Source organism: Enterococcus malodoratus (assembly GCF_027659535.1).
Classification (GTDB): Bacteria; Bacillota; Bacilli; order Lactobacillales; family Enterococcaceae; genus Enterococcus_A; species Enterococcus_A malodoratus.
Window position 1 is genome coordinate 381,420 of the sequence record NZ_JAQDPG010000002.1, and the last position, 115,343, is coordinate 496,762.

Annotated in this window: 97 protein-coding genes, 1 pseudogene and 2 riboswitches (1 of these 100 only partly in view); of the genes and pseudogenes, 12 read left to right on the top strand and 86 right to left on the bottom strand. The window is 39.5% G+C overall.

Going from position 1 to position 115,343, the window contains the following annotated elements:
* Positions 1-321: 321 nt before the first annotated feature.
* The 5 genes from typA to PGP85_RS05230 all read right to left on the bottom strand — a co-directional run bounded on the left by typA (position 322) and on the right by PGP85_RS05230 (position 4,942).
* Positions 322-2,163 carry a translational GTPase TypA gene (gene typA / locus PGP85_RS05210; protein ID WP_010739094.1) on the bottom strand — a complete coding sequence of 614 codons (1,842 nt, stop codon included), beginning with the start codon at positions 2,161-2,163 and terminating at the stop codon, positions 322-324.
* 112 nt (positions 2,164-2,275) lie between these two features.
* On the bottom strand, positions 2,276-3,040 hold the full coding sequence (locus PGP85_RS05215) for an inositol monophosphatase family protein (RefSeq protein WP_010739093.1): 765 nt from the start codon (positions 3,038-3,040) through the stop codon (positions 2,276-2,278).
* An 82-nt stretch (positions 3,041-3,122) separates the two neighbouring features.
* Positions 3,123-3,392, bottom strand: coding sequence for a UPF0223 family protein (locus PGP85_RS05220; RefSeq protein ID WP_010739092.1), 270 nt, complete (start codon positions 3,390-3,392; stop codon positions 3,123-3,125).
* Between the two features lie 64 nt (positions 3,393-3,456).
* Positions 3,457-4,062 (bottom strand): sugar O-acetyltransferase, encoded by a 606-nt coding sequence (locus PGP85_RS05225; protein ID WP_270326418.1) that lies wholly within the window; start codon positions 4,060-4,062, stop codon positions 3,457-3,459.
* 16 nt (positions 4,063-4,078) lie between these two features.
* Complete coding sequence (locus PGP85_RS05230; protein ID WP_010739090.1) at positions 4,079-4,942, bottom strand: helix-turn-helix domain-containing protein; 864 nt, start codon at positions 4,940-4,942, stop codon at positions 4,079-4,081.
* A gap of 155 nt (positions 4,943-5,097) precedes the next feature.
* Here PGP85_RS05230 and PGP85_RS05235 point away from each other — a divergent pair, with 155 nt between their 5' ends.
* A complete protein-coding gene (locus PGP85_RS05235; protein ID WP_010739089.1) occupies positions 5,098-5,721 on the top strand; it encodes a GPP34 family phosphoprotein in 624 nt (207 codons plus the stop codon).
* A gap of 60 nt (positions 5,722-5,781) precedes the next feature.
* On the opposite strand, the gene ebgA is transcribed toward PGP85_RS05235, so the two are convergent.
* Both ebgA and PGP85_RS05245 read right to left on the bottom strand, forming a co-directional pair.
* A complete protein-coding gene (gene ebgA / locus PGP85_RS05240) occupies positions 5,782-8,847 on the bottom strand; it encodes a beta-galactosidase subunit alpha (RefSeq protein ID WP_270326419.1) in 3,066 nt (1,021 codons plus the stop codon).
* Positions 8,844-10,334 (bottom strand): amino acid permease, encoded by a 1,491-nt coding sequence (locus tag PGP85_RS05245; protein WP_010739087.1) that lies wholly within the window; start codon positions 10,332-10,334, stop codon positions 8,844-8,846. The genes ebgA and PGP85_RS05245 overlap by 4 nt, the downstream gene beginning before the upstream one ends.
* 130 nt (positions 10,335-10,464) lie before the next feature.
* On the opposite strand from PGP85_RS05245, the gene PGP85_RS05250 reads away from it, so the two are divergent.
* The gene (locus tag PGP85_RS05250) at positions 10,465-11,301 is read left to right on the top strand and encodes an AraC family transcriptional regulator (RefSeq protein WP_010739086.1); all 837 of its coding nucleotides are present in this window, start codon (positions 10,465-10,467) and stop codon (positions 11,299-11,301) included.
* Positions 11,302-11,366: 65 nt separating this feature from the next.
* Here the strand turns inward: PGP85_RS05250 and lpdA are convergent, their stop codons facing one another.
* From lpdA to purC, 18 genes are all read right to left on the bottom strand, one after another.
* Positions 11,367-12,773 (bottom strand): dihydrolipoyl dehydrogenase, encoded by a 1,407-nt coding sequence (gene lpdA, locus PGP85_RS05255; RefSeq protein ID WP_090403397.1) that lies wholly within the window; start codon positions 12,771-12,773, stop codon positions 11,367-11,369.
* Between the two features lie 7 nt (positions 12,774-12,780).
* Positions 12,781-14,424: a dihydrolipoyllysine-residue acetyltransferase gene (locus PGP85_RS05260; protein ID WP_010739084.1), complete on the bottom strand. Its 1,644-nt coding sequence runs from the start codon at positions 14,422-14,424 to the stop codon at positions 12,781-12,783.
* Between the two features lie 140 nt (positions 14,425-14,564).
* Complete coding sequence (locus tag PGP85_RS05265) at positions 14,565-15,542, bottom strand: alpha-ketoacid dehydrogenase subunit beta (RefSeq protein ID WP_090403400.1); 978 nt, start codon at positions 15,540-15,542, stop codon at positions 14,565-14,567.
* Between the two features lie 2 nt (positions 15,543-15,544).
* Complete coding sequence (pdhA, locus tag PGP85_RS05270; protein ID WP_010739082.1) at positions 15,545-16,654, bottom strand: pyruvate dehydrogenase (acetyl-transferring) E1 component subunit alpha; 1,110 nt, start codon at positions 16,652-16,654, stop codon at positions 15,545-15,547.
* A gap of 391 nt (positions 16,655-17,045) precedes the next feature.
* Positions 17,046-19,652, bottom strand: a complete 2,607-nt coding sequence (gene mgtA / locus PGP85_RS05275; protein WP_010739081.1) for a magnesium-translocating P-type ATPase — start codon at positions 19,650-19,652, stop codon at positions 17,046-17,048.
* A gap of 298 nt (positions 19,653-19,950) precedes the next feature.
* Positions 19,951-20,114, bottom strand: a riboswitch (M-box (ykoK) riboswitch).
* Between the two features lie 43 nt (positions 20,115-20,157).
* Entirely contained in the window at positions 20,158-20,883 is a 726-nt protein-coding gene (locus tag PGP85_RS05280) for a nitroreductase family protein (protein WP_010739080.1), read from the bottom strand.
* Positions 20,884-22,305 (bottom strand): aminotransferase-like domain-containing protein, encoded by a 1,422-nt coding sequence (locus PGP85_RS05285; RefSeq protein WP_010739079.1) that lies wholly within the window; start codon positions 22,303-22,305, stop codon positions 20,884-20,886.
* Positions 22,306-22,432: 127 nt separating this feature from the next.
* Positions 22,433-23,410 carry a GMP reductase gene (guaC, locus tag PGP85_RS05290; RefSeq protein WP_010739078.1) on the bottom strand — a complete coding sequence of 326 codons (978 nt, stop codon included), beginning with the start codon at positions 23,408-23,410 and terminating at the stop codon, positions 22,433-22,435.
* Positions 23,411-23,639: 229 nt separating this feature from the next.
* Positions 23,640-24,068 (bottom strand): DUF3788 family protein, encoded by a 429-nt coding sequence (locus PGP85_RS05295; protein ID WP_010739077.1) that lies wholly within the window; start codon positions 24,066-24,068, stop codon positions 23,640-23,642.
* Positions 24,069-24,282: 214 nt separating this feature from the next.
* Positions 24,283-25,533, bottom strand: a complete 1,251-nt coding sequence (purD, locus tag PGP85_RS05300; protein ID WP_270326423.1) for a phosphoribosylamine--glycine ligase — start codon at positions 25,531-25,533, stop codon at positions 24,283-24,285.
* Positions 25,534-25,548: 15 nt separating this feature from the next.
* Positions 25,549-27,081: a bifunctional phosphoribosylaminoimidazolecarboxamide formyltransferase/IMP cyclohydrolase gene (gene purH / locus PGP85_RS05305; protein ID WP_010739074.1), complete on the bottom strand. Its 1,533-nt coding sequence runs from the start codon at positions 27,079-27,081 to the stop codon at positions 25,549-25,551.
* An 88-nt stretch (positions 27,082-27,169) separates the two neighbouring features.
* Positions 27,170-27,742, bottom strand: coding sequence for a phosphoribosylglycinamide formyltransferase (purN, locus tag PGP85_RS05310; RefSeq protein ID WP_270326426.1), 573 nt, complete (start codon positions 27,740-27,742; stop codon positions 27,170-27,172).
* Positions 27,739-28,782 carry a phosphoribosylformylglycinamidine cyclo-ligase gene (gene purM / locus PGP85_RS05315; RefSeq protein ID WP_270326427.1) on the bottom strand — a complete coding sequence of 348 codons (1,044 nt, stop codon included), beginning with the start codon at positions 28,780-28,782 and terminating at the stop codon, positions 27,739-27,741. Before purM ends, purN begins: the two co-directional genes overlap by 4 nt.
* 152 nt (positions 28,783-28,934) lie before the next feature.
* On the bottom strand, positions 28,935-30,374 hold the full coding sequence (gene purF / locus PGP85_RS05320; protein WP_010739071.1) for an amidophosphoribosyltransferase: 1,440 nt from the start codon (positions 30,372-30,374) through the stop codon (positions 28,935-28,937).
* On the bottom strand, positions 30,359-32,578 hold the full coding sequence (gene purL / locus PGP85_RS05325; protein WP_270326428.1) for a phosphoribosylformylglycinamidine synthase subunit PurL: 2,220 nt from the start codon (positions 32,576-32,578) through the stop codon (positions 30,359-30,361). Before purL ends, purF begins: the two co-directional genes overlap by 16 nt.
* Entirely contained in the window at positions 32,578-33,258 is a 681-nt protein-coding gene (gene purQ, locus PGP85_RS05330; RefSeq protein WP_010739069.1) for a phosphoribosylformylglycinamidine synthase subunit PurQ, read from the bottom strand. The genes purL and purQ overlap by 1 nt, the downstream gene beginning before the upstream one ends.
* 1 nt (position 33,259) lies before the next feature.
* Complete coding sequence (gene purS / locus PGP85_RS05335; protein WP_010739068.1) at positions 33,260-33,514, bottom strand: phosphoribosylformylglycinamidine synthase subunit PurS; 255 nt, start codon at positions 33,512-33,514, stop codon at positions 33,260-33,262.
* A 2-nt stretch (positions 33,515-33,516) separates the two neighbouring features.
* Positions 33,517-34,233, bottom strand: a complete 717-nt coding sequence (gene purC, locus PGP85_RS05340) for a phosphoribosylaminoimidazolesuccinocarboxamide synthase (RefSeq protein ID WP_270326430.1) — start codon at positions 34,231-34,233, stop codon at positions 33,517-33,519.
* 256 nt (positions 34,234-34,489) lie between these two features.
* Between purC and PGP85_RS05345 the strand changes: the two genes are divergently transcribed.
* Complete coding sequence (locus tag PGP85_RS05345) at positions 34,490-34,861, top strand: hypothetical protein (protein WP_010739066.1); 372 nt, start codon at positions 34,490-34,492, stop codon at positions 34,859-34,861.
* A gap of 37 nt (positions 34,862-34,898) precedes the next feature.
* Here the strand turns inward: PGP85_RS05345 and purB are convergent, their stop codons facing one another.
* The 5 genes from purB to PGP85_RS05370 all read right to left on the bottom strand — a co-directional run bounded on the left by purB (position 34,899) and on the right by PGP85_RS05370 (position 39,874).
* Complete coding sequence (gene purB / locus PGP85_RS05350; RefSeq protein WP_270326432.1) at positions 34,899-36,194, bottom strand: adenylosuccinate lyase; 1,296 nt, start codon at positions 36,192-36,194, stop codon at positions 34,899-34,901.
* A 64-nt stretch (positions 36,195-36,258) separates the two neighbouring features.
* Positions 36,259-37,380, bottom strand: coding sequence for a 5-(carboxyamino)imidazole ribonucleotide synthase (gene purK / locus PGP85_RS05355; RefSeq protein ID WP_172463173.1), 1,122 nt, complete (start codon positions 37,378-37,380; stop codon positions 36,259-36,261).
* Positions 37,373-37,861 carry a 5-(carboxyamino)imidazole ribonucleotide mutase gene (purE, locus tag PGP85_RS05360; protein WP_010739063.1) on the bottom strand — a complete coding sequence of 163 codons (489 nt, stop codon included), beginning with the start codon at positions 37,859-37,861 and terminating at the stop codon, positions 37,373-37,375. Before purE ends, purK begins: the two co-directional genes overlap by 8 nt.
* Positions 37,862-37,989: 128 nt before the next feature.
* A complete protein-coding gene (locus PGP85_RS05365; protein WP_010739062.1) occupies positions 37,990-39,291 on the bottom strand; it encodes a nucleobase:cation symporter-2 family protein in 1,302 nt (433 codons plus the stop codon).
* Position 39,292: 1 nt separating this feature from the next.
* The gene (locus PGP85_RS05370) at positions 39,293-39,874 is read right to left on the bottom strand and encodes a xanthine phosphoribosyltransferase (RefSeq protein WP_010739061.1); all 582 of its coding nucleotides are present in this window, start codon (positions 39,872-39,874) and stop codon (positions 39,293-39,295) included.
* A gap of 83 nt (positions 39,875-39,957) precedes the next feature.
* Positions 39,958-40,055: riboswitch (purine riboswitch) on the bottom strand.
* A gap of 248 nt (positions 40,056-40,303) precedes the next feature.
* Between PGP85_RS05370 and PGP85_RS05375 the strand changes: the two genes are divergently transcribed.
* A complete protein-coding gene (locus PGP85_RS05375; RefSeq protein ID WP_010739060.1) occupies positions 40,304-41,221 on the top strand; it encodes a magnesium transporter CorA family protein in 918 nt (305 codons plus the stop codon).
* Between the two features lie 46 nt (positions 41,222-41,267).
* Here PGP85_RS05375 and tdcB read toward each other — a convergent pair whose 3' ends face one another.
* From tdcB to clpB, 6 genes are all read right to left on the bottom strand, one after another.
* Entirely contained in the window at positions 41,268-42,275 is a 1,008-nt protein-coding gene (gene tdcB, locus PGP85_RS05380) for a bifunctional threonine ammonia-lyase/L-serine ammonia-lyase TdcB (protein WP_010739059.1), read from the bottom strand.
* Positions 42,275-43,384, bottom strand: a complete 1,110-nt coding sequence (gene ald, locus PGP85_RS05385; protein WP_010739058.1) for an alanine dehydrogenase — start codon at positions 43,382-43,384, stop codon at positions 42,275-42,277. Before ald ends, tdcB begins: the two co-directional genes overlap by 1 nt.
* Positions 43,385-43,720: 336 nt before the next feature.
* Positions 43,721-44,158, bottom strand: coding sequence for a Fur family transcriptional regulator (locus tag PGP85_RS05390; RefSeq protein ID WP_010739057.1), 438 nt, complete (start codon positions 44,156-44,158; stop codon positions 43,721-43,723).
* Positions 44,159-44,251: 93 nt separating this feature from the next.
* Positions 44,252-45,181 carry a cysteine synthase A gene (gene cysK / locus PGP85_RS05395; RefSeq protein ID WP_010739056.1) on the bottom strand — a complete coding sequence of 310 codons (930 nt, stop codon included), beginning with the start codon at positions 45,179-45,181 and terminating at the stop codon, positions 44,252-44,254.
* 237 nt (positions 45,182-45,418) lie between these two features.
* Complete coding sequence (locus PGP85_RS05400; RefSeq protein WP_270326435.1) at positions 45,419-46,291, bottom strand: glucosaminidase domain-containing protein; 873 nt, start codon at positions 46,289-46,291, stop codon at positions 45,419-45,421.
* A gap of 283 nt (positions 46,292-46,574) precedes the next feature.
* Positions 46,575-49,178, bottom strand: coding sequence for an ATP-dependent chaperone ClpB (gene clpB / locus PGP85_RS05405; protein WP_010739054.1), 2,604 nt, complete (start codon positions 49,176-49,178; stop codon positions 46,575-46,577).
* 157 nt (positions 49,179-49,335) lie between these two features.
* Here clpB and PGP85_RS05410 point away from each other — a divergent pair, with 157 nt between their 5' ends.
* Positions 49,336-50,346, top strand: coding sequence for a zinc-binding alcohol dehydrogenase family protein (locus PGP85_RS05410; protein WP_270326436.1), 1,011 nt, complete (start codon positions 49,336-49,338; stop codon positions 50,344-50,346).
* 22 nt (positions 50,347-50,368) lie between these two features.
* Here the strand turns inward: PGP85_RS05410 and PGP85_RS05415 are convergent, their stop codons facing one another.
* The 31 genes from PGP85_RS05415 to pcrA form a co-directional block, all read right to left on the bottom strand.
* Entirely contained in the window at positions 50,369-51,403 is a 1,035-nt protein-coding gene (locus PGP85_RS05415) for a lysylphosphatidylglycerol synthase transmembrane domain-containing protein (protein WP_010739052.1), read from the bottom strand.
* A gap of 100 nt (positions 51,404-51,503) precedes the next feature.
* Complete coding sequence (gene pepT, locus PGP85_RS05420) at positions 51,504-52,733, bottom strand: peptidase T (RefSeq protein ID WP_270326437.1); 1,230 nt, start codon at positions 52,731-52,733, stop codon at positions 51,504-51,506.
* Positions 52,734-52,756: 23 nt separating this feature from the next.
* A complete protein-coding gene (locus PGP85_RS05425; RefSeq protein ID WP_408639888.1) occupies positions 52,757-53,878 on the bottom strand; it encodes a Nif3-like dinuclear metal center hexameric protein in 1,122 nt (373 codons plus the stop codon).
* The gene (locus PGP85_RS05430; RefSeq protein WP_270326440.1) at positions 53,859-54,572 is read right to left on the bottom strand and encodes a tRNA (adenine(22)-N(1))-methyltransferase; all 714 of its coding nucleotides are present in this window, start codon (positions 54,570-54,572) and stop codon (positions 53,859-53,861) included. The genes PGP85_RS05425 and PGP85_RS05430 overlap by 20 nt, the downstream gene beginning before the upstream one ends.
* A gap of 117 nt (positions 54,573-54,689) precedes the next feature.
* On the bottom strand, positions 54,690-55,616 hold the full coding sequence (gene dnaI / locus PGP85_RS05435; RefSeq protein WP_010739048.1) for a primosomal protein DnaI: 927 nt from the start codon (positions 55,614-55,616) through the stop codon (positions 54,690-54,692).
* Entirely contained in the window at positions 55,616-56,929 is a 1,314-nt protein-coding gene (locus PGP85_RS05440; protein ID WP_010739047.1) for a DnaD domain protein, read from the bottom strand. Before PGP85_RS05440 ends, dnaI begins: the two co-directional genes overlap by 1 nt.
* Before the next feature lie 11 nt (positions 56,930-56,940).
* Positions 56,941-57,414, bottom strand: a complete 474-nt coding sequence (nrdR, locus tag PGP85_RS05445; protein ID WP_034708240.1) for a transcriptional regulator NrdR — start codon at positions 57,412-57,414, stop codon at positions 56,941-56,943.
* A 193-nt stretch (positions 57,415-57,607) separates the two neighbouring features.
* Positions 57,608-58,207, bottom strand: coding sequence for a dephospho-CoA kinase (gene coaE, locus PGP85_RS05450; protein WP_010739045.1), 600 nt, complete (start codon positions 58,205-58,207; stop codon positions 57,608-57,610).
* A gap of 2 nt (positions 58,208-58,209) precedes the next feature.
* On the bottom strand, positions 58,210-59,043 hold the full coding sequence (mutM, locus tag PGP85_RS05455) for a DNA-formamidopyrimidine glycosylase (RefSeq protein ID WP_010739044.1): 834 nt from the start codon (positions 59,041-59,043) through the stop codon (positions 58,210-58,212).
* A gap of 207 nt (positions 59,044-59,250) precedes the next feature.
* Positions 59,251-61,890, bottom strand: coding sequence for a DNA polymerase I (gene polA, locus PGP85_RS05460; protein ID WP_010739043.1), 2,640 nt, complete (start codon positions 61,888-61,890; stop codon positions 59,251-59,253).
* A gap of 428 nt (positions 61,891-62,318) precedes the next feature.
* Positions 62,319-63,005, bottom strand: coding sequence for a Bax inhibitor-1/YccA family protein (locus PGP85_RS05465; RefSeq protein ID WP_010739042.1), 687 nt, complete (start codon positions 63,003-63,005; stop codon positions 62,319-62,321).
* The gene (locus tag PGP85_RS05470; RefSeq protein WP_270347747.1) at positions 62,998-63,477 is read right to left on the bottom strand and encodes a MaoC family dehydratase; all 480 of its coding nucleotides are present in this window, start codon (positions 63,475-63,477) and stop codon (positions 62,998-63,000) included. The genes PGP85_RS05465 and PGP85_RS05470 overlap by 8 nt, the downstream gene beginning before the upstream one ends.
* A gap of 161 nt (positions 63,478-63,638) precedes the next feature.
* Positions 63,639-64,973, bottom strand: coding sequence for a UDP-N-acetylmuramate--L-alanine ligase (murC, locus tag PGP85_RS05475; protein ID WP_010739040.1), 1,335 nt, complete (start codon positions 64,971-64,973; stop codon positions 63,639-63,641).
* A gap of 103 nt (positions 64,974-65,076) precedes the next feature.
* Positions 65,077-65,526, bottom strand: a complete 450-nt coding sequence (locus tag PGP85_RS05480; RefSeq protein ID WP_270326442.1) for a SprT family protein — start codon at positions 65,524-65,526, stop codon at positions 65,077-65,079.
* Complete coding sequence (locus PGP85_RS05485) at positions 65,519-67,699, bottom strand: Tex family protein (protein WP_010739038.1); 2,181 nt, start codon at positions 67,697-67,699, stop codon at positions 65,519-65,521. Before PGP85_RS05485 ends, PGP85_RS05480 begins: the two co-directional genes overlap by 8 nt.
* 110 nt (positions 67,700-67,809) lie before the next feature.
* Positions 67,810-68,709, bottom strand: a complete 900-nt coding sequence (locus tag PGP85_RS05490) for a DMT family transporter (RefSeq protein ID WP_010739037.1) — start codon at positions 68,707-68,709, stop codon at positions 67,810-67,812.
* Positions 68,710-68,832: 123 nt separating this feature from the next.
* Positions 68,833-69,561: a metallophosphoesterase family protein gene (locus tag PGP85_RS05495; RefSeq protein WP_034708238.1), complete on the bottom strand. Its 729-nt coding sequence runs from the start codon at positions 69,559-69,561 to the stop codon at positions 68,833-68,835.
* Positions 69,562-69,592: 31 nt separating this feature from the next.
* Positions 69,593-69,964, bottom strand: a complete 372-nt coding sequence (locus tag PGP85_RS05500) for a VOC family protein (protein WP_010739035.1) — start codon at positions 69,962-69,964, stop codon at positions 69,593-69,595.
* Positions 69,965-70,199: 235 nt separating this feature from the next.
* A complete protein-coding gene (locus tag PGP85_RS05505) occupies positions 70,200-71,591 on the bottom strand; it encodes an L-cystine transporter (protein WP_010739034.1) in 1,392 nt (463 codons plus the stop codon).
* 240 nt (positions 71,592-71,831) lie between these two features.
* Complete coding sequence (locus tag PGP85_RS05510) at positions 71,832-72,215, bottom strand: DUF1149 family protein (RefSeq protein WP_010739033.1); 384 nt, start codon at positions 72,213-72,215, stop codon at positions 71,832-71,834.
* 133 nt (positions 72,216-72,348) lie between these two features.
* Positions 72,349-72,954, bottom strand: a complete 606-nt coding sequence (locus tag PGP85_RS05515) for an HAD-IA family hydrolase (protein WP_010739032.1) — start codon at positions 72,952-72,954, stop codon at positions 72,349-72,351.
* A gap of 30 nt (positions 72,955-72,984) precedes the next feature.
* Positions 72,985-73,653, bottom strand: a complete 669-nt coding sequence (locus PGP85_RS05520) for a 2,3-bisphosphoglycerate-dependent phosphoglycerate mutase (RefSeq protein ID WP_010739031.1) — start codon at positions 73,651-73,653, stop codon at positions 72,985-72,987.
* Positions 73,654-73,703: 50 nt separating this feature from the next.
* A complete protein-coding gene (locus PGP85_RS05525) occupies positions 73,704-74,117 on the bottom strand; it encodes a hypothetical protein (protein ID WP_010739030.1) in 414 nt (137 codons plus the stop codon).
* 23 nt (positions 74,118-74,140) lie between these two features.
* Positions 74,141-74,269 (bottom strand): hypothetical protein, encoded by a 129-nt coding sequence (locus tag PGP85_RS05530; RefSeq protein WP_010739029.1) that lies wholly within the window; start codon positions 74,267-74,269, stop codon positions 74,141-74,143.
* 2 nt (positions 74,270-74,271) lie between these two features.
* Positions 74,272-75,636, bottom strand: coding sequence for a 23S rRNA (uracil(1939)-C(5))-methyltransferase RlmD (rlmD, locus tag PGP85_RS05535; RefSeq protein WP_270326444.1), 1,365 nt, complete (start codon positions 75,634-75,636; stop codon positions 74,272-74,274).
* A 190-nt stretch (positions 75,637-75,826) separates the two neighbouring features.
* A complete protein-coding gene (locus tag PGP85_RS05540; RefSeq protein WP_270326447.1) occupies positions 75,827-76,837 on the bottom strand; it encodes a diacylglycerol kinase in 1,011 nt (336 codons plus the stop codon).
* Positions 76,838-76,848: 11 nt separating this feature from the next.
* Positions 76,849-78,279, bottom strand: coding sequence for an Asp-tRNA(Asn)/Glu-tRNA(Gln) amidotransferase subunit GatB (gatB, locus tag PGP85_RS05545; protein ID WP_251867560.1), 1,431 nt, complete (start codon positions 78,277-78,279; stop codon positions 76,849-76,851).
* Positions 78,279-79,748 carry an Asp-tRNA(Asn)/Glu-tRNA(Gln) amidotransferase subunit GatA gene (gene gatA / locus PGP85_RS05550; RefSeq protein ID WP_010739025.1) on the bottom strand — a complete coding sequence of 490 codons (1,470 nt, stop codon included), beginning with the start codon at positions 79,746-79,748 and terminating at the stop codon, positions 78,279-78,281. The genes gatB and gatA overlap by 1 nt, the downstream gene beginning before the upstream one ends.
* Positions 79,748-80,053 carry an Asp-tRNA(Asn)/Glu-tRNA(Gln) amidotransferase subunit GatC gene (gene gatC, locus PGP85_RS05555; RefSeq protein WP_270326450.1) on the bottom strand — a complete coding sequence of 102 codons (306 nt, stop codon included), beginning with the start codon at positions 80,051-80,053 and terminating at the stop codon, positions 79,748-79,750. Before gatC ends, gatA begins: the two co-directional genes overlap by 1 nt.
* 194 nt (positions 80,054-80,247) lie before the next feature.
* Entirely contained in the window at positions 80,248-82,275 is a 2,028-nt protein-coding gene (gene ligA / locus PGP85_RS05560) for an NAD-dependent DNA ligase LigA (RefSeq protein ID WP_010739023.1), read from the bottom strand.
* A gap of 24 nt (positions 82,276-82,299) precedes the next feature.
* Entirely contained in the window at positions 82,300-84,549 is a 2,250-nt protein-coding gene (gene pcrA, locus PGP85_RS05565; RefSeq protein ID WP_270326452.1) for a DNA helicase PcrA, read from the bottom strand.
* 153 nt (positions 84,550-84,702) lie between these two features.
* Here pcrA and PGP85_RS05570 point away from each other — a divergent pair, with 153 nt between their 5' ends.
* Positions 84,703-86,277, top strand: coding sequence for a ClC family H(+)/Cl(-) exchange transporter (locus PGP85_RS05570; protein WP_270326454.1), 1,575 nt, complete (start codon positions 84,703-84,705; stop codon positions 86,275-86,277).
* A 7-nt stretch (positions 86,278-86,284) separates the two neighbouring features.
* Here the strand turns inward: PGP85_RS05570 and PGP85_RS05575 are convergent, their stop codons facing one another.
* Positions 86,285-87,745: an alpha-amylase gene (locus PGP85_RS05575; protein ID WP_270326455.1), complete on the bottom strand. Its 1,461-nt coding sequence runs from the start codon at positions 87,743-87,745 to the stop codon at positions 86,285-86,287.
* Between the two features lie 157 nt (positions 87,746-87,902).
* Here PGP85_RS05575 and PGP85_RS05580 point away from each other — a divergent pair, with 157 nt between their 5' ends.
* Genes PGP85_RS05580 through PGP85_RS05590 form a run of 3 tightly spaced genes read left to right on the top strand, consistent with a single transcriptional unit; the run spans position 87,903 to position 91,538 of the window.
* Positions 87,903-88,655, top strand: a complete 753-nt coding sequence (locus tag PGP85_RS05580; protein ID WP_270326456.1) for a DeoR/GlpR family DNA-binding transcription regulator — start codon at positions 87,903-87,905, stop codon at positions 88,653-88,655.
* Positions 88,652-89,566, top strand: a complete 915-nt coding sequence (gene pfkB, locus PGP85_RS05585; RefSeq protein ID WP_270326457.1) for a 1-phosphofructokinase — start codon at positions 88,652-88,654, stop codon at positions 89,564-89,566. The genes PGP85_RS05580 and pfkB overlap by 4 nt, the downstream gene beginning before the upstream one ends.
* A 58-nt stretch (positions 89,567-89,624) precedes the next feature.
* Entirely contained in the window at positions 89,625-91,538 is a 1,914-nt protein-coding gene (locus PGP85_RS05590; protein WP_270326459.1) for a PTS fructose transporter subunit IIABC, read from the top strand.
* Positions 91,539-91,578: 40 nt separating this feature from the next.
* Here the strand turns inward: PGP85_RS05590 and PGP85_RS05595 are convergent, their stop codons facing one another.
* Positions 91,579-91,764 carry a hypothetical protein gene (locus PGP85_RS05595; RefSeq protein ID WP_010739016.1) on the bottom strand — a complete coding sequence of 62 codons (186 nt, stop codon included), beginning with the start codon at positions 91,762-91,764 and terminating at the stop codon, positions 91,579-91,581.
* An 81-nt stretch (positions 91,765-91,845) separates the two neighbouring features.
* The gene (locus PGP85_RS05600) at positions 91,846-93,174 is read right to left on the bottom strand and encodes a hypothetical protein (RefSeq protein WP_270326461.1); all 1,329 of its coding nucleotides are present in this window, start codon (positions 93,172-93,174) and stop codon (positions 91,846-91,848) included.
* Positions 93,175-93,309: 135 nt separating this feature from the next.
* Between PGP85_RS05600 and PGP85_RS05605 the strand changes: the two genes are divergently transcribed.
* Positions 93,310-93,462 carry an SPJ_0845 family protein gene (locus tag PGP85_RS05605; protein WP_010739014.1) on the top strand — a complete coding sequence of 51 codons (153 nt, stop codon included), beginning with the start codon at positions 93,310-93,312 and terminating at the stop codon, positions 93,460-93,462.
* Here the strand turns inward: PGP85_RS05605 and yihA are convergent.
* From yihA to PGP85_RS05645, 8 genes and pseudogenes are all read right to left on the bottom strand, one after another.
* The gene (gene yihA, locus PGP85_RS05610; RefSeq protein ID WP_010739013.1) at positions 93,459-94,055 is read right to left on the bottom strand and encodes a ribosome biogenesis GTP-binding protein YihA/YsxC; all 597 of its coding nucleotides are present in this window, start codon (positions 94,053-94,055) and stop codon (positions 93,459-93,461) included. The two genes, PGP85_RS05605 and yihA, sit on opposite strands and share 4 nt — an antisense overlap.
* A 53-nt stretch (positions 94,056-94,108) precedes the next feature.
* Positions 94,109-95,356 carry an ATP-dependent Clp protease ATP-binding subunit ClpX gene (gene clpX / locus PGP85_RS05615; RefSeq protein WP_010739012.1) on the bottom strand — a complete coding sequence of 416 codons (1,248 nt, stop codon included), beginning with the start codon at positions 95,354-95,356 and terminating at the stop codon, positions 94,109-94,111.
* A gap of 153 nt (positions 95,357-95,509) precedes the next feature.
* Positions 95,510-96,862, bottom strand: a pseudogene (locus PGP85_RS05620) (GH25 family lysozyme).
* Positions 96,863-97,141: 279 nt separating this feature from the next.
* Positions 97,142-98,425, bottom strand: coding sequence for a trigger factor (tig, locus tag PGP85_RS05625; protein ID WP_090403476.1), 1,284 nt, complete (start codon positions 98,423-98,425; stop codon positions 97,142-97,144).
* A gap of 103 nt (positions 98,426-98,528) precedes the next feature.
* Positions 98,529-99,452, bottom strand: coding sequence for a tetratricopeptide repeat protein (locus PGP85_RS05630; RefSeq protein ID WP_010739009.1), 924 nt, complete (start codon positions 99,450-99,452; stop codon positions 98,529-98,531).
* Positions 99,427-99,996, bottom strand: a complete 570-nt coding sequence (locus tag PGP85_RS05635; RefSeq protein WP_010739008.1) for an RDD family protein — start codon at positions 99,994-99,996, stop codon at positions 99,427-99,429. Before PGP85_RS05635 ends, PGP85_RS05630 begins: the two co-directional genes overlap by 26 nt.
* Before the next feature lie 2 nt (positions 99,997-99,998).
* Positions 99,999-101,027, bottom strand: coding sequence for a signal peptide peptidase SppA (sppA, locus tag PGP85_RS05640; RefSeq protein ID WP_270326465.1), 1,029 nt, complete (start codon positions 101,025-101,027; stop codon positions 99,999-100,001).
* Positions 101,028-101,044: 17 nt separating this feature from the next.
* Positions 101,045-101,332, bottom strand: a complete 288-nt coding sequence (locus PGP85_RS05645; protein WP_010739006.1) for a hypothetical protein — start codon at positions 101,330-101,332, stop codon at positions 101,045-101,047.
* Between the two features lie 475 nt (positions 101,333-101,807).
* Here PGP85_RS05645 and glmS point away from each other — a divergent pair, with 475 nt between their 5' ends.
* Positions 101,808-103,616: a glutamine--fructose-6-phosphate transaminase (isomerizing) gene (gene glmS, locus PGP85_RS05650; RefSeq protein WP_270326467.1), complete on the top strand. Its 1,809-nt coding sequence runs from the start codon at positions 101,808-101,810 to the stop codon at positions 103,614-103,616.
* Between the two features lie 81 nt (positions 103,617-103,697).
* Here the strand turns inward: glmS and glmM are convergent, their stop codons facing one another.
* The 4 genes from glmM to nifJ form a co-directional block, all read right to left on the bottom strand.
* Positions 103,698-105,053, bottom strand: a complete 1,356-nt coding sequence (gene glmM, locus PGP85_RS05655) for a phosphoglucosamine mutase (protein WP_010739004.1) — start codon at positions 105,051-105,053, stop codon at positions 103,698-103,700.
* A 23-nt stretch (positions 105,054-105,076) separates the two neighbouring features.
* Positions 105,077-106,180, bottom strand: coding sequence for a CdaR family protein (locus tag PGP85_RS05660; protein ID WP_270326470.1), 1,104 nt, complete (start codon positions 106,178-106,180; stop codon positions 105,077-105,079).
* The gene (gene cdaA, locus PGP85_RS05665; protein WP_090403488.1) at positions 106,177-107,061 is read right to left on the bottom strand and encodes a diadenylate cyclase CdaA; all 885 of its coding nucleotides are present in this window, start codon (positions 107,059-107,061) and stop codon (positions 106,177-106,179) included. The genes PGP85_RS05660 and cdaA overlap by 4 nt, the downstream gene beginning before the upstream one ends.
* A gap of 111 nt (positions 107,062-107,172) precedes the next feature.
* Entirely contained in the window at positions 107,173-110,844 is a 3,672-nt protein-coding gene (nifJ, locus tag PGP85_RS05670) for a pyruvate:ferredoxin (flavodoxin) oxidoreductase (RefSeq protein ID WP_270326474.1), read from the bottom strand.
* A 315-nt stretch (positions 110,845-111,159) separates the two neighbouring features.
* Here nifJ and PGP85_RS05675 point away from each other — a divergent pair, with 315 nt between their 5' ends.
* Positions 111,160-111,675, top strand: coding sequence for a thioredoxin domain-containing protein (locus PGP85_RS05675; protein ID WP_270326477.1), 516 nt, complete (start codon positions 111,160-111,162; stop codon positions 111,673-111,675).
* A gap of 20 nt (positions 111,676-111,695) precedes the next feature.
* On the opposite strand, the gene whiA is transcribed toward PGP85_RS05675, so the two are convergent.
* The 4 genes from whiA to PGP85_RS05695 form a co-directional block, all read right to left on the bottom strand.
* Positions 111,696-112,631, bottom strand: a complete 936-nt coding sequence (gene whiA, locus PGP85_RS05680) for a DNA-binding protein WhiA (protein WP_010738999.1) — start codon at positions 112,629-112,631, stop codon at positions 111,696-111,698.
* 40 nt (positions 112,632-112,671) lie between these two features.
* Positions 112,672-113,670 (bottom strand): gluconeogenesis factor YvcK family protein, encoded by a 999-nt coding sequence (locus tag PGP85_RS05685; RefSeq protein ID WP_010738998.1) that lies wholly within the window; start codon positions 113,668-113,670, stop codon positions 112,672-112,674.
* Entirely contained in the window at positions 113,667-114,554 is an 888-nt protein-coding gene (rapZ, locus tag PGP85_RS05690) for an RNase adapter RapZ (RefSeq protein ID WP_010738997.1), read from the bottom strand. The genes PGP85_RS05685 and rapZ overlap by 4 nt, the downstream gene beginning before the upstream one ends.
* 379 nt (positions 114,555-114,933) lie before the next feature.
* Positions 114,934-115,343, bottom strand: partial view of an amino acid racemase gene (locus tag PGP85_RS05695; RefSeq protein ID WP_010738996.1) — the 3' portion only. It continues 304 nt past the right edge of the window; only the last 410 of its 714 coding nucleotides appear in the window; its start codon lies off the right edge, out of view; it ends in the stop codon at positions 114,934-114,936.

Consider the following 115,343-nt stretch of genomic DNA (forward strand, 5'->3'; position numbering starts at 1 on the left):
TTCTTCAAAAATAATTTATTGATTGCTGTGCTTCACTGGCCCTGTAAAACACAGATTCGTTTGTTTTCTCAATCCCCACAAAAACAACATAATTCATTTGGCAGAAAACTGCTACATCAATTTTTTTAAAATAATTAACAGATTAGAATAACTATTAATTAAGAAGATAAGATCAATAGGGTATCACGGATAAAATAATTTCATTTAACTTCAAAAATAAGTGAACATTTGCAGAAAAAATGCTCAAATCATTCGTCATATTTCACTACGGATGTACAAAAAAAGAACCACACGATAAGGTGTGGTTCTTGAAAAAACGAATTATTCAGCAGCAACTTTGCGTTTCTTCGCTGCTTTTTCACGTTCTGATTTGTTTAGAATTTGTTTACGTAGACGAATTGATTCTGGTGTAACTTCACAGAATTCATCGTCATTCAAGAATTCTAATGATTCTTCTAAGGTTAAGATACGAGGTTTCTTGATAACAGACGTTTGGTCTTTGTTTGCTGAACGAACGTTTGTCATTTGTTTAGCTTTAGTAATATTGACACCTAAGTCTTTATCACGGCTGTTTTCACCAACGATCATACCTTCATACACTTCTGTACCTGGTTCAACAAAGACTGTTCCGCGTTCTTCAACACTCATAATAGAGTACATTGTAGCTTTTCCGTTATCAACAGACACTAACGCGCCATTACGACGTCCGCCGATCACACCTTGGATCATTGGAAGATATTGATCAAACGTATGGTTCATGATCCCGTATCCGCGAGTCATTGATAGGAATTCAGTAGTGAAACCGATCAATCCACGAGCTGGAGCTAAGAAAACTAAACGGATTTGACCATTTCCAGAATGGATCATGTCTTGCATTTCTGCTTTACGTTGTCCTAAGGCTTCGATTACGCTGCCCATGTATTCTTCAGGTGTGTCGATTTGAACACGTTCAAACGGTTCGCATTTCACGCCATCAACGATTCTTTCGATAACTTCTGGACGAGAAACTTGTAATTCATAGCCTTCTCGACGCATGTTTTCAATCAAAATTGATAAATGCAATTCGCCACGGCCTGAAACAGTCCACGCATCAGGAGAATCTGTATTTTCAACACGAAGAGAAACGTCGGTGTGCAATTCTGACATCAAACGTTCTTCGATTTTACGTGATGTTACATATTTTCCTTCACGGCCAGCAAATGGTGAGTTATTAACTAGGAAAGTCATTTGTAACGTTGGTTCATCAATATGCAAGATTGGCAATGCTTCTTGATTATCAACTGGTGTTACTGTTTCACCAACGAAAATGTCTTCCATACCAGAAACGGCAATCAAATCGCCGGCTTTTGCTTCTTGAACTTCCAAACGTTGCAAGCCGAAGAAACCAAAGATTTTTGTTACACGGAAGTTTTTAATCGAACCATCAAGCTTCATAACCGAAACTTGGTCGCCGACTTTCATTTTTCCGCGGAAGATACGGCCGATACCGATACGACCAACATAATCATTATAATCTAATAACGATACTTGGAATTGTAGAGGCTCGTCGCTGTTATCAACTGGAGCTGGGATTTTTTCAATGATTGTATCGAAAACAGGAGCCATTGTTGCTTGTTGTTCCGCAGGATCGTCGGACAAGCTAGATGTTCCGTTGATTGCTGATGCATAAATAACTGGGAAATCCAATTGTTCATCATCCGCACCCAATTCGATGAATAATTCTAATACTTCATCAACAACTTCTTCTGGACGTGCAGAAGGCTTGTCAATTTTATTCACTACAACGATGGGTGTTAAATGTTGTTCTAATGCTTTTTTCAATACGAAACGTGTTTGCGGCATCGTTCCTTCGTAAGCATCTACGACTAACAATACACCATCAACCATTTTCATGATACGTTCCACTTCACCACCGAAATCGGCATGTCCTGGTGTGTCCATGATGTTGATTTTGTAGTCTTTATAGTTAACAGCGGTATTTTTCGCTAAGATCGTGATTCCACGTTCCTTTTCTAATGCATTCGAATCCATTGCCCGTTCTTGTAAATTAACGTGGCTATCAAGGGTATCAGATTGCTTAAGCATTTCATCTACTAATGTGGTTTTACCATGGTCGACGTGGGCAATGATTGCCACGTTGCGGATATCTTTTCTGTAATTCAATTTTAATTGCTCCTTTTCTTGTAACGCGAGACTCACTCGATTGACAATTATAACAGAAAATCAGTAAGAGTGTTAGTAAAACATTTTCATTCTTTCAGAAAAAGTATTTTTCTTAATGATTGGCTTTACTAATTGCTTGAATTTCCGCCATTGCAGCCTGGGTTGCCCCAATAAAAAATTCTCGACCTTTGAAGCTCAGAGGCTGCTGATTTTCTCCTATAACAGTCATTCCCAGCTGTTCCATCATGATCGTGCCGGCGGCGTAATCCCACGGACTCAACATGCTGACATAGCCAATCTGCGTCCCTTTAAGAATCGCCACGAAATCCAACCCCGCACAGCCTAACACACGGATGCCCATCGATGTTTGCCCGATTTCCTGCGCATGAAATAAATCCTTGCGATAAAGCGCGGCGTTCATACCAATCAAGCCCTCGCTTAACGACTTATTTTCTGGCGCTGAGAGCTCTTCCTTATTATTGTAAACTTTACCAACTTTCGGGCCGCCCCAGAGAAGTTCATCGCGCATAACATCATAGATGAAGCCTAATTGCCCGACGCCCTCTTCGTAAACTGCGATCATGATACAAAAATTCTCTTGCTGCATCACAAAGTTCAGTGTTCCGTCGATTGGATCGATGACAAAAACACGTCCCTTATCGATAGGCGTATCATCTTGTCCGTTCTCCTCACCTAAAATCAGCGCTTTTGGATCATAATCGTGTATTTTTTTGACGATAAAATCCTGTACTTCTTTATCAACATTTGTCACTAGGTCCGTCCGTCCATTTTTTTGATCAACTTTCAGCGCATCCCCTAGACCCGATTTGACTTTTTCCGCCGCTTCATAGATCCAACCAATAATTTCTTTTTCCATCCTGATCTCTCCCAACTCGTAGTATAGAATGTATCATTCTCATAAAGATATGTCCGCTCACCATGTATGTATCGCATTCTGCTTACATTTTAAAACGCTTTGATGTTGCTGCTTTCGCTTTTTGTAAGGTATGATAGATCGAATAACCGCTGACGTTCTGAAAATCACGTCCGATTCGTTTTTCCTCACCGATACTTTTCACGACGGTTTTAAATTTTTTATAGCCAGCCAAAAAAGCCTCTTTTTCGACCCCTGTCTCATTTGCTGCTTCGACTAAGTTAAAAAAATTAATGACTGTACCAATTTCCTCATGTGTCCAATCCTCATCAATTGGGTAACCATAGTTTGCCACTGTTCCACACTCCATTCGAAAATAGTTTACCATAGAATAGTACGGGCTTTAATTAAAGTCGCTTTTAGTTTGAATGACGATTTGATTGGTAACCCGTTTTGTCTTGTTCCGTAATTTTTCTCAATACTCGGCAAGGATTACCAACCGCGATCACATCGGCCGGAATGCTTTTAGTCAAAACGCTTCCTGAGCCGATAATCGTATTCTCTCCGATTGTCACACCTTGATTGATCGTAACATTAGCACCGACCCAGACATTATCCTTGATCACAACATTCTTAGAATAACAGCCGCCTGCTTTGCGCTCCGCAGAATACGTCGCATGATTGGTCGTAAAAATTCCTACTCGCGGACCGAATAGAACATCATTTCCTATAATGATCTCACCGCCATCTAATAAAATACAATCAAAGTTGGCGTAAAAACGATCGCCAAGGTGAATATTCTTTCCAAATTCACAACGAAAGTCTTGTTCGAAAAACGGATCTTCTCCAACCGAACCTAAAAGCTTTTGCAATATTTCCTTTCGCTTCTGTTCGTCTTTTCCATATAAGGCATTATATTCTGTTGTCGCATTCACTGCCTGCTTTCTAGTTTTCGTAAAAACTTCGGAAAGATCGTCGTACATTTTTCCAGATCTAGAAACGTCAAAACCTAATAACTCATTCATATTATATACTCCTCATTTATTGTGCTTGCTTAGCCTGTGCTAAGGTTGATTGATAAATAATATTTAGTCGGTTGCCATAATTCAAATACCCGCAGTCCTCGACAAATATCTCGATGATTCGCTCGCATTGCCGCTGGCCTTTTGGGTCGTGTTTTTTAATCAATAACAACCCATAGACAAATTTCGCGTATAGATCATGATGAAAATACTTCAAGTCACGATTCGGTGTCAAATTGTTCAGGTACTCCAACAAAATTTTTTCTCCAGAGGCCAATTTATTCTCCTCAATCAAATAGCGGGCTAAATGAAGCACGGCATCATAGCGCCACTTTCGCACTTCATAACTGCCGTGATGCTGCTTAACTAATTTTTGGGCGTAATAATACGCCTCCTCTGGTTTAAATAAGTCCCCATTATAAGTCAGCAAAAAGAATTCAAATCTTCCCCACGTTTCCGTTTCTCTTAAATAATCAGCCATTGGCGTTAAATCAACCGTGTAACTGGGCAGAAAAATATAATTATAGAATCGTTTGCCAATGAGCGCAGCAAATAAGAAACGTTTTTCATTCGTTTGTTGATACAACTGCTCTTGTTTTTCAACAAATTTTTTCAATGAGAAAGAATTGCCGGCATGATACGCTTGATCAATCTCTTCTTCAATTGCGTACAGCCAAACATCCAAGCTTTCATCAATTTCAAAAACAAATTCATCAATTGTGGTGTTCAATCGATTTAACAACTGAACCAAGTTTGAAAAACGGATATCGCCATTTTCACGTTCGTACTTACGTAAGAATTGCGGGGTCACAATTCCGTCAGATGTATTGGCAATTGTCTGATTCTTCTTTTCTCTGATTTCTTGAAAGTATTTTCCCGTCACTGTTTTCATCTCCTTTAACGAAACTTTTGTTTCTATTGCTTTAGAATACCATGAAAAAACAATGGGAAAATCAGAAAATTGAAAAGATTGTTTCGAAAAATCGAATTTCTCTCCTAGCAGACTATACTTTAGTTAAAAGTCAAAGGAGTAGGGAAATGAAAAATCTAAGTCTATCGCAGCAATATCTTTTGTTTACTATGAATCGCCAAGGAAAAATTTCTTCAGTCAATTATTATGTTGGGATGTGCCTAGTCATGGCGGGATTGCTTGATTTACAGGCAGCCGGTGTCATTGAGCTTGAGCAAAAAGAAATTATTGTTCTGACCGACGAACTTCCAGCAGAATTAGAGTATTTGGATTGTCTCCTAAACAAAATTATGCAGTTGAAGAAAAAAAGGATCGAAAAAATCGCCAATGCTTATGGAGCTACTTTCTTCGAAAAGGATTTAAAACAATTAGTTGCTCAGATTCGCGGCTCATTAATTCAACTCCGTGAAATCAGAGTTGAAGGCACGACAAGTTATTTGGCCAAAGAAAATACGATCGCTAAACTAGTCGCCCGTCTGGAAAACTTAAATGCACTCGACAACGATGGATTGACGTTAGCGATTTTGCTAAAAAAATCTTCCTATTTGAAAAAATATATTGATAAGGAAGACCGCAAAGAACTTGAAGCGAAAATCAAAGCAGCAAAGAATGATCCTGTTTCTAAGCAGACACAACTCATGATTTCCCAACTTGACTGGTTAGTTGGGGCTTTAGTAGTCGTGACGGCCTGATAGTCAATAGAAAATCCTCCTTCCTTTTTCGGGTGAAAATTGGAAGGAGGATTCTTTATGTCAATGTGGCAATTCTATTTTTTCATGGGACAGCGAAATTGCATTTGCCTCTTTCATATTAAATGCCGATAAACGGAAAGAAAGTTTAAATTCTTCAAAAGTCGTGCGATATTTTTCTAATTGCCATTGACCGCATGAATAGCTTCCTAAGGCATTTTGCTTATAGTCGATATTTACAACCACATAGGCCCGTTCAGTTAGGTCACAAGTATGTTTTGCAGCATCTAGATCACATTCCTCATAATAAGAAGTACTGAAGTTAAAACTGCCGGTCGTCGAAGCAAACAATCCTTGGCCGCGATCGTCCGTAAATGCCGCCCATCGAGTATCCATCCTATTCCCATTTGCTTGGGGAACAACATAGTTGGTAAACATATTCTCCACCGTTGAACTATAGACACCCAGATATCCAGCTTCTTTTGAATCAGCATAGTTTTCTCGCGGCCCGCGCCCTAGGTATTTCACTTGATCCAAGTCTTTATTTACATGCATAGATACACCTAAGCGCGGCAGCATGTTTGGTGCTGTATCGATTTTTCCGCTAGGGCTACCTTCTAAATTAAACAGGATATCTCCACTGCCGCAGATAGTATAGGTATAAGTACACTTATAGTGCCAAGCGCTATTTGTCGTAGAATTGATTGTTTTGACCACGATTTGAACCGATTGATCACGGTCTTTCCATTCGAAAGAATTCACGATTTCATGCTCCAAATGAAGGAAGTGCTCTTTCTTCATTTCATCAATGATTTCCATGTCATTGCTGATCGGCGCACGCCACATCGTAAATTTTGGACCTCTTTCAATAATTGTTTGACCATCACGAATTAACTGTTTAAGAGTTCCTCTGACCGTGTCAAAAGTCACAGAAAAGTTTGAACCTAAAATCGTTACATTGGTTTCAGATTCTTTGACTTGCAATTTCCCTCTAGGATCAACCTTGATTCCAGCCGTATTTAGCGGAAGTTCGTAATTTGCGGAGGCTAGTTCATATCCTTTTGGCGCACAAGAAGTGGTATTCCTCAATTGATAAGATAGATTTAAGAAGTAGCTCGCACCCGGTTTAGGAGCAAAATCCAAATGATAAGGAAGCTTCAGTTTTGCCGATTCACGAGCTGGAATTGACGGCAGCGGCAGCGTCCCATCCTCTATTATTGTTTCATCCTCGACAATCGAATAATACAAATCAAATATTTGCAGATTTTGGAAATCATAGCGGCTCAGCAACTTGATCTCACCTTTGTGTAGGTCGATAGCCGTCGTCAATATCGGTTCAATCACCTTTTTATACTCGTATAAACTTGGCGAAGGTGTCCGATCAGGCATCAACAGCCCGTCAATACAAAAATCTTTGTTGGAAGGGTCATCCCCAAAGTCGCCGCCATAGCGATAATACTTTTCACCTTCTTCGGTATACGATTCAATCCCATGGTCAAACCACTCCCAAATGAAGCCGCCTTGCAGCTTATCGTGGGCGTAAAAGAGGTCCTGATATTCTTTTAAGTTTCCTGGTCCATTTCCCATCGCGTGGCCATATTCGCATAAAATATGCGGTTTTTTCGACTCTACAATGACTGTTTCCATCAATGGCTTCTTCGTAGGATGCTCCAGCCAGGTATACATGGTCGAATACACATCCGCTGCTTCCACTTCAAAGTCGCCTTCATAGTGAACTAGGCGGGAAGCATCCATTTCTTTCGCGATCTCGGTCATTTTGACAAAGTTGCAGCCAAAGGCAGATTCATTTCCTAATGACCAAAATAGAATAGACGGATGATTTTTATCCCGTTCGATCATTCTGATCATTCGTGAAACATAGGCGGTTTCCCACTCTGGATCATTACTGATCCAATCATATTTGCCAGTTAGTTCGAAGCCGTGGCACTCCAAATCTGTTTCATCGATTACATACATCCCGTATTCGTCACATAAGTCATAAAGGTAATAAGAAGCCGGATAATGACTGGTTCGAACAGCATTGATGTTGAACTGTTTCATCAAGATAATATCTTTTTCAATTTCCGCTTTTGAAACAACTCGACCATTTCTAGGATTGTAATCATGGCGATTGACTCCTTTCAATTTGATCGCCACACCATTGACCAAGAAGACTTCACCAGCTAATCGAATATTTCTGAAACCGACTTTTTGAGGAATAACTTCTATCAGCTTTTCTGCTTCATAAACGGAGATCAACAGTTGATATAGCTTCGGCGTTTCTGCTGTCCAGCGGGCAACATCAGGGATTTCTAAATGTAGACTGTTCTGCCCGTTTGCTACATCTTGGCTTACCACCTGTTCACCAGACGGATCAGTCAGTTCCACCTTAACATATTTTCCCTTTGGTTCACGGAGCTTGAATGACAAATCAAGCAGACCATTTTTGTATTCGTCATCTAAATCAGCGACCACAGTAAAATCGTTGATTCCGGCATAAGGAACACCAAGTAATTCCACATCTCTAAAGATTCCGCTGAGCCACCACATATCTTGATCCTCTAAATACGTCCCATCAGACCACTGATAAACTCGCACCGTCAAATCATTTGCAGCGTCTTCCTGAACCAAATCGGTAATATCAAACTCCGCTTCATTTCTAGCGCCCTTACTATAGCCGACTTCTTGTCCATTCACCCAAACATGAAAGGCGGAATCCACACCGCAAAAACGTAAAATCACTTTCTTGTCTTTAAAGCTTTCATCGACGGTAAATTGCCGCTTATATATCCCGGTCGGATTTTCCGTTGGAACATACGGCGGATTAATCGGAAAGTTGTACCATAAATCAGAATAATGCATTTTGCCGTAACCTTGAACCTGCCAATTTCCAGGCACTTTAATATCAAACATCTCTTCCGTGTTAAAATCTGGTGCATAGAAGTTGCTGGGACTGTATTCAGGTGCGTCCAACAGTAAAAACTTCCAAATCCCGTTCAGATTTTTAAACGCATGTGTGTATTTATTTTCATTTAGCGCTGCTTTCTCTTTTGTAGGGAAAGTTAAAAAATGTGCTCGTGGTTCTAAGCGATTGATATGATCTAATTGATAGTTTTCCCAAATTTTCATTTACCCGTCACCTCTACATTTGTCTCTTTATCAAGAACAGATTTTCTTTCATAGCGATTCCAACAAATCCAAGCGAAGCCCATAAATACCACTAATCCAACAACGTTATATAAAAGCATTCCGATCGGACTTGCCTCACCAGCCGGCAGCGTTCCATTCATTTCAGCCATGATCAGCTGTGGATCCGGAACTGTAGACATAAAGAAAACGAAAATGAAAATCAGCAGTAAAACAATTCCTGCAAATATTCCAAACGACCGGCTGCCGAATCGGAAGCTGCGAGGCATGGAATCTTTTTTCAAACGCAAGCCGATGTACGCAACTAATAAAAACAATACTGGCAGCAAAGATGTAGACGCTGTCATGTTGATCAATGTTGAAAGAAAGCTGTCCATGTTGCCGATGCCTAATGCTGGAATGATCAGCAGCATCGTAACGATAACACCTTGTACGACTAAAGCATTTGTAGGATTTCCTTCTTCATTGGTTTTAACTAACCACTTTCCAAAGACACCTTCTGGAATTTCAGAGAAGAAGACCTTAACAGGTGCCGCAGTCCACAGAGCTAATGATCCTAAACTGCCGATAAATAAGATCAAGCCGACGAGTCGAACCATCACACCGCTCGGAATATTAAAATGCGAACCTAAGATTTTAAAAATATCAAAAATACCATTTGAAAAATTTCCCTTTAGAACTTCTGTCGGTACAACAAAACCAACCGCTACAGCACCTAATACATACATAATTCCAACGACAACAGTTGCGCCAATCATCGTACGGACAAATGTGCTGTTTCCACCCTTGACGTCCTTAATGTACACGCCAATACTCTCACCGCCGCCTACAGCCTGCAAAATCCAAGCCATCGTCATGAAAAAGGTCCAGTTGAAACTCGGTTTGATCGATTGCATTGTGAAATCCTGTGCCGGTTCTTTACCAAAGCCAAAAACAACGATAAAGGCTAATACAACAAAGGCCACTCCCATGAACAAACGAGCGCTCCCAGCAAAACTTGTAACCTTTGAAATCCAAGACACGCCTTTGATGCAGACCCAGGTCATTAGCCAAAATAGCAAAATTGAAATTCCGGCGATAATAATCGTGCTGTTTCCGCCTTGAAAAACATTGGTGCCGCCAAAAGCATAGGATCCGTAAATCAAAGTGTTCGGCAATAACGAACAAAAGAAAAATAGATTAACAAAGAAATAAGACCAAGCACCTAAGAAGGCCCATTTTTCACCCAGAACAGATTGCAGCCAACTATGAACTCCCGATTCCTTTCCTGAATTGGCAGAAGCAAATTCCGCGATCATCAAAATAAAAGGTAAAAAATAAAAGATAGTACCAAACAAATACCCGGGAATTGTTGCCAGCCCAATTTGGATACTATTGTTGACAATGCTGGGGAAAGCGAATACTGCCGAAAAAGTCATCAGCATTAAGGCAATCGATCCCAAACGCTGCCTCGAATTAGAATTTTCCATCTCAAACATCCTTTCAATATTTATTTACACTTTGATTTTATAGCGCTTTCATGGTATAAAAAATAAGAAATGTTTCCAAATACTTGTAAAGATGTTGCCTCTTAATAATTACTTGTCGAGGAGGAATTTGATGTACAGCTCATTAGCAAAAGAAATCAGTATCTTAACCAACAATGACAAATTAAGTTCAGAGTTCCATATTTGCGAAGTTGGTTATGAAAAATGTCGCTCAACCAAGCCTACGGAGTACGCTCCGATCAATTATTGGGTGCTTCATTATTGTGTCGCTGGGGAAGGTTTTTTCTCAACTCCCTTTTTTCCAGAGAGAAAAATTACTGCGGGAGATTTTTTTATTATTCCATCAAATTGTAAAAATGTTTATTATCCAAATCGTGACAATCCATGGCAGTACAGATGGGTTGGTTTTTCTGGTGATTTAGCCGCCGATTATTTTTCCAAATTGAAGTTGGATAAACATAATTGTGTTATCGGTAACGCCTTTGATCATAGAATAGACGTTCTTTTTCAAGATATCTATGACGAATTCAAAAGAGACAATCTTTTTCGTACAATCGCCTCCTCATTTAATCTGTTTGACACGATCGACCAGATCAATTTGAAGACAAATCATCTGTCACAGAGCGAAAATCTATTTAAAACCATTCTGAATTACATCGACGATAACATGTCTGAAAATCTCAGTGTCAATCAAATTTCAAAATTCAGCAACATTGATCGAACCTATCTTTATAAGCTATTTCAATCCTACAAAGGAATAGGACCTAGTGAATATATCCAAGAATTAAAGCTGCAAAAAGCTTGTTCTCTGTTGCGAAAAAGTTCATTGAGTATCACCGAAATAGCTTATGAAACCGGCTTTTCTTCTTCCTCTTATTTTTCAAAATTTTTTAATGCCAAGTTGGGTATCTCCCCTTCCAACTATCGCAAACAATTTATCATTAATTGATTCGTTTCATCCAGAAGACAAAAAAAGCACTAAGATCAACGTCGATCTTAGTGCTTTTGAGTTTATTAAATATGGATTGGCAAACCTAAAGCCAATTCAGAAGCGTCCATCACGATTTCACCTAAAGATGGATGCGGATGAATCGTTAAAGCAATATCCTCAGCATTCATTCCTGATTCAATCGCTAAAGCAAGTTCAGAAACCATATCACTTGCTCCTACACCAGCGATTTGTCCGCCGATGATCACGTTGTCTTCCACCGTTGTAACTAAACGGATGAAGCCTTCTGTCTTGCCTAATGATAACGCACGACCATTACCTGAGAATGGAAATTTGAAGGCTTTCGCTTCGATTCCTGCCTCTTTGGCTTCTTTGATTGTCATACCAACAGTCGCTAATTCTGGATCAGTAAAGGCAACTGCAGGCATCGCTTTGTAATCAACGGCAACCTTCTTACCAGAGATTGCTTCTGCAGCTATTTTTGCCTCATAGCTGGCTTTGTGAGCCAAAGCAGCGCCTGGAACGATATCGCCGATCGCGTAAATGCTTGGTACATTTGTACGTCCTTGTTTGTCGACTGAGATCAAACCGCGATCAGTCATTTCAACACCGGCTTGTTCCAAGCCCATGTCATTTGTGTTTGGACGACGACCAACCGTTACCATTACGTAATCAGCATCGATTGTTTCTTCTTTACCGTCAACTTCATAACGAACCGTTACGCTGTCGCCATTATCGACTGCTTCACGAGCCATCGCAGAAGTAACAACCTTGATGCCCTTTTGTTTGAAGTCTTTCTCAACAAGCTGCACCATATCTTTTTCGTAGGTTGGCAAGATTTGAGGCGTACCTTCAATAATCGTTACTTCAGCACCGAGGTTCGCATACGCGCTTCCTAGTTCGGCACCGATTACACCGCCGCCAATGATCACGAATTTTTCTGGTACTTCTTGTAATGCTAATCCGCCAGTCGAATCTAATACGCGTCCGCCAAATTTAAAGCCAGGAATCTCGATTGGGCGAGAACCTGTTGCGACGATCGCATTATTGAACGAGTAAGTTTGTGCTGAATCAGGGTGAATTACCCGTAAGTTTTTATCATCAACGAAGAAAGCTTCGCCTTCAATGATTTCTACTTTGTGTTTCTTCAGCAAGAATTTTACTCCTGAGGTTAATTTATTAACCACTTCGTTTTCTTTCCATTCTTGTGTTTTTGCAAAATCTAATTTTACATTTTCACTGGTAACACCAAACATAGTTGAGTCACGTGAATCATGCAAATGATGTCCAGCAGAAATCAACGCTTTTGACGGTACACAGCCGACGTTTAAACAAACGCCGCCAATGTATTCCCGTTCGATGATTGCCACTTTTTGTCCCATTTCAGCGGCGCGGATGGCGGCAACATAGCCGCCAGGTCCAGCACCGATTACAACTGTATCTAATTCAATGGCAAAATCTCCAACTACCATGATTTTATCATCCTTCCATTAATAATAATTCTGGATCAGCCAATAAACGTTTAATATTGTTCATGGCTTTTTGCGCTGTCGCGCCATCAACGATGCGATGGTCGAAGCTTAATGAAAGTTTCATTACACGGCCAACCGCTAATTCGCCTTCGTCGTTGACGATCGGTTGTTGCGCGATCGTTCCAACACCAAGGATTGCTACTTCAGGGTAGTTGATAACTGGTGTAAACCAGCCACCGCCTACAGAACCGATATTTGAAATCGTGATCGTACCATTACGCATATCGTCTCCTGATAATTTGCCATCATGTGCCAAGGCAGCTTTTTCGTTGATTTCATCAGCGATCTTGAACATACCTTTTGTATCCGCGTTTTTAACGTTTGGTACATACAAGCCATGGTCTGTATCTGTTGCGATACCGATGTTGTAGTAATTCTTATAAACGATTTCTTGAGCTGCGTCATCGATTGATGCGTTCAAGACTGGGTATTTCTTAACAGTAGCAGTTAAAGCCTTAACTACATATGGCAAGAATGTCAATTTCGTACCGTTATCCAAAGCAACTTGTTTGAATTTCTTACGGTGATCCCAAAGTTTAGAAACTTCTACTTCATCATGCAGCGTTACATGTGGTGCTGTATGTTTGCTGTTGACCATTGCTTTCGCGATGGCTTTACGTGTTGGCGTTAATTTCTCGCGTGTTTCCATTTCGCCCATGTTTGAGCTAAATGGTTGCGCTGGTTTTTCAGCCTTCGCTGGTGTGCTTGCTGCTGAAGCGGATGTTTCAGTTGATTTCTCTTCTGATTTCGCTGGTGCAGCTTGTCCGCCGCCAGAAACAAATGCGTCGATATCTTCTTTAACGATCCGTCCGCCTTTACCTGTGGCCGTCACTTGACTGATATCAACATCTTTTTCACGTGCATATTGACGTACAGATGGCATCGCTAGAACACGTTTATCTGGATTGCTTGATTCAACAACAGAAGAAGCGCCTTTTGCTTCAGCATTTGGTGCTTCCGCTGGAGCTGCTGATTCAGTTGAAGCTGCGCTAGAATCGTTATGTCCGGGTGCGTCGATTTCTACCAAAACATCACCGACATTGGCAACAGTGCCTTCGTCAACGATAATTTTTTTGATCGTACCAGTTACTGGAGATGGAATTTCTTCCACTGATTTATCGTTTTGGACTTCTAATAGCGTATCGTCTTCTTCGATCGTGTCGCCAGCTTTTACAAACCACTTAACGATTTCGCCTTCCGCAATTCCTTCACCGATATCCGGTAATTTGAATTGGAAGACACCGCCAGCATTAGAATTGCTGCTTTCGCTTTCTACTGTTGGTTCTGCTGCGGGTGCTTCTGGTGTTTGCGATTCTGCTGCAACGCCAGAGTCTCCTTCGTTATCCTCGTGTCCGGGTGCATCGATTTCTACTAAGACATCACCGACATTGGCAACAGTGCCTTCGTCAACGATAATTTTTTTAACGGTTCCTGTTACTGGAGATGGAATCTCTTCCACTGATTTATCATTTTGGACTTCTAATAATGTGTCGTCCTCATTAATTGTATCACCGGCCTTAACGAACCATTTGACGATCTCGCCTTCTGCGATACCTTCACCGATGTCCGGTAATTTAAATTGGTAAGCCATGTTTTTTTCGCTCCTTACTGATGTAATTATCTTTTCAACTATTGAAAAAATAAATGGAATTGTCGTGTCGTATATCATCCGACTTTTAACAGTTCCATTCTATATTGAACTGCTAAAAGTTGGACGAACCTCTTTTTCGATTAAAATGCTGCGATTTCTTTTACTTTTGCTTCGATATCTGCTGCGTTTGGCAACCAGATACCTTCTGCTTGTCCAAATGGGAAAATCGTATCTGGAGCAGAAACTCGTCCGATTGGTGCTTCTAATGAAAGAACAGCCCGTTCAGAGATTTCTGAAACGACTTGTGCAGAAACGCCCGCTTGTTTTTGCGCTTCTTGAACAACGACCACACGACCAGTTTTTTCAACTGATTTAATGATAGTTTCAACATCAAGCGGTGCAACGGTGCGCAAGTCAATAATTTCAGCGTTGATATTTTCTTTCGCTAAGTTGTCTGCAGCCTTAATCGCTTCACGTACCATCGCGCCGTAGGTAATGATCGAAACATCAGAACCCTCTTTAGTAACAGCAGCTTTGTCTAATGGTACTTCATAGATTCCTTCTGGCACTTCCTCACGGAAAGAACGATAAAGCTTCATGTGCTCTAAGAATACAACTGGATCATTGTTGCGAATTGACGCAATCAAGAGACCTTTTGCATCGTATGGATTTGATGGAATGACCACGCGTAAGCCTGGTGATTGCGCCATTAATCCTTCTAAGTTATCTGAGTGGAGTTCTGGTGTGTGAACACCGCCTCCGAATGGTGCGCGGATCGTGATTGGCAGATTTCGTGTACCGCCCATGCGGTAACGAGTACGAGCCATTTGTCCGACGATTTCGTCCATCGCTTCAAATACAAAACCAAAGAATTGAATTTCAGGAACGGGACGGAAGCCTTGCAAGGCTAAACCAAAACCAAGTCCGGCGATGCCAGATTCAGCTAGTGGTGTATCGAAAACTTGATCTTCGCCGAATTTTTCTTGAAGACCTTCAGTCGCACGGAAAACCCCGCCGTTTTTACCAACGTCTTCACCGAAAACTAAAACTTCTTTATCTTTTTCAAGCATCAGAGCTAAGGCATCTGTAATTGCTTGGATCATTGTTTTTTGTGCCATGATTATTTCGACTCCTTCGCTTCATAGAATTCAATTTGTTCTTTGATATTTTGTGGTTGAACTTCATACATATTTTTCAAGAAATCAGAAACCTTTTGTTTTGGAACACGGTCAGCATCTGTAATTGCTTGTTTAATTTCATCTTTTGTTGCTTCAATTACTTTTTCTTCTTGTTCTTCTGACCATAAGCCTTTTTCCGTCAAATACTTACGGAAGCGAACCAAAGGATCTTTCTTTGTCCATTCGTCATCCATTTCTTTTGAACGGTAACGGGTTGGATCATCACCAGATAATGTATGCGGACCATAACGATAAGTTAATGTTTCAATCAATACTGGACCATTGCCGTTAGCTGCCCATTCACGTGCTTTCTTAGAAACGTAATAGACCGCCAATGGATCCATACCGTCGACCTGGATACCAGGAATTCCAGCAGCAACTGATTTTTGCGCCAATGTTTTAGCGGCTGTTTGTTTTTCACGCGGAGTCGAAATAGCAAAGCCATTGTTTTGAATGTAGAATACAGCGTTTGCATGATACGCACCGGCAAAGTTGATTGCTTCATAGAAGTCACCCTGAGATGAACCGCCATCGCCAGTATAAGTGAAGACAACATTTTTGCTGTCACGTTTTTTTAGTCCTAAAGCAACACCGGCAGCTTGAACATATTGAGCACCGATAATGATTTGAGGAGGTAAAGCCTGTAAATCAGCGGGATAGTTATTCCCAGCAACGTGACCACGCGACCATAAAAAGGCCTCAGCTAAAGGTAAGCCGTGTTTGATCAATTGTGGAACATCACGATATCCTGGTAATAGTACGTCTTCTTTCTCAAATGCAAAATGACTAGCTAATTGGCTGGCTTCTTGTCCAGCAGTTGGCGCGAAGAATCCTAATCGTCCTTGACGATTCAATGCAGTTGAGCGTTGGTCTAATACTCTTGACCAAACCATTGAAGTCATCAATTCAACAAGTTCTTCATCAGATAAATCAGGAACTAAATTTTCATTTACAATTTTTCCGTCCTCATCCAGCGCTTGGTACACGGGAAAATCCGCGTTTACATCTTTTAGTAAGGCTTCAAAATCAATCGTTAACTCTTTTTCTGCCATGGTGTCACACTTTCCTCTCTTAAGTAAATTAAGTCTTGTTATCAGTGCAACAGCAAGTCAATCTGTATTATTGCTATTGCCCCTTCCTCTCTAAATTAGCATTTTTGTATTCAATTGACAACAAACTTGCTCACCGATTATGAACGAATTGAAGCGTTTCACTTTTTCTCCTTGTGAAATCACATGCAGCCTGCTTACGATATCAAAATCCCGTTAATTAGATTGCGGAAGTTGAATATCTTTGATTTTTTTAAATTTGCCATTATTTCGGTCATTAAAGTGTAGAAAGAGTATTAAAAAGAAGACGGATACAACTTCTGATTTTAAATAATTGTTGTGATTTTTCACAAAAAAAGAAACAGAATGCCAGTACAGGCCATTCTGTTATAGTTCAGATCCATTCTTTTGCAATTTTTATATAGATTACTTTTCCTAACTGTGTTGCCAGCATATAAACAACGACGATCCCTACATACCATAACCAGTAGCTGCTTGGAAGATGTACAAAATCAAATTGTTCCGCAATAGGCGTTACGACTACAATGATACCTACTACTACAGCCATTAACAGACTAATAAAGACTTGTGGTGCTGGACGGCTTTGGATAAATGGAATTTTCTTTGTACGAACCATCAGAACCACTAACGCTTGCGTCGTTAACCCGATCATAAACCAGCCTGTTTGGAATAAGTTTTGTGAAGCGATCGTATTTGCTCCAAAAACGAACCACATCACTAAGAATGTAATAATATCAAAGACCGAGCTGATCGGTCCAATACACACAGTAAATTTCAATAATCCCTTTGTTTCCCACTTCGTCGGCACATGCAGTTCTTCTTCATCGACATTGTCCCATGGGATCGTCAATTGAGCGATGTCATAGATCAGATTTTGCAAGAGCAATTGAATAGACAGCATAGGTAGAAATGGCAGAAAGGCACTGGCAACTAAGATCGAGAACACATTTCCAAAGTTTGAGCTGATCGTAATCTTGATATACTTCATCATATTGCTGAAAACTCGGCGGCCTTCAATTACACCGTTTTCTAAGACAGCTAAACTTTTCTCCAGCAAGATGATCGAGCTGGCATCCTTCGTAATATCCGCTGCTGTATCGACCGAAATTCCCACATCGGCTTTTCTTAGTGCCGGAGCATCATTAATACCATCACCCATGAATCCTACGGTATGTCCTTTATCCTGAAGCGATTCAATAATGCGTGATTTTTGCATAGGATTTAATTTGGCAAATAAATTGATGCTTTCGGCTGCTCTGTACAACTCATCATCCGACATTTCATCGACTTGATTTCCTAATAAATAGTCTTCTGCCGGAATACCAACATCTTGACATACTTTTTGTGCCACGATGGCATTGTCACCAGTCAAAACCTTCACTGTCACACCATGTTGCTGTAATGATTTGATTGCTGGTTTTGCAGACGCTTTGGCCGGATCAAGGAAACCCATAAATCCAATCAACGTCATATCTTTTTCATCATCAGTCGAGTAAATAGCTTCATCATGGGCATCTCGACGAACCGCTACGGTAATTACTCGCATTCCTTGACGATTCATTTTTTCATTCACCGTTTGTAATTGTTGGCGAATCTCCGGCGTTAACTCCATAATCTCTCCGTTGATCTCAACATATTTACAAATCGTTGACATTTCTTCGACCGCACCTTTTGTGATCATCAATTGATGTTCGTCTGTTTTCATTACAACAGTCAAACGACGGCGAGAGAAATCGAATGGAATTTCGTCGATTTTTTGAACAGATTGATACGGTAGTTTCCGATCTTGTTCTTCAAAATAATTAATTACTGCAATATCCATTAAATTCTTCCAACCAGTTTGATAAGTCGAATTCATAAAGGCTAAGTCAAGTACTTGTTCATTTTCATTTCCTAATGGATCGAGATGCTGGACTAAGACCACCCGATCTTCTGTAATTGTTCCTGTTTTATCGGTACACAGCACATCCATACTGCCTAAATTTTGAATTGACGCCAATTCCTTCACGATAACTTTGTGTTTTGATAAGGTCAACGCGCCTTTGGCTAAGTTGGAACTCACGATCATTGGCAGCATTTCAGGAGTTAGCCCCACAGCCACAGCGATTGCAAAGAAAAATGCACTGCTCCAATCTCCCTTTGTCAGTCCATTGATTAAGAAGACTAATGGAAATAAGACCATGACCATTCGTAATAATAGTTTGCTGACTCTTGCTAAGCCAATATCAAATGAGGTTTTCCCGCGTTTTGAAGTGGCATTTTTTGCGATGTCGCCAAAGAATGTTTGTTGTCCCGTTTTCAGAATAATAGCTTTACCTTGACCACTTAATACATCGGTTCCCATAAAAACCAGATTTGTTAAATCCAATGCCGTCATTTCATCTGTTAATTTCTTATCTTGATCAAGATATTTTTCAACGGGCATTGATTCTCCCGTTAACGATGATTGGTTAACGAAAAGATCCTTCGTCCAAATCAATACGGCATCTGCTGGAATCATATCGCCAGTCGCTAACGTCAAAATGTCACCAGGTACAACTTCATCCATCGGAATTTCCTTTGTTTCACCATTCCGCGTGATTGCTGCCGTATTTTCGATCATTTCTTTTAATTCAATACTCGCTTTTTGTGAACGATATTCCTGAATAAAAGTAATCAACACACTGGCTAATATCATGATTGTCATTACGACTGCCGCTTCAAGATCATTCGTCAATACAGAAACAATGGCTAATAGTGCTAAAACATAAACGAATGGATCATTGAATGCTTGTAAAAATAATAGAATTCCAGGTGTAGGTTTTTGTGCTGAAACTTCGTTTGGCCCGTATTCCTCCAAACGGCTTTGTGCATCTTCTTCCGATAACCCTTGCAATGATGTTCGCAAGTTTAAAAATAAATCCCGATCAGATAGAATCGCCAGCTTTTTCAGTTCTTGATCTTTGCTGATCTTGCGAGCAAGAAGGTTTTTTTTGTTCATCATAGTAGTTCCCCCTAAAATTTAAGGCAACACAAGCCGCCCTTTTATATTTTCTCTTCGGTCGACTATCTTCATAATCCATCTTCCTCACATCCTTTCAATTATCAGGGAAATCACTGGCAGCTAACTCCGATTAAGAGCTCTTTTTTTCAAAAACGGAAAAACAGGAGTGTCTTCACCATTCATACGATTCAACTAAACAATTCTCAAAAATCGCCTTAAGTCCATTCTATTCGCTTTAGTTTCAAATAAACGGCAAAAAAACGCGCGCTCGAAAATGAGCACGCGCGAAAAATTCATTCATGTTCATCGTCGAGCTTTAGCACTATAGGGCGTAGACAGATTTGTCAGCTACGTTATGAATCACCTTCACGATGATCCCTGTTCTACCCATTGGCGTCTCTCGACATTTTTGGGCAGTAGCCTGTGTCCATATAGGAGCCTCACCTAACAATTATTCTTATTTACATCCTTACTATATGTCACTTATCTTTCAGTGTCAAACTTAAGATTGAAAAAACTTGTTTTGTTTCAGAAATTCATCAACTTTCTTGTTGGGCGTATTGCTAAAGTAGTCAGCAAATTTTTTACTCCAAAGTTTTGTTTCACGAGCCTCGGCAAACTTTTCCATCGTATCGTCATATTCCTCAATCGAAGAATAATCATAATCCTTGTACGTATCATAATGAATCACCGTCTGATCTGGCAATCGCGGTTTGACCCGCATTTCCACATTTGGTTTGCCAATACTTAAACCGGCAACAGGCAGAACATAATCCGGCAATCTTAACAGTTCGCTGACTTCTGCGACATCTTTCCGAATTGTCCCAACAACAACTGAGCCCAATCCTAAAGCTTCAGTCGCGATCACAGCATTTTCCAACGCTAAAGCAGTATCAGTGACGGCTGTAATCAACGGGTCCAGACCTTCGCCTATACGGTAGTCCATCTCATAATGATCTGCGACCTTTTGCGTTCTTTTTAAGTCTGCCACAAAAACTAAGAAAACCGAACTGTGCAGCACATGCGGGTTTCCAGGATTCATCTCAACTAGTTTCTCACGGATTTCACGATCTTTTACTACAATAATGCTGTACATTTGTCCGTTCATCCAACTTGGGGCCTGCCGACTTGCCTGCAAAATCTTTTGCAGTTGATCCTCTGATAGCTGATACGTTTCATCAAAATTGCGATAAGTCCGATGTTGCTTCATGATCTCCAACGCTTCCATTTAACTCCTCCTTAACTCCTTTGAAATTGTCTGCAGCTTCGCGAAAAATTGCTCTCGCGTTTGTTTTGTCATCCGAGTGTAATTCACTCTCATTGCCATTGTATCATTACTAAATAGAAATGCGGGGGCGATCAATAATTTTTCTCGCAGAAAAATCTCCCAATCTTTTCTCGTAAGATGTTGATGGCGCCAAGTTAAATATACATAAATACCGCCATTGATCTCAGATACCTCCCAATCATCAGCAATTGCTTCTGCTCCTTTTAAAAACGCCTGCGCCAATTGCTTTAATGTTCCAACCAACACGGCTTGATTATGTTCAAACCGCGAGTCTGTTAAGGCGGTATGAGCGATCACCTGCGGAAAAACACTGATCGAAAAATCCATCATTTGCTTTGCTTCAGATAAACGTTGAATCAGATCTTGATCAGCAACAATCCAGCCTATTTTGATCGAAGAACCAAAGATTTTCGAAAGTGATCCTAAATGAATCACCTGATGCGGTGCGAGTTCCTTCAACGAAGGCGGAATTTCGTTGAAGTTCATTTCCCTAAATACCTCATCTTCAACAATCGGCAATTGATATTTACGACTAAGATCGATCAATGCGTTTCTACGCCGATTCGACATCATTGAACCTGTCGGATTTTGGAAGGTCGGATTCAGGATGATCAATTTGATTTTCTTCGTCAGGATTAATTGTTCCAACTTGTCAATGCGCATTCCTTCGCGATCCATTTCAACTCCGTACAGTCTGATACCCGCACTCGCAAAAATCGGTAACGAGTACAAAAATGACGGGTCTTCAATCGCCACACTATCACCGCTTTGTAACATCACTTGCAATAATAAAAACATCGCCTGTTGCGCGCCTGACGTGATCAGAACTTGATTCGATGAAACCTTGATTTTTTGCTCCGTTTCAATTCGCTGACAAATGACCTGCTGCAGCGGTCGATATCCCAGCGGACTTTGTTTTCGCTCTTCTAATAGCAACTCTTCCCAAGTATAGGAAGGAAAGCGAAAATCCGGGATCAGACTCAATGGGAGTTCACCTGAATAAAGGTCAATTGCCTCTGGGTCATTTAGCAGCTGTTGAAGTTTTTCGAGAAAAGGCTCTTTCGGATGAGCTTCTTGAGTAAACAAACTGCGCCAATCGACTCGCGGCGTCGTACTGCGCCCCCAGTTTCCTTCATTAACTATTGTGCCGCTTCCTTGTCTCCGCAATACCCAGCCAAGACTGACTAATTCATCTAAAGCGTGGACAACCGTCGATCGATTCACTTGATAATAGTCCGCCAATTTTCGCTCAGCCGGTAATTTATCCCCTGGCTGCAAGGTGCCGTTTTGAATATAGTTAATGATTTGTTCAATGATCTGCTGATACACTGGTGTGGATTTTTTTTCTGTTAGTTGCCACATATTTTTCCCTCACTCATTATTGGATGATTCAAAGCTAACCCAATTATTATTGACTGTCAATTGCATGTACGAAAAAAAGCCATACCAATCAAATTGATATGACCTTTAAAAAATCTTTTAAAAATTATTAAATTGTATCACCATTAAAGATCGAATTCTTAACAACCACATAATCAACCTTTTGCAAGGCTTCCAAATCATTTCCGCCAGCATAAGAAATCGATGATTGCAAATCCTGCTGCATTTCAACCAATGTGTCTTTTAAAGAACCTTTATAAGGAATCCAAATTTTCTTTCCTTCGACATTTTTCTTTTCACCTTTTTGAAACTCAGAGGCGCTGCCGAAATATTCTTTATAAACCACACCATCGTCAACCTTCGTTTCCCCCGGTGACTCTTCATGTCCAGCAAACAATGAACCGATCATGACCATCGTAGCGCCGAAACGAATCGACTTTGCAATATCGCCATGAGTTCGAATTCCGCCGTCCGCAATGATTGGTTTGCGGGCAGCCTTTGCACACCAGCTCAAAGCCGCTAATTGCCAGCCGCCAGTTCCAAAACCCGTTTTGATTTTCGTAATACAAACTTTCCCAGGTCCAATGCCAAGTTTCGTTGCATCCGCACCGGCGTTTTCTAATTCACGCACGGCTTCTGGTGTACCAACATTCCCAGCAATAACAAACGTCTCTGGTAAATATTTTTTTATATGCTTAATCATATTGATTACCGGGTCAGAATGACCGTGGGCAATATCAATCGTGATAAAATCAGGATTTAACTTTTCTTCAGCAAGTTGTTTTACAAAATCATATTCATACCCTTTTACACCAACACTGATCGATGTAATCAAGCCGCGAGACTGCATCTTCTTTATAAATGGAATTCGTTCTTCTTCATAAAAACGGTGCATGATATAGAAGTAACCATTCTCCGCCAAAAATTCGGCAATGTTTTCATCAATGATCGTCTGCATATTTGCAGGCACGACTGGCATCTTAAAACTAAACTTTCCTAATTGGACGGTCGTATCACATTCTGATCGACTGTTCACAATACACTTGTTAGGGATTAACTGAATATCTTCATAATCAAATACTTTCATAATGGCCTCCAATGATTAAGCTAACTATCTCATCTATTTTTGTCCTGTACGTCCACGCTGAACTAGCTTTACCCCAGCTATAAATTTTTCTTTTATGCTGTACAAAATCGCGAAAAGCGTGACCGACAAAAAAACATAGGGCGATATCGCCCTATGTAATTTACAACATAATCATATAAAAAGCAAGCTGATTTTGACTTTTATAGCAAAAAACACGAACATTAACTTTTTAAACCAGCATGTTCCTTAATTTTTTTGCCTGCAGACTTACTAAAAAGACAACATCTTCCATCTCTTCTTCATTCGTTACTTTCATTTCAATCTGCTGAGTATTTTTCGATACATCTTCAAATTTTTCCTTGAACTCATCTGACATCACTTTTACCATCGGGGATAAATAGCTTATCCCAAAATCCGGAAATGGTGTGATAACAGAAAAATAATCCTTATGGATCTTGATGCGACAAAGCAAACCATCATATTGTTCAATTACAAGCTGCCAACCTGTTTGTTTCTGAAAAATGTATTTGATTTTAGGATCATAATGTCTCATGATTTGGGCCAATAATATTTTTAAATACTGAGAATTGGGTAATCCTGACAAAATCGTCTGAAGTTCGTGTTTGTTATCATCAGCTTTGGATCGTTTTCTTTCCATGGTCCTCGCCTCTTTCACTACGCTCTGGAACGAAAAATAATTCTAACTAATGCAATTGTCTGTATGAGTTAAATTCATTTTATTTTTCTTCGTTTTCATATTTCCTTTTAACGCTTTTTTCATATTTAGTTTAACACTTTTAATTAAAGCTGTCATTTTTTAAATCTCGCTTGGTTTTAAGCATAATAAAAAACGACCCTAAGGTCGTTTTTTATTATTTTAACGATTTCGCTCCAATGTCATTGCGGTAAAAATAGTCCTTAGTATCTGCTTCCTTTAAAGCTTGATAAACGATCTTCTGTGCGGTCTCAATCGTTTCAGCCTCAGCTTCTACTAAAAGCACTCTGCCCCCAGAAGCTCGTGCTGACCCTTGCTCTTCCGTTACGCCAGCATAATAAACCGCCACCTGCTCGCCGAATTCTGGTATCGCCATCCCTTTTTTATAGTCATTAGGATAACCTTCCGCTGCCAAAACGACACCTACGCAAGCCTGTTCACTCCAGATTAACTCAGGTTCTTGATCCTTTAATAGGTCATCGATTATTTGTGCCAAATCGCTTGTTAACCGTGGCAATACGACTTGTGTCTCGGGATCACCAAAACGAGCATTGAATTCGATTACTTTTGGTCCAGTTTCCGTTGCAATTAGGCCGGCATACAAAATACCTGTAAATGGTGTTCCATTTGCCATCATACCTGAAGCTGCCGGTTTTAAGACCTTGTTTACGGCCGTTTCGACCATTTCTGATGAGATTTGCGGAACCGGCGAATAAGCACCCATTCCACCGGTGTTTGGTCCTTTATCCTCATCATAAGCACGCTTATGGTCTTGAGAGATCACCATTGGATAGACTTTTTCATTTTTAACGAATGCTAGTAACGAGAATTCTTCACCCGCCAGAAACTCTTCAACAACAACCTTATCGCCGCTTTCGCCGAAACGATGATCCGTCATCATTTCTTTCAAAGCCTGTAAAGCTTCTGCTAAAGTCATTGCGACTGTTACCCCTTTACCAGCCGCTAAACCATCCGCTTTGATTACGATCGGTGCCCCTTTTTCTTGAACATAATCACAGGCTGCTTGATAGTCAGTAAATGCTTCATAAGCTGCGGTTGGAATATGATTGTCTACCATAATTTTCTTCGCGAACTCTTTCGATCCTTCAATCATCGCCGCCGCTTTGTTCGGTCCGAAGATTTCAAGTCCTGCCGCTTGGAAATCGTCAACGATTCCATTAAGCAACGGAATTTCTGGCCCCACAAAAGTCCAAGTAATTTCCTTTTCATTTGCAAAAACGATTAAGTCTTTATGGTTATCTTCAGCGATATCTACCAATTGAATCCCATCATTTTTCATACCCGGGTTGCCCTTCGCACAAAAAACATCGGTTACTTTCGGACTCTTCAACATTTTTTTTGCGATGGCATGTTCGCGGCCACCGCTGCCAATAATTAATACTTTCATTGAATCCTCCTCGAATTAATGCCTGAAATGACGAATACCAGTAAAGACCATCGCAACACCATATTTATTGGCCATAGCGATTGAATCTTTGTCTCGAATACTTCCACCTGGTTGAACGATTGCTTTGATTCCATGCTGAGCAGCATATTCCACACTGTCATCCATTGGGAAATAGGCATCGCTAGCTAGAACTGCCCCGTCCATCCGGCCTTTCGCTTCCTCTAAAGCGATTTTGACTGAACCTACACGATTCATTTGCCCAGCACCAACACCCACCGTTTGATGTTCATTGGCAACAACAATCGCATTTGATTTCACGTGTTTAACTGCCTTCCAAGCAAAAGCCAACGCTCTTAGCTCTTCTGCGGATGGTTTGCGATCCGTTGCCACTTCCCACTCTTCTGGAATTTCTTCGACTACATCTTGCTCTTGAACAAGTAAACCGCCTAATACTGAAACCATTTCTGGTTGACTATTCACTTGATTACTAAAGTCTAAGGTCATTAAACGCAGATTTTTTTTGTTGGACAATACGTCAAACGCTTCTTTACTGAAACTTGGTGCAATGATGATTTCCAAGAATAATTTATGCATTTCTTCAGCTGTCGCAAGATCAACCTCACGATTGGCAACTAAAATCCCGCCAAAAATTGATGTTGGATCTGCTTCATAAGCAAATTGATAGGCCTCTGAAATCGTCCGGCCGCTGCCGATACCACATGGATTCATATGTTTCAACGCTACGACTGTCGGCTCGGTGAATTCACGAGCGATGCGAATAGCCGCATCCGCATCTTTGATATTGTTATAAGATAATTCTTTTCCATGTAACTGATGAGCGCTTGCGATTGAATAAGCTGTCGGCAACGCATCTTGATAAAAAGCTGCCGTTTGATGGCTGTTTTCACCATAACGCAATGTTTGCTTCAAATCATAAGTTAGAGTCAACTTTTCTGGCTCAACATCATTCACGCTCTTTGTCAAATAGTCAGCGATCAACGCGTCATAAGCAGCGGTGTGACGAAAAACTTTTGCTGCTAGACGTTTGCGTGTTTCTAAAGAAGTTGCTTGATTGCTTTCCAATTCAGCTAATACCAGCGCATAATCTTTCGGATCAACGACAACCGTTACTGATTGAAAGTTTTTTGAGGCAGAACGCAGCATGCTTGGTCCACCGATATCAATGTTTTCGATCGCATCTGCTTCCGTCACATCTGGTTTAGAAATTGTTTCTTTAAATGGATACAGATTCACACAAACAAAATCAATTGGTTGAATATCATGTGCTTTCATTGCATCCATATGAGTCGTTAAATCTCTTCGGCCCAGCAATCCGCCATGAATTTTAGGATGGAGCGTTTTAACCCGTCCATCCATCATTTCTGGAAAGCCTGTTACTTCATCAATACTCAACGTCGGAATTCCGGCTTCATCCAAAACTTTTTTGGTTCCGCCAGTTGAAATTATCTCGACTCCTGCTTGAACCAATCCTTTAGTAAATTCTACAACTCCGGTTTTATCTGAAACACTAATTAATGCTCTTGTCATGATGACACTCCTTATTCCTGATAATATACCTATATTTGGTCTTCTTACCGTATATAGCCGCCATTATTAAAACTATTTATAGCCGCGTTCATTTTTCATCCGATTTGCATACTTCTGCAAGAACTTCTGGATAGAGCCGATGTTCAACTTGATGAATCTTTCGCTCTAAATCGGCTAGACTATCCTCTTTGGCGACCTGTACTTTGCCTTGAGCAATGATTGGCCCAGTATCTACTCCACTATCAACATAATGAATCGTGACTCCAGTTTCTTCCACACCTGCTTCATAGGCGTCCTTAATTCCGTGCAGACCTGGAAAATCAGGCAACAGTGCTGGATGAATATTGACGATTCGATTTGGAAAGGCCGTTAACAGCTCTTCGCCGATGATTCGCATGTATCCCGCTAGGACAACTAGTTCTACATCATAACGTTTTAATACATCTAACAGCGCAGCCTCGTAGCTTTTTTTATCGGAAAATTCTTTCAGTTCAAAACTTTCACAAGGAATCTCAAACCGCTGGCCTCTCTGAAGTACATAAGCATCATGATGGTCTGAAAATAATAGGACTAATTCGGCTGGAATCTTTTTTTCTTTGACTGCCTGAGCAATCACCTCAAAATTCGACCCATTTCCTGATGCTAAGACGGCTATTCTCATGCCTTAGCTCCTTTAAAAACGATCGCCGAATCTTGTTTGTCAGTAACTTTGCCAATCACATAGGCAGCTTCATTGCGTTCTTTCAAATCGGCCTGTAAATCGGCTAGTTTTTCTGGTGCCACTGCCAATACCATACCGATACCCATATTGAAAATCTCATACATCTCCATTTCAGGAATCTCACCATATTTCGCTAACGCATCAAATATCGGCAAAACGGGCCAAGAACCCAATTCAATCTCGCATGCCAAGTCCTCGGATAACATCCGCGGCAGGTTTTCAACAAATCCGCCGCCGGTCACATGGGCGATACCGTTAACTAATTCTTTTTTGACTAGCGGTAAAACTGACTCAACGTAAATTTTAGTTGGCGTTAAAATTTCATCACTCAATGATTCACTCAATTCTGGAAGTTTTTCATCAATCGCAAAGCTATTAGTTTCAAAGAAAACTTTACGTACTAATGAATAACCATTGGAATGAATTCCCGATGATGGCAATCCAACTAAAACATCTCCAGCTTTGATATTCTCGCCGGTAATCATCTGGCTTTTCTCAGCAATGCCTACAGTAAATCCGGCTAAATCGTAATCATCTTCGCCATACATTCCCGGCATCTCAGCAGTTTCTCCGCCAATCAAAGCCGCCCCCGCTTGTACGCAACCTTCGGCGACACCAGCAACGACTTGTTCCAGACGTGCAGGCACATTTTTACCTGTGGCAATATAATCCAAGAAGTAAAGCGGTTCAGCACCTTGTGCCACGATATCATTTACACACATCGCCACACAATCGATCCCGATTGTATCATGTTTATCAGCTTGGATCGCTACCATCAATTTCGTTCCGACTCCGTCCGTACCAGAAACTAAAACAGGTTCTTTCAGATCAAATTGACTTAAATCAAAGCACCCGCCAAATCCACCGATGGCTCCCATTACGCCTAATCGCTCGGTTCTTTTGACATGCTTCTTGATACGTTCTACTACTTCATAACCAGCTTCAACATCGACACCGGCTCTGGAATATGCATTTCCCACTCGATTCTCTCCTTATTCATTTTTCAAAAAATCGAAAAATAAGTTTTTTTTATTTTGCTTTATACCAGTCAATAACGTTTTTATTGCTAAAATGTTTGTCAAAAATTGATTGCAAAAAAACGAAGCTGGTCTGCTCTTATTATTTCTATCCTTTAAATAAATGACGTTTTTTCTTTTAAGGTTGCTTGATAATGTGCCTCGTAATCATAAAGTGGCGTTGGATAATCACCGTTAAAATAAGCCATACATAATCCTGAATAAGGGGCATCAAAATCTAATCCGATCGCGTCGATCAAACCATCTTCACTTAAGAAGGACAACGAATCTGCACCAATCATTTCGCGAATCTCTTCGATCGAATGATTCGCGGCAATTAGTTCCTTACGCGTTTGAATATCAATCCCATAAAAGCACGGATAACGTAATGGCGGTGAAGCAATGCGTACGTGGACCTCTTTCGCTCCAGCTTCTTTCAAAAGATTAACGATTCGGCGGCTAGTCGTGCCTCGTACGATTGAATCATCGACCATAATGACTCTTTTGCCTTCAACGACTCCCCGAACAGCTGAAAGCTTCATTCGAACACCTTGTTCTCGAAGCTCTTGAGTAGGCTGAATGAATGTCCTGGCTACATATTGATTTTTCACCAAGCCCATTTCATAAGGGATACCAGATTCTTCCGCATAACCGCTGGCCGCAGATAATGAAGAATTTGGCACACCCACAACCATGTCTGCTTCAATCCCGGCCTCTTGCGATAAAATCCGGCCCATATTTTTACGAGCACTATGCACATTGACACCAGCAATATTAGAATCAGGTCGTGCAAAGTAAATATATTCCATTGAACAAATTGCGTGTTGAGTATCTTCAGTGAAACGTTCAACAGTTAAGCCTTCATCATTGATCGTGATAATTTCGCCCGGGTTAACATCCTGGATGAATTTTGCACCCACAACTTCCAAGGCACAAGTTTCAGATGCGACAACGTAAGCGCCATTAACCATCTGCCCAATCGATAACGGACGGAAACCATTTGGATCAAGTGCTGCTACCATTGACTCTTCGGTTAACATTAGGTAGGCAAAACCGCCCTTAACCGTGTCTAAGGCCTCTTTCATTCGTTCGCACAATGACTCTTTTTGACTACGGCGAATTAGATGCATCAAAATCTCTGTATCAGAATTTGAATGGAAGATCGCGCCATCTATTTCCAATTCTTTTCGAAGACTTTTGGCGTTGGTCAGATTTCCATTATGAGCCAAAGCAAAATCCCCATCGTAAAAATTGAATAGGAAAGGCTGAATGTTATCAACACTGCTAGTTCCTGCTGTAGCATAACGGACATGTCCAATTGCTGATTGTCCAGTCAATTGATTCAATTGACGTTCGTCTTTGAAAACTTCGGATAATAAACCCAAACCGCGTGTACTCATCAATTTGCCGCTGTCATTACTGACGATTCCGGCACCTTCTTGTCCACGATGCTGCAAACTATGCAAGCCAAAATAAGTGACGCGAGCAGCATCTGGGTGTCCCCAGATGCCAAAAACGCCACACTCTTCATTTAAACTTCTTACTTCATTAGACATGGAATGGCTTCCTCCCATAATTCTTTCGCTTCACTAGTCGCTACCTTAATTTCCCCATCGTTAGCAGTTACTTTAAGCTCACCTGTATTGGTGACTTCGCCAATCTTCACAGCGTTCTCTCCAGCTAACTTTTCAAAAGCTGCTTGATTTTCTGCTTTAACAGAAAGGACAAAACGAGATTGTGTTTCAGCAAATAGATTTTCTACTGGCATAATAACAGTCACATCAACCCCTAAAAGATTGTTAAAGGCTGCTTCTGCAATCGCAACAGCTAAACCACCCTCGGCACAATCATGGGCACTTGCAACCAAACCAGCCTTGATTGCTAAAAGAACCAACTCTTGATTCGCTTTCTCAACAGATAAATCAAAGTCCATTAATTTTCCTTCGATTAGACCTTTTTGAATTTTTTGAATCTCAGTTCCATTAAAATCGGCTTTCGTTTCACCGATTACATAAATCAAATCACCCGCTTGTTTGAATTCTTGCGTCGTGATATGGGCCAAGTCTTCAATCAAACCTACCATTCCGATCATCGGTGTTGGATAGATTGCCTTACCGTTTGTTTCGTTGTACATAGAAACGTTTCCTGAGATAACTGGTGTGTTCAAAGTACGACATGCTTCTGAAATACCATCAGCAGAAGTCCATAATTCCCAGAACCCTTCTGGTTTTTCAGGCGAGCCGTAGTTTAAACAATCCGTAATCGCTAATGGTTGTCCACCAGAAGCAACAATATTACGAGCTGCTTCGGCAACCGCGATCTGTCCGCCAACTTCAGGATTTAAATAAAGATAACGAGCATTACAGTCAGTTGTCATTGCCAACGCTTTATTTGTTCCACGTACTCGCATCACTGCTGCGTCGCTTCCGGGGCGTACAACAGTGTTTGTCCTAACCTGTGAATCGTACGTTTCATAAATCATTTTCTTCGAAGCAATAGTTGGTTGCTGCAATAGTGATAACAAGGTTTCTGATGCATCGTTCACTTCCGGTTTGAAATCGGCCATGTTCGCAAATTCTTGGATACGAGCAGGTTCTTTCTTCTCATTTTCGTAAACTGGAGCATCCTCAGCTAACGCATCAACTGGCAAATTAGCAACTTCTTTTCCATGATGATATAAACAATACATACCGTCATCCGTTACTTCACCGATCGTGACTGCATCTAATTCATAACGCTTAAACAGTTCGACCACTTCATCTTCGTGGCCTTGTTCCACACAAATCAACATCCGTTCTTGTGATTCGGATAACATCATTTCATACGGTGTCATATTTGTTTCACGCTGCGGCACATCATCAAGATACAGTTTTAGACCTGATCCGGCCTTTGATGCCATCTCAGAACTTGAGGAGACTAAACCAGCAGCCCCCATATCTTGGATACCAACCAAAATATCTGCATGATCTGAAATCAATTCTAAACAAGCTTCCAACAATAATTTTTCCATGAATGGATCGCCGACCTGAACAGCCGAGCGTTGTTGTTCTTCACCCTCCACAAACTCTTCAGAAGCGAACGTAGCACCATGAATTCCATCACGACCCGTCTTAGCTCCCACATACATGATAGAATTGCCAACACCCTTAGCTTGGCCTTTTTGAATATCTTTATGATCCATTAATCCCACACACATGGCATTTACTAATGGATTTCCCTCGTAACAAGGATCAAATGCTACCTCGCCACCAACTGTTGGAATGCCGATACAGTTTCCGTAACCGCTGATTCCAGCGACAATTTCTTCTAATAAGTATTTTGTACGAGGAGTGTTCAACTCACCAAAACGCAAGGAATCCAGCATCGCTATAGGTCGAGCACCCATGCTGAAGATGTCGCGAATGATTCCGCCGACACCTGTTGCTGCGCCTTCATAAGGCTCTACTGCTGAGGGGTGATTATGACTTTCAGCCTTGAAAACAACGGCTTGTCCATCGCCAATATCGACGATTCCCGCACCTTCTCCAGGACCTTGTAAGACTTGTGGTCCATCTGAAGGGAATTTTCTTAAGACTGGTTTTGAATTTTTATAAGAACAATGTTCACTCCACATTACGGAGAAAAGTCCGGTTTCAGTATAATTTGGCAGGCGTCCAAGAATCTCTTCTGAAATTAAGCGATATTCTTCATCGGTCAAACCCCATCCAGCGTATACACGCTGATCTTTGATCTCTTGAGCCGTTGGTTCTAATTTCATCATTAGTTTGCAGTCACCTTTCCAAAATTATTTAATATAGAAGCAAAAAATTTCTTGCCATCGTCTGAGCCAAGCAATTCTTCCATCGCCCGTTCTGGGTGAGGCATCATTCCTAAAACGTTTCCAGCCTTGTTAGTGATACCGGCAATGTTTTCAACACTTCCGTTGATATTCTCACCTTCGTAGGTGAAAACAATTTGGTCATTGGCTTTAAGATCGGCCAGTGTTTCATCATCGCAATAATAATTTCCTTCGCCGTGAGCAACGGGAATTTGAATTACCTCATTTGCTTGATACTCGGAAGTAAATTTTGTTTGGTTATTCACAACTTTAAGCGGGGTAATTTTACTAATAAACTTCAATGAGTCATTCCGGCGTAATGCTCCAGGCAGCAAACCTGCTTCAGTCAGAATCTGAAATCCATTGCAAGTACCGAAAACCGGCTTGCCTTCTTCAGCGAAGCGAATAACTTCTGACATAATATTGGCGAAACGAGCGATCGCACCACAACGCAGATAATCACCATAAGAAAAGCCGCCAGGAAGCAAGACTCCGTCGAAGCCTTCCAAGCTGTCTGCATCATAACGAACGTACTCGCAATCCGCTCCCATGATTTCCTTCATCGCCCAGTACATGTCCAAATCACAATTTGAGCCGGGAAATACAATGACTGCAAATTTCATGTTAAACTTCCTCCGATGTCATAATTTCATAACGATAAGTTTCCATATTAACGTTGGCTAACAACTTGTCACAAACTTCCTCAATCATTTCTTCAACAGGGCGATCACTTTTAGCAACTTTGATTTCGAAATATTTTCCGATTCGAACATCCTCGATCTCATCATAGCCTAGACGATGCACAGCACCTTTCACCGCTTCTCCCTGTGGGTCTAATACAGAATCCTTATACGTTACATAAACTTTCACAAAATACATGCTTATTCTCCTCGCTTTTCTAATCTATTTAGTACTTCTTGATATACCGGAATAATGTCACCTAAGTCTCGACGATAAATATCCTTATCTAAATGTTCATTCGTTTTCTTGTCCCATAATCGACAAGTATCAGGGGAAACCTCATCAGCCAATAAAATAGAACCGTCGTTTTGACGACCAAATTCCAATTTGAAATCAATCAATTTGATCTCCATTGAATCAAATAATTCGATCAGTGCTTGATCGACTTCCAGAGCCATCTGACGTAATTGCGCTATTTCATCTGCTGTAGCAATTTCTAACAACTTGATATGATCTTCTGTAACCATTGGATCATCCAGTTCGTCGTTTTTGTAATAAAACTCAACGATTGGTGATTTCAATGGTGATCCTTCTGGGATAGCCAGTCTTTTTGAAAAACTTCCCGCAGCAACATTTCGAACAACTACTTCTAAAGGGATAATCTCAACTGCTTGAATCAGCTGCTCATTTGCAGAAAGCTGTTTAATATAGTGATTCTTAATTTCTTTACTTTTTAAGTAATCAAAAATTCGTCCAGTGATTTGATTATTAAGTTCGCCTTTACCACTAATTTGATCCTTCTTTGCACCATTCAAAGCAGTCGCTTGATTTAAGTACTCGACCCAAACTATTTCAGGGTCATCCGTTTGAAACAATTGTTTTGCTTTTCCTTCATACAGTAAAGTGCCTTTTTTCACGTCTTAACGCTCCCTTTTGATGAACATTCTAGAAACAAACACCAAAATCGTTCGTTTCTTAATTTCATCTTTAGTGTAACAACAGAAAATAAAATTTTCAATAATATATCGGATATTATAATGAAAGAACACTACTAATGTTCGTGTTTAGAAACTTGTTTGTTCCCTAGTTTCGTTGCAGCAACAAAGACAGCGTTTACATTTTGTGAAAATGGTGCTATATTTAATTCGAATGAAATAGATGGAGGAATGGCTTATGCTAGATGCACCTGCAGCAGCTCAAAAATTTCTTGATTCAATGAAAGATACAGACAAGCAACATTTGTTTAATGCCTTGTTAGGGTTGGACTCTACCCACAGCCTGAATTGCAATACGAGCTTTTATTCTTATCGTAATTTAAAGAAGCTTTTGCATCCAAAACAGTCTCAAGCAATGCAGTCTTTGCATTTTTCCAATCATTCTCAGGAAGAGTTAGTCATTAGACAGCTGAAGGATCACTCATTCTTAAAAAATTCTTATCGAATCGAGATTCTTCTAAATAGACAAACTTATGACTATCGTTTGATAGACTGCTTATTGGAACAACTTCACGAAAGTTGTTTCGCGGATATTTATTCTTATGCATAAAACAAAAAACCTCTTGCCGGCTGGCAAGAGGTTTTTTTTATTTTATACCTACACGTTCAAAAACTTTATCAACATTTTTCAAATGGTAATTATAATCAAACGCGTCGTCTAAATCAGCGGCGGATAAAACGCTCGTGATCTTTTCGTCAGCATCTAATAACGGACGGAATTGCACTTGGTTGTCCCAAGCGTAGGCTGTTTTTGGCTGTACCAAATCATAAGCCTCTTCACGAGTCATTCCTTTATCAATTAATTTCAGCAAAACACGCTGGCTATAGATCAACCCGAATGTCGCTTGCATATTACGCTTCATATTTTCTGGGAAGACCGTCAAGTTCTTAACGATATTTCCAAAACGATAGAGCATGTAATCTACTAAAATAGTTGTATCTGGTGTGATGATCCGTTCAGCGGATGAATGAGAAATATCACGTTCATGCCATAAAGCGACATCTTCAAAAGCAGTAATCAAATGACCGCGTACCACACGAGCCAATCCGGTCATATTTTCAGAACCAATTGGGTTGCGTTTATGAGGCATCGCCGATGAACCCTTTTGTCCTTTTGCAAAAAATTCTTCCACTTCCCGTGTTTCAGATTTTTGAAGTCCGCGAATTTCAGTTGCGAAGCGTTCGATCGACGTTGCGATCAAAGCTAGACTTGAAAAATATTCCGCATGTAAATCTCTAGGTAAAACTTGAGTCGATACTTCTTGTGGACGAATACCTAATTTTTCACAGACAAATTCTTCAACGAATGGCGGGATATTCGCAAATGTTCCAACTGCTCCAGAAATTTTACCAGCTTCCACACCTTTTGCCGCATGTTCAAAACGTTCGATATTGCGTTTCATTTCTGAATACCAGGTTGCTAGCTTCAAACCAAAAGTCGTTGGTTCAGCATGAACACCATGAGTCCGCCCCATCATAACGGTATCTTTGTGTTCTTTGGCCTTTTCACCAATAATCGCTAAGAAATCCTGCAAGTCTTGACGCAAAATATCATTGGCCTGCTTATAAAGATAACCATATGCCGTATCTACTACGTCCGTACTGGTCAACCCGTAATGAACCCACTTGCGCTCTTCGCCCAGTGTCTCAGAAACTGCCCGGGTGAAGGCCACTACATCATGTTTTGTTGATTGTTCAATTTCTAAGATCCGATCAATATCGAATCCCGCATTCGCGCGAATTTTTTCTACATCAGCCTTAGGAATCTCACCTAACTCTGCCCAAGCTTCATCTGCTAAGATTTCTACTTCTAACCATGCTTTATAACGATTTTCATCGCTCCAAATATTTCCCATTTCAGCTCTTGTATATCGAGTTATCATTATGTTCTCCTTTTTTCCTGCTAATGAAAGAATTTTAAAAAGATTTGTTTACGTTCGACGCTTTTTAATCCCACGTCTCAGTTTTCTTGATATCATCTAATGTGCGTTGGATGCTATCCGTTAAAATCGTAATATGGCCCATTTTTCGACCCTTTTTAGGCATCGCTTTACCATAATAGTGGAAATGCCAATCTGGCCACAGATCGATCATTTCATACGTCTTCAACAAATTCTCGCCCAAAACGTTGATCATCACCGCGTTTGATAGTAACCTCGGTTCACTCAAAGGCCAGCCGCAAATTCCGCGAATATGGGCATCAAACTGACTCATCGTGCAAGCTTCAATCGTATAGTGACCGGAATTATGTGGTCGCGGTGCAATTTCATTAACGTAAAGCGCTCCTGCCTTTGTTAAGAAAAATTCTACGCAAAGCGTTCCAACCAAATCTACCCCTTGTGCGATTACTTTGGCGATTCGACTCGCCTCTTTCGCAACAGCAGGCTCAATTCCAGCAGGTGCAATCGTTTCATGAAGAATATTGTTGCGATGGATATTTTCTACTACTGGGAATGTTACATAATCGCCGATGTTGTTTCCCGCTACCTGAACAGACAATTCCTTTTCAAAAGGAATCCATGCTTCTAAAACACATGTCCCTTGACGCAATAGGTTCATCGACGGTGCTAAATCGGCTGTACTTTTCAATACGTATTGTCCGTGTCCGTCATATCCTCCGCGAGTAGTTTTCAACACGCATGGATAACCGATCCCTTCAATGGCATCTTGAATATCCGTAGGACTGATAATCGTCGCATACGGAGCAATCACGATATTATTATTTTCTAAAAAGGACTTCTCCATTAGACGATCTTGACTGATCGCCAAAAGATCAGTACCTTGGGGAACATTTGCGAAATGTTGAATTTGATTAATCGTATCAACATCCACATTTTCAAATTCATAAGTAATCACTTGTGATCTGCGGGCCATTTCTTCCAGAGCCATTTGATCATCGTAATCAGCAACAATATGCCAATCCGAAACTTGCGCCGCCGGACAATCTCCAGTCGGATCGATCACACCTGTGCGAAAACCCATTTCCTTTGCGCTGATAGCCATCATACGGCCTAGTTGTCCTCCGCCTACGATACCAATCGTAGAGCCTGGTTTTAACGATTTAACCAAGTTGTTCACTACTTTCCAATACAGTTTGTGTCATCTGCTGCCGTTTTTCTTCCAATCGGTCAGCTACTTTTTTATCATACATTGAAAGCATCTGAGCCGCAAGTAGTCCTGCGTTAGTTGCACCTGCTTTTCCGATTGCAGTGGTAGCAACAGGTACACCTCCGGGCATTTGTACAATAGATAATAAGGAATCTAGCCCATTTAGTGCCTTGGATTGGACTGGAACACCGATTACCGGCAAAGTCGTTTTCGCCGCTACCATACCCGGTAAATGAGCCGCACCGCCTGCGCCGGCAATAATTACCTTGATTCCACGTCCACGCGCCTTCTCTGCAAAGTCGAACATTAAGTCCGGTGTACGATGAGCAGAGACAACTCGTTTCTCGTATGCAACGCCTACTTCATCGAGGCTCTCGCAAGCATGTTTCATTGTCTCCCAATCGGATGTACTTCCCATAATAACTGCAACTTCTGGATTCATAATTAGCTCCCTTCGTTAGTCAAACTTATTTTAGCAAGTCCCAATAAGTAAGTCAAAACGTAATTCGAATATTAACAGATAATTTTAATCCATCGTTCGTGTTTCATCCGAATAGAAAAAAACGCAGCTTACGCCGCGCCATTTTCTATTTTAGTTTCTCTTTTATACCCGTGAAATAGAAGGTTCAGAATAATAGCAGACAAACTGCTCATAACGATACCGTTGCCCGTAAACATTTGAACTGTTTCCGGCAATTTCGAAAATAGTGTCGGCATTGCATTAAAACCTAGACCAAAACCAATTGAAATCGCAATAATCAATAGATTTTTTTCATCGTTATAGTTTACTTTTGATAGCATCTTCATTCCCTGAACAGCAACCATGCCGAACATTACCAGCATTCCTCCGCCTAAAACCGGTTCAGGAATAATTTGAGCAAGAGCTCCGACCTTTGGGAAAAGCCCCAAGATGATCAAAAAGATCGCTGAAAAGTAAATTGGACGGCGTGTTTTAATTCCAGATAATTGCACCAGCCCAACATTTTGCGAGAAACCAGTATAAGGGAATGTATTAAATAGTCCGCCTAAGATGACAGCTAAACCTTCAGCACGATAGCCTCGTTTTAAATCATCCTCTTTTACCTGTTTACCAACAATATCTCCTAAGGCAAAGTAAACACCAGTAGACTCAACCATACTTACAATAGAAATAATAATCATTAATAGAATAGAAAATGGCTCAAATTTCGGTGTTCCAAAATAAAATGGTTGCGGTACATGGAACATTGGTGCGTGTCCAATCGCCGCTAAATCTACTTGTCCTAAAAGTGCTGCTAAAACTGTTCCGCCGACTAACCCAACTAATACTGCAATCGAACGAACAAATCCACGACCGAATACCTGAATAGCTAAAATCAATAAGATCGTCACGAAAGCCAAGAGCAAATTCGTAGGATCTCCAAAGGTTTTGTTAGCAGCATCGCCGCCGCCCATTTTGGTAATGGCTACCGGAATCAATGTTAAACCAATAGTTGTAATGACTGTTCCTGTAACGATCGGCGGAAATAATTTTTCTACCTTAGAAAAGAAACCTGAGATCAGAACAACAAAAATCCCCGCTGCAATAATGGAACCATAGACTGTTCCAACCCCTTGTGTCTGTCCAATCAAGATTAATGGAGCCACGGCTTGGATCGCACAACCTAAAACAACTGGCAGACCGATTCCGAAGAATTTATTTACCGTCAATTGCAGCAGCGTCGCAACGCCACACATGAAAATATCGATCGATATCAAATACGTCATTTGTGCTTCATTGAATCCCAACCCAGTCCCAATCAAAAGGGGGACTGCTACTGCTCCTGCATACATTGCTAAAAGATGCTGTAAACCTAAAACTGCTGATTTTCCATTTCCTGTTTCGCTTGTCACTCTATGCGTCCTCCTCGATAAACGTTACTTTACCGTCATGTAAGGAAGAAATTCTCGCTAAGGAAACAACTGGGATATCCATGTCCTCGATTAATTGGCGACCATCTTGGAAAGATTTTTCGATCAAAATACCAATTCCGGCAACATTGGCTCCCGCCTGTTGACATAATTCAATTAATCCTTTAGCGGCTTGCCCGTTCGCTAAGAAATCATCGACTAATAAGACATTGTCCTCTGCAGAAAGGAATTTACGAGAAATAGAGATTGTGCTGGTAACTTGTTTAGTAAAGGAATAAACAGAAGCGGTCAATAGTTCTTCATCCATCGTTAAACTCTTAGACTTGCGGGCAAAGATCATCGGCACTTTCAAAGCTTGTGCAGCATAAACAGCCGGCGCGATCCCAGAAGCTTCAATCGTTACTACTTTCGTGATTTTTTTGTCCGCGAAAACTTCCGCTAAACGTTTGCCCATGGCATCCATCAATTCAGGATCAACTTGGTGTGTGATAAACTCATCAACTTTTAAAACACCTTCACCTAAAACGCGGCCATTGTCTTTGATACGATCTGTCAATTCTTTCATTATACTCTTCTCCTTTTTCATTTCTTGTCGTTTTTTGATTACTACAAAAAACGCACCTCATCTGCAAAGCAAAAAAGGTACGTAACCGTACGATTTTTACTTATAGTCTTGCGTTTACGGCACAAGGTAGAAACTGTCAACCATATTATGACGATATATAAGTTCACTGCCAATGAAAATTTTCACTGGAGTTTATGAAATATGAAGATTATTATAGCAGATAGAAATCAGCTGTAAACTAGAATTATTTCAAATGAGAAGATTGATAGTTGAATTAAATGGTTATCTCACTTTCGCCAACAATCCTTTCTATTTATAATAAGAAGAAATACTCCGACAGTAATCTTGACGATTCAAATTAATTGGCAATCCTGGATTGATTTGAGATGATTAGGTATATGGAAACAATCAGATAAGGAGGAGCTTCAATTGCTTGATTTTTATTCTATTTCAGGTGAAGGTATAAAAAAAGAGACTCGCAAAGGAAATTGGTTAGCTGTTTCTAATCCAACTGAAGACGAAAAGGAGCAATTACATAATGACTATGACCTGCCAAAAAAATTCTTTTCATTAGGCGAGAACTATTCAAATGTTTCTTTTTTTAAAAAATACCAAACGGAAGATAAAGACCCCATTTGTCTGATGCTCTTTATCAATATTGAATCAATTGATGAACCAGAATTACTCTCTTCCACCGTAACGATTTTTTTAACTTCAGAGGTTTTGATCACGGTAAGTGAATCGCCACTTATTGATGAAGTGCTAGAAAATTATAAATCCGATATTACTACAAAAGCCGGACTGATCCTGCATACACTGCAAGTGATCAACAGTCATTATCTTGCCTTTCTACGGAAGCAGCGTGAAACAATTGAAGAAATCAGTCAAGGAACCTCGAACGGTTCGAACAAAACTATTCTGGAAAAAACGACTCACACAGAGAAGAATCTAGTTTATATTGATAATCTCTTAAAAGAACAGCGTAAAACAATCAATCATCTTTTAGAGTCAAGTCTCGTTTCTTCTGATAGGGATTTGGCGATTGAGATCGAACTTCAAACCAAACAGGCAACCACTTCTGTTCAGATCTATCGAGAGATGCTCGGCTCGATCAGCGGGCTAATTAATAGCATGATGGATAATCGTCTAAATCAATTAATGAAGTTTTTAAATACAGCCTCTCTGCTCCTCGCTTTACCGACATTGATTTTCAGTCTATGGGGAATCAACACAGGTGGTTTATTGTGGCGCGATTCTGAAATTGGCTCAATTATGGTCGTACTGCTGGCTTTACTCATTTCCATTGTGAGTGGCGTTTATCTCTTCAAAAAAGATTACGATGCATAAAAAAGAAGCAACGGCATTTTTAGGCCGTTGCTTCTTTTCTTTTAGATTATTTTAGTTCGTTGGCTACTGAGAAGTGGCCAATAACATCAGTGATACGGTTCAAGTCAACGTTACCGCCGGATACGACAGCAACAACTTTTTTACCTTTCACATATTTATCCACTTTACCAGCAAGAATAGCTGCTGTAGCTAATGCGCCAGCGCCTTCAACAACGATTTTTGTCCGTTGGATTAAATCTTTCATAGCAACTTCGATTTCTTGTTCAGATACAGTAACCATATCGTCAACTAGAGCCTCAACTACTTCGAAAGTAAGATCTCCCGGAAATTCTACCGCACAACCGTCAGCAATTGTTGGAGCCACTTTATAGCCCACTTTTTTGCCTTCGCGGAATGAAGCAGTCATACCATGGATATTATCCGCTTGAACACCAATGATATTGATGTTTGGATTGAATGTTTTCATTGCGACTGCAATACCAGAAATCAGTCCGCCACCGCCGACAGGAACGATTACAGTATCGACATCCCAGATAGAATCTAGAATTTCAAGACCAATCGTGCCTTGTCCAGCCATTACAGATTCGTCATCGTAAGGAGGAATGTAAGTCACGCCAGTTTCTTCAACGATTTTTTCGCAGTAAGCTTTCGCTTCATCAAAACCAGAACCATGAAGAATAACTTTTGAACCATATCCTTCAGTTGCTTCAACTTTCGCTTTTGGTGCAGTTTCAGGCATTACGATCGTGCTTTCGATACCTAATAATTTAGATGTCAAAGCCACACCTTGTGCATGATTACCGGCTGAAACGGCGATAACACCTTTATCTTTTTCCGCTTGTGTTAAATGGGCGATTTTGTTGAACGCTCCACGGAATTTGAATGAACCAGTTAATTGCATATTTTCCAATTTCAAGAATACTTGACCGCCAGTTTTTGCGGTTAAGAACATTGATTGAATTAAAGGGGTCACACGACCATATTGTTTTACAACATTTTTAGCTTCATGAATGTCTTCAATAGATACAGGCAATTTTGTCATTGTATCAGTCATTACAGAACATCTCCTACCTCAGTATAAGTAACATCGATTGAATCTGCTAAAGCTTTAGAAACGACTTTACCATTGTATACGCTCAAACCTGATACTAATGAATCATCAGATTTCAATGCTTCTTCTAATCCTTTCACGCTAACTTCTTTAAGGAATGAAATATTTCCTTTAGCTAGAGCGATTGTAGCTGTTCTTGGTGTAGCACCAGGCATATTAGGAACAGCATAGTGAATTACGCCATGTTTAGTAAATACAGGATCCGCATGGTTCGTTGGTTTGTCGATTGTTTCAACAGTACCACCTTGGTCGATCGCAATATCAACGATCACAGAACCTGGTTTCATTGATTCAACCATGTACTCTTTAACTAATTTTGGTGGCTTAGCCCCTGGAATCAAGATAGTTGAAATAAACACATCTGCTTCTTTGATTTTATCTTCTAAGTTTTCAGTATTTGAAACGATTACATCAACGTTATGGTCTTTGTAACGATCTTGCAATTGTTTGATACGTTTTTCGTTCACTTCAAGGATGATTACGTGGCAACCGATACCAACAGCCATATCTGCAGCATTTTCAGCAGCATTCCCGCCGCCTAAGATAACGATTGTTCCAGCTTCAACGCCTTCGATTCCTGGAAGCAAGATTCCTTCGCCGCCGTGTTGTTTTTCTAAGTAATATTGACCTAAGTTAACTGCACGACGTCCAGCAATCGCACTCATAGGTTTCAATAATTCTAAAACACCATTGATCGAAATGTTTTCACCAGATAAAGCAGTAACGCCAACTTCCATCATTTTTTCAACACAAGCTTTATTCGCTGCTAAGTGTAAGAAGCCCCAAATAATTTGACCCTTTTTAAAATAGTGGTATTCACTTTCCATTGGTTCTTTAACTTTTACGATTAGATCAGCAGTCCATGCTGTATCTGTATCTACAATCTTACCGCCTGCTTCAACATATTGTTCATTAGTAAAACCTGAACCTGCACCAGCATTATCGTCAACTAGTACTTCATTTCCTGCTTCAACTAAAATTTTTACGTTCTCAGGTGTCATGCCTACACGTGCCTCACCTTGTTTTGGATCTTTAATTACGCCAATTTTCACGGTAAATCACTCCTATAGATTTATTATCGAAGTTCTTTAACTTCGGAACAAGTTTAATATATCACAATGCCTTTTTTAAGCAACGATCATGCCTCAAGTGTTATTGATATCTCATTCTTTCAAACAACACCTTAATTTAACCAAAAAAAAATATCTGAAAACACTGTTATAACAGCGTTTTCAAATAAGAATGTTTTCATTTTAGTTTTTATTATTCTCTTCAAAAAGTTCTTTTAATAAAAATAGGTGCAAACGTTACCACGTTTTTGTGTGAATATTCTCATTTGAAATCGGCTCAACTTTGTTATTTGAAATGAAAACAAAAAAGCTGAGGAATTATTCCTCAGCTTTTGTTTGGCAGTCCGGACATAAGCCATATACCTCTAAACGGTGTTTGTTGATTTGATACCCAGTCAGTTTACTCGAAGCCATCTCCACATCTTCTAATCCAGGATAGAAAAAGTCAACGATTTTTCCGCACTCTGTACAAATTGCATGATAATGCTGCTTATTCGTGAAATCAAAACGACTTGCTGCATCTCCATAGTTCATTTCTTGAACAATGCCGATCTCAACGAATTTTCTCAAGTTATTGTACACTGTCGCCACACTCATGTTTGGGAAGCGGCTTTCTAGTGAACGAAAAATCTCATCAGCGGTTGGATGATTACGATACTGGATCAAATACTCTAAAATGGCATAACGTTGTGGCGTGATTCGGACTCCACCGGCCTTTAATTCTTTGACCGCTTGATCAACTGCCTCATTTACCATATAAGCCCCTCCTGTTTGTATTCTCTATTAAAATGATACTATTATCTGAGGGGAAATACTAGTTGGATTCAAAAATTAATGTTTTTCATAAACTTATTGGTTAAATTGAAATAATTCGGTAGATAAGTAGCGTTCACCATTATCTGGCAATAAAACCAATACTTTTTGATCAGGATTCATTTTTTTCGCCACTTCTATTGCTGCGAACAACGCAGCCCCAGAAGATATCCCTACTAGAATCCCTTCTTTTTTCGCAATTTCACGTGCAGTTTCCATTGCGTCACTACCACTTACAGCTAAAACTTCATCATAAATGTTAGTATTTAAAATACTTGGAACAAAGCCCGCACCGATACCTTGGATTTTATGAGGCCCAGGTTGACCACCTTCTAAGACAGGAGATTCCTCTGGTTCCACCGCATAAATCTTAATATCTGAATACATGCGCTTCAGTTCATTCCCTACACCGGTTATAGTACCGCCTGTACCCACACCAGCCACAAAAGCATCTAAGCCATTTTTCTCAAAGGCGTTAACAATTTCTTTCGCAGTTGTTTCTTCATGAACTTTTGGGTTTGCCGGGTTATCAAATTGTTCTGGAACAAATCCATTATTTTCCTTCGCCAATTCGTTTGCTTTGGCGATTGCACCTTTCATACCATCAGGTCCAGGAGTTAATACTAGGTTCGCTCCATAAGCTTGCATCAATTTGCGACGTTCAATACTCATTGTCTCAGGCATTACTAAAGTTACAGGATAGCCTTTTGCTGCACCCACCATCGCTAAACCAATTCCGGTATTCCCAGATGTTGGTTCAATAATAGTCATCCCTGATTTCAATTTGCCGCTCTTTTCTGCATCTTCAATCATTCTCAATGCAATACGATCTTTCACGCTGCCGCCAGGATTAAAGGATTCGACCTTCACGTAAATCTGTGCCATATCCTCAGTTGTCATACGCCCTAATTTCACGATAGGTGTTTCACCGATAGTATCAAGAATTGAATTATAGATTTTTGTCATTTTTCCTCGCTCCATTCCTTACCTTATGTAAGTTATATTAACGAATAATGAGAAAAGATGCGAGAATTTCGACTTTTAATCCACTTTAAACCATTTAACTTAATAATTCAGGACTCTTTTAAAAAAAGAACTGACTCATTACAAGAATCCTACTTTACTAAGGAGTTAAATTCAAGGGGAAATTGATAAAAATTGAGCGGACAAAAAGATGGAGCAATTTGCTCCATCTTTAGAAGGTTAAATAACGATTGTATCTCCAGGCATGATGGTTGAATCAGAACTCCAACCATTGTCTGCCAACAGTTGATCCACACTGATGCCAAATTTTTCAGCGATTCCCCAAATTGAGTCCCCTGATTGGACAGTGTATGATTGTCCGCTTGCTTGAGACGATGAAGCTGTTTGAACAGCCTGCTGTGTACTTTGAGTTGATTCAGCTTGTTGGCTTTGTTCTGTTGACTGAACAGCTGTACCCGCTCCTGGTGTATCAAAACGAGTCAAATTATACGATTGAATCAAAGAAATCAATTTGCTGGCATAACTTGGATCTGTCGCATAACGTCCCGTTAAATAAACTGCTGCATCCTGATAACTATTGGTATGACTTTTTCTTGCTCCGGCATAATAAGAGCCTGTCAATAGGTTTGCATGGGCTTGGAAAGATTCTGAATAACTGCTGTAAACGGCAAATGGTTCATTCATCGTTACCCATTGACCATCTAGATACTCTTGCGTACTCATCGTTACGGAAGGTCCGCCGTTATATTCCTTCACACCGAATAAATTATAATACGGTGCACTAGACAATTGAGAAGACCCAAAACCGGTTTCAACTAATGCTTGGGCAACCATGATCGATGCATAAAGGTCATTTGACGAAGAAACCTGCATCGCTGAGGCACCTAATTGTTCAATAAATGCGGATTGATTTTGCGTTTGGCTAGTTTCAGCTGCATTTGCCTTAACGGTATTCATAGCTAAAACACCTGGTGAAAGAATCATTGCTGTTCCTAATAAGGGCACTGTTCTTTTCGCCGCTTTGATCCGCTTTTCCTTCTGCTGTGTTCTTATATAATTGTATTTTTCGGTACGAGTCTTAAACTGGTTCATTATATACCTCCAAGAAACCTTTACAAAGCTCTTCATTTTTAATTACTTTAAAAGTATAATCCAAGAACAATTAACAAACAATTTAAATACTACAAATTCACTAATTTGTCATTACTTCGTAATATGTGTAATGAAAAAGTTGTTATGTTTCTGTTTCGAAACACTTGATTTTTTTCATTCCAATTAATCAAGTATTAATTTCACGAAAAAAAAGCAAAGCAGCATTGAAAAAATACTGTTTTGCTTTTCAGTTTAAAGTTCCATTTTTTGTTTACATTTTTCTTTAATCATCTATCGGTTGATTTTGAAAAACTAATTGATCATCAAGCAGTTCAATTGAAACCTTAGTCTTTGGTAATACACGTCCAGCGATAATTTCTTTCGCCAGCGGTGTTTCCACTTCACGCGTAATAAAACGTTTTAGTGGTCGTGCACCATATTGCGGTTCATAAGCCTTTTCAGCAATCCAACTTTTAGCGTCTTCTGTAATATCTAATTGAATTTCTTGTTCTTCCAAACGATGTGACAAATGCTGCACGATTTTCTTAACAATACTCTTCACATCTTCTAAGCTTAGAGGTGTAAATAAGATTGTATCATCGATTCGGTTTAAGAATTCTGGTTTGAAATGACCCTTCAGCATATTTAGAACTTGTTCTTCAGTCGCTTCAGGAATATTTCCATCAGCAGTCACACCATCTAACAAAACTTGGGACCCAATGTTGCTCGTCATAATCAATACCGTATTTTTGAAGTCGACTAACCGTCCCTTAGAATCCGTTAAACGTCCGTCATCTAATACTTGCAATAAAATATTAAAGACATCCGGATGTGCTTTTTCAATTTCATCAAGCAAAATAATCGTATATGGATTTCGCCGAACGGCTTCTGTCAATTGTCCGCCTTCTTCATAACCGACGTAACCTGGAGGTGCTCCAACAAGCCGTGACACAGAATGTTTCTCCATGTATTCACTCATATCGATCCGTACCATGTGATCTTCCGAATCAAACAAATTTTCGGCTAACGCTTTTGCAAGCTCTGTTTTACCAACACCGGTTGGTCCTAAGAATAGGAATGAACCCAGCGGACGATTAGGGTCTTGTAATCCAGCACGTGATCGTAGAACAGCATCACTCACTGCATTGACTGCCTCATCCTGCCCAATCACACGTTTATGGAGCGTGCTGTTCAGACTTAATAATTTTTCTCGTTCACCCTCCACTAATTTGGTTACAGGAATTCCCGTTAATCGACCGACTACTTGGGCAATTTCATTTTCGGTAACCGATTCTTGAACCATTTTAATGTCATTTTTCTTATTCTTTTCTTCTAAATCAGCTAATTCTTTTTCTAAGTTTGGAATCGTTCCATGACGAAGAACAGCGGCACGCTCCAAGTCATAGTTATTTTCGGCATCCTCTAATTCATGTTTGGCTTGATCGATCTCAGCCCGTTTATTAGAAACGACGTTCACTTCTTCTTTTTCTGTTTCCCACTGCAACTTCATTGCATTGGTTTCTTCACGAAGATCAGCCAGTTCTTCTTGCAGATTTTCTAAACGTTTTTTACTAGCATCGTCGCTTTCTTTTTTCAAAGCAGCTTCTTCGATCTCTAATTGCATCAAACGTCGAGTAACTTGATCAAGTTCAGTCGGCATAGAATTCATTTCTACCCGAATACTGGCACTGGCTTCATCGACCAAATCTATTGCTTTATCAGGCAGGAAACGATCCGTAATATAACGATCCGATAATGTAGCCGCTGCGACTAATGCATTATCATGAATATTTACACCATGATGAATTTCAAAACGTTCTTTTAAACCGCGCAAAATACTGATCGTATCTTCCACTGTTGGCTCTTTGACTAAAACTTTTTGGAACCGACGTTCTAACGCTTTGTCTTTTTCCATGTATTGGCGATACTCATCTAATGTTGTCGCGCCAATCAAGTGTAATTCACCACGAGCCAGCATGGGTTTTAAAATATTTCCGGCATCCATACTGCCTTCAGTTTTCCCAGCTCCGACAATGTTATGAATTTCATCAATAAAGAGTAAGATTCGCCCATCTGATTTTTTTACTTCTTTTAAAACAGCTTTTAAACGTTCTTCAAACTCGCCGCGGAATTTTGCTCCTGCGATCAACGAACCCATATCCAAAGAAAAGACCGTCTTATCTTTTAAGTTTTCCGGCACATCCTTGCGAACGATTCGTTGGGCCAAACCTTCAACAATTGCTGTTTTACCAACACCAGGTTCTCCGATTAAGACCGGATTATTCTTAGTCTTGCGTGAAAGAATCCGAATAACATCTCGAATTTCTTCATCGCGACCGATAATTGGGTCCTGTTTTCCATTTTTGACTTGTTGAACTAAATCAACACCATACTTTTCTAATGCTTTATACGTCTCTTCTTGATTTTGCGAAGTCACTCGATCCCCTCCTCGCATGTCCTCGATATTTTTTTGTACTTCTTTTTCATTTAATCCCTGTTGAATCAAATATTTCGTTAAAGGATAATTCTTTAGTTTCATTAACGCTAAAATGACGATTTCCGTTGATAGAAAATCATCTTGAAATTTCTCACGTAATTTATCTGCCTCACTCAATAAATTAAATAGATTTTGACTGAGATTTTGACCATACTGAACATTGCCGCCGCTAACTGTTGGATACTCATCTAAAACCTTATCCACTTCACGCTCAAACTGATCAACATCAATCCCTGCATCCGTGTAGAAATTCCGGCCAAAATGATTCGGCTGCAGAAAAATCTTCCATACATGAACGATATCAATCTCTTGATGGTGTCTCGTTACCGCAATTTGCTGTGCTTCAGCAATCGTTTCTTGTAAAGTTGTCGTCATCTTTTCGATATTCATAGACATACCTCCGACATTATTAATAGTTTACACATATTAGTATATAACCTTGGTCAGTAAAGGTCAAACATTAAACTCGATAAACTCAAAGTTTATTATTATGAAGAAAAACAAAACAATGCTACAATTCTTTCATTACTAGAAAGAGAGTGATTCAATGATTTCTCGCGTGATTGGATTCGAAAAGGGGTTTCGACTATCTGACGGAAACCATTTTGAAACATATGAAATGATGCTTCCTAAATTGAACAAATTTGATCTTGTCGTAAAAAATTTAGCCTCCTCGATCAACCCAGTAGATACAAAATTAAGACAAAGTGGTAAAGGTACTTCTCAACCGCATGTCTTAGGTTTTGACAGCGTTGGCATCGTGACCCATCTAGGCAGCGATGTTAAAAATATAGAGATTGGCGACCGTGTCCTTTTTGCCGGAACGACTAAAAGATTCGGCAGCTATAGCGAGAGTCAAGTAGTTGATTCTCGGATCGTCGCAAAATTATCAAGCGGAATTCCGACAGATGAAGCGGCAGCAATGCCTTTAACGTTTATCACCGCCTACGAAATGCTGTTCGAAAAAATGGGCTTGTTTCCTAAAGAAAACCAAAATAATGGTACGATTTTAATCATCAATGGTGCCGGCGGTGTTGGTTCAGTTGCAACTCAATTGGCAAAGTGGGCTGGTCTAACAGTCATTGCCACAGCTTCTCGCAAAGAGAGCAAAGAATGGTCAAAACGAATGGGTGCCGATCATATTATTGATCATCATAAAGATTTGACCAAACAATTAAAGAAAATCGGTTATTCTTCTCTTCCTTACATTTTGATTCTGCATTCTACCGATCGTTATTTTGAAGAAATGAGTGAATTGCTCGAGCCCTTCGGCCATCTCGGCTCGATCGTCGAATCAAACAAAGATGTAGATCTGGCAAAATTAAAAAATAAATCCGGCAGTTTTGATTGGGAATATATGTTTGCAAAAACAGATTATGATTTTAATATAGCTTCACAAGGCAAAATTTTAGAACTGTTAGTACAGTTAATGCAAGAGCAAAAAATTCAAAGCACACTGACTAAAATTATTCCTGGTTTCTCGCCTGAAGTTTTTTATCAGGCTCATCAATTAGTCGAAGAGGATAAAATGATCGGAAAACTGGTTGTACATTACTAATAAAAAAAGGAAGCTAACGATTTCAGTCGTTAACTTCCTTTTTTGCTTCTTTGATTTCATGATTGATTTGACGCTGCTTATTGAATAAGACATAGATCATTCCGATCAGAAATGGCAATAAATAAGTCGCATAGCGATAAAGCAGTAATGAAGATACCGCATCAACCTTTCCAACAACATTTCGGAATAATAGAACATAAACGAATTCAAAACCGCCGATCCCGCCTGGTGCGGGTAAGACTCCACCTAGAATTACTGTGAAGCTGATCAACGCAACGGTTAACCAGATATCGATATCTGGATAATCCTTCACTAAAATGAAGAAAGGCAATGAATACCAAACGACCAATTTTGCCATATTCGAACAAAATACCCGAATGACTGCATTTCGATCACGAATAAACGTTTTGATCGCCCCTCGTAAAGAATACACTTGATTATTCAACTGATCAACAATATCACGCAGCTTTTGCCGCTTAAATAGTCGGTTGCATATGATCACAAACAAAACTTGCGCATTAATATTTAAGCTCAGAACCAATAAACTTGATATAATCAGCAAGGTTACGAGAACCCCCGCCAGCACCAGAAAAATACCATTGGCGATGTGCGCCTGAATTGCACTGCTTTTTATCACCAGAAAAACTAACGCCCAAACCATCAAAGCTATCTTATAAGTAATCATCCGCAAGGCACTGGTTCCTGTCGCCTCGGAATATGTCAGTTCCTTTTTATGATAATAAATGACTTCAGATACGATCGAGCCAGTCCCGAAAGTGATCACCCGATAAAACGTTGCATAGGCCGATGCAAAAAAACCGTCACGAACAGTAAATTGGGGATTGAATTCCCCAGCGATATTTTTGATCGTATACCCTTCAATCACCTGACTAACTAGCCCGAGAGCGGTAACCCCCAATAACACTGGCAAAGAAGTTCGACCCAGTTCAGTAAAAATATCACCTAACGAGTCTCGGATAACAAAAATAATTATCCCAATCATCACTGTGAACAAAAGAATATTTAGAATCAATTTACGATTGATTGATAATTTCATTTTTTAGCCTCATTTTTTTCTTTATTGCTCTAGCCTACCACATGCCAAAGAGCAAAAAAAGAAAAAGCTTCAAGTTTCCTCAAAGCTTTTTCAGAAAAAATCATTTTGCGTTGTTTTCAATAATCTTCACGATCACATCGACCGCTTTTTCCATTGTTTGTAGAGAAACAAACTCAAAACGTCCATGCATATTTTCCGCACCAGCAAAAATATTTGGTGTAGGAATACCCATGAATGAAATCTTAGAACCGTCAGTCCCGCCGCGAATTGGTTCGATAATTGGTTTAACATCAACCTCTTCCATCGCACCTTTTGCAAGATCGATAACGCTCATATCTTTTTCGATGATTTCACCCATATTATAATATTGATCATACATGTTGATTTCTACACGTTCTTGATCAAACTGACTATTCATTTTTGCTTGAATGTCTGTAATCATTTGTTTGCGTGATTCAAACTTATCGCGATCATGATCGCGAATAATGTAGGTCATTTTTGCTTCTTCTACATTACCGTCTAAGGCTAACAAATGGAAGAACCCTTCGCGTCCATCTGTTTTTTCTGGACGTTCAGATTCTGGTAATTGATTATGGAAATCAATCGCCATTTGCAACGCATTAATCATTGTATTTTTAGCTGTACCCGGATGAACATTTTTACCATGCATAGTGATCTCAGCTTGAGCCGCACTAAATGTTTCATATTGTAATTCACCGATTGGTCCGCCGTCCATTGTGTATGCGAAATCTGTATTGAATTGTTTCACATCAAATTTATCCGCACCAATACCGATTTCTTCGTCAGGACCAAACCCAACACGAACTTCGCCATGTTTGATTTCTGGATGATTAATCAAATATTCCATCGCTGTCATGATTTCGGCAATCCCAGATTTATCATCAGAACCAAGCAAGGTAGAACCGTCAGTCGTAATCAATGTTTGACCCGTATAATTTTTTAGGTTAGGAAAATCTTTTGTATTTAATGTATATTTTCCATCAGCATCCAATTTGATGGTTGATTCGCCATCATAATTTTCAACGATTTGAGGGTTAACGCCGTCAGCATTAAAATCTGCTGTATCCATGTGAGAGATAAATCCGATAGTCCGCGCTTCTTTGTCAATGTTGCTTGGCAAAGATGCAATCACATAGCCATTTTTTTCATTGTAAGTAACGTCCTTCATGCCGATTTCTTCTAATTCTTTCATCAGCTCATGAGCAAAGGCTACCTGTGTTTGAGTTGTAGGTGTTGTGGTGCTTGTCGCATCAGAACGAGTTTCTGTCTTAACATAGTGTAAAAAACGCGGTAATAAATTTTCGTACATCTTACTCTCTCCTTTAATGCTATTTATTTAAATGAAAAAGGATTGGTGGAAGTCTCAGATACAAAGAAATCAACTTTCCACCCTTCTTCATTTTTCCATTGTTCAAATAGAGCCACCATTTTTTCTTTACATAATGACTCAATGTAATGCCCCGGATCAATGACTAACATCCCCGTCTCTTGCATATCATGAGCGGTATGATAATAAACATCTCCGGTAATATAAACGTCCGCATTCGCTGCTAAAGCATCACGATAAAATTTCTCTCCGCTTCCGCCGCAGATTGCTACACGTTTAATACTTTTCTTTGAGTCGTGCGGATAAACCACACGTAAACCTTCTAAAGCAAGAACCTTTTTTACTTTTGCGATAAAGTCTTCTGTCGGCATCGCTTCCTTCAACTCGCCAACTCGACCGATTCCGAAGTTTTCTGCTAAATTATCCAGGTGATAAATATCGTAAGCTGGCTCCTCATAAGGATGTGCAGCTAACATTGCTGCGACTATGTCAGTTTGCTTCGTTTCAGGAAAAATCACTTCGATTTTACTTTCTTGAACCTGCTCAGGGACATTTGACGAACCAATTGTTGGATTCGCTTCTTCATTCGGTGTGAAACGTCCAGTTCCATTTACAGTAAAAGATGTCGCTTGATAATTTCCTTGCTCGCCTGCACCAGCTTTAGCCAATGCTTCACGCATTTTTTTAGCATCCGTTTGTGGGACATAGACCGCTAACTTTTTCATTTTCACAGTATGCGTATGGATCAAGTAACTTGTATCAACCACTTCTAACATTTCACAGAACCAATCATTCAGTCCATTATGAATAATATCCATGTTTGTATGAGCCGCATAGACTGCAATGTCATTTTTGATCAGATCAGCATACATTTTCGTCTGCACATCATCCGTAGTTAGACGAGAAAACGGACGAAAAATCGGTGGGTGCTTAACGATCAATAAATCGATCTTCTTTTCAATCGCCTCTTCCACGACAGCAGGTCGAACATCTAGACTCATCATAATTCGATCGACTTCTTTGTTCAACGTACCGATATGCAAGCCGACTGGATCGCCTTCTTCAGCCAACCACTCAGGACAATACTGATTAAAGCGTTGGATAAACTTACTTCCCTGCATCTGCAAGTACCTCCTTGATCCATTCGATTTCTTGAGCAACTTCTCGAATTTTTTCTGCAACGTCTTGATCACTTTGGTGTAAACTAGCTAGAATTCTTTCGCTCTTAACAAGTTTATGCTGCCACTTTTCTTGAAAGACAGGATTTCTTTCCTCAAGCAGTATCGGACCAAAAAAAAGTTCCCTTGCTGAATAACTAGGAATCACCGGAATTTTTTCAGCAACAATGATTTCGTACACCTTATTGTTCTCTTCAATGATCGCTTCATTAGTGATCGTGTAGTTCTCATTGACTAACCATTGTCGAAGCTGTCTTTCGCCGACATTCGGCTGTAAAATCAATCGTTCTTTTCCAGAAAGACGATTTTTTTCTTTACCTCGCTGTAAAATATCGCGGATCAACACCCCGCCCATTCCGCAGATGGTAATCGCAGAAATTTCATCGCTTAACTCAACCGCTTCTAGTCCATCCGCCAAACGTACATCAATTTTGTTATCTAAACCATTTTTAGCAACTTGCTTTTTGGCAGATTCATAAGGACCAGATATAACTTCACCAGCGATACCATAAGCTATTTCTTTTTGCAGCATTAAAGCAACCGGCAGATACGCATGATCAGAACCGATATCTGCTAACCGTGCATCCTTTGGTACGAATTCCGCCGCTTTTTGCAAACGGATTGATAAATCCTTGGCATTCATCTCTTCACATCCTAAAAATTATTATAACACTCCTTAAAAAAAGCGCCCTTAAAAAAGTGCTAAATGATAGCGCTTTTTAATAGGGCGTTTGCCTTTTTCTAAGAAAATTTTCCTTTTTTATCCGTTACGGCGATTTTCACCAATCACCCAAATTTCTTTACTTAAATAACGGACACGTTCCATGATTCTTTTAGCCTTCAATGGTTCTTCGTCACCACGTTGGGTAACAGATAAATGTTTTTCCAATTGATCCATGTTGAAGTTTGAAGAAAAGAATGTCGGTAACTGTTCCTGCATCCGATGCTGCAAGATTACCCCTAAAACTTCATCACGAATCCAAGCACTCATAGAATCCGCTCCAATATCATCGATCATCAAAATCGGCGCACGTTTTACCCCGTCCAGCTTAGGCCCCACTTTATCATTAGAAATAGCTTGTTTCATTTCACCAGCAAAAGTAGGAAAATGTAAGAGTGTCGTCTCAAATCCCTTAACAGCCAATTCATGTGCCACGGCTCCAAGTAAATAGGTCTTTCCTACCCCAAAATCCCCAACTAAGAACAGAGCTTTATGAAACATTTTAGGGTTCGCCTCGTATTGATTGATAAAATCTAAAGAAGCTTCCAACGCTTCACTACGTCCAGAGGTCACTTCGAACGTTCGAATAGAAGCCTTTCGAATATCCTTTGGCATATCCAACGAGTTTACTCTATTGCGAACCTCTTCTTCACGTTTCACACGTAGCAGCTCATCAGTTGGAACATACGTCACATCAATAAAATGAAAATTTAGACTTAACTGCGGTTCATAACCTGGTGCAATCATACTCGGGTCTGATGCCAAGTATTTTTTCTTTTCTTGAACAAACTCGTACAACTTAGCAAAAGACTTCTCAATGTCTTCTTGAGTCAGCTTTTCTTTGTGTTCCTCAATAAATTGGCGAACATCTGAGTCGGCCAAAATCTCTTCCATCATTTGGCGGTAACGACCATCGACTCCACGACTTTTAATGATGCGATTCAATTCTTTTCCTACATCTTCCATTAATCGTCACCTTCTTTATTTAAATATTCCGCTAACTTGCGGTTCAATTCAGCTTCTTTTTCAGGTGTTAATTTCGTCTCTTTCGGCGGTTGCTTGATATGCTCAGGCAGAGCCTCTTTGCGACCCGTCCCACGTTTTTGATATGCTGGGCGGCTTGCTTGCGGTTTACGAACCAGCTTTTGATTATTTTCTCGTACATGAGTGATCGCTGCTTCTGGCGTAGTAATCTTCTTTTGGGCCCAATCGTTGGCGATCGCATTCAAATAATTAGCATTGATCACTGCCTGATTTTGAATTACCAAAATATAATTAATGATAATATTGATCACACTCTTCGGCAATAAATTGCGTCCGATCAACTCTTCTAACAATCGAACCTCAGTATTCGTCTCGAAACCGCCCTTTTCACGTTTGATTGCCCGTAGAAATGTAACCGGCGCAATTTTTTTACTTTGAGCAATAATCTCTGATTCTTGTGGCGAAAAGCTACCTGTCTCTACAGCCTTTTCTGTTACAGGTTCTTTAGGTGCAGCTGAAACTTTCGGTCGTTTTTCTTTATTTATCAACTGTCGCAAATAATTAAAGTTCAAACCAGTCTTTTCTCCAGCCGCGGCCTTAGCAACAAACTCAGCCAAGTCTAACTCATTTACTCCATACAATGTTTGAAACGTTTGAAGTTTTTCCCGTTCTTCAGCACCCAGAATCAGATTGAATCGTTTCAACTGCTGACTAAATAAGGTCCAATCAAAATCGGTATTATCTGAAAAACTCGCTTGCGTCTGTTCCAATACTTCCGTTTGGCTAGCGAAAGCTTTATCATCCAATCGATAAACTTCACGAAAGCGTTTCGTAATATTTTTAACTTGCCCTTTATCAAAAAGTTGAGGTTTAAAACGCTCTACTAAACGTTCATAACGCCTTCTTCCAACTTTATCCATTAATAAATAAGACATCAATGGGTCTTGGAAAAATTTTTCCGGAACTACCGGTGAACGTAATTGATAGATCAAACTCATTCCGATCTCATCGTCCGTCTGCTGGTAAGTTTCTAATAGACCGATACCCTCAAGGTGTTCTCGCGCCTTGACTAAATGCATCAATCCAATGTCAATCGCCGCTAATAGATCCGTGTGCATCAAACTAGGACTTTTCCCCTCCAGTGTGACGTCACTAATCAGAGTCAGATATAAACTCGCAGCGTGGCTTCCGATGATCGGCTGGTATAAGTAAAGCAAAGCGTCTTGCTTGCTTTGATCAAGTTGTGGCTCACCATAGACCGTATAAAAGGTGCTGGGTTTTAGTTCTTCTGCCACCAAAAAGCCCCCTACTCTTCATCCGCTGACTTAGCTTTGTCAACGATCTCCTGTAATTCCTTTAGAAATACAGACATATCCTTAAATTGTCGATAAACACTTGCAAAGCGAATATAAGCAATCTCATCGACTTCCATCAAGTCTTCCATGACAAACTCTCCGACTTGACTAGTCGGAACTTCATTTTCTCCCATACTGCGGACACGATTCTCTACGTGATCCACGATCTGTTCCATTTGTTCCATTGCAACTGGGCGTTTTTCTGCAGAACGGATCAATCCACGCAAGATTTTATCCCGACTGAATTCTTCACGGTCACCATTACGCTTAACAACCAATAAAGGCGCTGCTTCAATACGTTCAAAAGTCGTAAAGCGGAACCCACAGCTTTCGCATTCTCTCCGACGGCGAATCGCTCGGCCATCATCAGTTTGCCGACTATCAATTACTCGAGAATTATTATGATTACATCTTGGACAACGCATAATTTCACCCCACACTTTCATAGCTATTCATTAAGTTTTTCTATCGCTCACGATAGAAATGATTTCTGTTATATAGAATTATTTTTTAAAAACAAAAAAAGTTTGAATAAACGGATTAATTTGTTTATATAACATGAGTTTACCATAACCAGCCCGCTAAAAAAAGCGTCGTAATGCTACGACGCTGAATTCTTTAAGAAACAAAATTATTTTCTTTTAGCCAATCCATAACTTGTTGACGCGTTGTTTCTTGCGAACCGCAATTATCAAAGACGATGTCTGCCCTTTTTTTCTTTTCTTCTAATGAAAGCTGGCTGTTGATCCGCCCCAACGCTTCATTTTCCGATAAATTATTTCGTGCGATCAGACGTGTTAATTGAATTTCCGGCGTCACATAGACGACAGCCACCTCATTCATCATCGCTTCGTATTTTCCTTCATACAAAAGCGGTATATCTACGACAACTAAATCACTGGATTGCTCCGCTTCCTTCGCCTGTCTCTCTATTTCACCGCGTATAAACGGATCAAGTGTTTCATTTAATAGTTGACGCTTTTTCTCATCTTGAAAAATTAGCGCACCTAATTTTTTTCGATTTAAGCGCTCATCAGCCAGCAAAATTTCATCGCCAAATACTTTCACCAGTTGTGCTAATCCAGGCGTGTTTGGCTCTACTACTTCTCGTGCGACAATATCTGCATCGACTACTGAAAATCCCTCTGCTTTAAAAATATCTACGACCGTTGATTTTCCACTCGCAATTCCACCAGTGATACCTAACACAAAGCTCATTTCTACACCTTCTTTAATTTTTGGCAATGCGGACAAAGATGCGTGCCTCTTTGGGCAACCTTTATTTTGATGATCGGCGTTCCGCAACGAGAACAAGGGGTGCCTGTTTGCCCATAAACGTGCAGCTCTTGTTGAAAATGACCAGCCTCGCCTAAAGCATTCAAATAGGTTCGAATTGTCGTTCCTCCAGCTTCTTTGGCCTTACTGATGACCTCAATGATTGCTTCACGAAGTCGACGGACTGTTTGCGGGCTCAAAGTATTCGCTGGTTGTTCTGGATGAATTTTGGCCAGCCAAAGAACTTCGTCAACATAAATGTTTCCTAAACCCGCAACGATTTTTTGGTTCAACAGTAATGGTTTAATCATTGTTGAAGATTTCTTAAGCTGCTCCTTGAACAAATCTAAATCAAAGTCATCCTCTGTCGGTTCCGGTCCCAATTGCATTAAACCTTTATAGTCCTTCGCCATTCCTTTTTTTAACAAGGCCATCCGGCCAAATTTTCGTACATCATGATAAACCAATTCAGAACCATCAGTAAAAATGAAGCGCACATGGCTGTGTTTATCTAAAGCTGTTGGCTGTTCAAAATACTCATACTTTCCTTCCATCCGCAAATGCGAAACCATTTCATAATGAGTAAATTGAAAAATCAAATATTTTCCGCGACGCTCCACAGTCTGGATCGTCTCACCGATTAATTGTTGTTGAAAGACCTCAACCTCTGGAAACTCAACGATTCGCGGCCAATACACATCGACTTTTGCGATTGTTTTTCCTTTGACTAAAGAAACCAACCCTTTTCTCACGGTTTCAACCTCTGGTAATTCTGGCATACAATTCACTCCTAGTTCTTATTGATCCAATCAAAAAAATTTATTATCGCAGGTTATTCATTTGTGTTCGACAATTACTAAATAATTTGCTTTCTAAAAGAAGAAGCTGCTCCAATTTTTCGGTTCAGCTTCTTAACTATTATTCAGCATGATTTGTGAAAGAAACTACGGTTCAATTAACCGTACCGTTTCTTTCACAGCTCTACTTTATTTTGCTTCGTACCACGTTTTTCCCCAATTGCTATCAGTCAGCAATGGTACATCTAATTGAACTGTATTTTCCATTACTTCTTTTACCAATTTGTCTAATTGATCCAATTCGCTTTCTGGTACTTCAAAAACTAATTCATCGTGTACTTGCAGCAGCATCGTTGCTTGAAGGTTTTCTTCCTTCAAACGTTTCGCCATTTCGATCATTGCGAGTTTCAAAATATCTGCAGCACTTCCTTGAATCGGTGTATTGATCGCAGTTCGTTCAGCAAATGACCGAAGATTAAAGTTCCGAGCATTAATATCTGGTAAGTAGCGGCGGCGATTATATAAAGTAGCAGCATAGCCTTTGTCTTTTGCTTCGCGGACACTATCTTCCATGTAACGTTTCACATCTGGATAATTCTCAAAGTAAGTATCAATATACTCTTGAGCCGCTTTACGAGTAATGCCAAGGTTTTGCGACAATCCATAATCAGAAATACCATAAACGATTCCGAAGTTCACAGCCTTAGCATTTCGACGCATATTTGGTGTCACTTCATCTTCAGTAACATTGAACACTCGCATCGCTGTACTAGTGTGAATATCCATTCCATCACGGAAGGCTTGTTTCAGGTGTTCGTCGCCAGAAATATGGGCTAAGACACGTAGTTCAATTTGTGAATAGTCGGATGAATAAATCAACCAATTTTCATCCCGTGGGACAAAAGCTTCACGAATTTTCCGGCCTTCTTCTAATCGAATCGGAATATTTTGCAAATTAGGATCAACCGAACTCAACCGACCCGTTTGCGTCAAGGTTTGAATATATCGTGTATGAATCTTATTATCGCTTTGAATCACTTTTAATAGTCCTTCAACATACGTTGATTGGATCTTAGCAATTTGACGATAGTTCAAAATATGTTCGACGATTGGTGCCTGCTCCCGTAGTTGTTCTAATACATCAACTGCGGTCGAGTAGCCGGTCTTAGTCTTCTTGATGACTGGCAGTTGCATTTTTTCAAATAAAATCACACCAAGTTGTTTTGGTGAATTAATATTAAACTCTTCACCAGCATCTTGATAAATTTTTTGTTCGATCTCTTGCAGCCGTTTTGAAAATTCGCCGCGCATCGTTTGTAATCGTTGAGCGTCGACAGTGATTCCTGCAATTTCCATTTCAGCCAAAATACGAGAAAGAGGTAATTCCATTTGGTAGAATAGCTTATCTTGTTTCTTTTCTTCCAGCTCATTTTCCAATTTATCGTTTAAGAAATGAATCGCTTTGATTTTACGTGCTAAATGCCCAAAGAAGACTTCATCATCCTCTGGCAAACCTTTTTTTGCACCTTTGCCGTATATCTGTTCATCCGTTTGAATCTCTGTGTAGCCGTAATACTGTGCCACTCCAGCAATATCATTGCTGTTATCATTAGTATCCAGCAAATATGCCGCCAACAAAACATCAAAGTTAATGCCTTCTGTTTTCGTAATATAGCGATTTAAGGCAACATAAGTACGTTTCGCATCATACACCTTTTTACTATTCGCTGTTTCTAACCATTTTTTAAAGGCTGCACTTTCAAATAAGGCCAGCTCATTCGTTACATAAATCTTTTCCTTTGTTCCCCAAGCTACACCCACTATGTCTGACAAATGGTAATTATCTTCTAACATTTCCACGTATAAAGCTGAGTCCATATCAAACATTTCTTCGCTGAAATCATTAACGACTTCATAGTTGATATCTTCTAGCTCAACTTCCTCTTCTTCAACATTCAATTTGCTTAAAAAGCCCTTGAAATCCATTTCCTTGAAGAAAGGAATCAATTTATCCAAATCTTTTCCAGTATAAAGAAGCTCATCAATAGAAATATCAACCGGCGTATCCAATTTGATCGTAGCCAACTCTTTGGAAAGAAAAGCTTGCTCCTTATCGTTGATCAAGTTTTCTTTCATTTTGCTTTTTTTCAGTTCATCGATGTTTTCATAAACACCTTCGACACTACCAAATTGTTTCAATAATTTAATTGCTGTCTTCTCACCGACTTTTGTCACACCAGGATAATTATCTGAAGTATCGCCAGCTAACCCCTTCATATCGATGATTTGATTAGGTGTCAATCCATCATATTTTTCAGCTACATGTTCAGGCGTATAAGTTTCAATTTCACTAACGCCTTTCACAGTGATGTCGACTTTGATTTGATCCGTCGCTAATTGCGTTAAGTCGCGATCTCCTGATAAAACAACTACCTCAAAGCCTTCATTTGCAGCGCGGTGAGCCAATGTTCCAATAATATCGTCGGCTTCATAATTATTTAACTCATAATGCTTTACGCCCAAGCCAACTAATAATTCACGCAAATAAGGCATTTGTTCGCGGAATTCTCCAGGAGTCTTTGACCGTCCGCCTTTATAATCTGAATACATTGCTGTTCGGAACGTGGTATTCCCTGCATCAAAAGCCACTAAAACATGGGTTGGTTTTTCTCGATCCATCACGGTTTCAAACATGTTGTTAAAAGCGTAGATTGCATTGGTATGTAGTCCATTTTTATTTTTGAAACGCTCCAAAGAATTGTGGAGGGCAAAAAAAGCACGGAACGCTACACTGTTTCCGTCAACTAATAATAATTTTTTCTCACTCATGTCTTCGACTCCTAGTTCCTATTAAGGATATTTTTTACTTAAAAAAAAGTGTTGTTCTCTTCGTACACCATCGAACTAAACAATTTCATTCTCGATTATCAAAAAATTCATTAGATAATTTATTTATAGCGACAACTGGAAAAGTTCGACTGGCATCCTAACTTCTATTAAGGATAATTTTTTATTACTTAAAAACGTAATGTTCTCCATGTATATCGGCTAACCGAATAGACTCATTATCATTTTAGTTAAAAATTCTTTGCGGATTCAGTTCCATTGTTTGGACAAAATATGGAACGACGCTTGTTGATTCTCATGTTTCATTCTAACAAAGTATTTAATGAAATGAAAAGAATGAAGCCGATTTTTTCAAGATTCTTATCTTCAGTCAATGACATAAAAAAGAGGCGATCACTCGCCTCTACTTACTATTTACTACTTCCAAAAATTCGCAGGAATGAGATAAACAGGTTGATAAAGTCTAAATAAAGTTGTAACGCCATGAAAACTGCTACACCATTTCCAACTTCGCCATTTGATCCAAGATAAATCTTGCGAATCATTTGATTATCATAAGCTGTAATTCCTGACATAACCACTACCATTAAGATAGAAATAAAGAATTCAACTGCACTGCTTTGTAATAGAAATACATTCAGCAACATCGCAATAATAATCCCTAACAAGCAGCTTAAACCTGCGCGGCCAATTGCTGATAAATCGCGTTTAGTAAATGAACCAACTAATGACATGACTAAAAATGTTGCTGATGCAGTAACAAATGCCTGAGTGACTGTTCCTAAGTCATACATTGCTAATGTAACTGCTAGTGTTAGACCATTCAGCGCAGAATATACGATGAATCCACCGATTGCTAATGTGGGATTCTTCTGTGCTTTGATTCCAAGAAAGACAACAAGAGCAATCTCAGCAATCCAGATTCCCCAGAAGCCTAAAGGAAAATTATTGATAAAGCTTTGTACTTGAAACATCCAAGGGCCTAATGCCATATATGATATTACAGCACTAATTCCGATTCCTAATGCAAGAAAAGCATAAATTTTTCCGTAGAAACGATTCAATCCGTAAATGCGTGTTGTTTCTTGATTATTCATTTATATCATCTCCTATTTGTACTTGCGGCGGTTTCACCATGACCACAGCATCCAAGATGCGTTTTTCTTCGTTATCTGTGGCTTCTACAGCTTCAACAGAGATAGTGACAACATCTTTCATTTTATCCACTTTAATGACTTCAAACTCAAAGGTCAATGTTTCATAGTGAAAGACCGGATCAATAAAATTAATCGAGAAATTCACTACATGAGAACCCGGTCCTGGTAAATGTTTTGAAATCGCACTTGTGATAATCCCCATCAACATGATGGATGGTACAAGCGGTTGTTCATATTCAGTTTCTTTCACATAATCATGTTGGATATACAAAGGATTTGCATCATTTGTCAAACCTAAATATAAAAGAATCTGATTATCTTCGATCGATTCCGTTAACGATAACGAGTCACCTTCCTCAATTTCGTCTATCGTCTTGCCTATTTTCCGAGCCTTCATATTATACAAGTCCATTCCCTCCGTATTGTTTCTACTCATTATTTTATCAGAAAGCAAGTAAAACACAAGTTTGTACCTAGTTTAGTATAAGGATTTCTAAAGTAAAAATTTTGATCGATCTCGTATTGTTAAAAGAAGGGTTCTGACAAAAAAATGTCCGAACCCTTCTTTTCTAATTATAATACGTTGCGTGTTGTATTACTCAAAAGGTTTTCGTACGCACGCTCAAATTTTTGAACATCGCCGGCGCCCATAAAGATAACAACTGCATTTTCATGATCTAACAGCGGAGACATGTTCTCTTCTTTGATCACTTGTCCGCCTTTTTGGATTTTATCGCCTAAGTCCTCAATTTTTACATCGCCAGCTGTTTCACGGGCTGATGAAAAAATATCGCATAGATAAACTTTATCGGCACGATCTAATGCTTCAGCGAATTCATCCATCAAAGCAATCGTCCGAGTAAAGGTGTGTGGTTGGAATACCGCAATCAATTCCTTCTCAGGATATTTTTGACGCGCTGCATCAATTGTAGCTTTGATTTCAGCTGGATGATGCGCATAGTCATCAACAATGATCATGTCAGCAACTTTTTTCTCTGTAAAACGGCGTTTCACGCCAGAGAAAGTCAACATTTCTTCTTTTACCTTATCCATATCTAAGCCTTCGAAATAAGCAACGGCAATCACTGATAAAGCATTTAAAATATTGTGTTTACCAAATGAAGGCACTGAAAAACGTCCGATGAATTTCTCATTGTGATAAACATCAAAAGCAGAACCTTTAGTCGTTCGAACAATGTTACGTGCTTGGATATCATCATTTTCAGATAAGCCATAGTAATAGATCGGCACATCGGCTTTCAACTTACGTAAATATTCATCATCCCCGTAAGCAAAAATACCTTTTTTGACTTGTGAAGCTAATGTTTGAAAAGCTTCGAAAACATCATCAATACTCTTGAAATAATCCGGATGATCAAAGTCGATATTGGTCATAATTGAATAATCAGGTGCGTACGCCAAGAAGTGACGTTGATATTCACAAGCTTCGAATGCAAAGAATGTTGCATCGGGCTCCCCGTGGCCTGTACCATCGCCAATCAAGTAACTAGTTGGTGCTAAACCATTCAACACATGGGCAAGCAACCCTGTAGTACTTGTTTTACCGTGTGAACCTGTTACTGCGATACTTGTGTAAGGTTGAATAAATTGACCGATAAAGTCGTGGTAACGAATAATCTCTAGACCCATTTTTTTCGCTTGAGCGATTTCTTCGTGAGTATCTGGAAAGGCATTTCCCTGAATGATCGTCATACCTTCCTTAATGTTGTCTTTGCTAAATGGCAAAATAGTAATGCCGGCTTTTTCTAAATCACGTTGTGTGAAAAAATATTTTTCGACGTCAGAACCTTGTACATCGTAACCTTTTTCATGTAAGACCAATGCTAATGAACTCATGCCTGATCCTTTGATTCCAACAAAATGATAAAGTGTATCTTTTTTATTCATTTTTATCCTCTTCCTTATATGTACAAAATTGTTTGCGGTTCACATTATCATATAAAACCGAAAAAATAGCAATCTTTTATTCTCTATAATGGATGTGCTCTTTTTAAGCCTCAATTGTCTTCAAAAATTTTAATTTTCCCTGACAATTTCCACATACGTATCGTTTCGTATTAATTCTACGACGACGTTTGACTTCTTGTTGACACTTTTGACATTGATAAACTTGATAAACGGTTGCTGCTAACGGTGGAGCAAACCGATTTCCGCCTGTTCGTTGCAGTAATTGCTTAAACTCTAGGTCCTTATGCTGATAGCCGCGATTCGCCAAATGTAGATGATAGTGACAAAGCTCATGTTTAATAACTTTGATCAATTCGGCCTCTCCATACTTTTCAAAAACCAACTGATTAAAATCCAGATTGTGGCTATTTAAGTGATAGCGGCCACCCGTCGTCTTTAAACGTCGATTAAAACTAGCCTTGTGACAAAATGGCAGTCGAAAAGATTCTTGCGAAATCTTTTCGACTAGGATTTGTAATTCTTGATCAGTCATTTTTATCACTTTGAACCATAGTTAAACTTATGCGGCCTTTTTTCACATCAATGGCCTCAACCCAAACAGTTACTACATCACCAACCGATACAACATCTGTCGGATGTTTCACGTAATTTTTACTCAATTTAGATATGTGAACCAAACCATCCTGCTTCACTCCGATATCAACAAATGCGCCAAAATCAATCACGTTCCGAACTGTTCCTTGCATTTCCATTCCTGGCTGCAAATCTGCCATCGTCAAGACATCTTGACGCAATAATGGAGCTGGCATTTCATCACGCATATCACGGCCAGGTTGAACCAATGCTTGTAAAATATCTTTGATCGTTTCTTTACCAATTTCAAGTGCTTGGTGTAATTGATTTAAATCCAAGGCCTTAATCTTTTCTGTAGCTTCTGAAGAACCTAAAGTTTTTAAATCAACGGCTGCCAACGCTAGGATTTCTTTCGCGCTACTATAACTTTCTGGGTGAATCGCTGTCGTGTCCAAAATATTTTTTGCTCCGGGAATTCGTAAGAAGCCTATCGCTTGTTCGTAAGCTTTAGGTCCTAAGCGAGGAACCTTTTTCAATTGCGGGCGTGAAATAAAAGCACCATTTTCCTCACGGTATTTCACAATATTTTGAGCCGTCGTTTTATTTAAACCAGAAGCATATTGCAATAACTGTGAACTTGCTGTATTGACGTTCACTCCGACTTGGTTAACTGCCGTTTCCACTACAAAATCTAACCGCTCCGATAGACGTTTCTGTGACACATCATGTTGATATTGACCAACGCCAACCGCTTTAGGATCAATTTTTACTAATTCTGACAAAGGATCTTGCAAACGTCGAGCAATGCTGACAGCACTGCGCTCTTCGACTTGCAGATCAGGAAATTCTGCCCGTGCAATGTCACTAGCCGAATACACTGAAGCTCCGGCTTCATTGACGATCACATAAAAAACTTCCTTTTCCACCTGTTTCAATTGCTCAGCTACAAATAATTCAGACTCGCGACTAGCCGTTCCGTTTCCAATCGCTACCATCTCAACATCGTATTTTTTGATTAATGCTTGAAAAGCGGGACCAGCCGCTTGACGCTTTGCTTGTGCCGCAGGCTTGTGAGGATAAATAACCTCGATTGCCAACACTTTTCCTGTTTCATCAACAACCGCTAACTTACAACCTGTTCTGTAAGCCGGGTCGAATCCCAATACAACTTTTCCTTTTAGTGGTGACTGCAATAATAAGTTGCGCAGGTTTTCTCCAAAAATATTAATCGCTTGTTCATCTGCATCTTCTGTCAACTCATTACGAATTTCCCGTTCAATCGCTGGACCAATAAAACGTTTATAGCTGTCTTTATACGCCTCACGAACAAATTCTACCGTAATCGCACGATTATTTTTCACTGATTGACGTTCTAAGTAATCAAAGATTTTTTCTTCTTCAACCACAATCGCGACCTTTAAGATTTCTTCCTTTTCCCCACGATTAGAAGCTAACACACGGTGAGAGACCATTTTGTTGATTGGTTCAGCAAAATCATAATACATCTCATAAACGCCTTTTTCGTCCTTGTCTTCATCTTTGACCTTGCTTTGATAGATACCATTTTTCTTGGTGAAATTACGGATCCAAGTACGAAAATCAGGATTATCACTAATTTGTTCCGCAACGATCTCATGAGCCCCTTGCAATGCTTCATCCGCGGTCGTGATATTTTCAGTAACAAACTCACTTGCTTTTGCATAAACATCGCCAGTTTGCGGAAAACTCAATAGATATTCAGCTAAAGGCTCTAAGCCATTTTCTTTCGCGATTGTCGCTTTTGTACGACGTTTTTGTTTGTATGGTCGGTATAAATCTTCCACTTTTTGAACTTTTACAGCCTGTTGAATTTTCTGCGCTAATTCCTCAGTCAGTTTTCCTTGTTCATCAATTAAGCGCAAAACTTCTTGTTTACGCTTTTCTAGGTTTTCTAAATAGTTATAACGTTCCTCGATCTCACGAATCTGTACCTCATCCAACGTTCCGGTCATTTCTTTACGGTAACGGGCAATGAACGGCACTGTATTGCCTTCTGTTAATAATTTTAATACGACATTAATTTGTTGCGGACGGTAGCCCGTCAACTCCTTATTCAGTAGTTGAATGATTTCTTGGTTCAAACTTTCTGCCATTTCAATTCCTCATTTCATCCAAAATCCTATTTATTTTATCACACTTCTCTTAAATTTGCTTCTTCCTTCAAATTGAAAAACCTTCACGCCTCTCAGCAATGAAGGAACTTTTAAATATTCGTTCTTTTTCTCTGACGCAGCAGATTTGGTAATTCTGATAAAACCAACCCTGCAAGCGTCAATAAAATTCCGAAGAAGGTTTTGATAGTTAATGTTTCACCTAAAATTAAGACTGATGCTAAGGTTGTCAGCATAGGAATCGTATAAATATATACTGTTGCTCGAACAGCTCCAAGATTTTTCACTGAAAAATTCCAAGTGACAAAGCACAAAGCCGAGGCTCCAACACCTAAAAATAATAGATTTCCGAGGTTCCCGACCTGTCCAAAACGAGAAACATCAAAAGAATCTAGAGTAATTAATAAGACTGGCAGCATAAACAACAGTCCATAAAAAAAGATCCGCTGGGTCGTGACGATTGTCCCATATCCGAAAGTGCTGATTTTTTTTATGATCAAGGAATACGAAGCCCAGCAAACCGTGGCGATTAATGCCAGACCATCCCCGAGCGGGTTGACGTTGATCGTACCTGAAAAACTGATCAGAGCAATACCGATCATCGAACAAATGAATCCTAAAACAAAGACTCTTGGAATTTTCCCTTGTTTTAAAATAAAGCGGCTGATCAATGCTGTCATGAATGGGCTGACCGACCCGATGATTCCTACGTTCATTGCTAAAGTATAGGTCAAGGCAACATTTTCCAAGTAATAATACAAAAAGACACCAAACAAGCCCGCGATCATAAAATATCCTTCCTCGCGCCAACTCTTAAACGGCAAGATTTTCCGTGAAGCGATCGTCAAGACGATAAAACCAATCAAAAAACGAATGAACAGTATTTCGATCGGTAAAAAATCTTTTAGTAGTACTTTTGTGGAGATAAACGTCATTGCCCAGATAACAACGGTTAAGCTCGCTGATAAATGTCCCTTCATAGTATCTGACATAAGTAACCCCTTTCTCAGTTTAAGTAAAAGTAAAATCCTTTTAAGATACTATGCCACTTAGTGAATGGTTCTGCAAGAAAATCTAGAAAAAAAGTGAGATTCAAAAAGAATCTCACTCATCAATCAAAAATCAGGCTGCCACGGTCCATGATTATTCGGTATTTCGTAATCGTGTATTAAGTCATTCTCATCAAAAACTACTCCGTGCAAAGTGCCGCCAAAGACTGCCCCGCCATCGATGCCGATTTTTCCATCAGATTGCCAAAGAGCTGTGGTCTGCATATCGCCATAAAGCATCGGCGTAATTGTATGACCAAATACGATCGTCTTATCGGTATCATTCCGACCTTCATGAAATGGTTCACGAATCCATAAAAAATCTTGAGGCGACGTTTCACGCCAGTCTTTGGATAGGTCTACTCCAGCATGAACAAACAAATATTTGCCCCATTCATAGTAGAAAGGACGTTCCGACAGAAAATCCAGCATTTTTTTATAACGACTGCGGATCATCATTGCAATTTCAGTTGGCGAATATTCATCCGTTGCGCCTTTGTGCAGCAAACTTTCGATTGTTTCTTTTCCGCCATTGTACAAATAGCTTGGAAACCAATCTTCAGGACTTTCCATAAATTCCAGAAAATACTGTTCATGATTTCCTCGTAAATAAACTGCCTGATATTTTTCTACGAGTTCCATGCCTAGTAACCAACAGTCCTTGCTTTTAGGTCCCCGATCATTTAAATCACCAATCAAAATCAACTGTTGTTTATCTGGTTGAAATTTTTTTAGCACTTCCTGAAACAGTTCGTACTCGCCGTGAACATCACCAATTACAAAAACTTGTTTCATTTTCATCCGCCCCTCTCAATCGAAGACCGTACTATTTACCTGATACCACAAAATAATTACCATCTGCATCAACAAAATTAAATACGAGTTCCTCACCAATTTGAGCCAAGTCACCTAAGTGAACATTTTTTGTTTGTAACTCTTTATACAGTCCCATCATATCATCGCTGCCGAAAATCAAGGCCGGAGAAGGCTCAGTTACTTCATCATCATTTTTCTCGATGAATGCCCGGTCATAAATAACCAAATGCGTAGTACTATTTTCACTCATCGCGACTTCTGCGACTTGCGAACCATCTAATTCTTCAAAACTAATTTCTGCAAAACCTAAACTTTGCCAAAAAATGCTAGCTTTTCTAACATCATTTGCATATAAAATCACCTTTATTTGTTCATTAAACAAACTATTCACTCCAAATAATAAATTTTCTAAACCTGTATATACTTAAATCAAAAGAATCATTTCCCAGTGAACTGGCCAGTGCTCTAAATTTCATTAAGCATATCATTCAATTTCACAGCATATATCATAAGTTCAGTTTACCAATTTGCTCTCGTACTAAATAAACGACGAAAAACCAGGCTGATAAAAGTGTAACAAAAAAGGCTTGGTCGCGCTAGCCAAGCCTTCAATATAACTATGAGTTTACTTCGATTGAAGCATTTTCATCATTTAAGATATTACGATCCAGTTCATGGATACGCTCACTAGTTACAACACCTGCAACCATACTGCCGCTGACATTGACAGCCGTACGAGCCATATCGATCATTGGTTCCACTGAAATAACCAAACCAACAATTGCAACTGGTAGGTTCATTGCACCAAGTACGATCAGTGAAGCGAAAGTCGCCCCGCCACCGACACCTGCAACTCCAAATGAACTAATAGTTACAATAGCAATCAGCATTACGATGAATTTTAGATCAAAAACATTGATGCCAACTGTTGGTGCTACGATCGTTGCAAGCATAGCCGGATAAACACCAGCACAGCCATTTTGACCAATCGAGATACCAAAGCTGCCGGCAAAGTTTGCGGTTGCTTCATCAACGCCTAGTGCCTTTGTTTGGGTTTCAATATTCATAGGCAAAGTCCCAGCACTTGAACGTGAAGTAAAGGCAAAGCTTAAAGCTGGAAAAGCCTTTTTGAAGAAGTTAACTGGGTTGACTTTGACCCCTAAAAGAATCACTGAATGTACCAATAGTACAACAATCAATGCGCTGTAAGAAGCCAAAATAAATTTACCCAAGTTGACAATTGCTTCAAAATCACTTGTCGCTAATACATTTGTCATCAACGCGAAAACACCATATGGCGTCAAGCGTAATACTAATGTTACGATACGCATGATAATTTTATAAAGGCTATCGATCAAGTTTGCAAAGAAATCTGCCTCTTTCGGCGCTTTACGACGTACCCCTAAAAAGGCGATCCCGACAAAAGCCGCAAAAATTACGACGCCAATCGTACTCGTTGGACGTGTACCGGCGAAATCAGCAAAAACATTAGTAGGAATAAACGATAATATTTGTTGCGGAATTGAAAAGTTTTGAACCATTGATTGGCGATCAGCCAACTCTTTGATTCGAGCAGTTTCTGCTGCTCCCTTAGTAAATGTCGCACCATCGAGTCCGAAGACCATGACCGCTAGAATTCCGATCAAAGCAGCGATCGCTGTTGTAGCTAACAATGTAACTAGAACATTCGCACTGATTTTACCGAGTTTCTTACTCGATTTCATCTTGGTAAAGGCACCGACGATTGAAATAAATACTAAAGGCATTACTAACATTTGTAATAAAGAAATATAACCATTACCAACGATCCCAATCCATTCCATCGCATGAGAAATGACCTTGCTACCATTACCTAAAAGAAGTTGCAAAATTCCGCCAAAAATAATCCCAGCACCTAATCCCGCAAAAACGCGATTAGAGAATTTTACATGTCTTTTTTGCATTTGGTAGAAAGCCACAAGCAATGCAACGAATACTAAGATCACTAATACAGTGAACAGAGTTGTCATTGTATTCCTCCTTAAAATAACTTTCTATAATGACAAGTCTGTCAAAGGAAGTAAAGGTTCCCGGTATTCACTCTTCAGTGAATTACCCTAAAAAGTAGCTGCGCGAATCCTAAATTTTAGTGACGATCAATTATAACGCAGATAAAATAATCTGTCTTACAATTTGCATTGAAAAAAATCCTCCATCTTGAAAGGGATCTAAAAATCTTTTAGATGTCCTTCAAAACAGAGGAAAAACTTTTAAATTGTATTAGAAGAAAAATTAATTTTAACTCCTGGTTTATCCAAAGCAATTTCTGTAATTTCATAAACCATCCGTTCGATTAATTTTAAAATTGGACGAATCATTTCATTCGCCTCAGCTTCTGTCAAATCGTTTTGCTGTTTTACTTGGCGTCCAATCACATGAATCACTTGAGAGAACACACCCCCGATGATGAAATCTTCAAACGGAAGAACGAATTCAATTCGTACTCCCATAATGCTATTTTCAGCTGGATATCCCGGATCCATTGCTTCTAATGGACTGAAATTAATCAGCAATTTTTGTTTCACTACTTGGTCTTTGGGAGGAAGCCCGTAGTTAAATGATTCTACTACTTCCTGATCACGTTGTATTTCCATTTCGCACCTCCTTGATTAATTCGAAAAGAATAATATCATATTAAGGATTCGTTTTTTTGCACCTTATAACTGTTTAATAGTTTGCTAAAGTAAAAAGAAGAAATGCACCCTTACCTCAATTATAGCTTTCCGCTCAAAAAATTTGTACCATTTCTTTTAAATTATTTATAAAATAAGTAGCTGTGATTTCTTGTCCCAAAAAATCCAAATCAAAAAAAACAGTTTGAACATCAGCGTTATTTCCTGCCTCAATATCTAATTTGCGATCGCCTATCATGACTGTTTGGCTCCGATCGAGCTGGTGATTATTGATAAAATAATTAATTGCTGCCGGATCAGGTTTTCGCGGAAAATTGGAATCACTTCCGATAATTTCAACGATCAAGGAATCTAATCCATCACGTTTTAACAACCGCCAAGTCGATTCCACAGTACGATGAGTCAAAATGAAATGCTGTCCGCCTTTTTCTTGTAACTTCTTTAGTGTATCTTTAGCCTCCACAAAGGGAAAAGAGCCCTTATTTTGCTGGGCCTCATATTGATGATAGGTTTGATCAAAATCTGGTATTGGCAACTGCCAATCAATAATCATTTGACGAATTGACTCTTCTTTGATTTTTTTATAGACATCGACCTGATCCTTTTGCAAATCAAAATCCTCAAAAGTCCTCATTAATGCTTTCATCATAATGGGATAAGTATCATACAATGTCCCATCAAAATCCCAAATATAATTCATAATTATCCTTCCCAAGTTAACATAATAATTTTATAAAATTTCTTTTTCTGTAATTTCTAACTGCGAGCTAAAAGTATAAATCATCGGTGTTGCATTAGGTATATCGATCCGATCAACTTGGTCTTTTGGAACATTTTCTAGAAATTGCACCAACGCACGCAAGCTATTCCCATGACCACATACCAAGATTGTCTTCCCATCTAGTAAATTAGGCGCAATCTGATCCTGCCACAATGGAATGACGCGTTGTAAAGTCATGTGCAAACTTTCTCCAGTAGGTATTAGTCGCGGATCCAGCATGTCATATCGACGATCAAAATGATTATTCTTCGTTAATGGCGGTATTTCATCAAATCCTCTTCGCCACTTTTTTACTTGCTCGGCCCCGAAATTTTCAGTAATGATTTCTTTATTTTTGCCAACTAACGCACCATAATGCCGTTCGTTTAAGCGCCACGTTTTATATTCAGGAACAAAACTTGCTTCGGCCTCTTGTAAAATCATTTTGGCCGTCTTAATGGACCGTTTTAATACTGACTCAACAGCCACATCAATTAGTAAGTCCGCTGCTTTTATTTTTTTCCCAGCACTTCTCGCCTGTTCAATTCCCTTTTCAGTTAGGTCGACATCTAACCAGCCAGTCCAATAGTTCTCGAAATTCGCTTCACTTTCGCCATGTCGGACTAAAATTAATTTCATCTTCTCACCTTCTCGTTGTAAGAATATCAGAAAAAGCCTAGTTTTAAAAACTAGACCTTCTTCACGAATTGCGTATGACAATTTTTACACGTTACCTTGATTTTCCCTCGACCTTTTGGTGCACGCATCTGTTGTTTACATTCAGGACATTTAAAGTAACGATAGGTTCCATTTTTTCCTTTAAAAAAATCTTTCATACGAGCGATCCATTGAGTAAATTTTTGGTTTTCATTGCTTCGTGGATAGATCTTTTTCGAACAAAATCGATAAAGGACTAAGGCAAAAGCTGCTAACGCCAAAATATTTCCGATATAAAACGGAATCCAACGGTCAACAATCATCAATACCGCCCAAAGAATTAATAAGGCTTTGTTAATTTGATCTAATCTGCCATAACGTCCTCGCATTAAATATGCATATTTTTGGTAAAATTTCGTTAGTCGTTGTATCCAAACATTTCCCAATAGAATGGCTCCTTTCTGTGACTCTACTTATTATAAATCTTTGGTCCTTTACGCATGTTTTTACGATCATTTTTTGGCGTTTCCATTTTTTCTGAACGTCCACCGCCTTGTTTCTTTTTGATCAGTTCTAACATTTTTTCTTTTTGATTCATTCTTACACCGCCTTTATCAATAAAGTCACTGATTCGACATGATAGGTTTGTGGGAATAAATCCACTGGTTGAACCTTCACAGCGTGATAACCAAGATCTTCATATCTTCTTAAATCTCTCGCCAAAGTTGCAGGGTTACAAGAGATATAGACAATTTTTTCTGGATTTACTGCAGCCGAAGCTTCAATAAACTTTTCATCCAATCCTTTTCTAGGTGGATCAACAAAAATTACTGAAGGTTCAATTCCTTCACGAGCCCAGCGCGGCATAATTTTTTCAGCTTTGCCGATTTCGTAATTTGCATTTTCAATACCGTTTGCTTTCGCATTTGCCTTCGCATCTTCGATTGCTTGCGGAACAATTTCCACACCATAGACATGTTTCACATTATCTGCTAAAGATAAGCCAATCGTACCGATGCCACAATAAGCGTCAACAACGATGTCCTCCGAATCCAATTCGGCAAAATCAATCGCAGTTTTGTATAATACCTCAGTTTGTTCTGTATTTACTTGATAAAATGATTGTGGTGAGATTCGATAGGTTCTGCCCAATAACGTATCATCGATTGTAGTTTTTCCAAATAAAACTTTTTCTAACTGTCCCATAATCACATTAGTTTTTTCAGAATTGACATTTTGAATTACAGAAACAACTTCTGGCAATTCTGTTTTGATCGTTTCAGCAATTTCTGTGCCTTTAAAGAAACGTTCCGTTCTAGTAACTAGAATAACCATCATTTCGTGACTGTAGTGACCTCGACGGATTATGATATGGCGAATAAATCCTGTATTTTCACGTTCGTTGTATGCCTTAACATTGAAACGTTGCAAAATATCCCGTATCGTAATGATCGCTTGGTCAATTTTAGGATCTTGAATGAGGTAGTTTTCAATCGGTAATAAATTGTGAGAATTTTTACGATAAAAACCAGTCGTCAATTTGTTATCCACTTTTTGAACTGGAATTTGTGCTTTATTACGATAACCAATTGGATTTTCCATCCCTAAAGTTGGTGCTACAGGCAATTCTGGCAACTTCGCAATAGTTCTTAAAACATTTTCAACTTGCTGTTTTTTAAAACGTAGTTGATAATCATATGTCATATGGCTTAAAGGTGCGATACCGCTTCTTAATAAGTCTAGATCCTCTACTTCTTGGCGTTCAGGATTGGCATTGAAACGTTCCATAACTTTTCCGTATCCAAATTTTTTTCCAACTTTTACTGCTTTTATTACCATTTCTTCTTCTGGCAAAGCATTTTCGATAAAAAGCGGATATCCGTCGATATGAGCCACACCAAGACCCTCATAAGATAGGTCATCGATTGTGACGGTGTATGTTTGATTCTTTTCTACTGTGGTCATTTTATTCTCCTTCAAGGCTGATTTATCTATTCTAATGAATTCTACTAGAAAAAGCAAGATAACACTAAGCGTTTCACATTTAAGACTTTTGTAAGAATCAATCAGAAGCTGTCTTTGAATAGTTAATTAGTCAAATGTAAATTATTTCATAAAAAAAACGTTCCTGTCTTTCAACAGAAACGTTTCAAAATTATTCTTCAGAATCCTCATCTTGGATTTTTTCATATTCCTTGACGAGCTCGATTCCCGCTTCGCGTTTTTGATCATCAGGACCTAAAATTGCATCATCGTTAATTTCATCAGTATTTGCATAAAACTCGATATGCTGGTGAAGATTTTCAAAACGCATCGGGGCATCACCGCCATATTCGCCATCCAAATTGATCATCATTTTCTTATCTGTATCAATTAAACTAGCATCTAGGAAACTCGTTTTTACATACAGAACTTTTGAATCATTCACGTGTTTACCGCCATTCAGCACTAATGTAATCAAACGAACGATTTCAAAAAGATTCGCTGTTTTAACAACAATTAACGAGAATTTTCCATCATCCAATTTTGCATCTGGAGCGATGGTCTCAAATCCGCCAATTGAATTAGTTAATCCTAAGAAAAACATCGAGGCATTGCCTTCGTATTTCCCGCCTTCGTATACCAAACGCATTTTAGTTGGTTTGATTCGCGGAAGCATTTCAGCACCCTTCGCTAAATAGGCAAGGTACCCGAAAATACTTTTCAGTTCAGAAGGGACTTCATACGTCAGCTCAGTCAGTGACCCTCCTGCTGCAATATTGATAAAGTAAGTTTCTGCTGCCTTCCCAATGTCCATTTTAACTGTTTGCTGTTTTTGGATCACCTCGGCCGCAGCTTTGACATTGTTGCGTGGAACTTTTAAGGCGCGGGCATAATCATTGGTCGTGCCCGCCGGAATGATCGCCATCTTCGGTCGTTTTTTCAAATTGGCAATACCATTGACAACCTCATTGATCGTTCCGTCTCCGCCAGCCGCAACAACTAACTCAAATCCCGCTTTTGCCGCACGGGCTGCTTCTTTTTTTGCTGAATCAGGTTCAGGAGTCGTGGCAAAGGCACTTGCTTCATAACCTGCTTTTTCAATGGCATCTAAGATATCCGCCAAATTATTGCGCATGATCTCTTTTCCAGATACTGGATTATAAATCAGTCGTGCTTTTCTCATAATCGAGCTCCTTACCGTTTTGCTAATTCCTCTTGAAGTAATTTATTTACTACGCCAGGATTAGCCTTCCCTTTAGTCGCCTTCATAATTTGTCCAACTAAGAAACCGACTGCTCGATCTTTGCCGTTCTTAAAGTCTTCAACAGACTGTTCATTGTTATCAAGCACTTCGTTGATCATTGGCAATAATTGAGCAGGATCAGACAATTGAATAAGCCCTTTTGCTTCAACAACTTCTTTCGCATCACCACCGTTTTGAATTAGCTCACGGAAGACTTTCTTCGCAATTTTTGAACTGATTGTACCATCAGTAATTAACTTAATCATACCGGCTAGGTTGTTCGGTGTTAGTTTCGTATCTGCTAATTCCATTTTTTCACTATTTAAATAAGCTGATACTTCACCCATTAACCAGTTAGATGCTTGTTTTGCATCGACACCTTCTTTTAAAGTTTCTTCAAAGAAGTCTGACATTTCGCGACTCAAAGTCAAGACCATTGAGTCATATTCTGGCAAGCCTAACTCGTTCACATAGCGTTCGCGACGAGATGCAGGCATCTCCGGTAAACTTACACGAACTTTTTCAATCCATTCGTCATCAATTTCAAAACGTGGAATATCTGGTTCTGGGAAATAACGATAGTCACTTGAACCTTCTTTGACACGCATCAAGATTGTTTTATTTGTTCCTTCATCGTAACGACGTGTTTCTTGCTGAATCGTTCCGCCAGAAAGCAGAACTTTCGTTTGTCGTTGAACTTCGAACGTCAATCCCTTTTTAACAAAGCTGATTGAGTTTAAGTTTTTTAACTCCGTTTTTGTTCCGAACTCCTCTTGACCGTAAGGTCGTAAAGAGATGTTGGCGTCACAACGCATGGAACCTTCCTCCATCTTCACATCACTGACACCTGTAAACTGAACGATTGAACGCAATGCTTCCAAATAAGCGTTCGCTTCTTCAGGAGAACGCATATCTGCTTCAGACACGATCTCGATCAATGGAGTACCTTGACGGTTTAGATCGACATATGAGTAGCCGCCGATGCCGTGCATATTTTTCCCAGCGTCTTCTTCTAAATGAACACGTTCAATCCGAATCTTTTTCTTTTTACCATTAACATCAATTTCGATCCAGCCATCATGACCAATTGGTTCATCAAATTGCGAAATTTGATAAGCTTTTGGATTATCTGGGTAGAAATAGTTCTTACGGTCAAAATGCATATTTTTTGAAATATCACAATTTAGCGCCAGTGCGGCTTTCATTCCAAATTCAATTGCAGCTTTATTCATAACTGGCAAAACGCCTGGATAACCCCAGTCGATAATATTTGTGTTGGTATTTGCCTCCGCACCAAAGTGAGCGGGCGCAGGTGAAAAGATTTTAGAGTTTGTTTTTAATTCTACATGGACTTCAAGCCCAATGACTGTTTCTAAATTCATTATTTGTCCCCCCCTAAAATCACTGGTTTTTGTTTATGGAAATCAGTTGCTTGCTCAAAAGCATAAGCAGCTTTATACATCGTTGATTCATCAAAATGTTTTCCGATGATTTGTAACCCGACTGGCAAACCTTCAGAGAATCCAGCTGGAACCGACATTCCAGGTAATCCCGCTAGGTTCACAGGAATCGTCAAAATATCATTTAAATACATAGTGATCGGATCATCAATATTTTCACCAATGCCAAATGCGACTGTTGGTGATGTTGGGCCAATAATTAAATCATAATCAGCAAACACTTTATCGAAGTCTTGTTTGATCAACGTCCGTACTTGTCCAGCTTTCTTGAAGTACGCATCATAATACCCTGCAGAAAGTGAGAAAGTTCCTAACATGATACGGCGTTTTACCTCATCCCCAAAACCTTCAGTACGAGTATTCACATAGACATCTTCTAAGTTTTGTACATCTTCTGATCGGAAACCGTAACGAATTCCGTCGAAACGCTGCAAGTTTGAACTTGCTTCAGAAGAAGCGATAATATAATAGACTTCTACTCCATATTTTGAATGTGGCAAGCTTACTTCTTCAACAGTCGCTCCTAATGCCTCGAATGTTTCGACAGCTTTAGTAATTGCTGCTTTAACACCAGGTTCGATCCCATCTGCCATAAATTCTTTTGGCAAACCGATCTTCATACCCTTGATATCGCCAGTTAGACCAGCCGCAAAATCAGGTACAGAAACACCCGCAGAAGTACCGTCTTTTGGATCATAGCCGCTAATCGCATTCAACGCTAATGCATTGTCTTTGACAGTACGCGTAAATGGGCCAATTTGATCTAGAGATGAAGCAAAAGCGATTAAGCCAAAACGAGACACACGTCCATAAGTAGGTTTCAAACCGACCACACCATTAAATGCTGCTGGTTGACGAATACTTCCACCTGTATCGCTCCCTAAAGAAACGGGTACTTCACCTGCGGCCACTGCTGCTGCAGAACCACCTGAAGAACCGCCAGGAACTTTTGTTTGATCCCAAGCATTTTTAGTTTTTTTGAAATAAGAAGTTTCACTTGAGCTGCCCATCGCAAATTCGTCCATATTTAATTTCCCAACAGGAATCAAATCTGAACTGTAAAGTTTTTCCATAACCGTTGCATCATAAATCGGATCGAAATTCGATAAAATTTTAGACGCCGCAGTCGTTAAAAGCCCTTTTGTTACGATATTATCTTTAATACCAATTGGAATACCGGCTAAGGCATTTTCTTCTGAAATACCTTTTGCATCGATGGCTTTTGCCATTTCTAGAGCCTTTTCTTCATTTAAAGTAATGAAGGCATCAATATCTTTTTCGGTATCCTTAATACGAGTGAATGTTTCACTTGTTAAATCAGTTGCTGAAATTTCTTTTGAAACTAACAGACTGTGTAATTCTTCAATTGATTTGTCATATAATTTTTCCATTATGCACCAGCCTCTCCGTTGTCAATGATAGCCGGAACTTTAATAAAGCCATCTTCGTGTTCCGGAACATTTTTCATTAACTCATCGCGTGGCCAGCCTTCATCAGCTACGTCCTCACGCATGACATTGATTGTTTCTAATACATTGGAAGTAAATGGCACACCTTCTGTATCAACTTCTCCAAGTTGTTCGACCATGTCGATTATTTTTCCCAATTGATCCGTGAAACCGGTCAATTCATCATCTGAAAAAGAAAGCTTCGCAAGTTTTGCTACGTGTTTCACTTGTTCTTCATTGATTGCCATAATATCCCTCTTTCTTTTGTCAATTTTCAATCATTTTATCATATCTCTGTTAGAATTCACGTTTTTTTCTTGAAATTTTTTGAAAAAATAGTCAATTCAAACAATTAGTTAAAAAAGTATTCTACTAGACTTGATGCCTTTTTATAATACTCGTTCGTTAATAGAAACGTCAACAATCTTCTGGACAAAATAGCCTAATCTGTATGACTTTCTTCGATCGCTTGGATCATTTGCTTTTCATCCCAAACTTCTACACCCAGATTTTGTGCTTTTGTCAGTTTGCTTCCTGCATCTTCTCCAGCTACCACGATATCTGTCTTTTTAGAAACGCTGCCCGTGACTTTACCGCCAAGATTTTGGATTTTTTCTTTTGCTTTCTCGCGAGTATATTCAACAAGTTTTCCAGTCAATACAACCGTTTTATCTTTAAATGGTGATTCAATTTCTGCTAATTGGCTTTGGCGAAACCCTTTATATTCGAGATTTACACCTCGATCCACTAACTCTTGCATTAACTCATGAACCTCTTCATTTTCAAAATAGGTTACGACACTGTCGGCAATCGTCTCACCAATCGTGTTCAGACTAACTATTTCTTCTTTGGTTCCCTTACTCATAGCTTCAAGACTGCCGAAATGCTCCGCTAAAATCCCTGCAGCTTTCGCACCGACATGACGAATTCCTAAGCCGAATATCAGCCGTTCAACTGAATTTTCACGGCTAGCATCGATCGCCTGTAAAATATTTTCTGCTGATTTATCTTTGATCTTATCTAAAGTCAATAACTGATCTTTATCCAACGCATAGAGATCTGCCACATCGGATACTAGTCCTTTATCAAACATTTGTGCTAAAACACGAGGCCCTAATCCTTCGATATTCATCGCATTGCGAGAAACGAAATGGCTCAAGCCTTCTTTGATTTGTGCCGGACATTTAGGATTGATACAGCGTAGTGCTACTTCTTCATCCAAATGAACCAACTCACTGCCGCAAATCGGGCATTTCGTTGGGATGGGATAAGGTTCACTATCCTCAGGCCGCTTATCCAAAATAACCCGGGATACCTCTGGAATAATATCACCCGCTTTATAGACTAAAATCGTATCTTTCAAACGGATATCTTTTTTCTCGATGTAGTCACTGTTATGAAGACTTGCACGTCCAACCGTAGTCCCGGCTAATCGGACCGGTTCCATGATTGCTGTGGGGGTTAATACTCCCGTCCGTCCAATGGTCCAATCGATGTCCAAAAGAGTTGTTTGCGCTTCTTCCGGTGGGAACTTATAGGCTGTTGCCCAGCGCGGAGCTTTTACTGTAAAGCCTAACTCATCTTGTAAATCGAACTCATTCACTTTGATGACGATCCCATCGATTTCGTAAGACAATTCATCTCTCGTTTCATGAAAATTTTCGATGTACTCCCAAACTTCATCGATCGTTTCACAGACCCGATGTTCAGGATTCGTACGAAAGCCTAAACGAGACATTTCATTTAGCGCATGATCTTGCGTAGTAGACTCCAATGGACCGAAATCAGCGAGGGTGTACAGAAAAGTACTCAAGTTTCGTTTGGCTGCTACGCGCGTGTCTAATTGACGCAAACTACCTGCCGCGGCATTTCGAGGATTGGCAAAAACTTCTTTGCCATCTTCTTCTCGCTGTTTATTCAGTTTAACAAATGAAGCCTTTGGCATATAACACTCACCACGAACTTCAATTGATAAAGGTTCTTTCAAACGCAGTGGAATCGATTTTACCGTTTTTAAGTTTTCTGTGATATTTTCGCCAACGGTTCCATCTCCTCTGGTCGCTCCTTGAACAAAAACACCTTGCTCATACTTTAATGAGATCGATAAGCCGTCAATTTTTAGCTCACAACAATAGGAAACAGGGTGTCCTACTGCTTTTTTTACCCGTTCGTCAAAGGCAATTAATTCTTCTTTGCTGAATACATCATTCAAACTATATAGAGGAATATCATGCACTACTTTTTCGAAACCTTCTAAGACAATCCCACCAACGCGTTGGGTAGGCGATTCAGGTGTAATTAAATCAGGATATTCGGTCTCGATCTCAACTAATTCCTGATATTTTTTATCGTAAACAAAATCTTCCACCGAGGGCTGATCCTGTACATAATATTCATGGGCATACTGATTCAATTCGTCGCGAAGTTCGGCTGAACGCTTCTCCGCTGCTTGAAAAGTTATTGGTTCCAAGAAGATCCCTCCTTATTTTAGTTGCTAGTTTAAGATTTTTTCAATCGGTGCAAAAGCTGCTAACAATCGTTTGACACCTTGCTGTGGGAAAGCAATGTCTAGTTCGATATCTTTGGAATTGCCGCTGACTTTTACAACTGTGCCGACTCCCCATTTTTTGTGCTGAACCTTGTCACCAGGGTTCCAATTTTCATTTTCTCCGCCAGAGGCTGTTTTGTTCATTACTGGTTCACGTGTAGCATGTTGATACTTCGGCTTCATCATTTTGCTTTCAAATGGATTCGCATAGCTTTTTGATTTAGGTTGTGGTTGCATACCCACGGGGTTCAGCAAACTGTCATCAATTTCAGCTACAAATCGTGAAGGCTGATTGTATTGTGTTTTTCCATACAGTGTTCGAGAAAAAGCGTTAGTCAAATACAGACTTTCTTCAGCACGAGTAATCCCCACATATGCCAATCGACGTTCCTCTTCTAATTCGGATTCTTCCATCAACGAACGAGATAGCGGGAATATTTTTTCTTCCATACCGATCAAGAAGACGATTGGAAATTCTAATCCTTTAGCCGCGTGTAGTGTCATTAAAGTAACTTGGGCACTTTCTTCTTGATAGTCGTCTAAATCTGACACTAAGGCTAAATCGTTCAAGAAGACCGCCAATTTTTCCTCAGGCGCATCCGCATCTTCTTCTTGTGTTTCATTACGTTTGTCAAACTCCTGCGTGACCGTACGGAATTCTTCTAAGTTTTCTAAACGAGATTCAGCCTCTAAAGTACGCTGATTTTTCAACTCATCCAAGTAGCCCGTTCGTTCTAATACTTGATCGACTATATCGGTAACTGGCAAATAAGTAACCATTTCTTGAAATTGCGTAATCATCGTACCGAACTCACCGATCATCCGTCCCGCTTTCCCCGAAATATTAGCTAAATCAACATTTTGGGCCGCTTCTACCATTGACCAGTCGTGCATCGCAGCAAAATTTCGTAATTTTTCAACCGAGGCTGCACCAATCCCTCTTTTCGGAGTATTGATGACCCGTTCAAAGCTGACACCATCACGCGGATTGTTGATGATATTCAAATAAGCAATAATGTCCTTGATTTCTTTGCGGTCATAGAATTTATGGCCCCCAACCATCGTATAAGGTACATTCGATTTCACTAAAGTATCTTCAATCACTCGGGATTGAGCATTTGTCCGATAGAGCACAGCAAAATCATTGTAACCGCGATTGTTCGTTTGAATTTCATCTTTGATTTTACTGACGATAAATTGCGCTTCATCTCGTTCACTGTCTGCACGATAATAGGTGATTTGTTCCCCGGCTTGGTTATCGGTCCAAAGACTTTTGTCTCTCCGATTGCTGTTATTTTTGATTACTTGATTCGCGGCATCTAAAATGCTTTTAGTTGATCGATAATTTTGTTCCAGCAAAATAACCGATGCATCATTATAATCTTTTTCAAAATCGAGGATATTTTGCATATCTGCACCACGCCAGCCATAGATACTTTGATCGGCATCCCCGACCACACATAAATTACGAAAGCGAGCAGCTAACATATTTACCAAAGTATATTGCGCGTGGTTTGTATCTTGGTACTCATCTACGTGTAAATAATGGAATTTATTTTGATAATAAGTTAAGACATTCTCGTTGTCTTGGAATAAGCGAATCGTATTCATAATCAGATCATCAAAATCCATACTTTGATTATTTCTCAAGGCCTTTTGGTAGGCATCATAGCAACGAGCCACGATCTCCTCAAAGAAAGAACCTTGACGCTCCGCGTAAGATTCCGGTGTTAACAACTCATTTTTAGCATTGCTGATTGCTCCTAAGATAGAACGAGGATCATATTTTTTAGGATCAATATTCAAATCTTTCAAAATTCGTTTCATCAATGTCAATTGATCAGAACCATCTAAGATCGTAAAATTCCGATCATAGCCGATCGCATCTACATCACGTCGTAAAATTCGAACACACATCGAGTGGAAGGTAGAAACCCAAACATCCTCGCCGCCTTGACCTAAAATGGTATTAACCCGCGCCTTCATTTCTCTTGCGGCCTTATTCGTAAATGTAATCGCTAAGATATTCCACGGATTTACATTTTTTTCTTCTATTAAATAAGCAATGCGATGTGTCAAAACCCGCGTCTTTCCACTTCCAGCTCCCGCCATAATCAATAATGGGCCTTCCGTATGAAGAACCGCTTCTTTTTGTTTAGGGTTAAGTCCTGCTAACAACTCCTGTTTGTTTGGCATGCAAAACGTCCTTTCTCTATTCAATCTTTTTCATTATAGCATCTCAGAAACTTTCATGACACTAGCAACATTTCAAAAAAACGAATTCATTGATTCCTTCTTGTTTTTCTTAGGAATTCGCGCTAAATTAAGTAATGGTATGGAGGGAAATTCATGAAAAATGAACATGAAATAAAACGTTTAGATAGTACTAAAGTTTTTTTTATTTTGAAAGGGGTTTTGATCGGAGCCATTGCAGGCATTATTGTCAGTTTATTTCGTCTGCTAATTGAGGAGATGATGGAACGTGTTGTCACTCTTTATCTTTGGTTTCACGACAATCCTTTCTGGCTGATTCCTTGGATGCTAGTTATGCTTACTTTCGCATTGATTGTTGGCTTGCTGATAAAATCTGATCCGAACATCAAGGGCAGTGGAATTCCACAGGTCGAAGGAACCTTACAAGGTGAAATCAAATTAAATTGGTTTTCCATTCTTTGGAAAAAATTTGTCGGCGGTATCTTATCCGTCGGTTCAGGATTGTTTCTAGGACGTGAAGGCCCCTCAATTCAATTAGGAGCAATGGTTGGGCAAGGTTTTGGCGAATACACGCAGGCATCAACTTCTGAAAAGAAGATTTTTATTTCTAGCGGAGCTGCTGCTGGATTAGGAGCCGCCTTCAATGCGCCGATTGCTGGATTGCTGTTTGTAATTGAAGAAGTGCATCATCACTTCTCTCCATTAATTTGGCTTACTTCACTAACAGCCGCCTTAACAGCAAACTTAGTTTCGTTAAATTTTTTCGGTCTAAAACCTGTTCTATTTATTGCTGATGTACCTTCACTACCTTTGAAATATTACGGCTTATTGATTTTATTAGGAGCCATTTTAGGAGTACTTGGTTATGTTTATCAAATAGTACTTTTAGCTTTACCGCTACTGTATAAGCATACTCATTTGCCAGAACATCTTTATGGAATCGTTCCATTTTTACTGATCATTCCAGTAGCCTTCTTTTTCCCACATTATTTAGGAGGCGGTAATCAGATCGTTTTATCCATTGGAGAAAATAATCTTTCATTGTCATTGTTGATTTTTCTATTTTTCTTACGTTTCATTTTCTCCATGATTTCTTATGGCGCGAATTTACCAGGAGGGATTTTCTTACCTATTCTTACTCTAGGTGCTTTAATTGGCGGAATTTATGGCACCATTTTACATCAATCGTTTGGTATGGATGCTATGTTAATTCGCGACTTTGCGATTTTTGCTATGGCTGGATATTTCACTGCTATCGGAAAAGCTCCATTAACAGCAATCATTTTAGTAACCGAAATGGTGGGCAACATTACCCATTTGATGCCGCTGGCCGTTTGTTCCTTAACGGCTTATGTAATCAATGATCTGCTAGGAGGCAATCCAATTTACGAATCATTGCTTGAACGTTTACTCAAAGGTCATCTTCCAAGTATCACCGGAAACAAAACCATCATTGAATTCCCTGTCACAGCTGAGAGCAGCTTAGATGGCACGATGGTTCGTGATTTTAACTGGCCTAAAGAAATGCTGTTGATCTCAATTCGTCGCGGTTCATCGGAAATACTCACTCATGGGGATACCGTTATGAAAGTTGGAGACTTGTTGATGATTCTTACAGATGAAGGATATACACAAAAGATTAGAACGCTGATTCGGGAACGATCTGATGCTGCGATTGCAAAAAAACAAGATAAAGCAATACGAGGATGAGCTAGGCTCACCCTCGTATTTTTTGGACTAATTTTTCATTTACATAAACAGAAACCTGACCATCATTTACCGGAAATGTTCCTTGGCCATTTTCATCTAAAACAATTTTCGCCTCATTATTTCCAAGCAAATCAACAAAAGTCTCTCCTTCATGAATGGCACTGATAGTCATTTCTTTTTCCCCGCCTTTGGCATTGGTCATAATAACTGCCGCACCGGATTCAGCTTGGTCAAACTCGCCAGTTAATGTCCAACCAATCACATCTGGATCGTCGAAATAATCTGCTTGGCTCCCAAAGTTTAACTCCTCCCGTAATTTAATCATGGAGTTTAAACCCTCTCCAACAGCTTCAGCATTTTCTGTTCCGTAAAGATCTCCCCAAAATACAACGGGAATCCCTTCATTTCTTAATAAAATCAAACTATAGCCATGCAGCTTAAACCAACCTTCTACCCATGACTCTAAACTCTGACCGTGTTGCGTATCATGATTATCCACAAATGTTACGGACCAGTCGGGACGGGTTTCAATCAGCGTTCCGGCAAAAATTTGCCGCATATCGAATTCACCCATAGTTGAGGCCGCCTGAAACAAATTAAAATGCAATGGCACATCAAAAAGTGAAATTAGATTGCCTGATGAGTCCAAATATTCTTGCAGTTTTTCTAACTCATCCGACCAATATTCACCAACAACAAAAAGTTCTTCGTCTTTTTCCTCGCGTCGATGCAAAATCCAATCCACAAATAGGTCAAATCGAATATGTTTGACTGCATCCAAGCGGTATCCGTCGACTCCTGTCACCTCTTGGTACCATTTTCCCCACTTGTCCAGTTGTTCGATAGTTTCAGGATTTTCCATGTCTAGATTACAACCCATCAAATAATCAAAGTTGCCGTTTTCATCGTCAACTTTTGGTTCCCATCCTTTGTCGGCGAAGTTGAAGATTGCATGATCCTTTTCACGGGCATCATAATCAACACCAGAAAAATTCTTCCAATTCCATTGATAGTCGTTGTATTTCCCTTGCCGACCAGGAAAAGTAAATTTTGTCCAAGCCTCAATTTCTTCTGTCCCAGAACTTGGTTTGGTTCGATCATCAAATTGATAAGAAACTGCTGAGACAACTTCTGTCTCATCGGCCCCCATAAAATGATCAAAAACGATATCAGCATAAACCTTCAAACCAGCTTTTTTCAATGCAGCAACACTGCTCAAATATTCTTCTTTCGTTCCATACTTGGTTCGAACGCTCCCCTTTTGGTCGAATTCACCAAGATCATAAAGATCATAGGTTCCATAACCAACATCATTCGCGCCTTCAGCTCCTTTATAAGCCGGCGGCATCCAGATAGCATTAATTCCAAAGCGACGTAGTTCTTCTGCTTTTTCAGCCAACGTTTTCCAATGATTGCCGTCAGCAGGAAGATACCATTCAAATCCTTGTAAAATTGTTTGTTTTCCCATAATCTTCACCTCTATATCTATCATACAGAAAATGAGAGTTTCTTCATAATAAGATGAATCAAATTCAACATCTTAAATGTTTTTGGATGTTTATGACCGTTTATGGTTGAAATGCAAAAATAATTGTGGTAATATTTCAAATGAAGGAGGATTGAAAATGCTTACAGAAGAACGACATAAAAAAATTATTGAGTGGCTAGAACGCGATGGATTGGTTAAATCACAAGATTTAGTGCTGTGGTTGGACTCTTCTGAGTCGACGGTTCGCCGCGACCTGCAGGAGTTGGAAGACTTAGGTTTATTGGAGCGCGTCCACGGTGGTGCAAAACGGCCACAACATCTTGAACAAGAACTTGGAATGACTGAAAAATCATCCAAAAACGTTCAACAGAAAAAAATTGTTGCCAAATATGCTGCGGATTGTATAGCTGAAGGCGATGTCATCTATTTAGATGCCGGCACCACGACTTCAGAAATGATTCCTTTTCTAATCAATCAAGCAATCACAGTCGTGACGAATTCAGTTGGTCTTGCGGCACGTTTAGTAGAAGCTCAAATTGCGACAATCGTATTAGGCGGTCGAATAAAATTGACCACTGATGCCGTTGTAGGTTCTCAGGCTTTAGAACAATTGAAACAATATCGTTTCAATAAAGCCTTTATGGGTATGAATGGTATTCATATTGAGAGCGGCTACTCCACCCCTGATCCTGAGGAAGCGATTTTAAAACGCGCCGCGATCCAACAAGCCGAAGAAGCCTTCGTGCTTGTTGACCATAGCAAATTTAATCAAACAAGCTTTGTTAGTGTCGCTCCATTGTCAGCAGCTTCGATCCTCACAGATACCTGTCCTTTGGTTATCCATGATCAAATCACAGCACAAACTACCTTGAAGGAGGTTTCTGTATGATTTATACAGTTACACTAAACCCATCGATTGATTATATCGTTCATGTCGATCAACTAACAATTGGTGATGTCAATCGAATGAAAAGCGATTTAAAATTGCCTGGAGGAAAAGGCATCAATGTTTCACGTATTTTGAAACGGATTGATAATGATTCGACTGCTCTAGGTTTTCTCGGCGGCTTTACCGGTCGTTTCATCGAAGAATGGTTGGAACGCGAAACCATTCAAACAAATTTCACGACAGTCGCTGACGACACTCGAATCAATATCAAATTGAAAGCCAGCGAAGAAACCGAAATTAACGGACAAGGGCCTATCGTTTCAGAGAACGAAATGGACGCGTTAAAAAAAGTTTTAGGGAATTTAGCGGCGGAAGATATCGTTGTTTTATCTGGAAGTAAACCAGGCAGTGTTCCCACTGGCTTTTATCAAGAATTAATAAAAATCATTAGATCACAAGGGGCTTCATTCGTCATTGATACTACCGGGACCGATTTAATGGATGCATTGGAAAACGGCCCTCTATTGGTAAAACCTAATAATCATGAATTGGCCGATTTATATCAAACAACATTCAATTCGGTTGAAGATATTTATCCGTTCGGTCAACGCTTATTAGATGAAGGTGCACAACATGCGTTAGTTTCTATGGCTGGCGACGGAGCGTTACTATTTACTAAGGATGGTATTTACCGCTCGAATGTCCTGAAACGTCCGGTTAAAAATTCCGTCGGCGCTGGTGATTCAATGATTGCTGGATTTGTTGGTAATTTTACCAAAAAGCAAGATCCTGTTGAAGCATTCAAATGGGGCGTCGCTTGCGGAAGTGCTACGACTTTTTCAGACGATTTAGCCACAGCAGATTTTATTCAAGCTTTATTACCGGAAGTACAAATCACGAAAGTAAAATAGACTTGGTTTGCCCTTCTGTTAAAAAATATGTACCCTACTAGAATTTGGAGGAATTATGATGGATATTAAAGATTTATTGATCAAAGATGCCATGATTATGGACCTGCAGGCGACGACTAAAAAAGCCGCAATCGATGAAATGGTGCAAAAAATGTATGATGCCGGTCGAATCTCGGATATTGATGTTTACAAAGAAGGTATTTTAAATCGTGAAGCTCAAACTTCAACTGGTTTAGGCGATGGTATCGCGATGCCTCACGCAAAAAACAGTGCAGTTAAAGAAGCTACGGTTTTATTCGCAAAAAGTAAAAATGGTGTCGATTATGAATCATTAGACGGCCAACCTACCTACCTATTCTTTATGATTGCTGCTCCTGAAGGTGCCAACGATACTCACCTCCAAGCTTTAGCAGCGTTATCACGACTTTTGATCGACCCTGATTTTGTTGCAAAACTGAAAACAGCGGAAACGCCTGATCAAGTCCAAGCTACTTTTGAAGCGGCGGAAAAGGCAAAAGAGGCTGAAGAAAAAGCCGAAGCTGAAGAAAAAATCAAGGATACTAACCGTCAGTATATTGTTGCGGTAACTGCCTGCCCTACTGGAATCGCTCATACCTACATGGCTGAAGATGCTTTGAAGAAAAAAGCAAAAGAAATGGGCGTTGATATTAAGGTTGAAACAAATGGTTCAGAAGGAATCAAACATCGCCTAACTGACGAAGATATTTCTCGGGCAGCTGGTGTCATTGTGGCAGCTGACAAAAAGGTTGAAATGAATCGTTTCAATGGAAAAGAATTGGTTAACCGTCCAGTAAGCGATGGTATTCGCAAGCCAGAGGAATTAATCAACTTGGCTTTAAGCGGAACTGCTCCTGTCTACCATGGCAATGGCGAAGAAGCTTCATCTGAGGAAGAAAAAAGCGATAACGGAACACTAGGTCAACGGATTTATAAAGATTTGATGAACGGTGTTTCACATATGCTGCCATTCGTTATCGGCGGCGGAATCATGATTGCTTTATCATTCATGATCGACCAGTTTATGGGCGTACCACATTCTGAATTGGCAAACTTAGGGAACTACAACCAAGTTGCTAGATGGTTCAACCAAATCGGTGGTGCTGCATTCGGCTTCATGCTTCCTGTACTTGCCGGATTTATCGCATCAAGTATTGCTGATCGTCCTGGTTTAATCGCTGGTTTTGCCGCTGGTGCTTTAGCAAATGCCGGTGGTGCTGGTTTCCTAGGTGCATTGATTGGCGGCTTCCTTGCCGGCTATGTCATCATTTTCTTGAAGAAACTATTTAAAAACTTGCCTAAATCACTTGAAGGAATCAAAGCCATTCTCTTTTATCCCTTCTTTGGATTAATGATTACTGGTTTCTTGATGCTTCTAGTCAATGTTCCTATGAAAGCAATTAACGATGGATTAAATGGTTTCTTAACTGGTCTTAGCGGGTCAAACGCCATCTTATTGGGTGCTTTGCTAGGCGGCATGATGGCTATTGACTTAGGTGGTCCAATCAATAAAGCAGCATATGTCTTCGGTACTGCAACATTAGCTTCATCTGTTGCACAAGGTGGTTCAATCGTGATGGCAGCGGTAATGGCCGGCGGGATGGTTCCTCCATTGGCAATTTTTGTTGCTACTCGTTTGTTCAAAAACAAATTTGAAAAGAGCCAAGTTGATGCCGGTTTGACAAATATCGTCATGGGACTTTCCTTCGTTACAGAAGGCGCAATTCCATTTGCAGCAGCCGATCCAATTCGTGTCATTCCAAGTTTTGTTGTTGGTTCAGCTCTAGCTGGTGGTTTAGTCGGAGCAGTTGGAATCAAATTGCTTGCTCCTCACGGTGGGATCTTCGTTGTGCTGTTGTTGAGCCACCCATTACTATATCTGTTGTTTATCGCTATCGGCGCGATTGTTTCAGGTGTTATCTATGGTTTAGTAAAAAAACCAGTAGCTCAATAAACTAAAAAAATTCCACTCTCGATATGAGAGTGGAATTTTTTTACATCCAACGATCTTTTCTATGAATACGAACTGGCTGAGGTTTTGGTTTGATCATAAATAAGATCATACCAATAAAGAAAACTGCAATTGATAAAGGAATCTCTAATGCTGCAAGCGGCAACGCAAAAATCAGTCCAACAATCAGTAAACAACTACCCATAATCTTGATATATCTTCGATCCATACTAACCTCTCCTTTTTTCATATTAAAGAATTACCTTTTCCAAAGAAAAATAATTCGATTTTCAAGCCAAATATCATCCTATCAAATTTCAAGAATATCCAATTGATTTTTAGCCGATACTTTTTTCTGATCAATAAACGAAACAATCAAATGCTTCGCCTCCTTTTCCAAAGAAAAGGTCAATGAATCATTTTTTCGACTAACCTGATGAATCGTCATATCTTTTAGTGCCAGCTTCAATTCTTCCAACGGAAAATCCAAAAAAGCTTTCTTTGGAATAAATAATTGTAAAACAGCTGTGTACTCTTTGTAGCGCATATCTTGGATCTCAAATTCAATCGAATCTCGAATATAATACTCGAAAGCCGCTAAGCCTTTGTCTAATGTTAACTCAGGATACAGGATGTGATAATTCATCATTCGTTCACTCTCATCATCAATCCACGGAAAATAGGCTAACGCGTTTAGCCCGCCCTTCATTCGATTTACTCGATACTGATTGGTTAAAAAATTATAAGTGCGGGTCACAAAATATGAGGCATCACTTTTTTCGGTTGGCTGAAATTGATCGTTTTGATATTGTACCGTTTGAATGACTGTATCTTCAAATGCAAATTCAATATACGGTTGCTTCAATAACCCGACGCCGTTTGTATAAGACAATTGTGAAATACCCAATTGATCACGGAACAACTGTTGAAATTTCAAATTCGCCTCTTCCTGCCATTGGAAAGGGTCCTTGTGTAATTCAAAAAAAACTCCCGAACCAAGCTCTGCCACTCGCTCAACTTGTTGAATATCCAACAAAAGCTGTCTAGCAAATAACTTTTTGTAAGGTTCGCCCAAAAACAACCACCAACACGCCGTTAAGCAAACACCTTTATAGAAAACATCATAACCAGGAAAAACATTGCAATCTACTACAATATCGCCATTAAGTCCCTTCATCATTGGCAGTGCATTGGTCTCATCAGCCGTTTCGAATGATCGACGCTTTGAGAGTTCGCTTGTATTATGATACAAGTATTCTTCATAGGAACGAATATAAGCAAAGAAACCATGTTCAATCAACCGGGATTTTAAATAATCTAGATAGACAGTCTCCCAATAATAAAAGTTTTTCTTGTTGATAATACATTTTTCAAACAAGGTATCGCCTAAGACGTGAATAGTGGTTTCTTCCTCCGCATTTTTTAGTTGCAGCCAGAAATCTTCCTTCATACCAAAGTCTGCGATAACTTGTTGCAAAAGTCTCAGATCAAATGCCCGCTCTTTTCCGTTAATCAACATCATGTCTGGTTCCAGCAATAGACGACTCATGATTAGCCAATCATTGATCTTCGATTGAATATCGGCTTGCTTTAAATCGTAAAGCTGGCTGACGCTATATAACTTTTGATTTTTTTCCATTGCCTTCCCCTTTCTCATTACTCTATTATAATTATATCTTAAAGATTTAAAAAACCCTATGAAATTGATTACTAAGTTTCAAAAAATTGTATACTATAATAAATTGTGTTAAAACTAAAAATGGAGGTGTTTTAGATGGGCCTGAAATTTGAGAAAACCGATGATTTAGATAAGTTGTTTGAATCATTTGCAGTTGATCCAGACAAAAAAGTGCAGAAGGACGAGGACATCCAAAAGTTCTTAAAACCAAAAATTGAACAAACAGATAAAAAAAAGGATCAGGCTTAAGCCTGATCCTTTTCGATTGCAGCTTCAATTGCCTGCCAAGCTTCTTCTTTTCCTTTTTTTGTTTCCGAAGAGAAAAGAATGAAAGTATCATTTGGATCAAAATCTAATTTTTTCTTGATAGCACTAGTATGCTTATTCCACTTCCCACGAGGTATCTTATCAGCCTTTGTTGCAACGACGATCACTGGAAGGTTATAGTATTTCAGAAATTCATACATTTGAATGTCTTCTTTACTAGGATCATGCCGTACATCAACTAATGAGACTACTGCACGCAGTTGTTTTCGCGTAGTAATGTACGTCTCGATCATTTCGCCCCATTTTGCCCGCTCAGTCTTAGAGACTTTTGCATAGCCGTAACCAGGTACGTCAACAAAATGCAAAGCATTTTCGATTAAATAAAAATTTAAAGTCTGCGTTTTTCCTGGTTTACCTGAGGTACGAGCCAAATTTTTTCGATCTATCAACGTATTGATGAAGGAAGATTTGCCTACATTCGAACGTCCAGCCAACGCTATTTCAGGTAAATCAGTTTCAGGATATTGTTTTGGTGAGACCGCGCTGATAACGATCTCTGCATTATGCACTTTCATTCTTCCACGCCTTTCAAAAAGGGTTCACAAAGGAATTTGTGAACCCTTACGTACTAACCTGCTTTTTTCTTGTCGTTATGGTACTGAATAATTGGTTTTCCTGAACCCTCAACAGAATCCTTTGTAACGATTACTTTTTCAATGGATTCATCAGAAGGAATGTCAAACATAACATCCATCATGACATCTTCAATGATTGAACGTAAGCCGCGAGCTCCAGTATTACGAGCAATCGCTTTATCAGCAATTGCATTTAACGAGTCAGCGTCGAAAGCCAAATCAGTATCATCATACGAAAGTAATTTTTGATATTGTTTGACAAGCGCGTTCTTTGGTTCTGTTAAAATACGAACCAAATCTTCTGTCGTTAATTTCTCTAATGCCGTTGTCACAGGTAAACGTCCGATGAATTCTGGAATCAAACCAAATTTCAACAAATCTTCTGGTATGATCTGCTGCATAACACTTTCATCGTCGTCAATTTTTTTATTGTTTTGACCAAATCCGATCGTCTTTTCACCTAAACGGTTCTTAACAATCGTTTCGATCCCATCAAAAGCTCCGCCAACGATAAATAAGATATTCGTTGTGTCGATTTGAATAAATTCTTGATGCGGATGTTTACGTCCACCCTGAGGCGGAACACTAGCAACAGTTCCCTCAAGAATTTTAAGCAAAGCTTGCTGAACCCCTTCGCCTGACACATCACGGGTAATCGAAACATTTTCACTCTTACGGGTGATTTTATCGATTTCATCAATATAAATGATTCCCTTTTCCGCACGTTCAACGTTGTAATCCGCAGCCTGCAACAGCTTTAATAAGATATTTTCAACATCTTCACCAACATAACCTGCCTCGGTCAAACTTGTTGCATCCGCAATTGCAAATGGGACGTTCAATGTTCTTGCCAAAGTCTGCGCTAAGAATGTTTTCCCTGAACCAGTTGGTCCAATCAAACAAATATTACTCTTTTGCAATTCGACTTCATCTATTCCATCATTCTCAGTATTCACTCGTTTATAGTGATTGTACACAGCAACTGATAAAGCTTTTTTTGCTCGATCTTGTCCGATAACGTATTGATTCAATACATCTAATAGTTCTTTCGGTTTTGGCACATCAATAAATTCACGAATAGCTTCCTCATGGAATTCTTCATCTATAATCTCTTTACAAAGGTCGATACATTCATTACAAATGTAAACTCCAGGACCCGCAACGACTTTCTTTACTTCCTCTTGGGTCTTTCCGCAAAATGAACAGCGAACTGTTTCACCTGCGCCTGTGCTTTCATACATGGCTTTCACCTCTTGTTTCATTCTCTACAAGTGTCTCCACGATTGCAGTCTTTATCTATAATAACATAAAGCCTTAAAAAGACAAAGAAACCAAGAGCAATTAAAAAGGAATTCTAAAAAAAAAAGTTCTCGAAAATTCGAGAACTTTTTTTCTTATTTTGCATACCAGGCCAAGCCTTCATAACGCCAACCTTTAGAGACTAAATTATTTTTCTCATTCGTGTTCAACGTATAATGATGTGAACCAGCTTTGGCATTAGGATTATATAAACGATGCAACGCATTTGATCCCCCAGAATACCAAGAAACACCTTCATAACGCCAGCCTTTAGAGACTAAATTGTTTTTCTCATTCGCATTCAGCGTATAATGATGATCTCCTGCGTTCGGATTGTACAAACGATAGACCGGATTTCCTGAAGTCGGTCCATTCCAACCAATCCCTTCATATCTCCAACCCTTTGAAACCAAATTATTTTTTTCTGCAACGTTCTGTGTGTAGAAATGCTCTCCGCTATTTGGATTGTATACACGATACATTTGCACACTGTTTGCCGGTGGTGTTGGTGTAGGGTTACTGAATGTCGATGTATAATCCGCATTAATATCAAAATTACCGCTAACACCTGGGAATGATAGTTGTGAAGACCACTGCCAAGCGCCATATTGAGTATAGAAGTTCGTAGTCGAAAGATTATAAGGGTATGCTGCTACCCATATATTTTTATTACCGATAGTTGCAGCATTAATACGCCCAGTAGTTAACCAATTTAACCCAATATAATGGCGTACATTACCATACCCTAGCGATTTTAATCGATTTTCGAAAGCTCTAGAATTATTGGTATGGTTTCCTTTACCAAGGATCTGTGGTTCCTCGATATCATTTACCATCACGGTACCACTACTAAGACCAAATCTTTTGGCCGCAGCTGCAAAATAATTGGCCTCTGCAACTGCTTGTGCATCACTTGTGAACCAACTATAGTGATAAGCAGAAACTTTCATTCCAGCTGCCATCGCGTTATTGATTTAAGATTGCGCATTAGGATTTGTGTAGCTCGTTGCTTCTGTTAATTTGACAACAACTCCCGTAACGCCATAGTCTTTCATTTTTTGAAAGTTCGCAACGGAAATGTTTCCGTTATGGGAAGATATATCAACGAAACTTTTACTTGGTGTATTCGTATTTGTCGCCGAAACAGATGGTAATGATGCAAATAACTGTATCGTTGGATAAAGATCCGAACGCCCTTTCGGCAGGCTCATTGTTCCTTCAGCCGTATCAATTTGTGTCTCAGGTACTACCATTTCTTCTTCCGTTGAGCTGTTACTCTCGGTTGTTTTTGTTGCAGCTGACGAAGTATCCGTCGTCGAATCGCTGTTCGTGGTTGTCTCAACCGTTTGGTCATCGTTCGCCTGCTGAGTTTCTTCGGCTAAAGCAATCGGTGCAGAGCTTAACAATAATATCGTTAAAAGGCTCACTCCTAGAATTTTTTTCTTCATTTTCTCCTCCTTAAGGTCTGAAAGCACTAATTAAATATAAAAACGAAAATTAGCTCGATTTATTAACAATTCAATATTACCAAATTTAAGGATTATTTTGAAGTTATTCGTTATAAATATCTATAAAAAACTGAAAAACTAAGTTATTTACTGGGCTCAAAATTGTGTTACTTATTTCAAATGCTCCTATAAAAAAAGTATGTAGCACAAAACATGTGCTACATACTCAAATTTCTGCTTAGCTTCACTAATTATTAGTTAGGTTCACAGCATTAGAAATTATTTTTCTACGGCTGTTCCCGTTACCAATTCAACAGCTTTTTTCATTTTAATGTCATGCTCTAACATATCTTCTGTTAGGACGCGACGAATTTGATCTTCTGGCATTTGATACATTTCAGCCAATTCTTTGATTTCTTTAGCGATGTCTTCTTCAGAAGCCTCGATTTTTTCTGCTTCAACGATTGTTTCCATCACTAAGTTTGTTTTAACACGGCCTTCTGCTTCACCTTCAAATTGAGTGTGAAGATCCTCTTCAGTAGAACCAGTCAATTGATAATACATTTCAGGTGAAATACCTTGACGTTGCATGTTGTTCAAGAATTCATCCATTGAACGGTGTACTTCATCATGCACCATTACGTGTGGTAGTTCAACGATTTCAGCATTTTCAACAGCTTGCTTGATTGCAGCTTCATCCTTTGCTTCTTTCGCAGCTTCTTCTTTTTGTTTTGTCAATTCATCACGGTATTTAGCTTTTAATTCGTCTAAAGAAGCTACTTCTTCGTCGACGTCTTTTGCAAAGTCATCATCTAATTCAGGCAACTCTTTTGCTTTAACTTCGTGAATCGTTACTTTGAAGATTGCTTCTTTACCAGCTAAGTCTTCAGCTTGATAGTCTTCTGGGAAAGTTACTGTTACGTCTAAGCTTTCGCCAGCTTTATGACCAACTAGTTGTTCTTCAAAACCTGGAATAAATGAGCCAGAGCCTAATTCAAGAGAATAGTTTTCTCCTTTTCCGCCTTCAAATGCTTCTTCACCAACAAAGCCTTCAAAGTCGATAACAGTTGTGTCGCCATTTTCGGCAGCTTCGTCTTCTTTAATTACTAATTCAGCTTGAGATTCTTGTTCAGTTTTCAAACGAGCATCTACATCAGCATCTGAAACCTCAACATCTTGTTTAGGAACTTCTAGTTCTTTGTAGTCTCCTAATTTTACTTCTGGTTTTACAGTTACTTCTGCTTTGATGACCCAAGCTTCGCCTTTTTCCATGCTGTCTACATCAATTTTTGGTTGAGAGACTGGATCAATGCCTGCTTCTTTAACAGCAGCTTCATAAGCTGTTGGTAATACATCGTTCAACGCATCTTCATACAACGCTTCTTCACCGTACATCCGGTTAAATACTTGGCGAGATACCTTCCCTTTGCGGAAGCCAGGTACATTTAGATTTTTTTTCACTTTGTTGAATGCATTTGTTAATCCTTTTTGAATCTCAGTTTGTTCAATTGAGAAAGTTAACACACCATCATTGGTGCCTGTTTTTTCAAAATTTGCAGTCACGTTTGTTCCCTCCGAATACTAATATACTTGCATTTTGCATACCATTAAATATTACACTACTGATTGTGAATTGTAAATATAAAGCTTTTACTCTCGGCATTTTTTAATGATAATCGAACATCAGTTGTTTTATTTTCTTTCTAATGGTTTCTATTCCCTCATCAAGAGGCTCCGATTGCTCAGAGTATTCCGTTAAATAACTGGCTACCCATGCTTTAGGTTTCATGAAGGAGCTTTGCAAAGGATACAAGAAGGCCATTTCTAACTTGACCTGTTCTAGTAAATTACTCAAAAGAATCGGATCATCATCTCCTAGTTGCTCATTCAAACGATTTTCAATTTCAATTTCTAACGTTCCGTCAGAGCCGGACTCTGCTGGCGACAGCTCCATGATTTCATCTTGAATCGTCAAATAGCGGACTTTATCAGAACTACCAACTCGAGCCAAACTTTCAAATAAATAGCTGCGAACTAGGGGAAACACTTTAGGATCGATCATGAACTTTTCGGACATTGATTTCAGAAGTTCTTCTGGAAGTTGCTTGATCTTTCTAACCAACATTAATTGCTCCATTGATGCAAGTGAAGGCAATTGATTTAATTCCGTTTCGAGTTGTCTCACCGCTGCCTGTTGCTGCTTTTGGTAAAATGCCTCTTGATCGTCAATACGCATCAGCCAAAGTTCTTTTTGCTCTTCAGTTAGATGCCTAACCTTTTGTGCCCTCCACAAGAACTCACGAGCGGCAAAAAAGTTCTGAGAATACACCTGAATCTGTAAATATAAATCGATTGCTTCTGGTGTCTCCAGATAGTCATCTGCCATTTCTTGTGCATATTCCAAAGATCCAACAAAGTCGCCTTGTTCTAAAGCGAGACTCGCAATCAGACGGTTAAGCTTAGGCGAAGGACTTATTTGGTATGCAAGTTTGTAATTTTCTAATGCCTGAAGATAGTTTCCTTCTGAAAAGGCCTCTTCAGCAAGAGTTAAATAATACTGATCATTATTGGGAAATTCTATCGGACTCATTCTTGTATAAACCCTCTCTAGCCGCTAACAAATTTAATGTTACAACACTGGTGTCAGAAAAATAGTCGCCAATGTGTTGTTTGTTTGGTGTAAAAATAGTTACAAGGTAACCTAACATAAAAATCGATCCACGTAGAACAAAACGACAGGCCCCTTCACGAACAAAAACAGTTTGCCAACTTAAGTCTTCCTCACTAAAGCAGACTACTCTGATTCCAAAAGCCATCTTACCAATCGTTTGACCATGATTTAGCTTTGTCATTAAAATAAAATACGCCAAATAGATCAATAATGCCAAAAAACCATAAATACTTAATAGTTCAGAACTCTTAGTTACATTTAATAAATTGGCAGGTAGGCCTAATAGGATTCCTGTGATCGCTGAAACACACAATAAATCTAACAAATACGCAAAAAATCGAATCCAAAAACCCGCATAAAAATAATCAGGATAATGATGGAACTGAGCTTTCCGCTTTTTCTTTTCAAGCAGCTGACTAACAGGACCCACTGCGGGTGGTCTTTGACTAGTTTCTTCAGTCATCTCTATTTACCTCCGTAAAGGTACATTGCCTTAGGAGCTTGTGGTGTGCCAACGCTTTCGACAATGTTTCTAATTAGATCTTCTTGTGATGGTTTAATTCCTTGCAGCTCTGCTAAGCTATTACCCAACCACGTATTCATAAAATTAGTAGATCCGCTAGTATATGAAACAACTTTCGCATCATTCAACCCTTTATCTTTCTTTAAGGCTTTCAGCGCTTGATCTGGATACCCAATGTTATCTACCAGACCATTCTCGACAGCTTGTGCTCCATCGTAAATTCTTCCATCAGCTAATTTACGCACTTGAGCTTCATCCATCTTTCGTCCTTCAGCGACAGTCTTGACAAATCGACCATACATGCTGTCCACGAAAGTCTGCAAAACTTCTTTATCCTCCTTCGTTTGCGGACGAGAAGAAGAGCCAATATCTTTTAATGCACCGCTTTTAATTGTTGCATCTGTAATTCCAAGTTTTTCCATTAATCCAGAATAGTTCATGCTAGACATAATAACGCCTATGGAACCTGTCATAGTGTCTTCTGTAGCATAAATCCGATCAGAATTGGCCGCGATATAATAGCCCCCGCTAGCCGCCTGGCTTTCCATCGAAGCATAAATAGGAATTTTTTTCTCCTTTTGAAGCTCTTTCAATGCACGGGTAATTTCCGCAGTTTCATAAACAGAGCCTCCAGGAGAGTTAATCTCTAGCAAAACTCCTTTTACAGTCGAATCTTTTTTGATCTTAGCCAATTGTTTCATAAAAGATTCATGATTATACCCTCCGCTAGAAAACAATCCACTTGTACCGTCATCCACAATCGTACCTTCTACTACTAACTTAACAATTTTTTTATTGCTCGAGCCAGACTCTTCGACTTTTTCTTGCGGCTCATCCGATCCATATAATAGTTCATTTACTTGACTTAGTTCTTTTTTATTATCATTTCTGCGGCTAATCGTTGATGACAGCACTGAAAAAAATAACAGTGCTATTGCGATAACGACAGCAACCCAACGTCTTTTATTCATCAGTTTCCTCCTAAATTCTAATATAGATTACGAATAACCAAAACTTTCTCTATCGGTCCATCGCCATTCATTTTTTCCGCTTTTTCTAGTAACGAATATCCGCCAAAAAATTCATGGGTTAAAGGATCTTCAATTTTGAATGATTGTGCTTCTTCAATACTTAAAGCGTCCGGATTAATTTCCTGAATACTATCCCATCCGGTATCTAAGAAAATTTTCGTTTCATCAGTGATTTTTGGATCTTCAGCAAGTTGTGTCAAAAATTTGCGTAATTCACCGACTGTTAGATTTTCTGGTTGATTCATTTAGTTTTCCCCTCTCATTTTTTTGTGAAATAAAAACTCACAAAAATTTAAATCAATAGAGAACAATATCTGCAAACAATAAGAAGTCATTGTATTAGTATCGCTCAGCAAATGATACTTCTTATTTTACCCTATTCTATAAATAGATGAAATGCAGAAGTCCCTTTGCTTTCCAATTCTTTTTCACAAATTCCATATATACCAATTAAGTAAAAATAAAAAAATATTTGACTAGTCGGATTGTTTATATTATATTAGTCATTGTTTCCGATAATAATACAAAAAAATCTTAATCATACCAATAAGATAGCGCCAGACCTCTTTTAGAGGTGACGAGGAAGAAGCTAATCGAACTATTCGGCGGGTAGCTTCAGGGTAGCTGTGCTCTACAGATCATTACAAAAACTTTATAAAAGAACAAAAAAATGGTCAGACAGCTCGGAAACATATAATGATAGGAAAGTAGGAAGACATTATGTGTGGAATCGTGGGAATTGTAGGAAATGAGCAGGCAACTAGCATTTTAGTTAATGGATTGGAAAAATTAGAGTATCGTGGTTATGACTCTGCTGGTATTTTTGTTGCTGATCATAATGAAGATTACTTAGTCAAATCGCAAGGACGTATCAAGGAATTAGCCGAGAAAATTGGAGAGGAAGTTCACGGCACAATTGGGATTGGCCATACACGTTGGGCAACTCATGGTGAACCAAGCGAAGAGAATGCTCATCCCCATACCTCACAAAGTAAACGTTTTGTGTTGGTTCATAACGGAGTAATCGAAAATTATGACGAGTTAAAACGGAAGTATTTAGCAAATGACGATTTTTACGGCGAAACTGATACGGAAATTGCTGTTCACTTGATTGAGTACTTTGCAGAACAAGGTATTTCGACTAAAGAAGCTTTTCGTAAGGCATTAATGGAAATTAATGGTTCTTACGCTTTTGGTTTAATCGACAAGAATGATCGTGAAACCATTTACGTTGCCAAAAACAAAAGCCCGTTGTTAATTGGATTAGGTGATGGTTTTAATGTTGTCTGCAGCGACGCGATGGCAATGTTAGAGCAGACCAATCAATTCGTAGAAATTAACGATGGCGAAATGGTCATCGTGACAAAAGATCGCGTAGAAATTGAAGATGAGGCTGGCAGCGAAATTCAACGTGCTCCTTATGAAGCAAAAATTGATCTTGCCGATATGGAAAAAGGCACCTACCCTTACTATATGTTGAAAGAAATTGACGAGCAACCAGCTACAATGCGTCGGATCATCAGTGAATACACAGATGAAACAGGAACCGTCGTTATTGAAGAGCCGTTGTTGCAAAGTTTATTGACCAGTGATCGCATTTACATCGTTGCCTGTGGCACAAGCAACAATGCTGGTTGGGCCAGCAAACAGATTATTGAGGGCTTAGCCAACATTCCAGTTGAGATTCACTTATCTAGTGAATTCGGCTACAATATGCCATTACTTTCAGAAAAACCATTCTTTATTTATCTTACTCAAAGTGGTGAAACCGCAGATAGTCGTCAAGTATTAGTGAAGACTAATAAATTGGGGTATCCTTCCCTAACTGTGACAAATGTTGCTAGTTCAACATTATCACGCGAAGCTAGTTATACAATGTTGTTACATGCGGGTCCAGAAATTGCAGTAGCATCTACCAAAGCATATACAGCTCAAATTGCAGCATTAACTGTTTTGGCAAAAGCCGTCGGTGAAGCAAAAAATATTCCGGCTGCAGAAGAGTTTGATTTGACAAAAGAATTAGGAATTGCCGCCAATGCGATGGATATAATGATCGCGGAAAAAACGATGATCGAAGGAATCGCAGAAGAATATTTGGCAACGACTCGTAATGCTTTCTATATCGGACGTTCAGAAGATTACTACGTTTCCATGGAAGTAGCTTTAAAACTAAAAGAAATTTCTTATATTCAAGCAGAAGGTTTCGCCGCTGGTGAATTGAAACACGGAACAATTGCGTTAGTTGAAGAAGGTACACCAGTTATCGGTATCATTACTGAGGCGGTGACAGCCCCTCACACTCGCGGAAATCTTCGTGAAGTAGAAAGTCGTGGTGCCCACACCTTAGTAATAGCATCAGAAGAATTAAGCAAAAAAGGCGATCAAATTATCTTACCGATCGTTCATCAATTCTTGCGTCCACTTGTCTCTGTAATTTCAGGACAACTGATTGCCTATTATGCAACGTTATTACGCGGATATGATGTTGATAAACCACGTAATCTAGCAAAATCAGTTACAGTTGAATAAGCAAAAAAAGGTTGAGATTTTTCTCAACCTTTTTTTCATATAAAAATACCCGACTCTTTTAAAGTCGGGTATTTAATATTGCTAGTCTAATCCAATTTCTTCACGAACAACTGCCGCAATTTTTTCGACGTAATAATCAACTTTTTCATCAGTCGGCGCTTCTGCCATAACCCGCAGCAGCGGTTCTGTTCCAGAAGGACGAACTAAGATACGACCATCGCCATTCATTTCAGCTTCTGCTTCATCAATGGCCTTTTTAATTGCAGGTACATCCATCGCACCATATTTATCACTTACACGAATGTTTACTAACTTTTGCGGATAGATCGTAACTTCACCAGCAAGTTCAGAAAGTTTCTTTCCGGTTTGTTTCATGATGTTCAATAATTGAACTCCTGTAAGCATCCCATCACCAGTTGTATTATAGTCTAAGAACAACACATGCCCAGATTGCTCGCCGCCAAGATTGTAATCATTTTTACGCATCTCTTCGACAACATAACGGTCTCCCACTTGGGTGATCACATCTTCTAGGCCAATTTCTTCAATTGCTTTATGAAAGCCTAGATTGCTCATTACAGTAGTCACAACTGTATTCTTTTTCAAACGTTTACGTTCAGCTAAGTACTTCGCACAAATAAACATAATACGATCGCCGTCAACAATGTTCCCTAATTCGTCCACTGCAATTACTCGATCACCATCGCCGTCAAAGGCCAACCCGGCATCTGCACCTTTCTCAACGACCATTTTCGCCAATGTTTCCGGATGTGTCGATCCCACTCCAGCGTTAATGTTTAATCCATTTGGTGAGGTTCCCATCGTGTAGAAGTCCGTTTCTAAATCAGCGAATAAGCGATTAACACTGGTAGAAGTCGCTCCATTAGCCGCGTCAACACAAACAGTTAAACCAGAAAGATCACCTGAAATTGTTTGCACTAAAAATTGAGAGTACTTCAATAAACCTTCGTGAAATTCATCCAGCGTTCCCAAACCTTCAGCAGATGGCCGAGGCAATGTATCCTCTTCAGCATCAATCAACGCTTCAATCTCAGCTTCTTGTTCATCAACTAGTTTGAATCCATCACCACCAAAAAATTTAATACCGTTGTCTTCTGCTGGATTGTGAGAAGCGGAGATCATAACGCCTGCTGAAGCCTTTTGCAGTCTTGTCAAATAGGCAACACCCGGTGTTGAAATAACTCCCAACTGAAAAACTTCAATACCGACGGATAACAAGCCAGAGATTAGGGCTGTTTCCAATAATTCACCTGAGATTCGAGTATCACGCCCAACTAAAACACGTGGACGCCCTTCACTCTCTTGATGTTGACTTAGTACATAACCGCCACAACGGCCCAACTTAAACGCTAGTTCAGGTGTTAGCTCCTTATTCGCGATTCCACGTACTCCGTCTGTTCCAAAATATTTACCCATTAAATTATATTTCCCTTCTTCATCTAGTCAGTTGATTGATTTGTCGGTTCTTCTTGACTACTCGTCATTTGAGTAGCACTTGTTTCAGAAGATCTTGAACTACCACTCGAATTTCTCGTAGCTTCAGTTACCGACGAACTAGAATGATTTGTGCTGCTAGTTTCTGAATCTTGTGTTTTTTTAAGTACTGGTGTCACTTGCGCGCTCACGGTTTTAGGATTGACTTGATAGTCACCAGATACAGGTACGTCAATAAATTTTTTGACGGTTCCTTGGATTTGGCTCACATCAACCGGAATACCGATACTGTCTATTTTATCAAGCACTGACTGTACGCCAGTAATTGTTGCTTTTGTGCGATTCAAATCGATTTTGACACTTTCAACAGCTGAAGGCAGATCGCCTTCTTGAATCGGATAAAGCGACACCTCTTTACTTGGTGTTTGAATTTCAAATGAAACAGTCACATTTTGCGGATCTGATTGAATCGGTAATGCCTCCCCGCTAGCATTCAATGCCTGAACGGGCGCCTGGATACTTTCTTGATCCGTATTAAGTTTACTGCTATCGACCGAGGCTACCACACGATCGATTTCCTTCATCGTGTTTTCGCCAGTTGTAATTTCAACTTTTTCCGGCTTAGTCGACATTTCTCCAATTTTTAAACCATTATTGCTTGTTGTACTGCTCAAAATCGGTGATACATCGAATTGTTTTTTCACTTTCTTCTCAACCGTCACAGATATTTTTTCTGGATCAATCGATGCAAAAAGGGAGCTAGACAAATTTTTAGTTTTCAAGCGAACTTCATGAGTACCGCTAGTCAATTTTGTTAAATCGGCTACAACACTAAAATCGCGTGTATCTGGATCAATTTCTTTATTTAATTGAATTCGATTTGCACCGCTTAACTTAACTGACACATTCGATGAGAAGCCATGAACAAAGTACTCATCTGAATTATAAAGAACCGTAATTGGTAAATTTTGAATAGATTCTTCATAGTTAGCCTCAGAAGAAATCAATTGACTGAAATTTTGGCCGTTCACGTTAAAAAATAGAATCAAACTAAACACTAACGAAATCAGCACGTAAGGCATATTGCTTTTCTTAAACTTAATTCTCATTTTTCGCCTCCTTTAGTCAACCCTTCCAAAAAGGTTTGTAAGAGACTTTTTTTCCCAGCGTTTTTTTCATCTGGCAGTAACTCTCTACGCATCACAGCAAGATATTCCTCCTGAGATAAATCATGAAGAAAATCATTATTCAGCGTGATACTAACCCCACCAGTTTCTTCAGAAACAATAAATGTTAACGCATCGCTTACCTCGCTAATACCCACTGCGGCTCGATGCCGAGTCCCGAATTCTTTTGGAATCAGCATGCTATCGGAAAGCGGCAAATATGCTGAAGCAACAGCGATTTTTCCATTTTTGACGATCACAGCGCCGTCATGTAAGGGAGTATTAGGTATAAAGATGTTGATCAATAACTCTCCGGTAATATCCGCATCCAAGTCAATCCCGGTTTCAATATATTCCTCTAACCCAGTAAATCGCTGAATCGTTACTAATGCACCGATTTTTCTTTTGGACATGTACTGAATCGCTTTATCAAACGCTAAAATCATCCGTTCATCATCGCGTTCTTCTCTTCTTGTTGTTTTAAAGAAAGAACTGCGTCCCAAATGCTCTAGCCCCCGCCGAACTTCCGGTTGAAAAATAACAATCGCTGCAATAACACCATACGTGATGATTTGGTTCATCAGCCACGACAATGTATGCAGCCCGATTAATTCAGCCACGATTCGAATTCCAATAAAAATCGCCACACCTTTGATCAATTGGACAGCCTTTGTTCCACGAACAAGTTCAAACAAACGATAAATCAAAAACCAGACGACAAATATATCTAAAAGGTTGACGATGATATCCCAAGTTGACAAATTCTCAGAAAAAAAGCTAAGCCAATATTCCGGTTTGAATAATTCAATTAGACGATTAGGCATAGATAACCTCTCTTTCTATCCAAAATTCTATCCAATTATACCACAGTGGTACAGGTCTAGCATAAAATTTAAACAGGAAAAAGGGCCTTAGTAAACTAAGACCCTTTAAAACTATTTGTCACGTTTCGCAGCACGTGCTGCTCTGCGGGCTGCGCGTCGCGCCTCCGCTTCTGGATCAGCTTTACGTTCTCGTTTCGGCTTAACATCAGCAGGCGTTTCATTCGTTTCTACCGACGTACCTTCAAGTTTACTACGAATTTTTTCTTCTTGTCCCGCTATTCGAGCATAGTTATAAAAACGTGTCTTAGCATCATTCACCGTTTTTTGGTATAACCGTTGCGCATCATCCGGTTGAATTCTTTCCAATGCTGAAAAACGTGTTTGTTGTTTCATAAAACCAATCATTTCATCAAAGTTTGGTTTTTTATAATCCAATGACATTGGATTCTTTCCTTTATCACGTTGAACCGGGTTGTAGCGATACAATGACCAATAGCCTGAATTAACAGCATCTTTAGCCTCTTGCAATGTTTTACTCATCCCACCGCGTAAACCATGATTGATACAAGGTGTATAAGCAATTACTAAAGATGGTCCAGGGAATTTTTCTGCCTCTTCCAAAGCTCTGATCGTTTGTATTTGATTAGCTCCAGAGGCGATTTGCGCCACGTAGACATTCCCGTAAGTCATCGCCATCAATCCTAAATCCTTCTTCGACTGATATTTACCGCCTGCAGAAAATTTCGCAATTGCTGATGCTGGTGTCGCCTTAGACGTTTGACCACCCGTATTTGAATAGACCTCATTATCCATGACTAAAATATTCACATCTGCACCGCTGGCTAAGATATGATCAATCCCACCGAAACCAATGTCATATGCCCAGCCATCTCCGCCGAACATCCATTGACTGGTTTTAACAAACAGATCATGGTTATCATATATATCCGCTAATTTTGGATCTGACAAACCTTCAGCTTCAAGTGCGGCTTTTAATTTGGTTGCTCGTTGCTGGGTACCTTCAGATTCAAACATATGATCCATCCAGTCCTCCATCAGTTCGCGCAAGTCATCAGAAACAAAGTTTAGTATTTCACCGATTTTCACTGCCAACTCTTGACGACGAGTTTGGTTAGCAAGAAACATTCCGTATCCGTACTCAGCATTGTCTTCAAATAACGAGTTCGACCAAGCTGGTCCTTGACCCTTTTCATTGGTCGTATAAGGACTTACCGGTGCAGCTGCTCCCCAAATAGACGAACAACCAGTCGCATTAGCGATCATCATACGATCTCCGAACATTTGTGTCATTAGTTTCACATAAGGCGTTTCACCACAACCTGCACATGCTCCAGAGAACTCAAGTAATGGTTGATTGAACTGCGAACCTAATACAGAATTTGTTTTTGCTGGATTCGTTTTTTGTTTTAATGTCATTGAAAACGCCCAGTTGACAGCTTCTTCTTTCTCTTCTTCATAAGGTTTCATAACTAAAGCTTTGCCTTTGGCCGGACAAGCTTCAACACACAAACCACAACCAGTACAATCTTCAACTGACACTTGGATACGGTATTTCAAACCATCCGCTCCACGCATTTCCCGTACAATATATCCTTCTGGTGCTTCTTCCATTTCTTCCTCATCAGCTAAGAACGGCCGAATCGCTGCATGTGGACAGACGAAGGAGCACTCATTACACATAGTGCAACGATCACTGATCCAGTGAGGAACTTCCAACGCTACCCCACGCTTTTCGAATTGGGTGGTGCCTGTCGGAATGGTGCCATCAGTCATACCGTTCGCCACTAGATCGTTGACAGTTAAATCATTGCCTCGTTGCGAATTAATTGGCTCCACAATTTGTTCGACATATTGGGACACAGGAGACTTGTGAATCTTTGTGGGAATTTCAACAGTCAACCAGTTTTCAGGAACTTGCACTTGATGTAATAATTCCACAGTTTGTTCAATTGCCGCAATATTCTTTTCAACGATCTCCAAAGATTTCCGACGATAACTTTTATCAGCCTCTGATTTTAAGATATCTAATACTTCATCGAAGGGAATAATCCCAGTCAAACTGAAGAAAGCTGTCTGCATCACTGTATTAATCCGTGAACCAAGACCAACTTCCATCGCCAACTTTGCTGCATTGATCGTATAAAACTTAATATCGTTTTCGGCAATATAGCGTTTCATTTTCGCCGGTAGCAACTTATCCATCTGAGTATCATTCCACATAGTGTTCATTAAAAATATTCCACCTGGCTTCAAGCCTTTTAATAAATCGTAGGTGTGAATATACGCAGGCGTATGACAGGCGATAAAATCAGCGCTCTCAACCAGATAGGTTGAACGGATAGGAGTATCCCCAAAACGCAGATGTGACACAGTTAATCCACCAGATTTCTTTGAGTCATAACTAAAGTAACCTTGAGCATATTTATCCGTATGATCACCAATAATTTTAATCGCCGATTTATTTGCCCCAACGGTTCCATCAGAACCAAAACCCCAGAATTTCGCTTGGAAAGTATTAGGATTTGTTAAGTCGACGATTTCTTTTGTATCCAAAGACATATTAGTTACATCGTCAATAATACCGATCGTGAATCGCTTTTTAGCTTCCTTCTTGCCCTTCAATAACTCATCATAAACAGCAATAATTTGATCAGGAGTCACATCTTTTGATCCTAAACCAAAACGACCACCAATGATTTTGGGACGAACATCCGCTTCATACATCACACCTTGAACGTCTAATAAAAGCGGCTCTCCGTCTGCACCAGGTTCTTTTGAACGATCTAATACAGCGATTGATTTGACTGTATCAGGAAGTTTTTCTAAAAAGTTCTCCGTTGGAAACGGACGATACAAATGGATATTTAAAAATCCGACCTTTCGGCCATTGGCATTCAGATAATCAACGGTTTGTTCAATCGTTTGCGCAACAGATCCCATCGCCACTATGACTTCCTCTGCATCCGCTGCACCATAATAAGTTACTAGGTCATAATTCGTTCCGCGAAGTTTGTTGATCTCAAACATATATTTTTGCACGATCGCTGGCAATTCATCATAATAACGATTAACTGTTTCTCGTTGTTGAAAATGGACATCAGGATTCTGATTAGTTCCGCTAATTGTCGGATGATTTGGATTCATACTGCGTTTTCGGAAAGCTTTAAGTTTTTCTTGATCAATCAGTGGTGCTAATTCCTCATAATCGATTACCTCTACTTTTTGAATCTCATGACTTGTACGGAAACCGTCAAAAAAGTTCATGAATGGAAGACTGCCCTCAATAGCGGCCAAATGTGCTACCGCCGACAAATCCATTACTTCTTGCACACTGCTTTCTTGCAGCATAGCAAAACCCGTTTGGCGCGCCGCCATTACATCCCCATGGTCACCAAAAATATTTAGTGCATTCGTCGTCACTGCACGACTGGCAACATGGAAAACCCCAGGCAGCAATTCTCCAGCAATTTTATACATATTGGGAATCATCAGTAATAATCCCTGTGAAGCCGTATAGGTGGTTGTTAACGCCCCCGTTTTCAGTGCCCCGTGAACAACGCCCGCAGCTCCCGCTTCTGATTGCATCTCAGTAATATTGACGGGTTGACCAAATATATTTTTCTTCCCTTGTGAAGCCCATTGGTCCACAAGTTCAGCCATTGTTGAGCTAGGAGTGATTGGATAAATAGCGGCTAACTCTGTGAATGCGTATGAAATATAAGCAGCAGCTGTATTTCCATCCATCGTTTTTTTCTTACGCATATTTCTCCTCCTTAATGATGTTAGTATTTTCTTGTCATATACCAACTATAATCGTAAAAATCAGCTAATTCTTTTTTTACTAGAATTTTCTAAACTAAAAGCTTTATACCGTTCATACTCGTTCATCTATAATTAAAAAGCCCATTTAGAAAAATCAGCTGACATCTTTATAATCTTTGTAACAACGGACTTATTATAAACTAACCTTTCACAAATTCAAACACGTGTTTCAGTCTTTTTAACTTATTTATACGAAAAGAGTTTGTTTTCTTAAAAATATTTTGTACACTAATAAGAGAAAGGATGTGTTTCTTCATGGATATTTCGGTTATTAAAGGAAATCTAGTCAACGATTTCAATGGAATCAAAATCGGTTCGGACGCAGCACCTAAACGTTTGATTGAATTTATCAATCTTCGATGCCCTTACTGTAAACAATGGTTTGAAGAATCTTATGAAACACTGAACCAAGCAGTTGTCGAAGGGAAAATTCAGCGCATCGTAAAATTATTAGATAAAGATAAAATAAGTTTACAACGAGGAAATGTGATGCACGAGTATATCAGTGCTGATCCAGAAAAGGCGCTTATTCAAATCCAACAAGCCTTCGAAACACAAGAAATTTGGCAAGATTTTGAATTAGAGGCCGTCGCTGAATACGCCGAAAAAACGTTACACTTCTCACAACAGGCAAACCAAAGCTTACAAAGTGAGATTCGTAACGAAGCTGAACAAGCCAATATTAAGTTTGTCCCAACAGTTATTTTAGATGATCATATTTTTGATGAATCCATTAGTGAATCTACTCTAAAAAGTTATATAGCGGAATAAATAAAAAAACCGTTTGATACTCAAACGGTTTTTTTTCGTAGATTTTCAGCAAAATCATTAATTTTACGGATTCGGTGGTTAATACCAGATTTGGAAATCGCACCTGAGGGGATCATTTCACCGAGTTCCTTTAGACTAATTTCTGGATTTTGAATCCTTAGTTCGGCAATCTCTTGGAGTTTCTCCGGTAGGGACTGCAATCCAACTGTGGTTTCAATAAAATGGATATTATCGATTTGTTTAGAAGCCGCATCAATTGTTTTATTCATATTTGCTGTCTCACAATTGACTAATCGATTGACCGAATTGCGCATATCCCGAACGATACGTACGTCCTCAAATTTTAACATCGAATTTGTTGCTCCGATCAATGTCAAAAAGTCTGCAATTTTCTCCGCACCTTTAAGATACGTAATATAGCCATTTCGTCGCTCTAAAGTTCTCGCATTCAGATCAAACTGATTGAGCAAATCACAAATGTCCTGATTATGCTCCTCATAAATCGAAGATATCTCCAAATGATAGCGGCTTGTTTCTGGGTTATTAACTGACCCTGAAGCTAAGAACGCTCCTCTTAGATACGCGCGCGTTTTTTCATCTGACTTTTTAATTTCATTAGTGATATGAGATTGAAACATCATCCCGTCCATGATATCCAAGTCCAACAATACTTTTTGCGTTTCCTGCTTTAGCCGAACAATGTAGACATTGTTTTTTTTCAACTTCATTTTCCGACGTACCAGCAGTTCACTGCGTACACCATAATGTTCTTTTAACAAAGTAAAAATTCGACGAGCAATCGCTGCATTTTCAGTCTGAACGTTTAAAACAAATTGATGATTGCTCAAACTGAGAGAACCGTTCATGCGGATCAAAGCGGCCAGCTCTGCTTGCGCGAGATTCTTTTGGACTGCCAGACCTGTTAATTCTTTTTTTACTTCTGCTGCAAAAGACATGGCGAGCCCTCCTTTTCAATAGTAAAAATTTACTTGTATTTTAGATCTTTGCTCCAAAAACGATCCGGAACAATTCATCTACAACTTTATCACCATCGTGGAATACGCCGCCATCACGCAGCTTCAAGAAATCTGTTGAGACAACACGACACCCTTCTTCTCTTAGGCCATTGAAATCGTGTGTAACTTGTACCAGATATTCATCGTAAATTTCAGGATCCATGTAACCTTCTGGTACTTTTTCCGTATTAACTAAAACCGTATCAATAAATTTACTGTCAAGATGTTTATGCAGAACGCGGATGTGATCAGCGTCACTAAAATGTTCTGTTTCACCTTTTTGAGTCATGATATTACAAATATATACAACTTCTGCATCAGTCGTACGGACAGCTTCACCCAATTCTTCAATTACCAAATTAGGTAGAATACTCGTAAATAACGAACCTGGTCCCAGTACAACCATGTCCGCTTCGTGGATAGCACTGACTACTTTTCGTGCCGCGTGCACAGCTTTCTCTCCATTTTTCTCTGTAACATAGACCTTTTCAATCGTCTTACGATCAAGAGCAATCTTTGATTCTCCTATCGCACTTGTTCCGTCATCAAAATCTGCATGTAAAACCAAAGGTGTTTCCGAAGACGGATAAATGTGCCCGTCAACATGTAACATCATGGAGAGCAGTTGGATCGCTTCATAAGTACTATTACGCATTTCTGATAACGCTGCTATTAAAAGATTACCAATTGTATGATTTGCCAAGAATTTATCATCCTCATGAAATCGATACTGAAATAAATCTTCATAAAGTTTTGGCATATCCGACAATGATGCCAGCACATTTCTTAAATCGCCTGGCGGTGCCATGTCAACAGAGTCTCGTAACTCACCACTGCTGCCACCATCATCAGCCACAGTAACCACGGCTGTAATGTCTGCACTTTGATTACGCAAACTTTTAAGAATGACTGGTAATCCTGTGCCGCCGCCAATAACAACAATTTTGGGTTTGCGAATACGGTACGTTTTCATTTTCATGAGCGATTCACCGTCTCTTTCCGCTTATCTTTATCACGATGTGTGATATTCACTTTATAATCTGCTTCCTTAAGAGCTTTGCCCACCCGCTCAGTTAGCGCAACCGAACGATGTTGTCCGCCTGTACAACCGATAGCGATTGTTAATGAACTTTTTCCCTCTTTGATATACCCTGGTAAAATATCCATCATTAGTCGAACAAAGTTTGTATAAAAGCTTTCTGTTTCTGGAAACGACATTACATAGTCATATACGGGCTTATCTAACCCAGTTTGCGGACGCAATTCTGGAATGTAATGCGGATTAGGTAAGAATCGAACATCCATCACGATATCCGCATCAATCGGCAGACCATATTTAAATCCAAAAGAAACAACCTCTACATGGAAACCTACATCATCTTTTTGTTTAAATGATTGATTAATTTTTTCCCGTAATTGTCGCGGTGTTAAATCTGTCGTATCGATCATTAATGTTGCTCGATTCTTCAAATCTTCTAGGATCGCACGCTCTTTACGAATTCCCTCCGTAATCATACCATCCATCGCCAACGGGTGCGCACGACGCGTTTCTTTGTAGCGTGAAACAAGTTCCCCATCAGAACAATCTAAAAATAAAATACTTGTATCAATAAAACCAGTATTTTCAATTTCTATTAGCATTTTTTGAATGTCCTCAAAAAATGAGCGCGAACGTAAATCAACCACTAAGGCTATTCTTGTTACCTTTCCGGATTCGCGAATCAACTCCCAAAATTTCGGAATTAAACCCGGAGGCATATTGTCTACACAAAAATAGCCCATATCCTCAAAACTTTGAATCGCAACGGTTTTTCCTGCACCGCTCATACCAGTAATGACAACCAAATGTAAACTCTCGGTCATTTGTGTCACTCCTTTCTCATAATTAGGAAAATACTTATTAAAAGTGTTCTCTATTTTCAAGCCCTATGCCATTATACAAAAAATAACTTTATCTTTTTACACACAGTTAAAATTAGAGTTGATTGCTACTTAAGCTTAAAAAGGTAATTTTTATAAAAAATTTTTGATTCTCAAATCTCGTGTTGTTCTATGGAATTCGTCAAAATAAGAACCGACTTACTTCAAACAGCGTAATGAATTTTTGAACCAAATAAAAAGACACCAAAGAAACTGTACGTTAGCCTCCTTCGCTATCTCATAGAAATTATAACACTCCTGGCGTGTCTTTGCTACATATTTGGAAATCTTTATCTTTTCATAATACAAAAAAACAGATCTCCTATTTGGAAGATCTGTTTTTTAATGCCAATTCAATTGTACGGTCGGCCAGAATTGATTGGGCATCGATTACTGGATAAGGAACTTCCTTTGTCAGTTCTTGAACTAAAGATAGCTCTGTACACCCTAATATAGCATTCTGACAGGCATATTTTTCAAAAACATCCGAAAGAATTTCCAAGTACAACTCGCTATTAATAAAGTCGTTCTCTTTCACATCATGATAAATCAGATGATTAATTTTATCTTGCAGTTTTTGATCAGGAACTAGAACTTCAAATCCTTTTGACTCCAACTCACTTTGGTAAACCTTTGCACTCATGGTTCCAGCAGTTGCTAACACAGCAATTTTTTCACCTGTTTGATGGCGCTTAGCCAACTCATTTACGGCCTCTCTTGGCATATGCAGTA

Excerpts from the sequence above, each read along its gene's own strand:
- PGP85_RS05215 (WP_010739093.1), bottom strand. The coding sequence starts at position 3,040 with ATGGAAAAAGAAATTATTGGTTGGATCTATGAAGCGGCGGAAAAAGTC.
- PGP85_RS05225 (WP_270326418.1), bottom strand. The coding sequence starts at position 4,062 with ATGAATGAGTTATTAGGTTTTGACGTTTCTAGATCTGGAAAAATGTAC.
- PGP85_RS05235 (WP_010739089.1), top strand. The coding sequence starts at position 5,098 with ATGAAAAATCTAAGTCTATCGCAGCAATATCTTTTGTTTACTATGAAT.
- ebgA (WP_270326419.1), bottom strand. The coding sequence starts at position 8,847 with ATGAAAATTTGGGAAAACTATCAATTAGATCATATCAATCGCTTAGAA.
- PGP85_RS05245 (WP_010739087.1), bottom strand. The coding sequence starts at position 10,334 with ATGGAAAATTCTAATTCGAGGCAGCGTTTGGGATCGATTGCCTTAATG.
- PGP85_RS05250 (WP_010739086.1), top strand. The coding sequence starts at position 10,465 with ATGTACAGCTCATTAGCAAAAGAAATCAGTATCTTAACCAACAATGAC.
- lpdA (WP_090403397.1), bottom strand. The coding sequence starts at position 12,773 with ATGGTAGTTGGAGATTTTGCCATTGAATTAGATACAGTTGTAATCGGT.
- PGP85_RS05260 (WP_010739084.1), bottom strand. The coding sequence starts at position 14,424 with ATGGCTTACCAATTTAAATTACCGGACATCGGTGAAGGTATCGCAGAA.
- PGP85_RS05265 (WP_090403400.1), bottom strand. The coding sequence starts at position 15,542 with ATGGCACAAAAAACAATGATCCAAGCAATTACAGATGCCTTAGCTCTG.
- pdhA (WP_010739082.1), bottom strand. The coding sequence starts at position 16,654 with ATGGCAGAAAAAGAGTTAACGATTGATTTTGAAGCCTTACTAAAAGAT.
- mgtA (WP_010739081.1), bottom strand. The coding sequence starts at position 19,652 with ATGAACAAAAAAAACCTTCTTGCTCGCAAGATCAGCAAAGATCAAGAA.
- PGP85_RS05280 (WP_010739080.1), bottom strand. The coding sequence starts at position 20,883 with ATGGAAGCGTTGGAGATCATGAAGCAACATCGGACTTATCGCAATTTT.
- PGP85_RS05285 (WP_010739079.1), bottom strand. The coding sequence starts at position 22,305 with ATGTGGCAACTAACAGAAAAAAAATCCACACCAGTGTATCAGCAGATC.
- guaC (WP_010739078.1), bottom strand. The coding sequence starts at position 23,410 with ATGAAAGTATTTGATTATGAAGATATTCAGTTAATCCCTAACAAGTGT.
- PGP85_RS05295 (WP_010739077.1), bottom strand. The coding sequence starts at position 24,068 with ATGGAAAGAAAACGATCCAAAGCTGATGATAACAAACACGAACTTCAG.
- purD (WP_270326423.1), bottom strand. The coding sequence starts at position 25,533 with ATGAAAGTATTAATTATTGGCAGCGGTGGCCGCGAACATGCCATCGCA.
- purH (WP_010739074.1), bottom strand. The coding sequence starts at position 27,081 with ATGACAAGAGCATTAATTAGTGTTTCAGATAAAACCGGAGTTGTAGAA.
- purN (WP_270326426.1), bottom strand. The coding sequence starts at position 27,742 with ATGAGAATAGCCGTCTTAGCATCAGGAAATGGGTCGAATTTTGAGGTG.
- purF (WP_010739071.1), bottom strand. The coding sequence starts at position 30,374 with ATGTCTAATGAAGTAAGAAGTTTAAATGAAGAGTGTGGCGTTTTTGGC.
- purL (WP_270326428.1), bottom strand. The coding sequence starts at position 32,578 with ATGATGAAATTAGAACCAACGGCTCAAGAGATCAAAGATCAGCGTGTA.
- purQ (WP_010739069.1), bottom strand. The coding sequence starts at position 33,258 with ATGAAATTTGCAGTCATTGTATTTCCCGGCTCAAATTGTGATTTGGAC.
- purS (WP_010739068.1), bottom strand. The coding sequence starts at position 33,514 with ATGTATTTTGTGAAAGTTTATGTAACGTATAAGGATTCTGTATTAGAC.
- PGP85_RS05345 (WP_010739066.1), top strand. The coding sequence starts at position 34,490 with ATGCTAGATGCACCTGCAGCAGCTCAAAAATTTCTTGATTCAATGAAA.
- purB (WP_270326432.1), bottom strand. The coding sequence starts at position 36,194 with ATGATAACTCGATATACAAGAGCTGAAATGGGAAATATTTGGAGCGAT.
- purE (WP_010739063.1), bottom strand. The coding sequence starts at position 37,861 with ATGAATCCAGAAGTTGCAGTTATTATGGGAAGTACATCCGATTGGGAG.
- PGP85_RS05370 (WP_010739061.1), bottom strand. The coding sequence starts at position 39,874 with ATGAAAGAATTGACAGATCGTATCAAAGACAATGGCCGCGTTTTAGGT.
- tdcB (WP_010739059.1), bottom strand. The coding sequence starts at position 42,275 with ATGACTGATACAATGACAAAATTGCCTGTATCTATTGAAGACATTCAT.
- PGP85_RS05390 (WP_010739057.1), bottom strand. The coding sequence starts at position 44,158 with ATGGTAAATGAGGCAGTTGATCAAGCGGTCAAAGAATTAAAGGCCGGT.
- cysK (WP_010739056.1), bottom strand. The coding sequence starts at position 45,181 with ATGACAAAAATCTATAATTCAATTCTTGATACTATCGGTGAAACACCT.
- PGP85_RS05400 (WP_270326435.1), bottom strand. The coding sequence starts at position 46,291 with ATGAACCAGTTTAAGACTCGTACCGAAAAATACAATTATATAAGAACA.
- clpB (WP_010739054.1), bottom strand. The coding sequence starts at position 49,178 with ATGAATATCGAAAAGATGACGACAACTTTACAAGAAACGATTGCTGAA.
- PGP85_RS05410 (WP_270326436.1), top strand. The coding sequence starts at position 49,336 with ATGATTTCTCGCGTGATTGGATTCGAAAAGGGGTTTCGACTATCTGAC.
- PGP85_RS05415 (WP_010739052.1), bottom strand. The coding sequence starts at position 51,403 with ATGAAATTATCAATCAATCGTAAATTGATTCTAAATATTCTTTTGTTC.
- pepT (WP_270326437.1), bottom strand. The coding sequence starts at position 52,733 with ATGTACGAAAATTTATTACCGCGTTTTTTACACTATGTTAAGACAGAA.
- PGP85_RS05430 (WP_270326440.1), bottom strand. The coding sequence starts at position 54,572 with ATGAATGCCAAGGATTTATCAATCCGTTTGCAAAAAGCGGCGGAATTC.
- dnaI (WP_010739048.1), bottom strand. The coding sequence starts at position 55,616 with ATGGAAGATGTAGGAAAAGAATTGAATCGCATCATTAAAAGTCGTGGA.
- nrdR (WP_034708240.1), bottom strand. The coding sequence starts at position 57,414 with ATGCGTTGTCCAAGATGTAATCATAATAATTCTCGAGTAATTGATAGT.
- coaE (WP_010739045.1), bottom strand. The coding sequence starts at position 58,207 with ATGAGCTTTGTGTTAGGTATCACTGGTGGAATTGCGAGTGGAAAATCA.
- mutM (WP_010739044.1), bottom strand. The coding sequence starts at position 59,043 with ATGCCAGAATTACCAGAGGTTGAAACCGTGAGAAAAGGGTTGGTTTCT.
- polA (WP_010739043.1), bottom strand. The coding sequence starts at position 61,890 with ATGAGTGAGAAAAAATTATTATTAGTTGACGGAAACAGTGTAGCGTTC.
- PGP85_RS05465 (WP_010739042.1), bottom strand. The coding sequence starts at position 63,005 with ATGAATAATCAAGAAACAACACGCATTTACGGATTGAATCGTTTCTAC.
- PGP85_RS05470 (WP_270347747.1), bottom strand. The coding sequence starts at position 63,477 with ATGGACTTGTATAATATGAAGGCTCGGAAAATAGGCAAGACGATAGAC.
- murC (WP_010739040.1), bottom strand. The coding sequence starts at position 64,973 with ATGAATAAAAAAGATACACTTTATCATTTTGTTGGAATCAAAGGATCA.
- PGP85_RS05480 (WP_270326442.1), bottom strand. The coding sequence starts at position 65,526 with ATGACTGATCAAGAATTACAAATCCTAGTCGAAAAGATTTCGCAAGAA.
- PGP85_RS05485 (WP_010739038.1), bottom strand. The coding sequence starts at position 67,699 with ATGGCAGAAAGTTTGAACCAAGAAATCATTCAACTACTGAATAAGGAG.
- PGP85_RS05490 (WP_010739037.1), bottom strand. The coding sequence starts at position 68,709 with ATGTCAGATACTATGAAGGGACATTTATCAGCGAGCTTAACCGTTGTT.
- PGP85_RS05495 (WP_034708238.1), bottom strand. The coding sequence starts at position 69,561 with ATGAAACAAGTTTTTGTAATTGGTGATGTTCACGGCGAGTACGAACTG.
- PGP85_RS05505 (WP_010739034.1), bottom strand. The coding sequence starts at position 71,591 with ATGACAACTCTGTTCACTGTATTAGTGATCTTAGTATTCGTTGCATTG.
- PGP85_RS05510 (WP_010739033.1), bottom strand. The coding sequence starts at position 72,215 with ATGGAAATACAACGTGATCAGGAAGTAGTAGAATCATTTAACTACGGG.
- PGP85_RS05515 (WP_010739032.1), bottom strand. The coding sequence starts at position 72,954 with ATGAATTATATTTGGGATTTTGATGGGACATTGTATGATACTTATCCC.
- PGP85_RS05520 (WP_010739031.1), bottom strand. The coding sequence starts at position 73,653 with ATGAAATTAATTTTAGTCCGACATGGCGAAAGTGAAGCGAATTTCGAG.
- PGP85_RS05530 (WP_010739029.1), bottom strand. The coding sequence starts at position 74,269 with ATGAATCAAAAAGAAAAAATGTTAGAACTGATCAAAAAGAAACAAGGC.
- rlmD (WP_270326444.1), bottom strand. The coding sequence starts at position 75,636 with ATGACCACAGTAGAAAAGAATCAAACATACACCGTCACAATCGATGAC.
- PGP85_RS05540 (WP_270326447.1), bottom strand. The coding sequence starts at position 76,837 with ATGAGAAAAGCACGACTGATTTATAATCCAGTATCTGGAAAAGAGATC.
- gatB (WP_251867560.1), bottom strand. The coding sequence starts at position 78,279 with ATGAATTTAGAAACAGTCATTGGGCTTGAAGTCCATGTAGAATTAAAA.
- gatA (WP_010739025.1), bottom strand. The coding sequence starts at position 79,748 with ATGGAAAAATTATATGACAAATCAATTGAAGAATTACACAGTCTGTTA.
- gatC (WP_270326450.1), bottom strand. The coding sequence starts at position 80,053 with ATGGCAATCAATGAAGAACAAGTGAAACACGTAGCAAAACTTGCGAAG.
- pcrA (WP_270326452.1), bottom strand. The coding sequence starts at position 84,549 with ATGCCAAACAAACAGGAGTTGTTAGCAGGACTTAACCCTAAACAAAAA.
- PGP85_RS05570 (WP_270326454.1), top strand. The coding sequence starts at position 84,703 with ATGAAAAATGAACATGAAATAAAACGTTTAGATAGTACTAAAGTTTTT.
- PGP85_RS05575 (WP_270326455.1), bottom strand. The coding sequence starts at position 87,745 with ATGGGAAAACAAACAATTTTACAAGGATTTGAATGGTATCTTCCTGCT.
- PGP85_RS05580 (WP_270326456.1), top strand. The coding sequence starts at position 87,903 with ATGCTTACAGAAGAACGACATAAAAAAATTATTGAGTGGCTAGAACGC.
- pfkB (WP_270326457.1), top strand. The coding sequence starts at position 88,652 with ATGATTTATACAGTTACACTAAACCCATCGATTGATTATATCGTTCAT.
- PGP85_RS05590 (WP_270326459.1), top strand. The coding sequence starts at position 89,625 with ATGGATATTAAAGATTTATTGATCAAAGATGCCATGATTATGGACCTG.
- PGP85_RS05595 (WP_010739016.1), bottom strand. The coding sequence starts at position 91,764 with ATGGATCGAAGATATATCAAGATTATGGGTAGTTGTTTACTGATTGTT.
- PGP85_RS05600 (WP_270326461.1), bottom strand. The coding sequence starts at position 93,174 with ATGGAAAAAAATCAAAAGTTATATAGCGTCAGCCAGCTTTACGATTTA.
- PGP85_RS05605 (WP_010739014.1), top strand. The coding sequence starts at position 93,310 with ATGGGCCTGAAATTTGAGAAAACCGATGATTTAGATAAGTTGTTTGAA.
- yihA (WP_010739013.1), bottom strand. The coding sequence starts at position 94,055 with ATGAAAGTGCATAATGCAGAGATCGTTATCAGCGCGGTCTCACCAAAA.
- clpX (WP_010739012.1), bottom strand. The coding sequence starts at position 95,356 with ATGTATGAAAGCACAGGCGCAGGTGAAACAGTTCGCTGTTCATTTTGC.
- PGP85_RS05630 (WP_010739009.1), bottom strand. The coding sequence starts at position 99,452 with ATGAGTCCGATAGAATTTCCCAATAATGATCAGTATTATTTAACTCTT.
- PGP85_RS05635 (WP_010739008.1), bottom strand. The coding sequence starts at position 99,996 with ATGACTGAAGAAACTAGTCAAAGACCACCCGCAGTGGGTCCTGTTAGT.
- sppA (WP_270326465.1), bottom strand. The coding sequence starts at position 101,027 with ATGAATAAAAGACGTTGGGTTGCTGTCGTTATCGCAATAGCACTGTTA.
- PGP85_RS05645 (WP_010739006.1), bottom strand. The coding sequence starts at position 101,332 with ATGAATCAACCAGAAAATCTAACAGTCGGTGAATTACGCAAATTTTTG.
- glmS (WP_270326467.1), top strand. The coding sequence starts at position 101,808 with ATGTGTGGAATCGTGGGAATTGTAGGAAATGAGCAGGCAACTAGCATT.
- glmM (WP_010739004.1), bottom strand. The coding sequence starts at position 105,053 with ATGGGTAAATATTTTGGAACAGACGGAGTACGTGGAATCGCGAATAAG.
- PGP85_RS05660 (WP_270326470.1), bottom strand. The coding sequence starts at position 106,180 with ATGAGAATTAAGTTTAAGAAAAGCAATATGCCTTACGTGCTGATTTCG.
- cdaA (WP_090403488.1), bottom strand. The coding sequence starts at position 107,061 with ATGCCTAATCGTCTAATTGAATTATTCAAACCGGAATATTGGCTTAGC.
- nifJ (WP_270326474.1), bottom strand. The coding sequence starts at position 110,844 with ATGCGTAAGAAAAAAACGATGGATGGAAATACAGCTGCTGCTTATATT.
- PGP85_RS05675 (WP_270326477.1), top strand. The coding sequence starts at position 111,160 with ATGGATATTTCGGTTATTAAAGGAAATCTAGTCAACGATTTCAATGGA.
- whiA (WP_010738999.1), bottom strand. The coding sequence starts at position 112,631 with ATGTCTTTTGCAGCAGAAGTAAAAAAAGAATTAACAGGTCTGGCAGTC.
- PGP85_RS05685 (WP_010738998.1), bottom strand. The coding sequence starts at position 113,670 with ATGAAAATGAAAACGTACCGTATTCGCAAACCCAAAATTGTTGTTATT.
- rapZ (WP_010738997.1), bottom strand. The coding sequence starts at position 114,554 with ATGACCGAGAGTTTACATTTGGTTGTCATTACTGGTATGAGCGGTGCA.